This is a genomic window from Vreelandella lionensis, from assembly GCF_044543515.1.
Classification (GTDB): Bacteria; Pseudomonadota; Gammaproteobacteria; order Pseudomonadales; family Halomonadaceae; genus Vreelandella; species Vreelandella lionensis.
In genome coordinates, this window is sequence record NZ_JBITWC010000003.1 from 107,544 (window position 1) to 189,220 (window position 81,677).

Annotated in this window: 74 protein-coding genes, 1 tRNA gene and 1 pseudogene (1 of these 76 only partly in view); 38 read left to right on the forward strand and 38 right to left on the reverse strand. The window is 56.4% G+C overall.

The window, feature by feature from the left end; translation table 11 throughout:
* The 8 genes in view from ACIGG6_RS02600 to ACIGG6_RS02635 are tightly spaced (at most 1 nt apart) and all read left to right on the forward strand, a layout consistent with a single transcriptional unit that may run on beyond the window.
* On the forward strand, nucleotides 1-85 hold the final stretch of the coding sequence (locus ACIGG6_RS02600; protein WP_399841957.1) for a hypothetical protein. Its footprint begins 587 nt before the window's first position; the window shows 85 of its 672 coding nt (coding positions 588-672); its start codon lies beyond the left edge, outside the window; its stop codon occupies nucleotides 83-85.
* Entirely contained in the window at nucleotides 82-1,674 is a 1,593-nt protein-coding gene (locus ACIGG6_RS02605) for a DNA cytosine methyltransferase (RefSeq protein WP_399841960.1), read from the forward strand. Before ACIGG6_RS02600 ends, ACIGG6_RS02605 begins: the two co-directional genes overlap by 4 nt.
* On the forward strand, nucleotides 1,671-2,093 hold the full coding sequence (locus tag ACIGG6_RS02610; protein WP_399841963.1) for a chromosome partitioning protein ParB: 423 nt from the start codon (nucleotides 1,671-1,673) through the stop codon (nucleotides 2,091-2,093). Before ACIGG6_RS02605 ends, ACIGG6_RS02610 begins: the two co-directional genes overlap by 4 nt.
* Complete coding sequence (locus ACIGG6_RS02615; protein WP_399841965.1) at nucleotides 2,090-2,713, forward strand: hypothetical protein; 624 nt, start codon at nucleotides 2,090-2,092, stop codon at nucleotides 2,711-2,713. The genes ACIGG6_RS02610 and ACIGG6_RS02615 overlap by 4 nt, the downstream gene beginning before the upstream one ends.
* Nucleotides 2,713-2,964, forward strand: a complete 252-nt coding sequence (locus tag ACIGG6_RS02620; RefSeq protein ID WP_399841968.1) for a hypothetical protein — start codon at nucleotides 2,713-2,715, stop codon at nucleotides 2,962-2,964. Before ACIGG6_RS02615 ends, ACIGG6_RS02620 begins: the two co-directional genes overlap by 1 nt.
* Nucleotides 2,964-3,479 (forward strand): hypothetical protein, encoded by a 516-nt coding sequence (locus tag ACIGG6_RS02625; protein WP_399841970.1) that lies wholly within the window; start codon nucleotides 2,964-2,966, stop codon nucleotides 3,477-3,479. Before ACIGG6_RS02620 ends, ACIGG6_RS02625 begins: the two co-directional genes overlap by 1 nt.
* Nucleotide 3,480: 1 nt before the next feature.
* Nucleotides 3,481-3,789, forward strand: a complete 309-nt coding sequence (locus tag ACIGG6_RS02630; protein ID WP_399841973.1) for a helix-turn-helix domain-containing protein — start codon at nucleotides 3,481-3,483, stop codon at nucleotides 3,787-3,789.
* Nucleotides 3,696-4,838: a tyrosine-type recombinase/integrase gene (locus ACIGG6_RS02635; protein ID WP_399841975.1), complete on the forward strand. Its 1,143-nt coding sequence runs from the start codon at nucleotides 3,696-3,698 to the stop codon at nucleotides 4,836-4,838. Before ACIGG6_RS02630 ends, ACIGG6_RS02635 begins: the two co-directional genes overlap by 94 nt.
* 42 nt (nucleotides 4,839-4,880) lie before the next feature.
* Here ACIGG6_RS02635 and ACIGG6_RS02640 read toward each other — a convergent pair.
* Together ACIGG6_RS02640 and ACIGG6_RS02645 are read right to left on the reverse strand one after the other, a co-directional pair.
* A tRNA-Ser gene (locus ACIGG6_RS02640) sits at nucleotides 4,881-4,971 on the reverse strand.
* A 58-nt stretch (nucleotides 4,972-5,029) separates the two neighbouring features.
* Nucleotides 5,030-6,736: a potassium/proton antiporter gene (locus ACIGG6_RS02645; protein ID WP_399841977.1), complete on the reverse strand. Its 1,707-nt coding sequence runs from the start codon at nucleotides 6,734-6,736 to the stop codon at nucleotides 5,030-5,032.
* A gap of 147 nt (nucleotides 6,737-6,883) precedes the next feature.
* Here ACIGG6_RS02645 and ACIGG6_RS02650 point away from each other — a divergent pair, with 147 nt between their 5' ends.
* On the forward strand, nucleotides 6,884-8,041 hold the full coding sequence (locus tag ACIGG6_RS02650; protein WP_399841979.1) for an ABC transporter substrate-binding protein: 1,158 nt from the start codon (nucleotides 6,884-6,886) through the stop codon (nucleotides 8,039-8,041).
* Nucleotides 8,042-8,090: 49 nt separating this feature from the next.
* Entirely contained in the window at nucleotides 8,091-9,476 is a 1,386-nt protein-coding gene (locus ACIGG6_RS02655; protein WP_399841982.1) for a 3'-5' exonuclease family protein, read from the forward strand.
* Here ACIGG6_RS02655 and ACIGG6_RS02660 read toward each other — a convergent pair.
* From ACIGG6_RS02660 to ACIGG6_RS02670, 3 genes are all read right to left on the reverse strand, one after another.
* On the reverse strand, nucleotides 9,457-10,260 hold the full coding sequence (locus ACIGG6_RS02660) for an alpha/beta fold hydrolase (protein WP_253504190.1): 804 nt from the start codon (nucleotides 10,258-10,260) through the stop codon (nucleotides 9,457-9,459). The genes ACIGG6_RS02655 and ACIGG6_RS02660 overlap by 20 nt on opposite strands.
* 16 nt (nucleotides 10,261-10,276) lie before the next feature.
* Complete coding sequence (locus ACIGG6_RS02665; protein WP_044629142.1) at nucleotides 10,277-10,945, reverse strand: 7-cyano-7-deazaguanine/7-aminomethyl-7-deazaguanine transporter; 669 nt, start codon at nucleotides 10,943-10,945, stop codon at nucleotides 10,277-10,279.
* A gap of 186 nt (nucleotides 10,946-11,131) precedes the next feature.
* Nucleotides 11,132-13,099: a propionyl-CoA synthetase gene (locus tag ACIGG6_RS02670; protein WP_399842089.1), complete on the reverse strand. Its 1,968-nt coding sequence runs from the start codon at nucleotides 13,097-13,099 to the stop codon at nucleotides 11,132-11,134.
* 251 nt (nucleotides 13,100-13,350) lie between these two features.
* Here ACIGG6_RS02670 and ACIGG6_RS02675 point away from each other — a divergent pair, with 251 nt between their 5' ends.
* Complete coding sequence (locus ACIGG6_RS02675) at nucleotides 13,351-13,671, forward strand: ArsR/SmtB family transcription factor (protein WP_399841985.1); 321 nt, start codon at nucleotides 13,351-13,353, stop codon at nucleotides 13,669-13,671.
* Between the two features lie 48 nt (nucleotides 13,672-13,719).
* On the opposite strand, the gene sohB is transcribed toward ACIGG6_RS02675, so the two are convergent.
* The gene (gene sohB, locus ACIGG6_RS02680; protein WP_399841988.1) at nucleotides 13,720-14,766 is read right to left on the reverse strand and encodes a protease SohB; all 1,047 of its coding nucleotides are present in this window, start codon (nucleotides 14,764-14,766) and stop codon (nucleotides 13,720-13,722) included.
* 169 nt (nucleotides 14,767-14,935) lie between these two features.
* On the opposite strand from sohB, the gene ACIGG6_RS02685 reads away from it, so the two are divergent.
* Entirely contained in the window at nucleotides 14,936-15,247 is a 312-nt protein-coding gene (locus ACIGG6_RS02685; RefSeq protein ID WP_044629145.1) for an SCP2 sterol-binding domain-containing protein, read from the forward strand.
* Nucleotides 15,248-15,257: 10 nt separating this feature from the next.
* Here ACIGG6_RS02685 and nudC read toward each other — a convergent pair whose 3' ends face one another.
* Genes nudC through ACIGG6_RS02705 form a run of 4 tightly spaced genes read right to left on the reverse strand, consistent with a single transcriptional unit; the run spans nucleotide 15,258 to nucleotide 18,030 of the window.
* Nucleotides 15,258-16,031, reverse strand: coding sequence for an NAD(+) diphosphatase (nudC, locus tag ACIGG6_RS02690; protein ID WP_253503736.1), 774 nt, complete (start codon nucleotides 16,029-16,031; stop codon nucleotides 15,258-15,260).
* Entirely contained in the window at nucleotides 16,024-16,773 is a 750-nt protein-coding gene (gene dnaQ / locus ACIGG6_RS02695; protein ID WP_399841991.1) for a DNA polymerase III subunit epsilon, read from the reverse strand. Before dnaQ ends, nudC begins: the two co-directional genes overlap by 8 nt.
* Nucleotides 16,755-17,240 (reverse strand): ribonuclease HI, encoded by a 486-nt coding sequence (gene rnhA / locus ACIGG6_RS02700; RefSeq protein WP_253503730.1) that lies wholly within the window; start codon nucleotides 17,238-17,240, stop codon nucleotides 16,755-16,757. Before rnhA ends, dnaQ begins: the two co-directional genes overlap by 19 nt.
* Entirely contained in the window at nucleotides 17,233-18,030 is a 798-nt protein-coding gene (locus ACIGG6_RS02705) for a class I SAM-dependent methyltransferase (protein ID WP_253503728.1), read from the reverse strand. The genes rnhA and ACIGG6_RS02705 overlap by 8 nt, the downstream gene beginning before the upstream one ends.
* A gap of 114 nt (nucleotides 18,031-18,144) precedes the next feature.
* On the opposite strand from ACIGG6_RS02705, the gene gloB reads away from it, so the two are divergent.
* The 6 genes from gloB to ACIGG6_RS02735 all read left to right on the forward strand — a co-directional run bounded on the left by gloB (nucleotide 18,145) and on the right by ACIGG6_RS02735 (nucleotide 25,962).
* Complete coding sequence (gene gloB / locus ACIGG6_RS02710) at nucleotides 18,145-18,912, forward strand: hydroxyacylglutathione hydrolase (protein ID WP_253503724.1); 768 nt, start codon at nucleotides 18,145-18,147, stop codon at nucleotides 18,910-18,912.
* Nucleotides 18,913-18,942: 30 nt separating this feature from the next.
* Complete coding sequence (locus ACIGG6_RS02715) at nucleotides 18,943-20,169, forward strand: transglycosylase SLT domain-containing protein (protein ID WP_399841994.1); 1,227 nt, start codon at nucleotides 18,943-18,945, stop codon at nucleotides 20,167-20,169.
* A 92-nt stretch (nucleotides 20,170-20,261) separates the two neighbouring features.
* Nucleotides 20,262-22,133 carry an extracellular solute-binding protein gene (locus ACIGG6_RS02720; RefSeq protein ID WP_399841997.1) on the forward strand — a complete coding sequence of 624 codons (1,872 nt, stop codon included), beginning with the start codon at nucleotides 20,262-20,264 and terminating at the stop codon, nucleotides 22,131-22,133.
* 80 nt (nucleotides 22,134-22,213) lie between these two features.
* Nucleotides 22,214-23,287, forward strand: a complete 1,074-nt coding sequence (locus ACIGG6_RS02725; RefSeq protein ID WP_253503714.1) for a microcin C ABC transporter permease YejB — start codon at nucleotides 22,214-22,216, stop codon at nucleotides 23,285-23,287.
* 1 nt (nucleotide 23,288) lies between these two features.
* Nucleotides 23,289-24,377, forward strand: a complete 1,089-nt coding sequence (locus ACIGG6_RS02730; RefSeq protein WP_399842000.1) for an ABC transporter permease — start codon at nucleotides 23,289-23,291, stop codon at nucleotides 24,375-24,377.
* Nucleotides 24,370-25,962, forward strand: coding sequence for an ABC transporter ATP-binding protein (locus ACIGG6_RS02735; protein WP_399842003.1), 1,593 nt, complete (start codon nucleotides 24,370-24,372; stop codon nucleotides 25,960-25,962). Before ACIGG6_RS02730 ends, ACIGG6_RS02735 begins: the two co-directional genes overlap by 8 nt.
* A 154-nt stretch (nucleotides 25,963-26,116) precedes the next feature.
* On the opposite strand, the gene ACIGG6_RS02740 is transcribed toward ACIGG6_RS02735, so the two are convergent.
* Complete coding sequence (locus ACIGG6_RS02740; protein WP_399842005.1) at nucleotides 26,117-26,821, reverse strand: pseudouridine synthase; 705 nt, start codon at nucleotides 26,819-26,821, stop codon at nucleotides 26,117-26,119.
* Nucleotides 26,821-27,636: an amidohydrolase gene (locus tag ACIGG6_RS02745; RefSeq protein WP_399842007.1), complete on the reverse strand. Its 816-nt coding sequence runs from the start codon at nucleotides 27,634-27,636 to the stop codon at nucleotides 26,821-26,823. Before ACIGG6_RS02745 ends, ACIGG6_RS02740 begins: the two co-directional genes overlap by 1 nt.
* A gap of 72 nt (nucleotides 27,637-27,708) precedes the next feature.
* On the opposite strand from ACIGG6_RS02745, the gene rarD reads away from it, so the two are divergent.
* Nucleotides 27,709-28,614, forward strand: a complete 906-nt coding sequence (rarD, locus tag ACIGG6_RS02750) for an EamA family transporter RarD (protein WP_287147937.1) — start codon at nucleotides 27,709-27,711, stop codon at nucleotides 28,612-28,614.
* On the opposite strand, the gene ACIGG6_RS02755 is transcribed toward rarD, so the two are convergent.
* Nucleotides 28,588-30,243, reverse strand: a complete 1,656-nt coding sequence (locus ACIGG6_RS02755) for a methyl-accepting chemotaxis protein (RefSeq protein WP_399842010.1) — start codon at nucleotides 30,241-30,243, stop codon at nucleotides 28,588-28,590. The genes rarD and ACIGG6_RS02755 overlap by 27 nt on opposite strands.
* 242 nt (nucleotides 30,244-30,485) lie before the next feature.
* Here ACIGG6_RS02755 and ACIGG6_RS02760 point away from each other — a divergent pair, with 242 nt between their 5' ends.
* The 8 genes from ACIGG6_RS02760 (at nucleotide 30,486) to ACIGG6_RS02795 (ending at nucleotide 41,539) form a co-directional block, all read left to right on the forward strand.
* Nucleotides 30,486-32,189, forward strand: coding sequence for a SulP family inorganic anion transporter (locus ACIGG6_RS02760; RefSeq protein ID WP_399842012.1), 1,704 nt, complete (start codon nucleotides 30,486-30,488; stop codon nucleotides 32,187-32,189).
* Nucleotides 32,190-32,424: 235 nt separating this feature from the next.
* A complete protein-coding gene (locus tag ACIGG6_RS02765) occupies nucleotides 32,425-33,585 on the forward strand; it encodes a TAXI family TRAP transporter solute-binding subunit (RefSeq protein ID WP_399842015.1) in 1,161 nt (386 codons plus the stop codon).
* Nucleotides 33,586-33,635: 50 nt separating this feature from the next.
* Nucleotides 33,636-35,642 carry a TRAP transporter permease gene (locus ACIGG6_RS02770; protein WP_399842016.1) on the forward strand — a complete coding sequence of 669 codons (2,007 nt, stop codon included), beginning with the start codon at nucleotides 33,636-33,638 and terminating at the stop codon, nucleotides 35,640-35,642.
* Nucleotides 35,643-35,662: 20 nt separating this feature from the next.
* A complete protein-coding gene (locus tag ACIGG6_RS02775) occupies nucleotides 35,663-36,808 on the forward strand; it encodes a TAXI family TRAP transporter solute-binding subunit (RefSeq protein ID WP_399842019.1) in 1,146 nt (381 codons plus the stop codon).
* A 185-nt stretch (nucleotides 36,809-36,993) separates the two neighbouring features.
* Nucleotides 36,994-38,430 (forward strand): enoyl-CoA hydratase/isomerase family protein, encoded by a 1,437-nt coding sequence (locus tag ACIGG6_RS02780; protein WP_399842021.1) that lies wholly within the window; start codon nucleotides 36,994-36,996, stop codon nucleotides 38,428-38,430.
* A complete protein-coding gene (locus tag ACIGG6_RS02785; RefSeq protein ID WP_399842024.1) occupies nucleotides 38,427-39,620 on the forward strand; it encodes an acyl-CoA dehydrogenase family protein in 1,194 nt (397 codons plus the stop codon). Before ACIGG6_RS02780 ends, ACIGG6_RS02785 begins: the two co-directional genes overlap by 4 nt.
* A gap of 10 nt (nucleotides 39,621-39,630) precedes the next feature.
* Nucleotides 39,631-40,749: an acyl-CoA dehydrogenase family protein gene (locus tag ACIGG6_RS02790; RefSeq protein ID WP_339882173.1), complete on the forward strand. Its 1,119-nt coding sequence runs from the start codon at nucleotides 39,631-39,633 to the stop codon at nucleotides 40,747-40,749.
* 10 nt (nucleotides 40,750-40,759) lie between these two features.
* Nucleotides 40,760-41,539, forward strand: a complete 780-nt coding sequence (locus tag ACIGG6_RS02795) for an enoyl-CoA hydratase/isomerase family protein (RefSeq protein WP_399842025.1) — start codon at nucleotides 40,760-40,762, stop codon at nucleotides 41,537-41,539.
* Here ACIGG6_RS02795 and ACIGG6_RS02800 read toward each other — a convergent pair.
* The 7 genes from ACIGG6_RS02800 to ACIGG6_RS02830 form a co-directional block, all read right to left on the reverse strand.
* On the reverse strand, nucleotides 41,521-42,480 hold the full coding sequence (locus ACIGG6_RS02800; protein WP_399842026.1) for an NAD(P)H-dependent flavin oxidoreductase: 960 nt from the start codon (nucleotides 42,478-42,480) through the stop codon (nucleotides 41,521-41,523). The two genes, ACIGG6_RS02795 and ACIGG6_RS02800, sit on opposite strands and share 19 nt — an antisense overlap.
* Before the next feature lie 211 nt (nucleotides 42,481-42,691).
* Nucleotides 42,692-43,618 (reverse strand): electron transfer flavoprotein subunit alpha/FixB family protein, encoded by a 927-nt coding sequence (locus tag ACIGG6_RS02805; RefSeq protein ID WP_399842028.1) that lies wholly within the window; start codon nucleotides 43,616-43,618, stop codon nucleotides 42,692-42,694.
* A gap of 14 nt (nucleotides 43,619-43,632) precedes the next feature.
* On the reverse strand, nucleotides 43,633-44,382 hold the full coding sequence (locus tag ACIGG6_RS02810; RefSeq protein WP_101147005.1) for an electron transfer flavoprotein subunit beta/FixA family protein: 750 nt from the start codon (nucleotides 44,380-44,382) through the stop codon (nucleotides 43,633-43,635).
* 125 nt (nucleotides 44,383-44,507) lie between these two features.
* Nucleotides 44,508-45,893, reverse strand: coding sequence for a hypothetical protein (locus ACIGG6_RS02815; RefSeq protein WP_062373855.1), 1,386 nt, complete (start codon nucleotides 45,891-45,893; stop codon nucleotides 44,508-44,510).
* Nucleotides 45,890-46,360 carry a PaaI family thioesterase gene (locus tag ACIGG6_RS02820; protein WP_399842031.1) on the reverse strand — a complete coding sequence of 157 codons (471 nt, stop codon included), beginning with the start codon at nucleotides 46,358-46,360 and terminating at the stop codon, nucleotides 45,890-45,892. Before ACIGG6_RS02820 ends, ACIGG6_RS02815 begins: the two co-directional genes overlap by 4 nt.
* Nucleotides 46,357-47,958 carry a class I adenylate-forming enzyme family protein gene (locus tag ACIGG6_RS02825; protein ID WP_399842033.1) on the reverse strand — a complete coding sequence of 534 codons (1,602 nt, stop codon included), beginning with the start codon at nucleotides 47,956-47,958 and terminating at the stop codon, nucleotides 46,357-46,359. The genes ACIGG6_RS02820 and ACIGG6_RS02825 overlap by 4 nt, the downstream gene beginning before the upstream one ends.
* Entirely contained in the window at nucleotides 47,958-49,109 is a 1,152-nt protein-coding gene (locus tag ACIGG6_RS02830) for an acyl-CoA dehydrogenase family protein (protein ID WP_083023559.1), read from the reverse strand. Before ACIGG6_RS02830 ends, ACIGG6_RS02825 begins: the two co-directional genes overlap by 1 nt.
* Nucleotides 49,110-49,302: 193 nt before the next feature.
* Between ACIGG6_RS02830 and ACIGG6_RS02835 the strand changes: the two genes are divergently transcribed.
* From ACIGG6_RS02835 to ACIGG6_RS02865, 7 genes are all read left to right on the forward strand, one after another.
* Entirely contained in the window at nucleotides 49,303-50,835 is a 1,533-nt protein-coding gene (locus ACIGG6_RS02835; RefSeq protein ID WP_399842035.1) for a 3-hydroxyacyl-CoA dehydrogenase, read from the forward strand.
* A gap of 57 nt (nucleotides 50,836-50,892) precedes the next feature.
* Nucleotides 50,893-52,101 carry a 3-oxoadipyl-CoA thiolase gene (locus ACIGG6_RS02840; RefSeq protein WP_399842038.1) on the forward strand — a complete coding sequence of 403 codons (1,209 nt, stop codon included), beginning with the start codon at nucleotides 50,893-50,895 and terminating at the stop codon, nucleotides 52,099-52,101.
* A gap of 140 nt (nucleotides 52,102-52,241) precedes the next feature.
* Nucleotides 52,242-53,063 (forward strand): IclR family transcriptional regulator, encoded by an 822-nt coding sequence (locus ACIGG6_RS02845; protein WP_399842040.1) that lies wholly within the window; start codon nucleotides 52,242-52,244, stop codon nucleotides 53,061-53,063.
* Nucleotides 53,064-53,145: 82 nt separating this feature from the next.
* Entirely contained in the window at nucleotides 53,146-54,258 is a 1,113-nt protein-coding gene (locus ACIGG6_RS02850; protein WP_399842042.1) for an MlaE family ABC transporter permease, read from the forward strand.
* Between the two features lie 17 nt (nucleotides 54,259-54,275).
* Complete coding sequence (locus ACIGG6_RS02855) at nucleotides 54,276-55,079, forward strand: ABC transporter ATP-binding protein (protein WP_399842091.1); 804 nt, start codon at nucleotides 54,276-54,278, stop codon at nucleotides 55,077-55,079.
* A 5-nt stretch (nucleotides 55,080-55,084) separates the two neighbouring features.
* Complete coding sequence (locus ACIGG6_RS02860; protein ID WP_399842045.1) at nucleotides 55,085-56,026, forward strand: MlaD family protein; 942 nt, start codon at nucleotides 55,085-55,087, stop codon at nucleotides 56,024-56,026.
* Complete coding sequence (locus ACIGG6_RS02865) at nucleotides 56,023-56,625, forward strand: ABC-type transport auxiliary lipoprotein family protein (RefSeq protein WP_399842048.1); 603 nt, start codon at nucleotides 56,023-56,025, stop codon at nucleotides 56,623-56,625. The genes ACIGG6_RS02860 and ACIGG6_RS02865 overlap by 4 nt, the downstream gene beginning before the upstream one ends.
* A gap of 9 nt (nucleotides 56,626-56,634) precedes the next feature.
* Here ACIGG6_RS02865 and ACIGG6_RS02870 read toward each other — a convergent pair whose 3' ends face one another.
* The 10 genes from ACIGG6_RS02870 to ACIGG6_RS02915 form a co-directional block, all read right to left on the reverse strand.
* On the reverse strand, nucleotides 56,635-58,506 hold the full coding sequence (locus tag ACIGG6_RS02870; protein ID WP_399842051.1) for a protein kinase domain-containing protein: 1,872 nt from the start codon (nucleotides 58,504-58,506) through the stop codon (nucleotides 56,635-56,637).
* Between the two features lie 18 nt (nucleotides 58,507-58,524).
* Complete coding sequence (locus ACIGG6_RS02875; RefSeq protein ID WP_399842054.1) at nucleotides 58,525-59,775, reverse strand: 2-oxo acid dehydrogenase subunit E2; 1,251 nt, start codon at nucleotides 59,773-59,775, stop codon at nucleotides 58,525-58,527.
* A 17-nt stretch (nucleotides 59,776-59,792) separates the two neighbouring features.
* Complete coding sequence (locus ACIGG6_RS02880; protein ID WP_058576352.1) at nucleotides 59,793-60,770, reverse strand: alpha-ketoacid dehydrogenase subunit beta; 978 nt, start codon at nucleotides 60,768-60,770, stop codon at nucleotides 59,793-59,795.
* A gap of 1 nt (nucleotide 60,771) precedes the next feature.
* Nucleotides 60,772-61,974, reverse strand: a complete 1,203-nt coding sequence (locus ACIGG6_RS02885; protein ID WP_399842057.1) for a thiamine pyrophosphate-dependent dehydrogenase E1 component subunit alpha — start codon at nucleotides 61,972-61,974, stop codon at nucleotides 60,772-60,774.
* Nucleotides 61,975-62,126: 152 nt separating this feature from the next.
* Nucleotides 62,127-62,903 (reverse strand): ABC transporter permease, encoded by a 777-nt coding sequence (locus ACIGG6_RS02890; protein WP_399842060.1) that lies wholly within the window; start codon nucleotides 62,901-62,903, stop codon nucleotides 62,127-62,129.
* Nucleotides 62,893-63,858 carry an ABC transporter ATP-binding protein gene (locus tag ACIGG6_RS02895; protein WP_399842062.1) on the reverse strand — a complete coding sequence of 322 codons (966 nt, stop codon included), beginning with the start codon at nucleotides 63,856-63,858 and terminating at the stop codon, nucleotides 62,893-62,895. Before ACIGG6_RS02895 ends, ACIGG6_RS02890 begins: the two co-directional genes overlap by 11 nt.
* Nucleotides 63,855-65,054 carry an ABC transporter permease gene (locus ACIGG6_RS02900; RefSeq protein ID WP_399842066.1) on the reverse strand — a complete coding sequence of 400 codons (1,200 nt, stop codon included), beginning with the start codon at nucleotides 65,052-65,054 and terminating at the stop codon, nucleotides 63,855-63,857. Before ACIGG6_RS02900 ends, ACIGG6_RS02895 begins: the two co-directional genes overlap by 4 nt.
* Nucleotides 65,055-65,057: 3 nt before the next feature.
* Nucleotides 65,058-65,957 (reverse strand): glycine betaine ABC transporter substrate-binding protein OsmF, encoded by a 900-nt coding sequence (gene osmF / locus ACIGG6_RS02905; protein ID WP_399842094.1) that lies wholly within the window; start codon nucleotides 65,955-65,957, stop codon nucleotides 65,058-65,060.
* A gap of 129 nt (nucleotides 65,958-66,086) precedes the next feature.
* The gene (cysS, locus tag ACIGG6_RS02910) at nucleotides 66,087-67,472 is read right to left on the reverse strand and encodes a cysteine--tRNA ligase (protein WP_399842069.1); all 1,386 of its coding nucleotides are present in this window, start codon (nucleotides 67,470-67,472) and stop codon (nucleotides 66,087-66,089) included.
* An 11-nt stretch (nucleotides 67,473-67,483) separates the two neighbouring features.
* A complete protein-coding gene (locus ACIGG6_RS02915) occupies nucleotides 67,484-69,163 on the reverse strand; it encodes a glutamine--tRNA ligase/YqeY domain fusion protein (RefSeq protein ID WP_399842071.1) in 1,680 nt (559 codons plus the stop codon).
* A 156-nt stretch (nucleotides 69,164-69,319) separates the two neighbouring features.
* On the opposite strand from ACIGG6_RS02915, the gene ACIGG6_RS02920 reads away from it, so the two are divergent.
* Entirely contained in the window at nucleotides 69,320-69,820 is a 501-nt protein-coding gene (locus ACIGG6_RS02920) for a peptidylprolyl isomerase (protein WP_083023535.1), read from the forward strand.
* 14 nt (nucleotides 69,821-69,834) lie between these two features.
* Entirely contained in the window at nucleotides 69,835-70,605 is a 771-nt protein-coding gene (locus ACIGG6_RS02925; protein WP_399842075.1) for a UDP-2,3-diacylglucosamine diphosphatase, read from the forward strand.
* Between the two features lie 79 nt (nucleotides 70,606-70,684).
* On the opposite strand, the gene ACIGG6_RS02930 is transcribed toward ACIGG6_RS02925, so the two are convergent.
* The 8 genes from ACIGG6_RS02930 to ACIGG6_RS02965 form a co-directional block, all read right to left on the reverse strand.
* Complete coding sequence (locus tag ACIGG6_RS02930; protein ID WP_399842078.1) at nucleotides 70,685-72,502, reverse strand: SurA N-terminal domain-containing protein; 1,818 nt, start codon at nucleotides 72,500-72,502, stop codon at nucleotides 70,685-70,687.
* A gap of 111 nt (nucleotides 72,503-72,613) precedes the next feature.
* Complete coding sequence (locus ACIGG6_RS02935) at nucleotides 72,614-72,886, reverse strand: HU family DNA-binding protein (RefSeq protein ID WP_009724302.1); 273 nt, start codon at nucleotides 72,884-72,886, stop codon at nucleotides 72,614-72,616.
* A gap of 191 nt (nucleotides 72,887-73,077) precedes the next feature.
* Entirely contained in the window at nucleotides 73,078-75,504 is a 2,427-nt protein-coding gene (lon, locus tag ACIGG6_RS02940; RefSeq protein WP_399842081.1) for an endopeptidase La, read from the reverse strand.
* A 199-nt stretch (nucleotides 75,505-75,703) separates the two neighbouring features.
* Nucleotides 75,704-76,984 (reverse strand): ATP-dependent Clp protease ATP-binding subunit ClpX, encoded by a 1,281-nt coding sequence (gene clpX, locus ACIGG6_RS02945; RefSeq protein ID WP_253503778.1) that lies wholly within the window; start codon nucleotides 76,982-76,984, stop codon nucleotides 75,704-75,706.
* Between the two features lie 74 nt (nucleotides 76,985-77,058).
* Nucleotides 77,059-77,676, reverse strand: a complete 618-nt coding sequence (clpP, locus tag ACIGG6_RS02950; RefSeq protein WP_083023527.1) for an ATP-dependent Clp endopeptidase proteolytic subunit ClpP — start codon at nucleotides 77,674-77,676, stop codon at nucleotides 77,059-77,061.
* A 65-nt stretch (nucleotides 77,677-77,741) separates the two neighbouring features.
* Nucleotides 77,742-79,094 (reverse strand): trigger factor, encoded by a 1,353-nt coding sequence (gene tig, locus ACIGG6_RS02955; protein WP_253503781.1) that lies wholly within the window; start codon nucleotides 79,092-79,094, stop codon nucleotides 77,742-77,744.
* Between the two features lie 151 nt (nucleotides 79,095-79,245).
* Nucleotides 79,246-79,614 carry a hypothetical protein gene (locus ACIGG6_RS02960; protein ID WP_044629426.1) on the reverse strand — a complete coding sequence of 123 codons (369 nt, stop codon included), beginning with the start codon at nucleotides 79,612-79,614 and terminating at the stop codon, nucleotides 79,246-79,248.
* 2 nt (nucleotides 79,615-79,616) lie between these two features.
* On the reverse strand, nucleotides 79,617-80,078 hold the full coding sequence (locus ACIGG6_RS02965; protein ID WP_253505399.1) for a flavodoxin domain-containing protein: 462 nt from the start codon (nucleotides 80,076-80,078) through the stop codon (nucleotides 79,617-79,619).
* Nucleotides 80,079-80,235: 157 nt separating this feature from the next.
* On the opposite strand from ACIGG6_RS02965, the gene ACIGG6_RS02970 reads away from it, so the two are divergent.
* A complete protein-coding gene (locus ACIGG6_RS02970; RefSeq protein WP_044629428.1) occupies nucleotides 80,236-80,442 on the forward strand; it encodes a DUF2788 domain-containing protein in 207 nt (68 codons plus the stop codon).
* Between the two features lie 130 nt (nucleotides 80,443-80,572).
* Nucleotides 80,573-81,677 (forward strand): annotated as a pseudogene (locus ACIGG6_RS02975) (IS1182 family transposase); the annotation flags it as partial.

Genomic DNA, 81,677 nt, shown 5'->3' on the forward strand with positions numbered 1-81,677 from the left:
TGCCACGCTGACCTTAGAGTTTTACGGCATCACCGGCGTTCAGCAGTACATCGTGACTGCCGAAGACGTGGAGGCCAGCCAGTGAGCAATCTCAATCTTTTCGGCCATGAACTGGTAGTCGATAACTTCGCCGGCGGCGGCGGTGCGAGCGAGGGCATTGAGCAGGCGCTAGGCCGCCCAGTGGATCTCGCCATCAACCACGACGCCACGGCCATTGCAGTGCACACCGCCAACCACCCCGGCAGCGAGCATTCAGTCGCGGACGTGTGGGACATTGAGCCCGAGCAGGCCACCAACGGCATGCCCGTAGGGCTGGCGTGGTTCTCTCCTGACTGCCGCCACCACAGCAAGGCGAAGGGTGGCCGTCCGGTATCAAAGAGCGTGCGCGGCCTCGCTTGGGTCGCGGCGCGCTGGGCAGCGAAGGTAAAGCCCCGGGTGATCATTCTCGAAAACGTTGAGGAGTTCCAAGACTGGGGCCCGCTGATCAAAGGTGAAGACGGCAAGGTGCGCCCTTGCCCAGCGCGCAAGGGGCAAACCTTCCGGGGGTTCGTGAGCTGCCTCAAGCGCCACGGATACCAGGTAGACTGGCGGATCCTCCGCGCCTGCGACTACGGCGCGCCTACCATCCGTAAGCGCCTGTTTCTGATTGCCCGCTGTGACGGCCTGCCCATCGCGTGGCCGAAGCCGACGCACGCAGACCCAAAACTGCCCGCCATGCAGCGGCGCAACTTGAAGCCATGGCGCACCGCTGCCGAGTGTATCGACTGGTCGTTGCCCTGCCCTTCGATTTTCGGCCGAAAGAAACCGCTGGCCACCGCCACGCTAAACCGCATTGCCAAAGGCGTGATGCGCTTCGTTGTGGAGCACCAGCAGCCGTTTATAGTGAAGCTTAATCACACGGCGGCTTACTACACGCCGTTTCGTGGGCAGTCGCTACTGGAGCCGCTGCAAACCATAACCACCACACCGGGCTATGCGCTGGTATCTCCGCATATCACTAAGTTTCGGACGGGTGCGGTCGGCCATGAGCTTTCGATGCCGCTGCATACCATTACGGCAAATGGCAACGCTGAAGGCTCCAAGGCGCGCCCCGGTGGCTCCACGCCTCTTGGCATCGTGACCGCCTTCCTAGCCAAGCACTACACCGGTGTTGTCGGTGCGGATCTGCGTGCCCCGTTACCCACAGTCACCACCACCGACCATAACGCCCTGGTTAGCGCCTTCATGATCAACATGAAAGGCAGCACGCGCAGCGCCAAAGATGCCCGGGAACCGCTGACGACTATCTGCGCTAGCACCACGCACGCATATCTAACAGCGGCATTCCTAGCGCCCTACTACGGCAGCGGCAGCGGCGAAACAGGCCGCGACATTCGCCAGCCAGCGCCTACGGTCACGACGAAAGACCGCCTCCAGCTGGTAACGGTCATGATTGAAGGCGAGCAATACGCCATCGTGGATATTGGCATGCGCATGCTGCAGCCGCATGAGCTGGCCATGGCGCAAGGCTTCCCAGCGCACTACCAGTTTGCCGAGATCGACGGCAAGCCCCTGGCGAAGCACAAACAAGTACGCCTGATTGGCAACAGCGTTTGCCCACCGCTTGCCCGGGCCATCGTAGAAGCCAACTTCACACACGAACAGCGGTTCATGCCGCTAAGCGAGGTCGCGTGATTCGCTCAATAAATGGCGTTGGCGGCCAGAGCCGTCAGCTCGCTGACATTGCAGAAGCCTTGCGGATACCTGAGCAACCGCCGCTGATCAGCACCCAGCGTTACCTAAACAATGCTGTCATTAAGCGCAAAGCCGAAACGTTCAAGGTGTTTTTAGTGCGGGTCCATGAGTGCACGCTGCGCGGCAAACGGTACCGCTTTCTTATGGATGGCCACCACAACTACGCAGCCGCCAAGCTACGTGGCGTGGAGCCTACTTTTACTACACCTGGCGCTAAGTTCCTGCGCCACCTGAACAAGATGACGCCGCGCCAGCAAGAGGCATTCTTTATCAACAACCTGACCGACTGCCCCCACTACTACGTTGAGACAGGCGAGATCGTGGCGGAACTAGAAGCACCTATGGAGTTAAGCCAATGAGCATGGATCAACTGTACACAGATGCGCTGAAAGAGCTTGAAGAAGTTAAGGCAGAGCGCGACGAATACCGCGACCACCTAGCGGCGATCGCTGAAATGACAGGCAATGGCGACGACATTGGCGCTGCGCATGAAGGTGTGAATGCCCTAGCGGAGGATTTGGCTAGACATAAGCGCATGTTTGCCGCTGCCTGTGAAACGCTGGGTGAAATTCAGCAAGCGCTGGGCAATAGCGTAGTGGGCATTGAACCGGAACTGGTTAAAGAGCTGGTCGAAGAGCGCGACGTGCTGGCGGCTTATGCCGAGGAGTTTTGCTCAGCAGCATATCAAGCCTCGGAAGTTATGGATGATCTTAACCGAGATCAATGCGAGGCGCGGCATCGTCTTGAACATTTCCGGTACAACATGCCTGACGCCGCAAAAAAGATAGCTGCCCGCCGCGACCTACTCCAGCAGTCACAAGGTGCCCACAAAGTGGCTCACGCCGTACTGCATACCAACCTGCTGCGCGCCCAGAACCTGGACAAGCAGGAGTACGCGGCAGGCGTGGCCACGCTGATTGGCAACCAGCTTTACCTAGACGCGCTAAAGCCAGTGAAACAAGCCGAAGGGGATGAGTGATGTGCATTGAAATCACAGAGCTGGAAAACGGTGGCAGCATCACTGTCGCGACCAAAGGGCATGTAGATCCCTTGGCGTTTGTTGAGGCTTACGGCTTGCGCTCTGGCGATCCTAAGGAGGACTGGCCAAGCATTGAAGAGGTTCAGCACGTCTACATGCGCAAGACGCCTCGGGATGGCTTCGAATCATGGTGGACGCAATGCGAAAAGGGTCGAGGCGCATTTCCGGCAACGATCATGGGGCCTTTCTGATGACCCAACCCACCCACACACACCGCGAAAGCGGTGGGAAGTTTGCCGAGCTGCAGCAGTACATGGGCACCGGGCCTCTGCTGGAAGGGCATTGGCTGATCGTTTACGAAGACCTCGACAAGGGTATTCAGAGCATCACTACCCAAGACGATTGGCTGAACAACTGGCGACCGCTCCACCCGGATGATTGCCCCGTGTGCCTGGGTAGCGGTCACGACCACATCAAGGGCAACAAAGACCGCCCCTGTGGGCACTGCTACGGGCTGGGCAAGGTGCGGGCAGACGGCGAAGCCGCTAACGATTTGTGGGAGCTTGCCACAGTGGCCACCGGCATCATCGAGCGCCAGCACGCAGAACTGCACCAGCTGCGCCAGATCGCCAACAACCCGGCCGTGCAAGCGCTGCTCGATCAGCAGCGCCAGCAGGTGATAACCGATAGCGTCGGGCGACAATACCAGGAATGGAGCGACGGCCACGGCCACGGCCCTGGTGGACAGCGGTATACAGGAGACTGAAATGAACGTGCTTACCTACACCCCCAAAGAAGCATCAAAAGCGCTGAGCGTGTCGGTGGCCACCGTGTACCGCTGGATGGATGACGGCACCCTGCCCATAGTCTTGCTGGGTAAGCGCCGGATGATTCACGCAGAGCGGTTGCGGCAAAAACTGGACGCCGACTGCGCTGGGCAGCAAACTAATTACGCGCCCGGCGTGGTGACAGGAGAAACACCATGCCCCACAAACGTAAGGGTTCACCGTACTGGTGGACCAAAATCACCCCGCCGGGAGGCGGTACGGCGATTAGACGCTCTACTGGGACGGTAGACTATCGCGAGGCAAAAGCACTGGAAGCAAAGTGGCGGTCGGAGCTCTATCAACAAAATGCCTGGGGCACTAAGCCCCAGCATTCATTCGCCGACGTCGCGACAGAGTTTCTGGTGGCCAGCCAGCAAAAGCGCACCATTGGGGATATACAGCGGCGGGTAGGCCGACTGTATGACCACTTTGGGCCAGACGTAGTAATGGAAGAGATGGCAGGAAAGGACGTGCGGGAGTTTATCTCTGCTCGGCAAGCTGACGGCGTGAAGCCAGCAACGATCAACCGGGAACTATCGATTCTCAGCGCGATGATCAACCACGCCATTGAGCAATTAGAGTGGCCCATGAGCAATCCTGTTCGCGGCAGGAAGCTCAAGGAACCAGAGGGACGCGTGCGGTGGATCACTCACAATGAAGCAGATCGGTTAGTCGCAGCAGCCAAAACGCAGCGAAGCGGGGAGCGGCTAGCAGACTTCATTCTATTGGCCCTTAACACCGGCGCACGAATGAACGAGCTGCTGAAAATGAACTGGAGTCGCGTCGATTTCCATAATGCCCTACTCCACCTGGAAGGTGAAGACACGAAAAGCGCCAAGCGCCGCTCGGTACCGCTGAACGATGCAGCGCTGGCAGCGTTAAAAAGGCGCTGGGTATGGGTCTCGCAAAATTGCCCACATAGCGAGTGGGTATTTGCCAAGGCCAACGGCGAACGACTGGGATGCATTCGACAAGGATTCAAAAGTGCGTGCACCGCTGCCCGCATCATGAACTTCCGCATCCACGATCTCAGGCACACATGCGCCAGCTGGATGATCAGTGAAGGCGTACCGCTCATGGACGTAAAAGAAGTGCTCGGGCACTCCACCGTGAAGATGACCGAGAAATATGCGCACCTAGCACCGCACCGCGCCCGCGATGCAGTAAACCAACTAGGTAAACGAGCAACAGGCAGCACCCCGGCCGAAGTGGCTCAGGATTTCCAGACACAATCTGGACACACTGAAAGACCGGTGAATTTAATAGAAGGCATGCTAGGGAGGAAACGCAGAGCCTAGAAACGAAAAAAGCCCCGTAAAAACGAGGCTTTAGAATCGAGGTGGCGGAGGGACAGGGATTCGAACCCTGGATAGGCTATTAACCTATGCCGGTTTTCAAGACCGGTGCATTCAACCGCTCTGCCATCCCTCCGGCTTATGGGTGCGTATAATAACAGCTTCCCCTTGTAAGTCAACGCCTTTTGAATAAATTAGTAGAGCCTTAAGCCAACGCGAGTTATCGCTCCGCCTTCCATTGCGCTGACTACCCAATGGATGCCGTGCCAATCAACGTCGTCGCCCACTACCGGGTGCCCGCCTACCCGTAGGGAAACAAACTCCGCCAGCGTCATCTCCTGCTCGCCGGGGCTGAGAGTTAAGCCGTAGGCCTGGGCGATGTCTTGCATATGGGCATTGCCATCTAAAGTAAAGGTGCCGAAGAAAGCGCGCTCTTGCTTGAGCTTGGCATCGCCGTTGAACAGTCGGTTCAGTGCTACCAAGTCCTCCGTGCGGCCAATCACGCAAAGCACATCACCTAGCTTCAAGCGTGTGCTGCCTTTGGGGTGCAGCATGACGTGATTGCGGAACAGCGCGGAAATCAGTGCACCAGAGGGGAAGCGCAGCAGGCGAATGGGTACGTCTTCTAGGTCTTCGTTTTCGACCACGTAAACGAACATCTCGAAGTCGTTGTCGGGCATAATACCCAGCGGGCCACGGCGGTTGGGTGTGGTACCTACCGGCACCTCGACCCTTAACCAGCGCGCCATGAACGTGAGCGAGCCGCCCTGAATAAGCAGCGACATCAGCACCACCGCGAAAGCCACGTTAAAGTAGAGCGAGGCGTTCTCTACCCCGCCAATTACCGGGAAGATCGCCAGCACAATCGGCACCGCCCCGCGCAGGCCTACCCAGGCAATAAAGAAGGTTTCTCGCCAGCGGAACTTAAAGAAAGGTTTGATAGTAATCAGCACCGCGATCGGACGAGCCACGAAAATCAGCGCCAGCGCAACAAACCCAGCAGGCAATGCCACTTCCCATAGCTGGCTGGGGGTCACCAGCAGGCCCAGCACCAAGAAGAGCCCAATCTGGCTTAGCCAGGCTAGGCCATCGTGTACCGGTAGAATAAAGTTCAGGTGCCGCCCTGGCTGGTTACCAATCATCAAGCCAGCCAGATAAATCGCGAGGAAACCACTGCCACCCAGCACGCTGGTTAGCCCGAATACACTAAATCCAAGCGCAAGCGCCAGCATGGCGTAAAGGCCGGGCGCTAAATCGAGCCAGCGCAGCAGTTTGGCGCTCAGCCAACCGCCACCAATGCCCACTGCCAAACCAATACCAAACTGAGAGATAAAGAACAGCAACGTTTCGGTAATGCCGCCAATATCCCCAACCAGCAGCTCCACCAACATTAGCGTTAGGAAAATTGCCATCGGGTCGTTGGTACCCGATTCAATTTCAAGTGTGGCCCCTACCCGTTCGTTCAGGTTTACGCCGCGGCCGCTTAGCATGGAGAAAACGGCGGCGGCATCGGTAGAGCCTACAATCGCCCCCACCAACAACCCTTGCACTATCGAAAGGTCGAAGACCCACATGGCGATAATGCCGACAATGGCACTGGTAATAAAGACGCCAAAGGTGGCCAGTGAAAGTGCAGGGCGAAAGCCTACGCGGAATGTTTTGAGACGGGTGCGTAAACCACCATCCAATAGGATCATGGCCAGTGCCAGATGGCCAATGGCGAACGCCATGGAGTAGTCGTCGAACTCGACGCCTAGCAGGCCCTCTTCGCCCGCCAGCATGCCCAGGCCCAAGAAAATCAGCAGCAGCGGCACGCCAACCATTGATGAAAGGCGGCTCGCTAATATGCTGAGCGCCATAAGGGAACCACCTACCAGGAAGAACGTATAAATTGCGTCCATGTCTCTCCGTCTCTACATCAATGCCGTTCTATTATTACATGTCGGTGCTGAATTTACTGAGCGTGTTCGCTTGGTTTATGCAAGGGGCTAGCCAGGTGCTTTACCTGAAAGCTAAACTTCGCCGTCCTACCATCGGGAGTTGAGGTTATGTTGAACGCTTGTTTGCGTGGCCGTTCATTTCTAGCACTGTCATTGGTCTTTTTTTTATTATTTTCATTTTCAGCGACTTACGCAAACGAAGAGCGTGATTCAGGAAATCTCGACGCCCCTCTTTCTTTAGAAAGCGATGTAGCGCTTCCTGAAGGGCTGTGGCCCGCAGGCGACAGCAGCGCGGCTGAAGTGCCTGAAGAAGCACCCAGTATGGCGGTGATTCCCCCGCCGCCTCTTGACCCGCCACCACTGAAACAGCTCACGCTGATGCTAGATTGGTACTTAAGCCCCCAGCATGCCGCCCTCATCGTGGCGAAAGAGCGGGCCCTGTTTGCCGCCCAAGGGCTTGAAATCGAGCTATTAACCCCAGCCGACCCCTCCATTGCGATTAAGCTGCTGGCGGCCGGAGAAGTGGATTTAGCGCTCACCCGCCAGCCGCTGCTACATTTACATGCCCACGATGGCGCGCCAATTACACGCATCGCCACGCTGATAGAAACGCCGTTAAATGCAGTGATCGTGGCAGGTGAAGCGCCAGCACCAGCAGCGGTTGCCGACGCCCTAGCCGATTTACACTACGGTTATTCCACCCGCGAGGGGCGTGATGTGTTAGTGGAACAACTTCTGCCCCGTTCAGTGCGCCAAGTCGATGACTTCGTTGCGCCTGAAAGCGTCCATTTTGATGCCGCCGATGCACTACGTTCGAGCAGAGTCGACGCCGTGGCGGATGGTTTTTTTCATACGCTGCCCCAGCAGCTCGCCTCCGATGGGATCGTCACTCATACCGTGCGCTACAGCGACATCGATATCCCGCGCCACGATGGGCTGATTCTATTAGCCAATAGCGACTCCGTTGCCCGTCAGGCCACCACCTGGTCGCGGGTGCTGATCGCTCTGGAAGAAGCCAGCAACTGGATGATTGAGCACCCAGAAGAAGCCTGGACGCTGCTGGTCACAACACACCCCGTACTGGATAACCCCATCAATCAAGAGGCGTGGGATGACCTGCTCCGCCGCGTTGCGTTAAGTCCTGCGGCACTAGACGAGCGGCGCTATGCGGCGTTTGAAAGCTACTTGCAGAGTGCGGGCGTCACAGAAAATTCAATTCCCGTCACGCGGCTGGCGGTGAACCCCCACTTACTGATGGAGCGCTAACCCGCACGCCGTAAAACAGCTTGCAACCCCCTCAACGCGCTGGAGCAGCATGCAAGACACCCCGTTAGTGTTTATCGATGTGGAAACCACCGGCACCCGGGCCACTAGGGATCGTATTACCGAAATAGCGGCCCTTAAGGTGGTGGAAGGTGAAGTTGTCGAGCGTTTTGTTAGCCTGATTTACCCAGGCACCATCGTGCCCGCCCATATCAGTCAACTGACCGGTATTTATGACGATATGCTGGCGGATGCGCCCGCTTTTTCAGCCATTGCGGAGGAACTGCTGGAGTGGTTGGGCAGCGCTTGTTTGGTGGCACATAACGCCCGGTTCGATGCCAGTTTTCTGCGTAACGAGTTTAAACGTGCGGGATACATCTATCGACCCACGCTAATATGTACGCTGCGCATTTCTCGACGCTTAAACCCTTCGCTGCCCAAGCACAACTTGGCTGCCCTGCTGTCCCATTTTAATATTCCACTGATGCGACAGCACCGCGCCGAAGATGATGCCGTGGCACTCTGGGAATTATGGCAGGCATGGCAGCGCGAGTGTGATGCGGCTACCTGGCAGGCAGCGCTTGCCGATGAGCAGCACCACCGCAGCCTGCCTGCACATCTCTCCAGCGACCAGCTAGCCGACTTGCCCAGCGCCCCTGGCGTGTATCTATTTTATGGCCATAACCGCTTGCCGCTTTACATAGGCAAAAGCGTAAATCTGCGCAGCCGGGTATTGGGGCATTTTCAACGCGATCATCAAGATGACAAAGAGATGCGCCTCGCCCAGCAGATTCAGCATATCGAGTGGGAAGAGACCGCCGGTGATTTAAGCGCGCAGCTGCGGGAAGCGCAGCTTGTGAAAACGCTAATGCCGATTTTGAATCGTCAGTTGCGCCGTCAGGGCAGCTTGAAAACGTGGTATTGGCCGAGCGATGCGGCCTGCCCCACACTAGTGAGCGGTAAAGCCATCAGCCAGCACCAGCCGGGCAAACTGTTCGGGCTATTTAGAAGTGCCAAAGCAGCAAAAGAGGCGCTGCGCAGTATTGCTGAAGAGCATCAGCTGTGCCCACAGGTGTTGGGGTTAGAGAAAGGCAAGGGCCGCTGCTTTGCTCACCAGCTAGACAAATGCCGTGGCGCATGCTGCCAGAAAGAACCGCTAGATACTCACACTCAGCGGGCACAACAGGCACTTGCCAAGCTGCAGGTAAGTGCGTGGCCTTGGCCGGGCAGAATCGTGATTCGTGAACAGAGCCGCAAAGGCGGCCCGGTAGCGCATCATGTGGTCGATCACTGGTGCTACCTGGGCAGCGCCACCACTAAGCGGCGCGCCCAAACGCTAAAAGGCGATACGCCGCAGTTTGACGTGGATACCTACCGCATACTGAACCGGTTTTTAAACGCCCCGGAACAGCATCAGCTTACGATTGCGCCGCTATAAAGGCGTCGATCGCTTGCTGAAACGCATCAGGCTGGTCGGCATGCAGCCAGTGGCCAGCGTTTTTGAGGGTGACCAGTCGCGCCCGAGGCAGCACTTCACGCAGCGCTGGCAGCATATCGTCGCTCACGTAGTGGGAATCGGCACCGCGCAGTACCAGCGTCGCGCCTTCAAACGGGGAATCACCATCGGGCTCACCGATGATGGCCTCGTAGCCGTGTTGGATTTCATCCAGGCCAACCCGCACGCCCATAATGCCCTGCTCATCGCGCACTAGGTTGGTGGCCAAAAACAGCCGCGTGGGGCGCGAATCGACGTGCTCTGCTAGCAGGGCGTCTGCTTCGCGGCGATTGGTTGGCTTGCCTTTTCGTACTTGCTCCAGGGCAGCAAACACATCGTCATGGCCGTGCTGATAGGCCACCGGGGCAATATCGGCCACCATTAGCGAGAGGCAGCGCTGCGGCGCTTGGCGCGCCAGCGTAATGGCTACCTTGCCGCCCATGGAGTGGCCTAAAATATGCGCTTGCTCAATACCCAGCTTATCTAACGCTGCCAGCACATCCTGGCTCATGGCGCTATAGCTCATGCCTTCTGCGTGTGGGGAGCGTCCGTGGTTACGCAGGTCCACCGCCACTACCCGGCGCTTGCGCTGCCACACTTTCAAATGCGAGCGCCAATTATCGGCACTGCCGAGCAAGCCATGAATCACGACCAGCGGCTGGCTATCCGCGTCGGCGTCAGCAGGCAGGTCAATCGCGTAAAGATCCACGGGGACATGGTCGGTCATGCTATTTCCTTATCGGTTAAGCGGTTCGCGGCGCAGCATCGTCCTGCCCTGTCCATACCACCAAGCGGCGCGTTAGCCATGCGAGCAGCAGGCCATAGAGCGGCAGGAAGAACAGCAGGCTAATGCCCAGCTTAATGGCGTAGTCAACGGCAGCAATTTCCACCCAGTGCTGAGCCATAAAGGGGTCAGGACTGTTATAGAAGGCGGTGGCAAAGAAGGCAAACGTATCGGCAAGATTGCCCAGAATGGTCGAGCACACAGGTGCGACCCACCACGCCCACTGGCGCAGGCGGTCAAACACCTGCACATCGAGCAGTTGCCCCAATACGTAAGCAAGGAAGCTGGCAACTGCAATGCGGGCAACAAACAGGTTCCACTCGCCGAGTGCCTCAATGCCGGCAAAGCTGCCGCGTGGGAAGATCACTGACACCACGTAAGACACCAACAGCGCCGGAAACATCACGCGTAGGATAATCGTGCGGGCTGGCCCTTTACCAAATAGGCGCACCGTTAAGTCGGTGGCTAGAAAGATAAACGGAAAGCTGAACGCGCCCCAGGTGGTATGAAACCCAAACAGCGTAAACGGTAGCTGCACCAGATAGTTACTGGCAGCAATGATGGCGATATGGAAGGCGACCATTACCATGAGGCAACGGCGATGCTGAGCGTCGGTTAAAGCAAACATACAGATTGGCCTTTTTTTGGTTGATAGAGGGGTAAGGGAACCCTCGAAAAAGCGCGTTGAGCGCCACTGGGGCGCGCATTATACGCGTTCCTCACGGTAATAAAAGAAAGCATAAAATTGAACGCACAAAGCCGCCCATGGGGTTGGGCGGCTTTGTGCGTAGTTTGAGCGTGGCAGAGAAGATGCTTAGCTATCGGTGGAGGTTGCTTGATTGGCAGCACCCACGTTGCGTTCACGCATCGCTGCATGCACATCTTCCAAACTGGTGGGGTCATCAATGGTAGAGGGAATGCCGAAGGATTTTCCATCGGCGATATTGCGCAGCAGTTTGCGCAGTATCTTGCCCGAGCGGGTTTTGGGCAACCGGTTCACTACCAGCACCTGCTTAAAACAGGCGATGGGGCCGATATGTTCACGCACGCGCTCAATCAGTTCGGCTTCCAGGGTTGCTTCGTCGCCGTTAAAGCCATCTTTGGGAATCACTAGCCCCACTGGTAGCTGCCCTTTTAGTTCATCATGAATGCCGATTACCGCACATTCCGCCACTGCCGGATGCGCGCCCACTACTTCTTCCATCTCACCGGTAGAAAGGCGATGACCCGCTACGTTGATCACATCATCGGTTCGCCCCATGATGAACAGGTAGCCCTCCTCATCAAAGTAGCCGCCATCGCCGGTCAGGTAGTAGCCAGGGTAAGCGGCCATATAGGCACTGTGAAAGCGCTGGGGGTCGCGCCAAATACCCACCAAGCAGCCCGGCGGCAGCGGCTGCTTGATGACGACGCTGCCCTGCTGCATGGCGGGCGCCTGTTCGCCGTCGCGGTCAAGAATCTGCACGTTGAAGCCGGGCACCGGGTAAGTGGCAGAGCCCGCCTTAGTGGCCGCTGCTTCAATGCCCGGCAAGTTGGCGGCAATCGGCCAGCCGGTTTCAGTTTGCCACCAGTGGTCGATGACCGGCACATCGAGCAGGTCATCCAACCAATGAAAAGTCGGTGGATCTAAGCGCTCACCAGCAACATATAAGTGCTGCAGGCTGCTGATATCGTACTTTTCCAACTGCTTGGCGTCAGGGTCCTCTTTTTTGATGGCCCGAAACGCTGTTGGGGCGGTGAAAAAACTCTTCACTTTGTACTCATCAATCAAACGCCAAAACGCTCCCGCATCCGGTGTTTTCACCGGTTTACCTTCATACACTACCGTGGTGCAACCGCGCAGAAGCGGTGCGTAAACAATATAGGAGTGCCCTACTACCCAGCCCACATCCGAGGCGGTAAACATCACATCGCCTGGATTAAGGTCGTAAATCACTTCCATCGAATAGGCCAAGGCGACCGCATAGCCGCCAGTGTCTCGCACCACGCCTTTGGGCTTACCGGTAGTGCCAGAGGTATAGAGCACATACAGCGGGTCGGTGGCTTTCACGGGTACGCAATCCACAAAGGGAGCATCTGCCACGAGTTCTTGCCAGTCCACATCGCTAGGTTGTAACTCTGCACGATGCGCTTCGCGCTGAAATACCACGCAAGCATCTGGCTTGAAGCTGCTCAGCGAGATAGCTTTTTCGACAATGGGCTTATAGGGCAGCACCTTATCAACTTCGACTCCACAGGAAGCAGCAATCACTACTTTCGGTTCAGCGTCTTCAATGCGAGCTGCCAGCTCGTGGGGCGCAAAGCCGCCAAACACTACCGAGTGCACCGCGCCTAAACGGGCGCAGGCGTACATGGCGATCAATGCCTCAGGCACCATGGGCATATAAATAATGACACGGTCGCCTTTGGTTACCCCCAGCTTGGCAAGACCGCCAGCAAACCGCGCCACCCGGTCGCGTAGCTCAAGGTAGCTAATGGTTTGCTTGGATTGAGTAACCGGTGAGTCCCAATAAATGGCGGGTTGATCACCGCGCCCTTGCTCAACGTGGTAGTCAATGGCGGCATAGCAAATATTCAGTTCGCCATCGCCAAACCAGCGGGCGTGCTGCTGGTCGTCATAGGTAAGGATGGTGCTAGGCGGCGTGTACCAAGGCAGCTTTTTGGCCTGCTCGGCCCAGAAAGTCTCAGGATGCTCAATAGAGTGCTGGTAGGTGCGCTGATAGAGGCTCATGGTGACCTTGTGATTATTGTGTCGGTTGATAAGCATCTTCGAAGCAAAGATGGATTGTTGACACTTTATAAAGTAACCATCAATTTCACCCTCATACTATGGGATAAAACGCGACCAAAGCCGTAGCCAAACGCAGACATTGTCGACAAAAAAACCCTCACTACCATTGATAGAGCGTTAAACCCATATTTGGACAAAAACCGCTAAATTACTGATCATTAAACAACCCAATCCTCGCGACGCGACGATGGCTACATAATCTATAACAACGCTGTCACTACAGTGTAGGCAAGGAGATCCTCATGTCTGCTTCTACTAGCGCCGCTGCACGTCTTCTGGACCATAACTGTCATGCCATTGAGGCAGGCACTAACCTGCTCAAAGCGTTGGCGAATGAAAAACGCCTACAGATTCTGTGTTTGCTGGCAGAAAAAGAGCTGTCGGTGACGCAAATTAATCAGCAGCTTTCATTGAGCCAGTCGGCGCTTTCTCAGCACTTGGCGATTTTGCGTCGCGACCAGTTGGTCAATACGCGGCGGGAGTCTCAAACCATCTATTATTCACTCAGCAGCGAAAGCGCCAAGGCAATTATTAACACCCTGGCGCAACACTATGCTGCCTAGTATTGGGAACTCAGTCTTGGCTACTGAGCACTCGCTGTTCAAGCGAATCTAACGACGCTGCCAGCCTGCTGCGTCGATCACGCCCAGAGCCTTCACCATGGCATGCTCCACGCCCGCCGATACCGCTAGCCCGACCTTGCGGCTGATGGTTTTCGGCGGCTCTAGCTTCACGCGATAAACCTGCGCTTGAGCGATACGCTCTACTAAATAGGCCTCGCTGGTTCCCACGCTATCCACCAGCTTCTGCTCTAACGCTTCACTGCCGTACCAAATCTCTCCGGTGGCAAGTTTTTCAATATCCATGTCGGGCCGGTGCTTAGCCACGTAAGTTTTAAATAGGCGATGGGTGTTTTCTAGGTCATCGATAAATTTCTCACGCCCTTCTTGGGTGTTTTCCCCAAGTACGGTCAACGTGCGCTTATATTTACCGGCAGTAAGTAGCTCAACATCGATATCGTTGCGTTTGAGCAGGCGATGAATATTGGGCACTTGCGCGACCACGCCAATAGAGCCAATCACCGCAAACGGCGCGGCTTTAATGTGGCTGGCGGTGCAGGCCATCATGTATCCGCCGCTGGCGGCCACTTTGTCGATGCATACCGTGGTGGTGAGCCCCGCTTCTCGCAGCCGGTCCAATTGAGCAGCGGCTAAGCCATAGGCGTGTACCAGACCACCTGCTGATTCCAAACGCACAATGACTTCATCATCAGTGCTGGCCACCTCAATCACCGCCGATACCTCTTGGGCGAATTGCTCGGCTTGCGAGGCTTTAATATCGCCATGGAAATCCAGCACCCATACTTTTTGGGCGTTTTGGGCCTCGCTCTTGTCTTTCTTGGCCGCCTTTTGCCGGGCTTTCTCTTCGTGGCGAAACGCCTTAACCAGCTTTTTACGTGCGCCATGCACTGTTGTTGTCACGCGTAGCCGACGATTGCGCGCCCGGCGTTGATCATTAAGCGACTCTACATAAAGCTTAAGGCCATGTTCGCTGCTCTCTTTATTACGCCGCATCATCACCAACAGAATCCCAGCAGCGGCCATCACTAAGGTTGTCTGCAGTAAAAATGTGCCCATTTCCGCGAGCCATTCAGTCATCATCACTCTCCTCTTGCTGTGTTGATACGGTTCAAATGTGAATTTTTTGCTCTCTAGCACGCAAACACTGCGTGGACTGCTAATGAGACTTGATTAAAACAAATGTTTAAAATAGTCTCACCCAAGGCATCAACTGCTTGTTAGCCGACTAACGCTTAGGAACTAATCTATGTCATCTAATACACTTGAAAAGTTGCAGTCCCGCTTCGACCCAGAGGCGGCAAAAGGGATGAATGAGGTTTTTCAATTTCATTTTTCCGACGCCGGCAGTTACTACCTGGATATCCAGGACGGTACGCTGGGTGTACATGAAGGTGAGCACGACGATCCATCGGTCAGCCTAAGCATGAGCACCGACACGCTAAAGGGCATTATGAGTGGCGAGATCAACGGCATGACAGCCTTCATGACTGGCAAGCTTAAAGCCACCGGCAACGTAATGCTGGCGACTAAGCTCACCAGCTTGTTCCCCAGCCAGTAAGCCTGCCCTGCTAGCGCCATCGCGCCAGGTGGGTTTCAATTAAGTCACGCGAAATTGAGTAAGGCGGCGGCAGCGACGGCAGCTGCCGCGGTGAAAACCACGCGGCGTCACTAATTTCTACGCCATCAATTTTGATGCGCCGCGTGGTGGCTTCGGCAAAAAAGCCAAACATCAGCGAATGCGGAAAAGGCCACGCCTGACTATGGTGGTAACGCAGTTGGTCCACATGCACGCCCACCTCTTCAAATATCTCTCGATGCACGGCCTCTTCCGCCGACTCCCCAGGCTCAATAAACCCTGCCAAAGTAGAGTAACGCCCAGGTGGAAAACGCGGGCTACGGGCTAGCAGCATCGCTTCACCACTGGTCACCAAAGTAATGATACAGGGCGAAATACGCGGATAGTTACGATGACCGCAGGCATAGCAGTGCATCGCGAACTCTGCTTCAAGCTTGGTCGCCTTTTCGCCGCAGCGGCCGCAGAAGCGATGGTTCTCAAGCCAGGCGCCTACCTGCAAGGCCGTTGAGAGCAGGCTGAACCAGGACGCGGGTAGCTCACCTAGCCACTGACGTCCATCAATCCAGTCATCGCCCGGCTTATTCTCTACCAGTAGCGCCACGGGTTCATCGTGCCAATAGCATAGCGGCTGCATCTGCTCGCTCCAGGGCTGCAACGGCTGTAACGGCGTTAATTCCCCCGTGAGCGGCGCTGGCGCAATATGGCTACGGGAGACACGGATGACCCGCCCCTCTTTGGCATGATGAGGAATTTCACGTTTAAGCATCGGCAGAGGCACCGTCTAGCGGCTCTTGGAACCAGCGTAACTGGTGCGCTTCGCATTTGGCTTGATGAGCGGCGTGCTCTTCAGCAGTTGGCCTCACCACCCGAAGTTGGCCTGGGGTTAGCGAGAGGCGCTGTATTGAAAGCCCTTCGCTCGCCTGATTTTGCTGTTTTTTGTCACCACCACTTTCTGCATCTAACGTTAGCGCCGTTTGGCCGCCGGTCATTGCTAGGTAAACATCAGCAAGAATCTCGGCATCCAACAGTGCGCCGTGAAGTACCCGGTGACCATTATCGATGTCGTAGCGCTTACACAGCGCATCCAGGCTATTACGCTGGCCTGGGTGCATCTCCCGTGCCATGACTAGCGTATCCAGAATACGGCAGTGATCTCGCACCGGGCCTAACGCGGGTGCCTGGCGGCGCTTATTGAGCATGCCTAGCTCATGGTCAATAAAGCCGACGTCAAAAGGCGCGTTATGGATAACCAGCTCGGCCCCTTCAATGAACGCCCAGAAATCATCTGCGATCTCGGCAAAGACCGGTTCATTAGCCACTTTGGCATCGTCAATGCCGTGTACCGCGACCACTTCCGCGTCGATGTGGCGCTCTGGGTTGATGTATTGGTGATAGGTGCGCCCGGTAAACCGTCGATTGATCATCTCTACGGCACCGACCTCTACCAGCCGGTGACCATCTTTGGGGTCAATGCCGGTGGTTTCCGTATCTAGGATGACTTGGCGCATGCCGCTCTCCTCTGATGTTCATCGATGGCTTCGTTAGCCAATTCATCTGCGCGCTCATTACCGGGATGGCCGCTGTGCCCTTTTACCCAGTGCCACTCAACCTGGTGGCGCTGGGTTTCTTCGTGAAGGGTCTTCCACAGCTCAGCATTTTTGACGGGCTGTTTGGCCGCCGTTTTCCAACCGCGTTTAATCCAGTTATGAATCCACTGGGTAATGCCCTGGCGCACGTATTGAGAATCAGTCCACAGCGCCACTTCACAGGGCTTATTAAGTGTGCGTAGCGCCATAATCGCCGCCATTAACTCCATGCGATTGTTGGTCGTCTCCGCTTCATAACCTTTTAAGGTTTTTTGATGAGGGCCGCTTTCCAGCATCACCCCCCAACCACCTGGACCTGGATTGCCTCGACAGGCCCCATCGGTGTATACCGTCACCCGGGGCAGCCCCTCGGCTGCTTGCTTACTCACGTTCACTATCCTTTTTTAGACAACGTTGACCTGACGGGTATCGCATAGGGGCACCCGAGCGTGTAGCGCCTAACGATGTGGGTGACACAGGCGCGCGCAGCCCAAATTTCACACGTTGGATTGGTGCATGGCGTTGGCGACGCTGGGCTTGAATCATATAACTTTCGCCTAGCGGCAAATTATGCCGACGCCCCAACGCTTCCCAGCGCTCTCCGCAGGAGTTACTCATTGGGCCACGAAAACAGCAATAGTCTACGCGCTCCACCTCAAAATCGACAAACGCCAGCCAGTCCTTCAGCCGATTCGCCGAGCGCCACTGCCCATTCCAGGGGAAGTCCGACGGTGGCTTTCGCCAGCGCTGAGTCAACCCATTCAAGCCCAAGGGGTTGAAGCCGAACAGCACCAACATGCCATTATCAGCCGTAACGCGCGCGGCCTCTTGCAGCGTGTAGTGCGCATCGGAAAGATGTTCTAACCAGTGGTGAATGACAACGGTATCGAGGCAACGGTCGGGTAATGCCAGCTGATCGGGGGGGCATACCAGCGTTGAGTCACTTTCGGCCAACGCGCGATTTGGCGACCAGCGTATCGGGTGTGCGATCGCCGACATGGTCATTAGCGCTGGCCCCATACTCATCTCTAAGCTGTGCCCACCTTTACGGCCCTCAACCACCGGGCCGAGGCAGGCGCGTTGTGTTTCCCAGAGCGCGCGGCCTGCGTCTGTTTGCCAGTATGCCTGCGCGTTTGTCATACGCTGGGCGAGGCTAGTGGCCTTTGGCGAATTTGACATAAACGGCGCTTCCCTCCACAGTAACTGCTTTTTAACGTCGCTTTGCGCCAGATTTCGCGCGCAGCAGCGCTTTTTTTGAATTTTCCGCATTTTAGAATTTAAAGGATCTCGCCCATGATGAGCGTGACACCGATTCCCGCCCTAAGCGACAACTATATTTGGCTAATAAGACAGGATACCAGTCAAAGTGTTTGCGTGGTGGACCCCGGTGAAGCCGCGCCTGTCATCGAGTTCCTCGAGCGTGAATCGCTCACTCTGGATACCATTCTGATTACTCATCATCATCAGGACCACACTGGTGGACTAGATGCGCTAACCAAGCGCTATTCACCCCGTGTGATTGGTCCTGACAACCCCAGCATCAAAGGAATTGATGAGCGAGTGGGCGAAGGGGACCAAGTACGCATTATGGGGCGCCTGTTTGAAGTTATGGCCACTCCTGGCCATACGCTTGATCACATTAGCTACTTTACGCCGGGTATTCCTGCCCTGCTTTTCTGCGGCGACACGCTATTTTGCGCCGGTTGCGGACGCTTGTTTGAAGGCACCCCAGAGCAGATGTTTACTTCATTGAACCGCTTTGCGGAACTACCTGAAGATACCCTGGTCTTTGCAGCACATGAATACACGCAGGCGAACCTGACGTTTGCACGTGCTGCCGACCCTGATAATGATGCTGTTACGCATGCACTGCAGGAGTGTGAGAAGGCACGGATGTTAGACCGGCCTACTTTACCCAGCACGATAGGACGCGAGCTGAAAATCAACCCCTACCTGCGCGTGGGCACCGATAGCGTGCGCCAAGCGGCAGGCTCTCAGGGGGCAAACGATGATGACCTCGCCACGTTCACCACTCTACGGGAGTGGAAGAACCGTTTTTAAGAACGCTATCGAATAGAAACGAACCAAACTATGACCTATCGAACGATTCGCCAGCGCTTACTGTTAAGCGCTGGCAGTACCGTAATAATGGGCCTTTTTCTGGCCGCAGCGGCAAACTCTCAAGCCTCTGCCACTGACACAAACCGCACCTATACCACTGTTAATGACGCATCGATGGACGATGGCAACCAGAAAAATGCCAATCGTTTTCAGCCTACTGCGTTGCATCACCACTTCTGGGAAGCCCTTGTGCTTGAACCCCAGGATGCCTGGAGCTCACTACGCTCAAGCTTCCAATGGCAGGAAAAAAACTTGCCTGCCGATGCTCAGGCTAGAGTCGATGAGTGGATTGAGTACTACCGCTCCAGCCCGCATAACATCGCGGCTATTACCGAGCGCGCCACCCCTTGGCTTGCCTGGATTGCGCAGCAGGTCAGCGACCGCGGTCTGCCCGGCGAAATTGCCCTGATTCCTTTCGTTGAAAGCTCGTTCGACCCCAGTGCGCGCAGTCACTTAGGTGCTGCTGGCCTGTGGCAGTTTATGCCGGGCACCGGCGATGCCTTAGGGCTGGTGCGTAACGGCAACTATGATGGCCGTTTGGATGTTGTGACTTCGACAGAAGCCGCACTGGATTATCTAGAGATGCAGGCAGATCAGTGGTACGAAGGCGACCTGATGCTATCACTGGCGGCCTACAATGCTGGCGCTGGCACCGTGAACCGGGCTCAGCGCCAAGCACAGAGCCAAGGGTTGGATGGCAAATACTGGGATCTTTCCCTCCCCCACGAAACCATGCAGTACGTACCTAAGCTCAAGGCAATTGCGACGATTATTAATGATCCCGAGAAATACGGTGTCAGCCTGCCGGATATCCACCCAGACCCCGCGTTTGCGAAAGTTCAATTGGAACAGCCGGTGAGCTTAGCCCAAGCCTCCCAGCTATTAGATGTCAGCCAGTCCGCGCTGGCCGAGCTAAATCCTGGCCTGCTGAATGGCAGCCTCGACCCACGCAGTGCACAGACGCTTCTAGTGCCTGAAGAAGTTGATACTCAGGTATTAGCTCAGCTTTCGCAGTCAGACGATGCTGTGCTTGCCTCGGCCAGCACGCCTTCCGTGCATCGCGTTGAAAGAGGCGATAATCTTTCTGCTATCGCCGCGCAGTATAATCTTGATCAGCAAGACTTAATCAGGTGGAATGCTATAGATCGTCCGGAAGCACTGCAGCCAGGACAGCTGCTGTCGCTCTCTGGTCGTTAACACTCTCTGGCTACTAACGCATCAGATCAGTAGTTTAGAATTAAGGCTTTGCAAGGTGTTCACCTAGGTTTTGTTACTACAGGAAGTTGCCAATGCCACGTGGTGTGATGTTCACTAAAACGCTTTTGCTAATAAGCGGCTTGCTGCTGAGTGTGTCGCTATCTGCTTCAGATGAGGCCGTTGACACCACCACTACTCCTGTTGAAACGGTGCATGGGCTATCGCTTTACGATAGCCCGGAATTGCCGGAAGATTTCGCCTACTTTCCCCACGTTAATCCGCAAGCTCCTAAAGGCGGCTCCATTACACACACCGCCGTAGGCGGTAGCTTCGATTCCACCAATCCTTTTATTATTCGCGGAACGCCCGCCACCGGCATTTCTCAAATTTATGACACGCTGATGGCCAGCAACCCCAATGAGCCGTTTAGCCTTTATGGCTTACTAGCGAAAGGCGTGCGCCTGGATCCTGAGCGCCGCTGGATTGAGTTCGACCTACGTGAGGAAGCCCGCTTTCAGGATGGCGAGCCGGTCACTGCCTACGACGTAGTATTCTCCTTTGACTTGCTACGTGAAGAGGGTAACCCCTTCTATGCCAGCTATTATGCGGGCGTTGAGCAAGTCATCGCTATAAACGAACATCAGGTACGCTTCGAGTTCAACGATACCGAGTCTCGGGAGCTGCCGCTGATTGTGGCCCAGCTACCCATTTTGCCCCGCCACTACTGGGAACCCCGCGACTTTAGCGCGCCTACCCTGGCGGCCCACCCTGGCTCTGGCCCCTACCGGATTAGCGAAGTGGACCCAGGGCGACGCATTGTGTACCAGCGCAACGAGAACTACTGGGGCAAAGATCTGCCGGTCAACGTCGGCCGTTACAACATCGACCGTGTGGTATACGAATACTATCGAGACCGGGATATCGCCTGGGAGGCGTTTAAAGCCGGGTTAACAGATTTCCGTATTGATGCCCGCGCAGCCACCTGGGCCATTGGCTACAACTTTCCCGCCTACCAAGATGGTTTAATTAAGCGCATCACCGTTCCTGATGTAAACCCGTCGATGATGCAGGCGTTTGTCTTCAACCTCCGCGAAGAGAAATTTCAAGACCCACGGGTGCGTGAAGCCTTGAGCCTGACGTTCGACTTCCCCTGGTTAAACACCAATATTTTCTATAACACCTACGCTCGCACGGAGAGCTTCTTCCAAAACTCGGAAATGGAAGCCATCGGCGAACCCTCCGAGGCTGAACTGGCGTTGCTCGAACCGTTTCGTGATGAGCTGCTGGCATCTCATCAGTCAGAGCGGCTTTTCACTGATCCACTCCCCATTGAGCATCCGGTGGAGCTTCGTGAACGCTTAAGGCTAGCGCTTGAGCTTCTGCGTGAAGCGGGTTACCGCGTCGATGATGGCGTACTGGTTAATGCCGAAGGCCGCCCACTCTCGCTGGAGGTACTGCTTTACGACTCCGGCTTAGAGCGCGTTGTGCAGCCCATGCTGCGGAACATGGCGCGCTTGGGTATCCAGACTTCCCTACGCATTGTCGATATCAACCAGTACCTTAACCGCGTACGGGATTATGACTACCACATAGTGATCAGCCACTTCCCGCAATCCAATAACCCCGGTAACGAACAGCGGGACTACTGGACCAGCGCCGCCGCCGAAGCGCCGCAAAGCCGCAATCGGATGGCACTGGCCCACCCCGCCGTTGATGCCCTGGTGGAAGAGATCATTCGGGCAGAAGACCGCGAGTCGCTGGATACCGCTACCCGCGCCCTTGATAGGGTGCTGCGCTGGGGCTTTTATGTGATCCCCCACTACCACTCCGGCGAGACACGCATTGCAGTATGGGATAAGTTTGGTTACCCGGAACCATTTCCCGCCTACGCCATGGATTTAGATGCCTGGTGGGTAGATAGCGAACGTGAAGCAGCGCTGCAGCAACGTAATCGTCGCCGCTAGCGTTTGTCGTTGCGGCTGACCTTCGTTTATCACAATCGCTCACAACAATAGCCTGTTTACATCATTTCGTGGAGTGCACTGTGGCACGTTATACCCTACGCCGACTGCTACTAATGATCCCGACCCTGTTCGGAATCATGCTGCTTAACTTCATGATTGTGCAAGCCGCCCCCGGCGGGCCGATTGACCAAATGCTGGCGCGTTTTGAAGGCGCTAACGCCATGGCCAGCACACGGCTGGATATGGGCGGTGCCGATGTACAGGTCAACGATGACTCCCGCGGGGCGCGCGGTATCGACCCGCGCTTTATCGAACAGTTGGAGCAGCAGTTTGGCTTTGATAAGCCTGCCCATGAACGCTTCATCGGCATGATGGCGGACTATCTCACCTTCGATTTCGGCACCAGCTTTTTTAGAGACAGGCCGGTGATTGACCTGATGATCGAGCGGCTGCCGGTGTCGATCTCCCTCGGTTTATGGACCACCCTGCTGGTCTATTTGATTTCCATTCCGTTAGGCATTCGTAAAGCCCTGCGCCACGGTTCACGCTTCGACGTATGGACATCGGGGCTGGTCATTGTCGGCTACGCGATTCCTGGTTTTCTGTTCGCCATTCTACTGATCGTACTGTTTGCTGGCGGCACCTACCTGGATTGGTTCCCGCTGCGCGGGCTGACCTCGCCGGATTTTGCCGAGCTATCCGCTTGGGGCAAAGTGAAAGACTACTTCTGGCACATCACCCTGCCGGTTATCGCGGCGGCCATTGGCAGCTTCGCCACCCTCACCATGCTAACCAAAAATAGCTTTCTGGATGAAATCCATAAGCAGTATGTACTCACTGCCCGAGCCAAAGGCGCCGATGAGCAGCGCGTGCTGTATGGGCACGTCTTTCGCAATGCCATGCTAATTATTATCGCGGGCCTGCCCTCGGCAATGATCGGTATTTTCTTTACCGGCGCGCTGCTGATCGAGGTGATTTTCTCCCTGGATGGGCTGGGCCTGCTGGGCTTTGAAGCGGTCATGCAGCGTGACTACCCGGTGATCTTCGGTACGCTGTTTCTCTATACCGTCATCGGGCTGCTGCTCAAACTGATCTCGGACTTAACCTATGTGTGGGTTGATCCGCGTATCGATTTCGCGTCGAGGGAGTCTTGATATGCACGCCATTACCCCACGCCTCTCACCGATCACTTTGCGCCGACTGGCAGCGTTTAAAGCTAACCGCCGTGCTCGTATCTCGCTGTGGCTCTTTGGCATCTTATTTATCATCAGCCTGTTTGCCGAGCTGATCGCCAACGACAAACCGATTGTGATGCAGTATGACGGCCAGTGGTACGTGCCACTGCTGGTGGATTATCCAGAAACCGAGTTCGGAGGTTTCCTCCCTACCCGTGCCGATTACCTGGACCCGTTTATTCAGCAACAGATCAGCGACCACGGCTGGGCGCTCTGGCCGATCATTCCGTTCTCCTATCAAACCCTGGATATGCAGATGACGCAACCCTCGCCTGCGCCGCCGGATAGCCGCCACTGGCTGGGCACCGACGACCAGGGCCGCGATGTGCTGTCGCGAGTCATCTACGGTTTTAGGCTTTCCGTGGCGTTTGCGTTAGTGCTAACCGCTGGATCGTTAGTGATTGGCGTTTTTGCTGGTGGTATACAGGGCTACTTCGGCGGCAAGGTGGATCTCATTGGCCAGCGAGTCACTGAAATTTGGTCGGGGCTGCCGGTACTTTTTTTATTGATTATTTTGGCCAGCTTTGTACAGCCTGGCTTCTGGTGGCTGCTGGGTATCATGCTGCTTTTCTCCTGGCTGGGGCTAGTGGATATTGTGCGCGCCGAGTTTTTGCGGGCCCGCAACCTGGAGTACGTTCGCGCCGCCAAAGCCATGGGGCTTCCTTCACGGCTGATTATGTGGCGGCACGTACTGCCTAATGCCATGGTCGCCACGCTGACGTTTATTCCCTTTCTGTTCACTGGCGCCATCGGCACGTTAACCGCACTGGACTTCCTCGGCTTTGGGTTGCCACCGGGCGCTCCATCGCTGGGTGAGCTAGCCGCCCAGGGCAAAAATAACCTGCACGCCCCCTGGTTAGGGATCACCGCCTTTATGACCCTGGCGATCATGCTTTCCCTGCTGGTATTTATTGGCGAAGGCCTGCGTGATGCCTTCGACCCACGCCACGTTAAACCGCGGCCACTCTCTGTCCAGGAAACCACTTCCCAGGAAACGTCCCATGTCTGAGCCCATTGCCAAACCGCTACTGCAACTTAAAGAGCTAATGGTGTCTTTTGATGGCAATGTGGTCGTGGACGCCCTCTCGCTCTCGATTCACGCTGGCGAAACGCTGGCCATTGTCGGGGAGTCCGGCTCGGGTAAGTCGGTTTCCGCACTAGGGGCCATCGACCTACTGCCAAGCAATGCGGAAGTGCGCGGTCAGCGCTGGCTGGAAGAGACCGACCTGACGCGGCTAAGCAAGCGCGACTGGAACGGCATTCGTGGCAATCGTGTTGGGTTCATTTTTCAGGAGCCGATGACCTCGCTTAACCCGCTGCACCGCATTGGCAAACAGATTAGCGAAACGCTGCGGCTACACCAAGGCTTGAGCGGTCAAGCAGCCCGCCGCCGGGCAAAAACACTGCTTGAACAAGTCAAACTACCCCGTCCTGAAGAGCTACTGGATGCCTGGCCCCACCAACTCTCCGGCGGGCAGCGCCAGCGGGTGATGATTGCCATGGCCATTGCCAACAACCCAGCGCTACTGATTGCCGATGAGCCCACCACCGCACTCGATGTCACCGTGCAGCAGGAGATTCTCGCGCTGCTTAAAGAGCTGCGCGACCAGCACGGCATGGGCGTACTGCTGATTAGTCATGACTTAAACCTGGTACGCCGCCATGCCGATCGTGTCTGCGTGATGTATCAGGGCAAGGTTCAGGAAACCGGCCACGTTGCTGAAGTGTTTAGCAACCCACAAAGCGATTACACCAAGGCGCTGATTGCCGCCGAGCCCGAAGGCCGCCCCGCTGAGCCAGTGAATACCACACCGTTACTGACGGCTCAGCAGCTACGGGTCAGTTTTAAGCGCCCTAAGACAGGTCTGTTTCAGCGGCAACCGCCGGCGTTTGAGGCGTTAAAAGCCACCAACTTGACCATCGCTCCAGGGGAAACGCTGGGCATAGTCGGTGAATCAGGTTCCGGTAAAACGACGTTGGCATCAGCGATTATGCGCTTGGTGACTAGCCAAGGTGAGGTTCAGTTGGGTGATGCTGCGCTCAGCCAGCTCTCGGGTGACGCGCTGCGCCGCCAACGCCATCGTCTGCAGATGGTGTTTCAGGACCCCTACGGTGCCCTTTCACCGCGGATGCCGGTATTCGATATTGTCAGTGAAGGCTTGCGCTTTCACTATCCAAAGCTTAGCGATGCGGAAGTGGCCGAACGGGTACACCGCACCTTGTGGGAAGTCGGCTTACCGGAAAGCTGTGCGGCCCGCTACCCTCACGAGTTTTCCGGCGGACAGCGCCAACGCATTGCCGTAGCCCGAGCGATTATTTTAGAGCCGGAACTGCTGGTGCTAGATGAACCCACGTCCGCCCTTGACCGCACCGTGCAAAAGCAGCTGGTTGTGCTGCTGCGCGAACTGCAAGCCCGCCGCCAGCTTAGCTATCTGTTTATCAGCCACGACCTTGCCGTGGTACGGGCGATGGCGCATCGGGTCATGGTGCTAAAAGATGGCGAAGTGGTCGAACAAGGCAACTGCTTGGACGTACTTGCTGCCCCTCAACACGCCTATACCAAAGCACTCATCGAAGCTGCGCACTTGCACTAAGTGCCTGCTTAACTTTTCGTTTAAGCAATTTTCCGGATGTTCTGCTGCCTTTAGTCGAAACAAGATAACGGTATAAAATATAGTGTTTTTACACAACCGAGATGCCGCAATGGGCATCTAGCCCAATCGCGGCATCTCAACGGAAAAAGGTCGCTTAAAAGCTGGCGATCTCTTCCGGGGTAAGCTCCCGCCATTCACCAGGAGCTAGGTCATCGGGCAGTACTACATCGCCAATCGAGCGACGATGCAGCGCGTTAACATGGTTACCTAAAGCAGCAAACATGCGCTTCACCTGATGGTAGCGCCCTTCGGTAATGGTGAGCTCCGCTTGTTGCGGGGTGATAAAACGCAGCGTGGCGGGCTGGGTAGGCGTTTCTTCACCTTCCAGTAAGATACCCTCAGCCACCTGTTCTATCGCCTGCTGGGCGGCCTCGCCTTCCATCGGCTCAGCCAACTCCGCTATATAGACTTTGGCACAGCGGTGGCGTGGCGAGGTAACTCGGTGCGACCATTTGCCATCATCGGTCAGTAACAGTAGGCCCGTGGTATCCACATCTAGCCGCCCTACTGGCTGCAGCCGCTCCACTTTAGGTAAGTCGATAATGTCGATTACCCGCGGGTAGAGACCCCGGCGAGCGGTACACTCCACATCCACCGGTTTATGCATCATCACGTAGCGAAGCCCCACTAAGGCGAGCCGTTCGCCGTTGAGCTTCACTTCGTCATTTTCAGTATCTACCTGGGTGGCCGCCTGCTTGATCGGTTCGCCATTGAGCGTCACTTCACCATTTTTAAGCGCACGTTTTGCTAGGCTGCGAGTTAGCGGCGTGGTCTCACTTAAAAAACGATCAAGGCGCATTATTGCCCCACTCCTGGCAGCAACGAAAAGCGGTCGGCATCTTGCCAAGCAGGAAATTTTTCACGAAAGGCATCTAGGTCCGTTTTATCTAGCGTCCCCGTTTCAATAAACGGAGTATGGGCAGTATGGTCGATCAGCGGTTCGCCTTTAAAATCGACCAGCATGGAGTCGCCACTATAGGCCAGCCCCTTGGCATCTTCACCCACGCGGTTAACACCCACCACGTAGGCGAGGTTTTCCACCGCGCGCGCCTGTAGCAAGGTACGCCACGGATGCCGCCGAGGAGCGGGCCAATTAGCCACGCACAGGATGGCATCATACTCGAAATGCTCGCCCTTTGCTGGCTGCTGGCGCATCCACACGGGGAAACGCAGGTCGTAACACACACTAAGCTGCAGCTTAAAACCGTTGAGTTCTACGATGTGGCGCTGCTTGCCCATGCCATAGCGTTCATGCTCCCCGGCCATGCGAAACAGGTGGCGTTTGTCGTAGTAGCTCACTTCTCCCGTTGGCGTTGCCCACACCATACGGTTGTAGTACTGGCCGTCGTCAACAATGGCGACGCTGCCGGTCACCACGCAGCCCCTTGCCTTCGCCTGGGTTTGCAGCCAGGCAACGCTTTGGCTCTCTTTCATGGGCTGCGCCATTTCCCGGGAGTTCATCGTGAAACCGGTGGCAAACATCTCTGGCAGTACAATCAGGTCAGTGTCGCGACTATCTAAATCACCCAGCAGTGCTTCTAAATGCGTGTGGTTGGCTTGGGGATCTTCCCAGCGTAAGTCGCACTGCACCAGGCTAGTTTTTAATTGACTCATGCCGCGTCTCCTTTGCATCGGTGTCTTTATCAATTGTGTGCTAGATTAGCATTTTTACTTAATGAGGCTGCTATGCTTCCATCCGCTCCTCGGGACCCTGAAGCGGTCAAAGGCGTCATGTTTGGCTTAACCGCCTACACCATGTGGGGTTGTTTCCCGCTGTTTTTTGCCCTCTTTGACGGAATTCCGGCCTTTGAGATATTGATTCACCGCATTTTGTGGTCGTGCCTATTCCTGGTGGGGCTGATTAGCGTGCTGGGCCGCTGGCCACCGGTCGTGGCTGCATTGGTGCAGCCTAAGCGCTTGGGCCGAGTGTTAGCCTGCGCGCTGCTGATCGCCTTTAACTGGGGCATCTATATCTATGCGGTGGAGAGCAAACAGGTGCTGCAAGCCAGTTTAGGCTACTTTCTCACCCCGTTGGTGAATGTAGCACTGGGCATGCTAGTACTTCGGGAAGTCATGGCGAAGCTACAGCTTGTGGCGCTGGGCCTCGCCAGCCTTGCCATTGCGATTCAATTTATCATGCTGGGTGAATTACCGTGGCTTAGCTTGCTGCTTGCCCTTAGCTTCGGCAGCTATGGGCTGTTTCGTAAGCAAGTGCCACTGGATGGACTGTCAGGCCTCTTCGTGGAAACGCTGCTGCTATTCCCGCTGGCGCTAATGGCGCTTACCTGGATGAGCTGGCAGGGCGAGTCACATTTCCTCCACGATGCGCCCATGTCCGCGCTGTTAGTCGTGAGCGGAGTCTTAACTGCCCTGCCGTTGATGGCCTTTGCAGGCGCGGCGCGTCGCTTACGCTTGGCCACGCTGGGGTTCTTAATGTATATCAACCCCAGCATTCAGTTCCTAATTGCCTTGACGATTTTCGGTGAGCCCCTGGGCATGATCCAACTCGCTACGTTCTTGATGATCTGGACCGGTCTTGCGCTCTACTCCTGGTCCTCATGGCAATCACGCCCGCGTCAAGCGGCGGTTTGACGAAGCAGTCGGTAACGCTGGCTGCTCTTTATGAGCCACACTGGTTGCGGTGTTTTTTTCCGGCTGGTAGCCAACACGGAAACCGCCCCAGTGCTTGCCATTAATATAAATCGGCACTGAGAGGTCGTGCATGATCTCGCCAGTATCACGCTTGTAGGTTTGCAGTAGCAGCGGTTTCTCGTGGGCACCGCAGCGACTACCGGTAGGATCGTCGAAAATACGCTTGCTGCGGCAATACTTCAGATCGTGATCATAATCGCCGGTTGGCGCGCGGCTTACCGCAGCATTGTGGGTAGGCACGTAGCCGTTACGGTCACAAGCAATGGCGTAGCTCAAGCCATATTCGTTGAGTAACGGCTCCTGAAGGCTGGGTAACTGCTGATCCGTGAAAGAATCGAACCCGGTATGGTAAAGCGGAGGTCGAGTGCCGTTAATAGCCGCATAATCTGGTTGGAACAGCGCTCTTTCTGATAGCTCCCCTCGGGCAATGGCTTTCTCAAACAGTTTACCGATGCGGTCAGCGGTTTGGCGGGCGGCTAGGAAAACCGTTTGGTGCCGACCCATTAAGCGCTGCTGAGCTAGCTCGCCATCTACACCCTCTGCGGCATCCATCAGTGCGCGCGCCTGTAGCGCTAATTCATGCATATTACGATTGCCTTCATCGACATCGTCTTCCAATTGGCGCAGGCTGTCGGCAACGGTTTGGCTGTGCTCTTTGGTGCTGTTCATAGCGTCAGCAACGCTGGTTATCTCCTGCTGAACTTGATCAAACTCTTCGGTAATTGTAGCTAGGCTACTGCCCACCCGCTGCATGCCCTGAGAGCGCTCGCGAACGCGGGTCATTAAGTCTCCCATAGTAGCCACCACGCTTTGCCCACTTTGGTGCATGTCTTTGACCAGTGCATCGACACTTTGCGTCGCGTTGGAGGTTTTCAAAGCGAGGTTACGCACTTCTCCTGCGACCACAGCAAAGCCCCTGCCATGCTCACCTGCTCGAGCGGCTTCAATGGAGGCATTCAGTGAAAGCAGATGGGTCTGTTCGGCAATGCCTTCAATCATCGAGGTGACGCTGCGCACACGCTCAATTTTATCGTTGAGTGCAGTCAGCATATCCAGCGCTTGGTTAGAGCGCTCAGCCACATCGGTCATATCATGGATGATAGCGGTCAGTTCATCGTGATTATGATGGCTAGCTTGCTGAGCATTATCGGCAAGGGCAGCCACCTGGGTAGCACTGGCACTGACCTGCATAATGGCAGCATTGATAGCGCTCATACTGGAGGATGCTTCGCTGGCCATAGTCTCCTGTTTGCCCAGCCGCTGAGCCATCAAGTCAGCGTAATGGGACACTTCCGCCGAGGCAATGGCCGTGCTACTGGCACGATTCATTAACCGGTAAGCCATAGCGCGCAGCGAGCCATAGTCTCTCAGGGGTTTTAGCCCGCGCACCGATTGCTTCAATCGGTGCTGATCAGCGCTATAAACACTATATAACCCGACAGCCATCACCCCCATACCACCCAATGAAGCGCACAACACAGCGAGGTATTTCCAAGCACCTGGCTGAGACACTAGCCCGATAGAGGCTATCAGTAGTAGCAATGGCACCAGCCAACGAAGTAGTCGCATGTGAGGCACTCTTTTTTTAGTTGACGTTGTTGAGTTGGAAAGCGCTGCGATGTAGGAGACCTCTCTTTCTCAGTAATCTTAACGGGTTATGCTAATGAAAGAAGTAGCACTTTGGGGGAAGAGCGATGTGTATTGCTGGCAAGGAAACGGCAAATGCCGTAATTATCGTTATAACGCGCTAAACTATTGCCCTTATTTTCAATGCTGCCCTTATGCACACTCGGCCTAAGCCATAGGAGCTTATGTTTAAGCGCTATTTGCCTATTTTTACCTGGCTGCCCCACTACCATAAGCGTTTGCTTGGAGCCGACCTTCTGGCGGGCTTGATTGTGACCGTTATGGTCATACCTCAATCGCTAGCTTATGCCTTGCTTGCGGGATTGCCAGCCGTGGTAGGCCTCTATGCGAGTATTCTGCCGCAACTGCTGTATACCTTTCTTGGCACCAGCCGCACTCTGGCGGTAGGGCCAGTCGCCATCATCGCGCTGATGACCGGGGCCGCGCTATCCTCGGTGGCCGCGACTGGTACCCCCGAGTACCTGCAGGCTGCGCTGGTGCTCTCGCTGCTCTCAGGGGGCATCTTGGTGGCCATGGGCGCGCTGAAGATGGGTTTTTTCAGCAACTTTTTAAGCCACCCGGTTATTTCGGGCTTTTTGACCGCCTCGGGAATTTTGATTGCCGTTAGCCAGTTAGGCAGCCTGTTGGGCGTTTCAAGCAGTGGCTTCACCCTGGTAGAGCGCCTGATGACGCTGCTACCTAATCTACCCACCTTCAATCCTTACACGGTTGTAATTGGCGGTGGAACGCTGCTGTTTCTGGTGCTGATGCGCCGTTACGGCAAACAAAGTTTGATAAAGATCGGCCTCCCCGCAGCACTCGCTGATCTAATGACCAAAGCAGGGCCCGTCTTTGCGGTAGTGGTCACCACGTTGGCTGCGTGGCACTGGCAGTTGGCTTACGAACAGGGAGTCGCCGTGGTCGGCACTATTCCCAGCGGCCTGCCCGCCCTCAGCTTTCCCTGGGGGGATGCATCGTTATGGCGAGCACTATTAATACCCGCCATGTTGATTAGCCTAGTGGGGTTTGTCGAGTCGGTCTCTATGGGGCAAATGCTTGCGGCAAAACGGCGCCAGCGTATCTCCCCCAACCAGGAGCTGATTGGCTTAGGGGCCGCCAACTTAGCGGCAGGGTTTACCAGTGGCATGCCTGTCACCGGCGGCTTATCTCGCACCGTCATCAACTACGATGCGGGCGCACAAACGCCTGCTGCTGGGGCCTTTGCCGCGCTCGGCATTGCACTTGTGACCATGGCATTTACCGGCTGGCTCTACTATCTGCCCATTGCCACTCTGGCGGCCACCATCACGGTGTCTATTTTGACGCTGGTGGATATCCCCATACTGCGCCAAACCTGGCGCTACTCTCGCAGCGATTTTGCCGCCATGGCGGTCACGATTCTATTAACGCTGGTGGAAGGCATTGAAGCGGGCATTATTGGCGGGGTGACGCTCTCTATTGCGCTCTTTTTATACCGCACCAGCCGCCCTCACAGTGCGTTAGTGGGCCGAGTGCCGGATACCGAGCACTTTCGTAATGTAGAGCGGCATGATGTGGAGACGGTGAGCAACGCAGCCCTACTGCGCATCGATGAGAGCCTCTACTTCGCCAATGCCCGTTATCTCGAAGACACCGTCTACAACTTGGTGGCCAGCCGCCCAGAGCTTGAGCATGTCGTGCTGATCTGTTCAGCGGTCAACCTGATTGATGCCTCTGCCTTGGAGAGTCTGGATGCCATCAATGCTCGCTTGAAGGATTCCGACGTCAAACTGCACCTGTCAGAGGTGAAAGGCCCGGTGATGGACCAGTTGAAAAAAAGTGACTTCCTGGATGCGTTAACCGGGCGGGTATTTTTAAGCACCTACGCTGCATGGCGGCAATTCTCTTAGCTTAGGAACGCATAAACCACTGAAAAGCCAGGCAACCGCCTGGCTTTTTTTGTGGGCCTAATGACTATTTTTGACTGCCCACTAGAACAGCGTTGACAGCCTCTCTGGCCTTACCTACTATCACCTGACCACTTAGCAAAACCAAATACCGCATAGCAAAACACAAAGTAACTAAACGTAACGAACTTAAAAGTAACAATCACAATAGAAGCAACCACAATAAAGGAGCATCTCAATGCGTCCGTTTGCTCACCGCCTACTCATCGCCGCACTTCCCCTTTCTTTATTGAGTGCATCAATCAGCCATGCCAGCGAGGTAGAACTCCCTGGCACCATGGCCTGGACCGCCTACGGCACCAACTCTAGCGGTTACGCCCAAGCCGTTGCGATTGGCAATATGCTGCAGAATAAGTACGACTCTTCTGTGCGCATCCTGCCTGGCGACAACGATGTCTCGCGCATGACTCCACTGAAACAAGGCCGTGTGGATCTTTGCGCCTGCGGTATTGCCAGCTACTACGGCGCGGAAGGCGTAATGATGTTCGCTGACCGCGACTGGGGCCCACAGCCACTGCGGGTCATTACTACCTCTACTGCCTCATTTGGGCTTTCACTGGCCGTAGCGGGAGATCTAGGCGTTGAAACCCCAGCTGACTTGGCAGGCAAGCGCATTGCCTATATCCGCGGTGACGACGCCCTGAACAAAGGTACCGAAGCCTATCTCGCCTTTGGTGGGTTAACGTGGGATGACGTCGAGCGGGTTGATTACCCCGGCTATGGTCGTTCATTCGACGGCATTATCGCTGGCGATGTAGATGCCTCTTTTACCACTACCGTAACCCCGCCCGCCCAGCAGTTAGCGAGCAGCCCACGGGGTATCAGTTGGCCGGTCTTGGACCCCAACGATGAAGCAGGCTGGGAGCGGATGGCGGCAGTTGCTCCCTACTTCCGCCCCCACGAAGTGACCGCCGGCGCAGGTGACATTAGCGCTGAAAACCCGGTTCCCAGTGCCAGCTACCCCTACCCGATTGTGGTCGCCAATCAAGACCTAGCGGATAACGTCGCTTACGGCTTGATCAAAGCGATGCAAGAAAATTTCGATGACTATAAAGATAATGCGCCAGGTGCATCGGGTTACGCATTGGAACAACAGGATCTTCAGTGGGTAGTTCCGTTCCACGATGCGGTGGTGGAGTACTACAAAGAGATCGATGTATGGACCGAGGCAATGCAGTCGCACCAGGACAAACTCGTCGAGCGCCAGAACGTGCTGATGAGTGCCTGGGAGAGCTTTATGCAGGGCGCACCCAGCGATGATGAAGCTTTCACTACTGAATGGATGGAAGCCCGTGCCACTGCACTGAGCGATGCTGGCTTCGAACCGATCTTCGAGTAATACGCCACGGGGCGGCGCCCGCCGCCCCTGCTGATTGACGGATGTCCCCCATGACTACAGATACCTCGCCTGCCAATAATAAGCAGGTTAAAGAAAAGATTAGCCAAATTCGTGAGTTACCTTCCGCGTTACGCTGGGTGCCAGCCACCGTCACTGTCATATTGATGTTGATGACACTGGATTACCTATTTAATTTAGGGTTACTCACTTTTGTCACGGGGCTAGAGACGCAGTTCTATTACGCCGTGGTCGCGTTATTGCTGCCGCTAGTGTTCTTGCTCTGGCCCATGCGCGACAGCCAGCAAGAGCAGCCTATTCCCTGGTATGACTATCTGCTCAGCGCGGCCACCCTGCTCGTTGGCGGTTACTTTGTCTATAACGCCGTGCCCATCCTGGAGCGTGGCTGGGCATTTTCTGCCCCGGAATTGGCTATTTATGCCAGCTACGCCTATTGGGTGCTGATTATCGAAGCCGCACGCCGGGCAGGTGGTTTACCAATTGCGATCATTGCCGGCTTATTTTCTCTTTACCCGCTGGTGGCAGATATAGTTCCCGGTCCTATCCAGGCGTTCCCTTCCACCCTGGAACAGACCGCTATGTACCATACGATGAGCACCGAGAGCATCATGGGCGTGCCCCTGCAGGCTTTTGCAGGCTTGGTCATTGGCTTTCTGGTATTTGGCGTGGTGCTGCAGAAAAGTGGTGGCGGCAAGTTTTTCATTAATCTCGCCTTTGCGCTGCTAGGTCATGTACGCGGCGGCCCCGCCAAGGTAGCAATTTTCTCCAGTGGGCTGATGGGGTCGATGAGCGGCAGCGTCATTAGTAACGTATTGACTACCGGTGTTTTATCTATCCCCGCCATGCGTCGTATCGGCATGAGCCGTTCCTTTGCGGGCGGTGTGGAAGCCTGTGCTTCTACCGGGGGTGTATTGATGCCCCCCGTGATGGGTGCCACCGCCTTCGTCATGGCAATGTTTCTGGACATTCCCTACTCTGCGGTTGCGCTAGCAGCGGTGATTCCCTCCATTCTCTATTTCCTAGGCCTGTTCATTCAAATCGACGCCTATGCAGCGCGCAATGACATCAAAGGCCTGCCCGCTATTGAGCTGCCGTCGATCAAGCAAACACTTAAAGAAGGCTGGTACTTCATCTTTGTCTTCGGCCTGCTGGTGTGGATGCTGCTGGTCATGCAGCGCGAAGCAGTGGCCCCCTTCTATGCCACCGCTCTGCTGCTGGTGCTCAACCAGCTCTCCAAACACAACCGTTGGGGCTGGAAAGACGTCACCGAGACGCTGTCATCTGCGGCCAAGCTGTTTGCTGAGCTTATCGCCATTCTGGCGGGCGTGGGTATGTTGGTAGGCGCGCTCTCCATGACCGGCCTGTCGGGCACCATTGCCAACGACTTTATCAATATCGCCGGCGGCAGCGTGCCATTGCTGCTAATTATGGGCGCGGTCACCAGCTTTGTGTTGGGCATTGGCATGACCGTTACCGCGGCCTATATCTTCCTGGCGGTGGCGCTCGCCCCTGCGCTGATTCAAGGCGGCGGTCTGGACCCCATGGCGGTGCATATGTTCATCCTCTACTGGGGCATGCTCAGCTTTATCACGCCACCCGTGGCACTGGGTGCCTTTGCCGCCGCCACCGTGGCCGGTGCCCGTCCTATGGAAACCGGCCTGCAGGCCATGCGCCTAGGCAGCGTGATTTACTTTATCCCCTTCCTATTCGTACTGAACCCCGCGCTAATCATGCAGGGCGAACCATGGATGATCATTGCCGTGTTTATCCAAGCGGTCATCGGCATCATCCTGTTTGCCTCCGCGATGCAAGGCTACCTGATGGGCGTGGGTCGTTTAGGTTACGGCGCGCTGCAGGAAATCGTGATTCGTGCGCTGGTACTGATCGCGGGGCTACTGCTCGCCCTACCGGGCGGCGGCATGGTACCGCTAAGCCAGTGGGAGTTGATTGGTTTAGCCGCCGTGGCGCTGCTACCCGCCGTGGTGCTTGCCCGCCTTAGCCAGCGCCATCACCAGCGTTCGCTCACTGCCAACGCTTAATGCCACCCTCGAGGATTCTTATGAGCACAAAAACAAATCTCACCCTCGTACTCGGTAGTTTAACAGCAGGCCTGCTGGCGGCTGGCAGCGCCAGCGCCATGCCTAGCACGCTGAACTGGACCGCGTATGGCACCGGCACCAGTGGCCATGCGCAGATTATGGCCATCAGCCAGCTGCTACAAGAGGAGCACGGCACTCAGTCCCGCGTCATCCCGGGTGAAAACGACACCATGCGCATGACACCGCTGAAAACGGGACGCGTGGATCTCTGCGCCTGCGGCATTGCCAGCTACTACGGCTCTGAAGGCGTGATGATGTTCGCCGGGCCGGACTGGGGCCCGCAGCCCATTCGGGTGATTTCTACCTCCATGGCCAGCTTTGGGTTAGGTATGGCCGTGGCAGGCGACGTAGAGATGGATTCCATCGCCGATCTGGAAGGTAAACGTCTAGCCTACCTGCGCGGCGACGACGCCCTGAACAAAGCCGCTGAAGCCTACCTAGCTTTCGCGGGTTTGACCTGGGATGACGTCGAGCGCGTTGACTTCCCCGGCTACAACGCCGCCTTCGACGGCATTATCAGCGGCCGCGCCGATGCCGCTATTACCACGACGGTTACCCCTGCCGCCCAACGCTTGGCGGCGAGCCCGCGTGGATTGCAGTGGCCGGAGCTACCCACTGAAGACGCCGCAGGTTGGGCACAGATGCTGGAGGTGGCCCCCTACTTCCAACCCCACGACGTCACTTCAGGCGCAGGTATTAACGCTGACCAGCCACTTGCCAGCGCCAGCTACCCCTATCCGATCATGGTGAGCAACGCGGATTTAGCGCCAGAAACCGTCACCGGCTTGATCACCACGCTAGTGGAGTCCTTCGACGACTATAAAGATAACGCCCCAGGGGCTAGCGGCTATGCCCTTGAGAATCAAAACATGACCTGGGTGGTGCCGTTCCACGATGCCGTGGTGGCGTACTACCAAGAAAGCGGTGTATGGACCGATGAAATGGACGCCCACCAAAACGCCCTGGTGGAGCGGCAACAGCTGCTAATGGACACCTGGGAAGCCTATCAAGCCGATGCGCCCGAAGACGAAACGGCGTTTATCGACGGCTGGATGGAAACCCGGCGGGCTGCCTTACAAGAAGCTGGGTTAAACCCCGTTTTTTGATGTTGCTTCAATCACGACGGAAATCATTACCTAAGGCCGCCTCTGCGCGGCCTTTTGTTTAGCCAACAACGTTCCGCAATGCAGAACGTTGTTTTGCATTATTGACTCCAACGGCGTCTTTCGCCATGATCACCTCATTCCGAATAACAACTTTAAATTTCATATAGCGAAATACGGGAGCCACTATGAGTGTTCACTACCAGCGACATGGCGAGGTCGGCGTCATTAGTATCGCTAACCCGCCCGTCAACGCATTGAGCCAAGCGGTGCGTAGCGGTTTGCTCAGCGCCCTTGAAGAGGGGTTGGCCGACCAGCAGGCCCAAGCACTGGTGGTGATGGCAGAGGGGCGCACTTTTATCGCCGGGGCCGATATACGCGAATTTGGTAAGCCGCCTCAAGCACCGCTGCTACCGGATGTCATTACCCAGCTAGAAGCCTGCCCTAAACCGCTCATCGCATCGCTACACGGCACCGCGCTAGGTGGCGGCTTGGAAGTTGCGCTGGGTTGCCACTATCGAATTGCGCTGGCAGGCACCCGCGTTGGTTTACCGGAAGTGAAGCTTGGCTTACTGCCCGGCGCAGGCGGTACTCAGCGGCTGCCCCGTTTGGTAGGTGTGGAAAGATCCCTAGACATCATCACTAGCGGGCGCTTTGTAGACGCCGCTGAAGCGCAGGATATCGGCATTATCGATGCCATCAGCGATGCCCAAACACCGCTGGAAGCGGGTTTGGCAGCGGCAAAAGAGGTATTAGCGGGACAACAGCAGGCGCGCATCACCGGTCAGTTACCCACTCCAGAGGCCAACTCCCAGGCCATTGATGACATGCGAGAGCAGCTTGAATCCAGCGCACCGGCACTGTTTTCACCGTTTCGCATTGTGGAAGCCGTTGACGCCTGCACCAAAGCAGCATCTCTGGAAGAGGGCTTGCGCCGCGAGCGTGAGCTGTTTCTTGCCTGTATGGACTCCCCGCAGCGCGCAGGGCTGATTCACCTGTTTTTTGCCGCTAGAAATCCCCATGTTGTCCCTGGCGTAGACAATGCTGAGCCCTTTGCGCAGATCGCCCTTATCGGTAAACACCCGCTTTTTGAGACGCTTCATAGCGCCGCCCAGCGCGCCAGCATAACGCTTACCGATACCCCAAACGATAGCACTGAGCTGTGCCTGCTAGCCCCTGGCGAAGATGCCAGCGCCTGCCCTTCTCAAGCGGTCACCGTAGCGCTGCAGTTACTTACCGCAAATGCCTCAACATCACCTCTCAGCCTAGTGCTTGCCGAGCGCGGCCCCTTCCATGAATTGGTCAATCACAGTGCCAGCGCGACCGACCAGCAGCGGGCTGCCTTAACACTCAAAGCGCTGCGGGCAAATGTCGTGGTAACTCAATCTCAAAGCGTATTGAGCACGCTTTATAACGCCGCAAAGCAAGCGCCCGACAACGACGCTCAGTCAGCCATGGAGCAGGCGAGCCTGACGCTAGCACAGCAAGGCGCCTGCTACCGCGAGAGCGATATTGATTTGCTGGCAGTGGAAGCGCTGGACTACCCACGCCATTTGGGCGGGCCGCACCGCCAAGCCACTCTGAAATACACTTTATCGACGCCTTCCGAGGATGCACACTCATGAACCTGACGTTTAGCCCCGAAGAGCAGGCATTCCGCGAGGAAGTCCGCCGATTTTTAGCCGATGCACTGCCGAGCGACATCCGTGATCGTGTGCGCCTTGGGCGGCATCTGCGCGCCGATGACCACATCCGCTGGCAGAATATTCTCAGCGATCAAGGGTGGCTTGCCGCCAACTGGCCTGTTGAGCACGGCGGTCCAGGCTGGTGCCCGGTGCAGCGACATATCTTCGATGAAGAGTGTGCCGCCGCCCACGCCCCTACGGTGGTGCCCTTTGGCGTCAATATGGTCGCGCCAGTGATCATGAAATTTGGCAGTGTGGAGCAACAACAGCACTACCTGCCGCGGATTCTTAATAACCAGGACTGGTGGTGCCAGGGCTACTCCGAGCCGGGTGCTGGCTCGGATTTGGCGGGCTTATCCACCCGCGCCGTGCTCAATGGCGACCACTACATCGTCAACGGGCAGAAAACCTGGACCACCCTAGGCCAGCACGCCAATATGATGTTCTGTTTGGTGCGCACCGACCCCCACGCTAAAAAGCAGGCGGGTATCAGCTTTTTGCTGATCGATATGCAGACCCCCGGCATTACCGTACGGCCGATTATCACCCTCGACGGTGCTCATGAAGTCAACGAAGTGTTTCTCGATAATGTGCGCGTGCCGGTAGAAAACCGCGTGGGTGAAGAGGGCCAAGGCTGGACCTGCGCCAAATTCTTGCTTACCCACGAGCGCACCGGCATTGCCGGGCTTGGCCACGCCAAGCAGGCACTGCGCCACTTGAAGTCCCTCGCCTCCCGTATGCAGCATCGCGGCAAGCCGCTTTTATCGCTCCCCAGCTTTCGCCAGCGTGTGGTCAAAGCCGAGCTTGAGCTGATGGCGCTGGAAGTGACCAACCTGCGCGTGATTGCCGCAGCGCGGGATGGCGGAGTGCCGGGTGCAGAAAGCTCGCTGCTAAAAGTACGCGGCTCTGAACTGCGCCAAGAGATTAGTGAGCTTACCCGCCGTGCGCTTGGGCCTGCTGCCCTGCCATTCCTCCCCGAGTTTCTCCATGGTGATGCGTCGCTAGATGACGAATACGCCCAAGGCGCTGCCGCCAGCGCCCAGTATTTTAATCGTCGCAAGCTGTCGATTTATGGCGGTGCCAACGAGATTCAAAAAAGCATCGTCGCTAAAACCATTTTAGGTATGTAAGGGGGTCACCATGGATTTTGCACTCACCGACGAGCAGCGCATGCTCGAAGAGACACTGACACGCTTAGTGGCCGATCAGGTAACGCCCGAGCAGCGCCGCGCTATGCTGGAAGCCCCAGCACAAGGTGCCAGCCCACTCTGGAGAACGTTCGCAGAATTAGGTCTGCTGCATATGCCGTTTAGCGAAGACGTAGGCGGGCTAGGCGGCGATGGCACCGATGTAATGATTATTATGCAGGCCTTGGGGCGCGGCTTGGTGCCGGAAGCGTACCTGTTTGGGTTAGTTATGCCCGGGCAGCTGCTGGCGCTATGCGCCAACTCAGCACAGCAGGAGCGCTGGCTGGCCCCGTTGTTGGAAGGTGAACACCAGCTCTCCTTGGCTTGGCAAGAACACAACGCCCGCTATGACGCGTTCGACATTTCGACCCAAGCGAGCCAACACGATGGCCAGTGGCAGCTTAACGGCCGCAAAGATGTAGTGATGAATCTAGGCAGTGCCGCCGCCACGCTGGTGACCGCCCAACTGCCTACCGGCAAGCTAGGCGTGTTTATCGTCCCTGCCAATACGCAAGGCGTCACCTTACAGACCTATCGCACGATGGATGACCAACCCGCCGGTGACCTAACGTTGAACAGCGTGACTCTGCCGCTAGAGAACTGCCTAAGCGAAGACGCCAGTGACGCACTGGCAGAGGTGCTGGCCCTGGGCCGCGCCGCGCTGTGTGCCGAGGCCATTGGTGCGATGGAAACTGCCTGCGACCAAACCCTCGCCTATTTAAAAGAGCGCAAGCAGTTTGGCCTACCGCTAGCCACGTTCCAGTCACTGCAGCACCGCATGGTGGACATGCACCTCCACCTAGAACAGTCGCGCTCCATGGCAATTCTCGCCGCCACCAGCCTCTCGCTGCCTGCTGACGAGCGGGACTATAAAATCGCCGCGGCCAAGGCTTACTGCGGCGAGTCTGCGCGCTTTATTGCGGAACAGGCCATTCAGCTTCATGGCGGCATGGGTATGACCGAAGAGTGCTACGTGGCCCACTACGCCAAACATCTGGTGATGTTTGATCACTACCTGGGCGACAGCGACTATCACCTTGAGACGGTGAGCGAACAGCTCAATGCCGCCTAAGGAGCAGCTCATGCACAGTGAAGAAACGTCACTTGTACGCGTTGAGACTACCGAGGGCGGTATCGCCGAAGTGACCATTGCGCGCCCTGCGGTGCGCAATGCCCTCAACGAGCCCACGGCCCTGGCGCTCAATGACGCATTAGCGACCGTGGCGACCGACCCGCAGGTGCGTTGCGTGATTCTCAGCGGTGAAGGTAGCGCTTTTTGTGCCGGTGCTGATTTAGCGGAATTCGAAAAGGCCTCCACCCAGCCTGCCAGCGAGCGGCTGGCAACGCTTTTTTTGCCTGCGCTGCGCAGCATGATGACGATGGAAAAGCCCGTAATCGCCGCGGTGAGCGGCGCTGCCGCAGGGATTGGTGTGTCCTACGTGCTGGCCAGCGATATGGTGGTGATGGGCCGCTCGGCTTACCTAAAACTGGCCTTTATCAATATTGGCTTGATTCCCGACGGCGGAGCTTGCTGGCATTTGGTACGCAAGCTTGGCCACGCCCAAGCTTTTGAGATGGCGGCACTGGCTACACCCATCGACGCCGAGCGATGTGTGGCGCTGGGCCTAGCCAACCGAGCAGTGGAAGATGATCAGGTGTTAGCGGAAGCACGAGCGCTGGCACAGGCCCTGGTGGCTCAGTCACCTCAAGCGCTGGGAGCAACGAAACAGGCCATGCGACAGGCAGCGAACCTGTCGCTTGACGACACGCTAACGCTTGAAGGCGCACTGCAGGATGAGTGTAAAGCCACCGAGGATTTTCATTCCCGCGTGGCTGCTTTTCGTCAGCGCCGTCGCAGCTGATCCAGTGCTTGCTGATAATCCGCATGCAGCGTGGCTACTTCATCGGCCACGCTGTTCAGTGTGGTAATGCCCCCCACTCCCTGCCCGGCACCCCAAATATCTCGCCACGCTTTTGCCTTGCTGCTGCCGCCTGACCCATAGCGCATGGCGCTTTTGTCGCCCTCTGGCAGTGCCTCTGGGTCAAGCCCGGCCAGCTCGATGCTTTGGCGCAGGTAGTTTCCGTGCACGCCAGTAAATAGGTTGGTATAGACGATATCCCCCGCAGCGGCTTCCAATACCATCTGCTTGTACGCTGGCTGAGCATTGGCCTCCTGGGTGGCAATAAAGCGCGTGCCCATATACACCATGTCCACGCCCAGCGCCTGAGCGGCAGCGATCTGCTCGCCTTTGGTTATCGCCCCTGCCAGCACCAGCGGACCATCGTAAAACTGCCTGACCTCCGCCACAAAGGCGAAGGGGTTAAGCCGCCCCGCATGGCCGCCTGCCCCATGGCAGACCAAAATCAGCCCATCCACCCCGGCATCGATGGCTTTTTTAGCGTGCCTGAGTGTAGTCACGTCGTGAAATACCATGCCTCCATAAGCGTGCACTTGCTCGACCACCCGATTGGGCGCATGCAGGCTGGTAATGATCAGTGGCACCTTGAACTCAGCGCATAGCGCCACATCGTGATCCAGACGGTCATTGGAGGGGTGCACGATCTGGTTCACCGCAAACGGTGCGGCGGGCTGCTGCGGGTGCCGGGCGCTGTAGTCGGCCAGCGTCTCGGTAATCTGTTGCAGCCACTCCCGAAGCACTTCCGCAGGCCTAGCGTTCAGCGCCGGAAACGCGCCAATAATCCCCGCCTTACACTGGGCAATGACCAGCTCAGGGCCAGAAACGATAAACATGGGAGAGCCGATAACCGGCAGCGTCATCGAGGCAGTCAGTTGGGTTAGCATGGAAAACTCGCTAGTTATTATTTTGAAGCAATACTGCAAAAGGCCCCACAGGGCCTTTCAATAAGATGTCACACTGCAGTGGTATGGTCGGAACAACCCTACGCGGGGGCGCTGTGAACCCATCCATGGGCGCTACTTTCGCCATCCATGGCGAAAGACCCCCGCTACGGGTTATTCCGACCAAGACGTGGATGCAGGATGCAAGAAGCTTTTACAGCTTGCTTTCCAGCTCCGGCAGGATCTCGAACAGATCTCCCACTAGTCCATAGTCGGCCACCTGGAAGATCGGTGCTTCGTCGTCTTTGTTGATGGCGACGATCACCTTGGAGTCTTTCATGCCCGCCAAGTGCTGGATGGCACCTGAAATACCCACCGCAATGTACAGCTCAGGCGCGACGATCTTACCGGTCTGGCCCACCTGCATGTCGTTGGGCACGAAGCCCGCATCGACCGCCGCACGGGAAGCGCCAATGGCCGCGCCCAGCTTGTCGGCAATGCCGTCCAGCAGTTTGAAGTTCTCGCCGTTGCCCATGCCGCGGCCACCGGAGATGACGACCTTGGCGCCACCGAGTTCCGGGCGGTCGCTTTGCGCCAGCTCTTGTTTGACGAAGCTGGACTGGGCGTTGTCGGCGACGAAGTCCACCGCTTCCGTTGTGGCGCTACCACCGGTACCGACCGCATCGAAACCTGTACTGCGGATGGTGATGACTTTCAGCGCGTCGTCACTTTTGACCGTAGCGATGGCGTTACCGGCATAGATCGGGCGCAGGAAGGTATCGGCGCTTTCGACGCCGAGCACATCCGACAGCTGGCTGACATCTTTCAGGGCCGCCAAGCGTGGCAGGACGTTTTTACCGGTGGTGGAAGCGCTGGCCAGTACGTGGGTGTAATCACCCGCCAGCTCCACCAGCAGCGCGCCCATGGGCTCGGCCAGCTGGTGGGCGTACACGGCGTTGTCCGCCACGCGTACTTTGCTCACGCCGTCGAGTTTGGCGGCCGCCTCGGCAGCCGCTTGGACGCCTTCACCGGCGACCAGCACATCAATATCGCCACCAATGGCCTGGGCCGCCGCCACGACGTGAGCGGTCGCGCCCGCCAACTGACCTTCATGAAGGTCGGCAAGTACCAGAATGCTCATGAGATCAGCTCCTTTTAAAGCACTTTGGCTTCGTTTTTCAGTTTGTCGATCAGCTCGTCCACCGAGGCGACTTTGATACCGCCTTTGCGCTCGGCGGGGGATTCCACTTTGAGCAGCGTGACCTTGGAGGCCACTTCCACGCCGTAGTCAGCGGGGGTTTTGACATCCAACGGCTTCTTCTTGGCCTTCATGATGTCCGGCAGCTTGGCGTAGCGCGGCTCGTTCAGGCGCAGGTCGGTGGTGACGATCGCCGGCAGTGTGAGGGCCACGGTTTGCAGGCCGCCGTCGATTTCACGCGTCACATTAACCTTGTCGCCGTCTACCGCCACTTCCGAAGCAAACGTGCCCTGGGGCAGATTGGTCAGCGCGGCGAGCATCTGGCCGGTCTGGTTGTTGTCGGTGTCGATGGCTTGTTTGCCAAGGATCACCAAACCGGGCTGCTCTTCGTCCACCACTTTGGCCAGCAGTTTAGCCACCGCCAGCGATTCGGCGCGCTCGTCGGTTTCAATGTGGATGGCGCGGTCAGCCCCCAGCGCCAGCGCGGTGCGCAGCTGCTCTTGGGCAGCCTTGGGGCCTACGGTCACGGCCACGACTTCGGTAGCCACACCCTTCTCTTTCAGGCGCACCGCCTCTTCCACGGCAATTTCGCAGAAGGGGTTCATGGCCATTTTGACGTTGGTAAGGTCCACATCAGAATGGTCCGCTTTGACGCGGATTTTGACGTTGTAGTCGATGACGCGTTTCACCGCGACGAGGATTTTCATAAGGCATGCTCCAGCGATTGAACCATCGGCTTTTTATTCCGCATAGCAAAATAATATTTCACTTTATAAAAATAACAATAAAAAAACGCCTGCCAAAGGTCAAGCGTTTCCTTGAACAGCCCACCTCAGAAAGGCGACCAACCAAACCATAACGCCAGCAGCGGGATGGCAGCGACCAGAAAGCGTCCGTTCCAGCGGTAACCGATGCGGGTGGCGGGTACGCCGGTAAAGCGCGAGAGAATCAGCATGGAAGCGGTCATTGGTGATGACATCAGCGCCAGCGCCCAGCCTACCATTAACGATGCCCCAATCAGCTCAGGCGTTAACCCTTCAATGCCCAGCGTGGGGAGCAAGCCCACCAACAGCGTCACCGTAACAATCGGGTTGACGCCTATTTGCGCTAGCCCCACCACCATCAGCATGGCCAACACCGCATTCAAAGTGCCCAGCGGGTCTAGCACCGCCAATAGCGGTGCTAGCTGCTGAGTATCCACCAAGCCCACGCATACATGCCCCAAATAGCCTGCCGCCCCCAGCACCACGATTTCATTAGCGCTGGGAGACAGCAACCAAGGTAGCTGACGATGCACCGCCGTTATGGCGGCAGGCAACCCGCCAAAGCCCAGCCTGCGACGCTGCCAAGCCAGCCATAAAAGCGCCCCGGTAGGCGCGCCCAGCAGCGCGGCAATGGGTAGTCGTAACTCCAGCAGCCACGCAATGGAAAACACCAGCGCCACAATGCCGATTAGCAAAACGCTAAACTGCGCCAACGGGCGCAGCGACGGGGTGACATAGGTTTTATTGGCGGGTGGGTGCGGGCCGGTGAAGTAGTCCACCGCCCAGCCCGCCATAAAAATCAGCGCGGCGGCCCCGAGAATATAGGGTGCCAGCTGTGGCCAGGTGACCTGGGGAAGGCTTGAGAGGACCACGGCCACCCCGATACCCATGGGCGAAATCAGCGGGGCCAGCGAAAACCCGCGCAGCAGCGCTAGCATCATGCGCCGCTGGCGGGCCTCACGCACCCAGGCGCGCCCTTGGGCGGCACTGAGGGTATTGCTCTTCTCGATCATCGCGGCGAACAGATTCAGCACGCCAATGTTCAAAATGATGCCAAACAGCGCCGAACCCAGGGATAAGATCGGGTAGCGACGGCTAGGCGGCTGAAGCAGCATGCTTTGCCCGCAGCGGCGCACTAAACGAGAGCGATAGGCAGGTAGGCGCAGCATACTCAGCGCCACCACAAAGGTAGCAAAAAACGCGAAACGCCCACTCGCCTCAAACAGCAGTTGCCCAGGCGTAGGCGAGCGCCACAGCGCGAGCAGTGTGAGTACGCCAGCGGCACACAGCAGCCCCTTGGCCATGCGGGTGAGTTGACCTTTCAGGGTCATCAAATAGAGCAGCAGCGCAACAATGCCTGCGGCTTGCCACGCCACGCTGCCACCCACCAAATGGATCAGCGTGGCAAGCGTCACCAGTAGCAAACAGGAAACCCGCAGGCGGGCTGGGCTCACTCGCTAGGCTCCCTCAACTGCGGGTCGGGAACGCCTTGTGACGATTCGCTACCGCTACGGCGGCGAAAAGAGCCTTCGCCCATAGCGACAAGGTTGCCCCGCTCATCCACGATCTGACCGCTGGTCATGAAGGTTTTTTGCCCGCCGCCGCGCAGCGTGCCCGTGGCCCGCAGCACGCCTTGCTTAGCAGGCCCCACAAAGGTGGTAGTGAGTGACAGCGTCATCCCGCGACGAATATTCCCCGGCACATCGCAGTGCAGGCCCGCTAGGCTTAAGGCACTGTCCAGCATGGAAGCCAGTACGCCGCCATGTACATTGCCGCTGCGGTTAAGGTGCTTGGGTTCAATGGTGAGTTCCACCACTGCGCGCCCCTCTTCCCACTCCACCACGTGCATGCCCAGCAATTCGTGATAGCCCATCAGCGCCTGGGGCGTGGTGGAAGCGATCGCGCTGTCTGTGTCGCTCATAAAGCGCTCTCCTGCTGGGCCAAGTCGCGTAGCCGCCCTTTTAAAATCTTACCGCTGGCGGTAGAAGGCAGCGCATCCATCAGCACGATTTGGGTCGGCCGCTTATAGGGCGCAAGCCGCTCGGCAATAAAGGCTTTGAGTTCTGCCATATCAACCTCAATACCCGGCTCGCACTGCACAAATGCCACGACCTCTTCATTGCCTGCCACCTGCCGCCCAACCACTGCGGTTAACGTCACCGCAGGATGCTCATTAATCACTGCTTCTACATCCGGCGGGTAGATGTTGAAGCCCGAGCGAATAATCAGCTCTTTACTGCGGCCCACGATATAGAGCTGATCGTCGTGATCCAGCTTGGCGATATCACCGGTATTGAGCCAGCCATCTTCCGTTAAGGTGGCGCGGGTGGCGTCCGGCTGGCGGAAGTAGCCCTTCATGATATTAGGGCCACGCACCCACAGCTCGCCGATCTCATCGCCTGCCTTTTCTGACGTGCCGCTGCTGCCTAAGGGCTCTAACCGATACTCCAACAGCGGCAGCACGCGGCCCACAGTGCTGCTCTGGTGGCGGTCTTCAATGCGGGTTTGACTAATCGTTGGGCTGGCTTCGGTGAGGCCGTAGCCATTGTGCAGCGTTAGGCCAAACGCAGCTTCAACACGGGTTTTGGTATCGCTATCCAGCGGCGAGCCGCCTGCAGACATATAGATAAGCGCAGGCGCTTCTAACGCTCGCTGCTCACGCTTCAAGTACTCCAGGGCGCGAGCGTACATGGCCGGCACACCCTGAAGCACGGTAATGCGCTCCTCTTTGAGCGTTGCCAGCAGCTGTACCGCGTCAAAGCGGGGCACGGTGTACAGGCACGCGCCGTTATACAGCGAGCCCATACACACCGATGAGAGACCAAACACATGAGACATGGGCAGCACGCCATACACCCGCTGCCCTTCGCTCAGATGGCGCATGCCGCCGGAAATAGAAGCGATATACAGAATACCGCGATGGGTCAGCATGACGCCTTTCGGCGTACCGGTGGTGCCTGAGGTGTAGATCATCGCCGCCACCTGCTCAGCACCGCTGGCGTGAACAGGCTCTGGCTCGCTCTCAAATAGCGGTGAAATCGCTAGGCCGCCCAACTGCGGATGCTGATAGCGGTCGGCCGCGTGGCGCTCGGCGTGCTGGCTCGCCTCTCGGGAGGCTTCGCAGGTGTAAAACACTCGGCGCGGCAGGCAGTTGCCTTGGATTAAATCCACTTCCTGAGCGGAGAGGCGCGAATTGACAATCGCGACCCAAACATCCATTTCACTGGCGGCCAACAGCAGGACCACCAGGGCACGGCAGTTTTCACTGACCGTCATAATACGGTCGCCAGGCCGTACGCCTAAATTAGCTAACCACTCGCAGGCGGCATGAATCTCTTGCCCCAGCTCGGCGTAGCTCCAGCGAACGTTGCCATCCACAAGCGCGGGGTGATCCGCTAGGCGTTTCGCGTTTTCCAGCACGCGGGTGCTCAAGCGCTCGGGAAGTTCTGCTAAAAGCTCGCTTGCCAGACGGCCAAAGATCTTCTCATCTGGCGCTTGGTAAGGGACCGACAGAGCCATTAGGACGCCTCCCGCACCATGTTCCGGGCAATCACCAGCTGCTGAATTTGCGTCGTCCCTTCGTAAATGCGGAACAAGCGCACATCGCGGTAGAAACGCTCTACGGCGTATTCCGACATATAGCCCGCACCGCCGTGCACCTGCACGGCGCGATCCGCGACGCGACCCACCATCTCGGCACAGAACAGCTTGCAGCAGGAGGCTAGGGTTGAGACGTTTTCGCCATCATCTTTGCGGCGTGCGGCATCCATTACCATGGTTTTACCTGCGTAAGCTTCGGTTTTGCTATCTGCCAGCATAGCCTGCACCAGTTGATGCTCCGCCAGCGGCGCACCAAACTGCTTACGCTCCATGGTGTAGCGCAGCGACTCTTCGACCAAACGCTCGGCCACGCCCACACACACCGCAGAAATATGCAGTCGCCCACGGTCGAGCACTTTCATGGCGGTTTTAAAGCCTTGCCCCTCTTTGCCGCCAATGATGTTTTCAGCCGGTACACGGCAGTTATCAAAAATGATATCGCAGGTATGCGCGCCCTTCTGGCCCATCTTGTTATCTGCCGGGCCGCGAATCAGACCAGGCGTATTGCCTTCAACAATAAAGGCGGAGATACCGCCAGCGCCTTTGTTGTCTGGGTCGGTACGCGCCATCACGGTGAACAGGTCCGCCTCCGGGCCGTTGGTGATATAGCGCTTGGTGCCGTTTAACACGTAGTGGTCGCCATCGCGCACGGCGGTGGTGCGCAGGCTGGCGGCATCGGAGCCGGAATCCGGTTCGGTTAAGCAGAAAGAGCTGAGAATTTCCCCGGTGGCCAAGCGCGGCACGTATTTGGCTTTCTGCTCTTCAGTGCCGTCAATCAGAATGCCTTGGGCACCGATGCCATTATTCGTACCAAATACCGAGCGGAATGCGGGAGACGTTTTGCCGATTTCCATGGCTACCAGAGCTTCTTCTTCCATCGTGAGCCCTAAGCCGCCGTACTCTTCAGGAATGGATAGCCCGAACAGCCCCATCTCCTTCATTTCCGCCAGGATCTCGGCGGGCACTGCATCCTCTTCGGCAAGCCGTGCCTCATTGGGAATCAAACGCTCCCGGACAAAGCGGGCAATGGTATCAACCAACTGATTCAGCAGTTCGGGATCACGGATCATAACGGCTCCTGGTGGCAACGATATTTTTATGGTTGGCGTTCGCGCGGGCAGTGAGGCCTGCAACAATTCTGCATGGCGGAACTAGCGTTCACTCTCTTGTCAGGCACTTTTGCATAGCCTAGGATGGCAGTCAATAAACGAAATGCTATTTTGCAATGCAGAACAAAAACGCTAGCAGCGAGGATTTTGACCTATGTCCAGCGACGCAGTCACCCATTCATTCAATACGCTTGGCATTGTCGGCACGGGGGCCATGGGTAGAGGGATTGCTCAGCTCGCCGCGCAGGCAGGCCTGAACGTCATGCTATTTGATGTTAAAGAAGGCGCGGTGGCGGAAGCGACTGCCTTTATTAATGGGTTATGGCAGCGCAGCGCCGACAAGCAGCGGATTACCCAAGCCCAAGCCGAGCAGTACGGCGAACGATTGATTGAAGCCCGCGACCTCGCCGCCCTCGCCCCTTGCGATATCGTCGTTGAAGCCATCATCGAGAAGCTGGAAGCAAAACAGGGGCTGTTTAGCGATTTAGAGGGCATTGTTCGCCAGGATGCCGTGCTCGCCACCAACACCTCTTCGCTGTCTGTTACCGCGATTGCTGCCGCCTGCCAGCACCCAGAGCGCGTGATTGGCTTTCACTTTTTCAATCCAGTCCCGCTGATGAAAATCGTGGAAGTGATTCCAGGGTTACGTACCGCTAACGATGTCACTCAGCGGGTTAATGCCCTGGGCACCGCCATGGGCCACTTTACCGCCCAGGCCACCGACACCCCTGGCTTTCTGGTCAATCACGCCGGGCGCGCTTTTGGCACCGAAGCACTGCGCGTTCTGAGTGAGAGCGTGACCGACCCCGCCACCATTGACCGCATTATGGTGGATCAAGGTGGTTTTAAAATGGGGCCGTTTACCCTGCTGGACCTGACCGGCCTGGATGTTTCCCATGCGGTGATGGAGTCGGTGTACCACCAGTATTATGAAGAGCCGCGCTTTCGCCCCTCACCGCTCACCCGCCAGCGGCTCTCAGCAGGCCTGCTGGGGCGCAAAACTGGTGAGGGCTTTTATCGCTACGTGGATGGCCAGCAGCAGATGCCGGAAGAGCCCGCCATTGCGTCAGCCTCGCCTTGCCCCGTGTGGATCAGCCAAGACGACCCAGGTAGCGCCGCCCAGCTTGCCGAACTGGTCGCCACGGCGGGCTGGCCACTAGAAAGTGCGGATCAGCCCTCCTCAGCAGCGCTTTGCCTACTGACACCGCTGGGCGAAGACACCACGCAGTGCGCCCTGCGCCAAGGCTTGAATGCCGAGCAGTGCGTCGCGGTGGATATGCTGGCGGGGCTAGATAAGCGCCGCAGCCTGATGGCCTCCCCCATTACCCGCCCAAACCTGATCAATGCTGCCGCCAACCTGTTGAATGCTGACGGCACGCCGGTCAGCACGCTTCAAGACAGCACCGGCTTTGTACTGCAGCGAGTAGTGGCCTGCATCGTCAACGTCGGGGCAGATATCGCACAGCAAGGCGTCGCTGCACCCGCCACTATTGATCGTGCGGTGGAACTTGGCCTGGGCTACCCATTTGGCCCGCTGCGCATGGGCGACCATTACGGCGCTTCGCGCATCCTGACCATTTTGAACAACCTATTAGATGCTACCGGTGACCCCCGCTATCGCCCTAGTCCGTGGCTGCGCCGCCGCGCCGCGCTGGGCATGCCCCTCACTGACGAGCCAACGGGCTGAAACCCCTCAGTTTCAACTACGGCTCAAATACGGCTTACACAAACAAGGAAAATAACCATGCAAGACGCCTATATTTACGACGGATTACGCACCCCTTTTGGTCGCCATGGCGGCAGCCTAGCGGCCATTCGCCCAGATGAGCTGCTGGGCCTAACGCTCAAAGCACTGGTGGCGCGTAATCCGTTTGCCCCAGAAAGCTACGAAGAGGTGTTGGCGGGTTGCACTAACCAAGCGGGGGAAGATTCCCGCAACGTGGCCCGTCACGGTGCGCTGCTGGCGGGCCTGCCAATTGAGGTAGCAGGCCAAACCGTCAATCGCCTGTGCGGCAGTGGCTTAGCCGCCATGATGGATGCCGCCCGTGCCGCTCGCTTAGGCGAGGGCGAGCTATTCTTGGCTGGCGGCGTGGAGTCCATGTCCCGCGCACCTTACGTGCTGGGCAAAGCCGACTCCCCCTACGCGCGCAATCAGCCGATGTTCGATACCGTGATTGGCTCGCGCTTTCCCAACCCGTGGATTGCCAAAGAGTACGGCAGCCACAGCATGCCGGAAACTGCCGATAACATTGCCCACGACCTGAACATTGGCCGCGAGGCCAGCGACGCCTTTGCAGCCCGCTCCCAAGCGCGCTATGCAAAGGCGCTGGCAAACGGCTTTTATGAAGGCGAAATGTTTGGTGTAGAAGTGCCTCAAGGGCGCAAACAGCCGCCGCTGTTGGTAGATAAAGACGAGCACCCCCGGGCTGAAAGCACCGAGGAGAAATTGGCCAAACTCGGCGCGCTGTTTGAAGGCGGTGTCGTGACCGCAGGCAACGCGTCTGGATTAAACGACGGGGCTGCCGCGCTGATTGTCGGCACGCGTGCAGCAGGCGAGCGAGCTGGGCTTGCTCCGCGAGCGCGTATCGTTGCCAGCGCCGTGGCGGGCGTTGCTCCCCGCGTCATGGGCTTGGGGCCGGTACCCGCCTCGCAAAAAGCGCTGGCCCGGGCTGGCCTTTCGCTTGAGCAGATGGACGTGATTGAAATCAACGAAGCCTTTGCGGTGCAGGTGTTGGGCTGCGTTAAGCAGTTGGGTCTTTCCGCCGACGATCCGCGCCTTAATGCCAACGGTGGTGCCATTGCCATTGGCCACCCGCTAGGTGCCTCGGGCGCACGTTTGGCACTCACTGCGCTGCGCCAGCTAGAAGCCACTGGCGGGCGCTATGCGCTGGTCACCATGTGTATTGGCGTTGGCCAGGGCATTGCAACCATCATTGAACGCCTAGACAGCTAACTGCCCTCCTGCGGCGCTAGCACAGTATCTAAGGCAGGCGCCGCAGGCCAAGCGTTGACTAAGCTCTTATCGCACTTTGCAACGCCCCAGCGCAGGTATGCGATACTTGCCATTCAATGATTGATTAGCCGAGACGCTTGATGGAACCAACCGACGCCGCTGCTGATGAGCCGCAATCACCCGAAAAAGATCGCAACTTTGTCACCGCGCTTGCGCGGGGGTTAGAACTGCTCCGCGCTTTTGGAACAGGGGAAGAGTACCTGGGCAATGCAGAGCTCTCGAATCGCACCCACATCCCCCGCCCCACGGTGTCCCGGTTAACTTATACGCTGACCCAGTTAGGCTACCTGCAACACAACCGCCACCTGGAGAAGTACCGCCTCGGGCCGGGTGTGCTGGCGCTGGGTTACCGCTTTCTGGCCAATATGGGCATTCGCGAAATTGCTCGCCCCCATTTACAGCACTTTGCCGACGCCACCGACTGCAACGTGAGCCTGGGCGGTGCCGACCGCAGCGACATGGTGTATCTGGAAACCTGCCACGGCCACGGGCCGCTGATTATTCGCTTGGATGTCGGCTCTCGTCTACCGATTGCGACTTCGGCGATTGGCCGTGCCTGGCTGTGCGGATTAACTGACGAGCGCCGCCAACAGGTAATGCAAGAGCTAGCCGCGTTTCACGGCAGCGATTGGCCGCGCCTTCATGACGGTATTGAGCAGAGCCTGCGCGACTATGCCGAGTACGGCTTTTGCCTCTCTGAGCAGGATTGGCAGCGGGATATCAGCGCCGTGGCCATGCCGCTCATTTTAGAAGATGGTGCCGAAGTGATGGCGATTAACTGCGGTGGCTCTAGCCTGCGTTTAGATCATGATCGATTGGTCAACAACCTTGGCCCCAGACTCAAGGAAGTAGCAGCGAAAATTAAGCAGGAGCTGGCCCCCAAGTATCGTGCGTCACGTTAAGAAACGACGGCTTACCTTTCACTAACGCTCGTTTGATTGCATCATAGGCCTTCACTGCATGTGAAGGCACTGAGGAGCAGGGATGCCAAACAAGTGGATCACTCAACAGGGCGAGCGTGTCTCGCTGCACGGCGAATGGACACTACGCCACTACGCTGAGCTGAAGCGCGCCCTACAGCAGCAGGGTCAGCTAAGCTCGGCATCGCTGTCGCTACCCGGCTTTGAGGGGCTGGATACCGCCGGTGCGGCGCTGATCGTTGAGCTAATTGGTGTTGAAAAAACCAAGCAGATTGGCGACTGGGCCAGCGATCTTCCCCAGGTGCAGCAGGCTTTGCTGATACGCATTGCCGAGGCTATGGACGCTCCGCTTGAGAGCCCCCCACCCCGACCCAACCGGATTAGCGAAGCCTTAGCGACAGTGGGCCAGCAAATGGTGGCGCTGGGATCCCAGCAGCGCCAGCTACTGGCTTTCATTGGCTTGGTGCTGGCCACGTTTGCCTCACTTCTGTTTCGACCCCGCCACTGGCGTATTACCGCTACCGTCGCGCATATTCAGCAAAGTGGCTTGAATGCGGTACCTATCGTTGCGCTCTTAACCTTTATGGTGGGCGCAGTGGTGGCGTTTTTAGGAGCCACGGTGCTCCAAGACTTCGGTGCAACGGTTTACACCATTGATCTCGTAGCATTTTCATTTTTACGGGAATTTGGCGTGCTCTTGGCCGCGATACTTTTGGCAGGCCGCACTGCCAGCGCCTTTACCGCCCAGCTTGGCGCGATGAAATCCAACGAAGAGATTGATGCCCTCAAAACATTGGGACTCGACCCGATTGAGCTGCTAGTACTTCCCCGGGTGATGGCGATGTTGATCAGCCTACCGCTGCTAGCGTTTGTGGGCATGGTGAGCGGTCTCGTCGGCGGCGCGGTGGTGGCCACCCTATCGTTGGATATTTCTGTGAGTCAGTTCATCGCCACGCTGCAAAAAGACGTGTCGGTCACTCATTTTCTGGTCGGCTTGAGCAAAGCGCCGGTATTTGCCTTTGTGATTGCCGTCATTGGCTGCCTAGAAGGGTTTAAAGTTAGCGGCAGTGCCCAATCGGTAGGCGCTCACACCACCTCAAGCGTGGTGCAGTCCATCTTTATGGTGATTCTGATAGATGCGTTAGCGGCGCTATTTTTCATGGAGATGGGCTGGTGACCGAGCGATATTCAGAGATGCCTCAACAGCCCGAGCGCGATGAAGCGGTTATTCGCGTGCAAGGGCTGGTGAATCGATTTGGCGACAACGTCGTTCACGAAGGGCTGGACTTGACCCTCTACCGAGGCGAAATTCTCGGCGTTGTCGGCGGCTCAGGTACCGGTAAATCAGTTCTACTGCGCAGTATTGTGGGCTTAAAGCGGCCAAATGACGGCACAGTAGAAGTGCTGAACCAGCGGTTAAATGAGTTAAGTGAGTCCCAACGCAGCCAGGTCGAGCGGCGCTTTGGGGTGCTCTTTCAACGTGGGGCGCTGTTTAGTTCGCTCAACCTGCAAGAAAACGTTGCGCTGCCGCTTATCGAGCACGCCAAACTCTCTAGGGAAGAGGCCGAGTATCTGGCGCGTATCAAGCTCTCGCTGGTAGGCCTGCCCCCTCATGCCGCCCGACAATTTCCAGAATCGCTCTCTGGGGGCATGGTGAAACGTGCCGCGCTTGCCAGGGCACTCGCCCTGGACCCGGATATTTTGTTTCTCGATGAGCCTACCGCAGGACTCGACCCCATTGGGGCCGCCGCGTTTGACCAACTGCTGGTCACGCTGCGCGATGCAATGGGCTTTAGCGTTTTTTTGGTCACCCACGACCTCGATACCCTCTATGCGGCCTGTGACCGGGTCGCTGTGCTGTCGCAAAAGCGCGTTCTGGTGGTGGATACCCTGGAAAACGTCGCGAAAACGGACGACGAGTGGGTACAGGATTACTTTAATGGACCGCGTGGACGCGCTGCACAGCGCTCTGCTGGCCCAACATCTGCTCAGGAGTGACGCACATGGAAACCCGCGCGCACCATATTTTGATTGGCCTGTTTACCGTGCTAACGGCCGCTGCCGCCCTGCTGTTTGCGCTCTGGATGAGCTATGCGGCTGGCCAACGCGACTATCAACCTTACCGCATTTTGTTCGAGCGCAGCGTCAGCGGCCTCTCGGTGGGTAGCAAGGTGCAATACAACGGCATTGAAGTGGGCGATGTCACCGAGCTTTCCCTCAATCCTGACGACCCACGCCAAGTGATCACGCTTATTCGCGTGTATGAAGACACTCCGATTAAAGTGGATACCCGCGCAAAGCTAGCCTTTGCCAGCATTACCGGCAGTATGTCCGTGCAGCTCTATGGCGGCACCCCAGAAAGCCAACGCTTGCTAGCGCAAAGCAGCGACGATACGCCTTTCATTCAAGCCGACCCGTCGCCTATTGCTACGCTGTTTGACGAAGGCGAAGAGATGGTCGAAAACCTCAACGCGATTTTGCAGAGTGTGAACGAGCTCTTCGATGACAATAATCGTGAGCAAGCAGGCAATATCCTGACCAATATTGCCCAAATCACCGAGATGATTGCCTCTCAGCAGTCTGCCCTGGATGAAAACATGGCGCTTTTTGGCGATGTGTCACGCCAAGCCTCTACCACGCTTGAAAGTATCGAATCGCTTAGCCTAGAGGCGAACCGCTTGCTGAGGCAGGAAGGTCAGCAGGTGATGCGCAGCGCAGAGAGCGCCAGCCGCGATGTTGCCAGCGCTGCCCAGCGGATAGAACAGTTGGTGAACGATAACGCGGGTGCTGTCGAAGGCACTCTACAAAGCACTCGCGACATTGCCCCGGCCCTAGCGGCGTTACGCTCGACACTCGCCACCCTTGACCGCATTACGCGGGAACTTGAAGAGAGCCCCACGGACTTTTTCCTAGGCCGCGACCAAGTAGAGGAGTTCCGCCCATGAACATGCACGCTTTACGTAACGGCTTTCTTTTAAGCGCCCTATTCACCCTTTCGGGCTGCTCTATTTTACCGGAGAAAGCGCCATCGACGCTGTATCGCTTGCCTGCTACCACGATGCAGAGCGACCCTGCCACCATCACGCAGCCAGAGCGACTGGGTATCGCTACACCAGAAGCGGGCCACCTGCTCAGCAGCAATCGTATCGTGGTGTTTCCCGAAGGCAATGTGGTCAATGTGTATGAGGGTGCTCGCTGGCATGAAGATGCGCCGGACATGCTGCAGGCCCAGCTGATTGCAGGCCTGCAGCAGCAAGAGCTGTTCGCCAACGTGAGCAGCGACCGGCTCCCTCACGACTTGCTGCTATTAAGCGAGCTGCGCCACTTTCAGAGCGAGTACGACACCTCTCCGCCAAGCGTTAACCTGCAGTTAGACGTTCAATTACTCGGCGCGGACCAACAGCCCGTGGCCTCCACCAGCTTTGCGATTCGGGAGCGCGCCACAAGCACTGAGATACCCGATGTGGTGAACGCCTTTGGTAGCGCCACCGACCGTTTAACCGAACAGTTGGCGAGCTGGCTAATCACAAACGCGCCGGATTAACAGTGCCGCCTAACGCGGCGGCGCGGGCAAGGCGCTTTTTCTCACATACTCTTTTGGGTCTTTGGGGTAGAAGTGCTCTGGCTGCCGTTCTAAGTGGGTAAAAAAACGTGTGTCCTTGTAGGGCATCTTCATAAACCCTGACACGCCCAGCCCCTCGATTTGACTGACAGCGGCCAGCATTCGGCTCAGTAGGCTTCGAAACTCTTGTTCGCGTTGGGGGTCGAGCAGCCGATAGTAGCTATGGATTTTGAGATGTTTGGGCAGCGCTTCAAAGATGATCATGCCGGTATGGTGGATCTCATTGAGCCGCTGAAGCATCTGCATAATGGTATCCGGCAGCACCAATAGCTCTTCTGGGTCCGGGCCATCTTCAAAGTAGCTGTGCTGCCGGGTGCGATCCTCCATTTCCGGCACCGCGCTCACTTCGTAATTAATCGCCATCTCTGGCTGGCAGTGAAACGCCTCCTCAGGGCTAGCACGCTCTAAGTGCAGCGTTTGGCGGGCATTGAACAGGCAGCTTTTAAATACCCCCTGGCGATGAATTGCCCGTGCTAAGTGCACCATGTTATTCACCGCTTCGATAAACGCGGGCTTTAGCGCTGGGTCATGCAGGTTGAGCGACGAATCGATATAGACCCCCTCCCGCTCCCAGCGCACCGCTAAACCGCCGACGACCGGGTATTTGCCCAACCGGCTCACCGAGGCCAAAAAGGCTTTTTCGGTTTCTCCCATGCCCTGCATAAACTGTTTGTAGTAGCGATCAAGCTGCACATCGTTGACGTCGTTTAACGTCTCCTCAGCGCTTGCCTCGCGTAAAAAAGCCTTTCGTGAGCTGTACACCACGGTATCGATCTCTTGGCTAGCCGGGCGACGCAGGCCTTTTCCCCATACGGGCACTAGCGGCGCTTGGGGGGCGATTGGCAGGTCAACCATAACCAGCTTCGCCATGCGCGGCATTTCACGAATAAAGTAATCCCCCGCTTTACGCCGCACCTGTGGGTCGGGGTCGAGCATGCCATCCAGCGTGCGCGCGAACTCGATCGGCAACCCCAATGCGCTTGCTGGAATCGCTCGATGGCCAAAACGACAGGACTGCGCAGACGCTAGCGCATAGAGCGTACCTGCCGCCCCCTGCTCGTCGAACCGTGGCGACGAGAGCGCTCCGTTCAACTGCTCTTCACCGATAAAATAGACATCACCCAGCCGTGCATTGGTTTGCTGCAGATTGTCCGACATCAACTCCATTACGTTGGCACCCACGAACTGAAGCGATTCATCCAACTGTGCGAACACCGATGAGCCCCAGTCGATCAGCGCGATGGATTCACTGACCGCATCGAAAACGAGATTGGAAGGCTTGATATCGCCATGTACCACCGGCCGTACATGTGGGCCCGTTTCACGACGCAGCGCTTTGAGAATATCCGCCAGCTGCGCGGCAATGCGCACGATCAATCGTGGTGGGAGCTTTCCCTGCTTGAGCGACACTTGCTCCAGATTCCAGCCAGGGGCACGCTCCATGACCAGAATCGACTGGCCGCGTGAGCGCTGATAAGCGATGAGTTTAGGTATCCGAGGGTGTGACACTTGATCAAGCATAAACGCCTCTTCTTCGAGGCGTTCTTGTAAATGAGTGGGCAGCGTAATGCGTGAAAACTTGAACACGTAGTGCGCCTTGACGCCTTGCTGCCAAGCGCTACCCGCAAACACAAACCCGTAAGCCCCCTTACCAATCAGCTCGATATTCGAATAGCCCAACTGGGCAAGCTGTGCCTGGCACAGCGCTACCCAGTCTTTTAGCTTTCGCGCATCGTGATGGCTTAGCAGGTACACCGACTGCTCTTCGGGTATGTAAAACTGCTGCAGCGGTGCCTGGCTCATAGCAAGGTGCCTACACGGTTAGGCCAGATGAAGCAGCATGCTTTCCGGCGCCTCGAGAAAGCCTTTCCAGGCGTTGCAAAAACGAGCAATGGTACCGCCATCAATAAAGCGATGATCGCCTGCCCACGTGACCGTCAAAATTGCCCGGCGCTGCACAGCCCCGTGCTCATCAAAGCGCGGCAGCCACTGGGTTTTGCCAATGGCCACAATGGCGGCTTCCGGCGCATTAATAATCGGCGCAGCGTAGGTTCCCCCGAGGGCACCAATGTTGGAGATGCTGATGGTGCCGCCCTTTAGATCCGCCTGCTCCACGCGCCCTTCCCGCGCGGCATTGGTTAGCCTGCCGACCTCTTTGGCAATCTCAAACAGCGTTAAGCCCTCGACACCCTTCACGTTAGGGACCAAAAGCCCCGCTTTGCTATCCACCGCCATGCCGATATTGCACTGGTCGTAGTAGCTCAGCTCGTTGGCTTCGCTGTTTAACTGTGCATTGATGATCGGCGTCTCCGCCACGGCCAGCGCCATCGCTTTCATAAAGAACGGCATCAGCGTGAGCCGTTCGCCCTTCGCCTCTACCTGCGGCTTGAGCCGCTCGCGCAGCGCCAACAGCTCAGTGACATCAATCTCTTCACCGTAATGAAAATGAGGAATGGAGCTAGCGGCCTCTACCATGCGCTTGGCCATCACCGCCCGCACGCCGCGCAGCGGCTCTACTTTTGAGGGTGCTAAGCCGGTGCTTGAAGTCATCGAAACACTGGCCGTTTGGTGAGATACCGCTGGCGCGTTGAGGTGCGCTAGCACGTCTTCTTTCAGCACTCGGCCATCTTTGCCACTGCCTGAGATCTCCGACAGGGCTAGGCTGTGCTCGCGTACTAAGCGGCGCACCGCAGGGCTAGCGGGCACTTTGCCTGCAGCAGCCGGGGTAACGGCTTGGCTTTTAGGCGGCGGGCTATTTTCATTAGCGGCCACCCCGTGGCTACTAGGCGGCGCTGAAGGTGCCTGCTCGGTAGCAGCAGTATCGCTGTTCATCTGACCGGCGGCTTGGTATGCATAAAGCGGCGCGTGAACCTTGGCGATCTTCCCCTGGGGCACATACAGCTTGGTGACCGTCCCGGCTTCTGGCGCGGTGATTTCCACCAGCGCCTTGTCGGTCATCACTTCGACAATCGGCTGATCCTCTTCGATGGTGTCGCCCTCGGCCACGCGCCACTCCACCACTTCACACTCAACAATGCCTTCACCGATATCTGGCAGTAAAAAATCACTCATGGCTGTTCTCCCTGGCGCTAAAAGTTCACGCTTTCGCGAATCGCTTCAAAAATTTTCAGGTGGTCGGGCAAGTACTCTTTCTCCAGCACAAGCGGGAAAGGCGTATCCAGCCCGGTAACCCGAGTAATCGGCGATTCCAGATAGAGAAAACAGCGCTCCTGTATCGTCGCGGCAATTTCACCGGCAAAGCCGCCGGTGAGCGGCGCTTCATGACTAACAATCATACGGCCGGTTTTGAATACCGACTCTGCCACGGTATCCACATCCCAGGGCAGCAGCGAACGCAGGTCGATGACCTCGCAGGCAATTCCCTGCTCTTCAGCAAGCTCGGCGGCTTTGCTGATCACTTCCATCTGCGCACCCCAGCCCACCAGGGTAATGTCGGTACCCTCTTTGATCACTTCTGCTTCACCAATTGGCAGTTGGTAATCCTCATCAGGCACTTCACCTACTGCGGCGCGGTAGAGCCGTTTTGGCTCTAAAAACAGCACGGGGTCGGGGTCACGAATCGCCGCCAGCAGCAGCCCTTTGGCTTGATAGGGGTTGCGCGGTACCACCACTTTTAAGCCCGGCGTGTGGGTAAAGTACGCCTCAGGAGATTGCGAGTGGTATAAGCCCCCGGAAATGCCGCCGCCATAGGGTGTGCGAATGGTGAGCCCGCCTACGTTGAAGAGATCCCCAGAGCGGTAGCGGAATTTGGCGGTCTCGTTAACGATTTGATCAAATGCGGGGAAGATGTAATCCGCAAACTGGATTTCAGCGACGGGTACAGAGCCTTGTGCGGCCAGTCCGTTAGCAAAACCAATAATGCCTTGCTCCACCAGCGGCGTATTAAAGCAGCGCGCTTTGCCGTACTTCTCTTGTAAATGGCTGGTGGCTCGGAAAACACCGCCAAAAATACCCACGTCTTCACCAAAACAGATGACTTTTTCATCTTCCGCCATGGCGATATCCAGCGCGTTATTAATCGCCTGGAGCATATTCATCGTCGCCATATTACGCCTCTCCCTGAGTATCAGTGGCTGACGAAAGCGTCAGATCTAGCGATTTTGCGCCGCGCGGGTAGGCATCTGGGTAGCGGCGAATATGGCGCTTCAACTGATCCAGCTGGCCCTGCAGCGCAGGTGTCACATCGGCGTAAACATCGCTGATTAACGACTCCAGTGGCGGCGGCGGGCGTTTCTCGGCGCGCTTCATGGTTTCCAGCACTTCGCGGCGCAGACTCTCCTGCTGGGCAGCTTCTTCTTCATCGCTCCACCAGCCTTTCTTAGCCAGCCAGCGCTGCATACGCAGCAGCGGATCTTTCACGCGCCACGCTTCCTCTTCGCTCTTAGCGCGATAGCCCGACGGGTCATCCGAAGATGAGTGGGCAGCCAACCGGTAGGACATGGCTTCAATCAGCACTGGTTGGTTCTGCTCAACGGCGATTTTTCGCGCTTGGCGGGTCGCTTCATATACCGCTAAGGCGTCGTTACCATCTACGCGAATCACGTGCATATGGTAGCCAAAGGCACGGGGAGCAATGCCATCAGCGGCAAACTGTTCTGTGGAGGGAGTTGAAATAGCGTAGCCGTTGTTGCGGCAGAAAAAGATCACCGGCACCTGATGCACCGAGGCCATGTTCAACGCGGCGTGGAAGTCCCCTTCTGAGGCTGCGCCTTCGCCAAAAAAGGTCAGCGTACAGTGGCCTTCACCGGCCAGCTTTTGGCCATAAGCATACCCGGTGGCTTGGGGAATCTGGGTCGCTAGCGGGGAAGAGATGGTCATATAGTGCAGCTTGCGAGAACCGTAATGAATCGGCATTTGGCGGCCTTTGCCATAATCAAGCTCATTGCCAAACAGCTGATTCATAAACTCATCGATAGAGAAGCCGCGATACATCAAGGCACCCTGTTCGCGGTACTGGGCCATGATCATATCGGCGTCATCTAGCGCGGCAGCAGCACCCACCACGGCGGCTTCTTCACCGGTGCACTGCATATAGAAACTGAGTCGGCCTTGGCGTTGGGCAGCCATCATGCGCTCATCAAGAATACGCGTGGCTAACATGGCTTGATACAGCCTACGAGCGTGGTCTCGGGTGAGCGCGGGCTCTTCGCCACCCGGATACAGCTCACCATCCGGATTGAGTAGACTGAACGTCTCGATCGAGAATTCATCACCGGTCATGAAAGCCGGTTGGTGTACGTACTGAGTCATCATTATTGTCCTTGTTTTTACCCCTTTTGAGGGCAGTGTTGTCGGTCATGACCTTTTATGCCAGTGGATTTATCTGACAAGGGTCAACGCAACACTTGGACAGTAACTCAGTGCAAGCCGTTTAGGGATTCAACTTAAGACGCAGAGAGCACTTAAGAAGCAGAGAGGCGTTGGCGCAGCCGCTGCTGGTAGACATTAAAGGCGCTATCCACGCTCAGCGCCAGCAGTGCAATCAGCAGCGCGCCTTGCAGCACGTAGGCCATATTGCCATTAACGATACCCGCGATAATGGGGTCTCCCAGATTACTGGCCCCGACAGTGGCACCGAGTGCCGCAGTGGCAATATTAATAGTCACCGAAGTACGCACCCCTGCCAGAATTACCGGGGCGGCCAGGGGCAACTCCACGTGACGCAGCACCTGCCAAGGCGTCATGCCCATCGCCTGGGCCGCCTCTTTGATGGTCGCGTCAACATCGTTAATGCCCGCCAGCGTATTGCGTACGATTGGCAGCAGCCCGTAGAGCATCAGCGCAACAATAATAGGCAGCGTACCAAAGCCCAGAACGGGCACCGCCAGCGCCAGCACCGCTACCGGAGGGAACGTTTGCCCAAGCGACGCCAACTGCCCCACCAGAGGCAAAAAATCCCGCCCTCGCTCGCGGGTAACGGCAATACCTGCCGCCACACCAACCGCAATGGTGACCACTGCCGCCACGCCAACCACTAACACATGGCGGCCCAGCAGCTCGTAAAACGCCGCGCGATCATAGACGACTTGCCGGGCGTCAGGCTCTACCCAGCGAAACAGGCCCTCTAGGAGCGGCATGCCGGCGACGCACACCGCCAGTAGTGCGGCCCAAATAAGCGGCAGAAACCATTGAATGCTCGGTGCGTTAGGCAGGCTGACGGTGGCAGAATTACGCGTCACGTTGGCTCACCTTATCCAACTGCGCCTCTTTAACGATGCGGCGCAGCGAAAGCTCCCCTATTGGCACATCGCCTTGATCCACCACGGTTAAGCGGTCGCAGTGGTCCCGCAGCATCATGGAAAGCGCTTGGCGCAGCGAGAAATCGGCGGGAATTCGAGATTGTGCCGGCAAAGTAGGCCCAAGCGATGTCATATGATCCTTTACGCGCGTTAACGCCGCCTGCTTCAACCCCCGCTCAAGCCCACCGAGCAGGGATTCCACAAACGGATCAGCGGGCTGCTGAAGCAGTGCCAGCGGTGTGCCCTGCTGGACAATACGGCCATCACGCATGACGACCAAATGGTCTGCTAGCTTCAGCGCTTCATCCATATCGTGGGTCACGAACACAATGGTTTTGTGTAACCGTGCCTGTAGCTTGGCCAGCTCATCCTGAAGCTTTTCCCGGGTAATTGGGTCCAGAGCACCAAACGGCTCATCCATCAGTAGTATATCGGGGTCTGCGGCTAAGGCACGGGCCACCCCGACCCGCTGCGCTTGGCCACCGGAGAGCTGATGGGGATATTTATGGGCAAACTCGCCCACTGGCAGGCCCAGTACGCCCATCAGTTCCTCTACACGGGCGGTAATTTCTGTAGCGGGCCATTTCAGCAGCCGAGGTACTAAGCCAATATTGCGCGCGACGTTCCAGTGGGGAAACAGCCCGGTACTCTGGATCACATAGCCGATTCGCCGACGTAGTTTTACTGGGTCGTACTGTTCTATCGCCTGGCCATCAAGGAAGATGTCACCACTGGAGTGTTCAATCAGGCGGTTGATCATGCGCAGGGTGGTAGATTTACCACACCCAGAGGTACCGACCAACGCACAGAACTTTCCTTTTGCGATCCGCAGCGTGATGTCTTCCACCGCGGTATCGTCACCAAACTGTTTTGAAACGTGGGAAAGCTCTATCATTCCTGTCCTCCGGGACGCAGCGCGTCTGCCAACGCCCCTAATCCTGCATCCACTATCAGTGCCAAGATCAGAATGGGCAGTGCGCCCAGTAGCACCATATCCATGGCGGCTTGACCCAGCCCTTGAAAAATAAACGTCCCTAGACCGCCAGCACCAATCAGTGCCGCCACTGCCGTTAGCCCAATCGCCTGTACAGCCGTAATGCGCACGCCTTCTAACAGTACGGGAAGCGCCAATGGAAAACGCACCTGCCAAAAACGCTGCCCGGTACGCATACCCATGGCTTTAGCGGCCTGGAGCGTCTCAGCGCTGACCTCTTCCAGAGCAATGTAGGTATTACGCACCATGGGCAGCAGGCTATAAGCAATTAACGCAATCAGCGCTGGAGCATTGCCGATACCGCTGACACCCAACGCTGCCAGCGGGGGTACGTTAGCCGCCAGCCAAGCGAGCGGCGCTAGCAGTAGCCCAAACAGCGCCAAACTTGGGATGGTTTGTAAAAAGTTCAGCAGTGTAAACGCGATTTTTTGCAGGCGCTGATAGCGGCGCATCAGCATCGCTAACAGCATTCCCAGCACCACGCTAACGCCCACGGCTGTGCCCACCAAGGCAATATGTTGACCAACGGCCTGATAAAACTGCCCTTCTCGGGCCTGGAACTCTTGCACGAGGGCAAGACGATCTAGCCACAGCGCGGCACATCCCCACCAAGCAATGCCCACGCCTGCCAGCAGCAGCGTGGGCCACCAGCGGGATAACCCTAAGCGTAGGCGTAGCTCCACCAAACACAGCAACAGTACGAACAGCACGGTCCAGTAGGCTGCGCCAATGCCGAGTCGTGCTTGGGGTAATGAGGGGTCGACCAACCAGTGGCCTGCCACCATTAAGCCAAACGGCATCAACAGTAAGGTGAGTATGATGATGCCCAGCATCGCTCGGTAGTGTCTTGGGGTAGGCACAGAGGACAACGCCGCCATGGCAGTAAAGAGCAGCGATACCAGTGCCGCGCCCGGCCAGCTAATGGCGTCTACTATCCCAAAAGCCGTGCCGGAAACAATGCGATTAGGGGCAACACTGACAAAGCTTAACAACCAAGCGGCAGCCAGCATGGCACCGCTTAGGCACAGCAACACAACATTCGGGTGCCATGGGCGTCGTTTAAACGATGGCGAGGGTAAGGCGTCGATTAACGACATTCATTAGTCATCCAGGCTGTCGAGATAGTCACTGGCGACCTGATCCGGCGAGAAACCATTCACCGCGACATCTGCGTTGAGCTCTTGCAACGTCACTAGGTCTAACGTGGCAAATACCTCATTAAGCAGTTTCTCCATCTCCGGATAGGCATTCAACACCTCTTCCCGCACCACGGGCGCTGGCTGATACACCGGCTGAACGCCTTTAGAGTCTTCGAGCACGACAAGGCCTAAAGCGCTTAAACCACCGTCGGTCCCGTAGGTCATGGCACCATTGACACCGCTGGTTTGCTGAGCCGCTGCACGCATCGTTGCAGCCGTATTGCCACCAGAAAGCACCAGCAGTTGGTCATCGCTTAGCTCAAAGCCGTAGGCTTCTTGGAAAGCAGGTAACGCCTGGGCGGATTCCACAAACTCGGCGCTGGCGGCAAATTTGAACTCCCCGCCGTCGGCAAGATAAGCAGCCAAATCATCCAACGTGGTTAAGTCATTGGCTTCGGCCACATCCTGACGAATGCTCATGGCCCATGTGTTATTGGCACTTGCTGGTTGAAGCCAAATTAAGCCCTGTTCCGCATCACGCTCACGGACGGTTTGGTAGGCGTCTTCAGCGCTGTTCCATACCGAGCTATCGGTCATATCAAAGAAGAAAGCACCGTTGCCGGTGTATTCGGGATAAAGATCAATCTCTCCCGCCTGCAACGCGCTGCGAACCACGCTTGTACCGCCAAGCTGCAGGCGATCTTCCGCGGGAATACCGTTGCGCTCCAGCGTCTGAATAATCAACTCGCCTAGCACCGAGCCTTCGGTATCGATTTTAGAAGAGACCACGACGGGGTCGTTGGCACTGGCCGTGGAGAGCGTGGCCATAGAAATAGCTACCGTTGATAAACCGGCAACCATGGCAGGTGTGAACAATGAGCGCATGGAGTCGTCCTTTTCAATGAGCTTCTGGGGCGTATCGTTTCAGTATAAGAGCCTGCTGCGTTGAAGTCAGACGCCGCAGTAACGACGCCTGACTGTTTATCACGATTAAGGCGCTTCGATCACCCAGGTGGTTCCTTCCCGAGAGTCTTTGAGAATGATACCAAGCGCTGCCAACTCATCACGAATAGCATCAGCGCGGGCAAAATCCTTACTTCCTTTCGCCGCTTGTCGCTCGGCGATTTTTGCTTCGATCTCTTCTTCGCTCAGCGCTACCTGCTGCTGGGCACCTTTCAGGAACGTTTGTGGCGTTTGCTGCAGTAGTCCCAACACACCGGCCAAACGCTTTAATTCACCAGCCAAGCGTGGTGCCTCTGCTGGCTGATCACTTTTCGCACGGTTAAGATCGCGGGCCAAATCGAACAGCGCGGCCAAAGCGATGGGCGTGTTGAAGTCGTCGTCCATTGCCGCGGTAAAGCGCTCCGCTGCATCGCTGGCGGCTGCCTGCTCGTCGGCGTTTACTCCTTCTAACGCTGTATACAACCGCGTTAGCGATTTACGCGCTTCGACCAGCGAATCGACCGAGTAGTTAATAGCGCTACGATAGTGGCTTGCCACCAACAGGTAGCGCACCACTTCTGGGTCGTGCTCGGCTAGCACGTCGCGGATGGTGAAGAAATTGCCCAAAGACTTAGACATCTTCTCTTGATTGACGCGAACGGCTCCGGCATGCATCCAGGTATTGACGTAGGTTTTACCTGTCGCCGCTTCCGATTGGGCAATCTCGTTTTCATGATGGGGAAAGGTCAAATCCGGCCCACCGCCATGAATATCGAAGGTATCGCCCAAGCAGCAGGTCGACATCGCGGAGCACTCAATGTGCCAACCTGGTCGCCCGTCTCCCCAGGGAGAGTGCCAGTGGGCTTCGCCCGGTTTGGCCGCTTTCCAAAGCACGAAATCCAGCGGGTCTTCTTTGTGCACATCCACGTCGACCCGTGCACCAGAGCGCATGTCATCCAACTGACGGTTATTCAATTTGCCGTAGTCGGCGAATTTACGCACTCGGTAATAAACGTCACCATTGGCCGCTGCGTAGGCAAAGCCTTTCTCGATGAGCGTTTCGATCATGGCGACGATATCACCAATATGCCCCGTAGCACGGGGCTCCTGGCTGGGCGGCAGCACGTTCAGGCGCGCCTCATCCTCATGCATCGCAGCAATCATGCGCTCGGTGAGTGCGCTAATAGTTTCGCCATTCTCCTCGGCCCGCTTGAGGATCTTATCGTCGATATCCGTGATATTACGCACGTAGGTCACGTCATAGCCACGGTGGCGCAAATAGCGGGTAATCACGTCAAAGGCCACCATCACCCTGGCGTGGCCAAGGTGACAGTAGTCATACACCGTCATGCCGCAAACGTACATGCTGACCTTACCAGCAACCAGTGGGCTAAAAGGCTCTTTGCGGCGTGTCAGCGTATTGTAAATGTGCATATGACGTTTCCTTAACCCTTCTGTTTGATTTTCGCCCAGCTATCTTTCAGACCGACGGTACGGTTAAACACGAGGTGCTCAGCAGTAGAGGCGTGACGATCGGCGCAGAAGTAACCTACTCGCTCGAATTGGAAGCGATCTTCTGGAGCTGCACTGGCTAAGCTTGGCTCGCCGATGGCTTCACATACCACCAGCGACTCGGGGTTCAGGTGCTCCAGGAAGTCGACATCCTTATCGCGGTCCGGCTGCTCGACCATAAACAGGTTGTCGTACAGGCGGACTTCCATCGGTACACCATGGGCAGCGCTGACCCAGTGAATCACGCCTTTCACCTTGCGGCCTTCCGGGTTTTTACCCAGGGTGTCGAAGTCCACGGAGCAGCGCAGCTCAACAATCTCACCTGCATCGTCTTTGATCACTTCATCACAGCGAATGACGTAGCTGTTGCGCAGGCGCACTTCTTTGCCCGGTGCTAGGCGGAAGAATTTCTTCGGCGCGTCTTCCATAAAGTCGTTTTGCTCGATGTAGAGCTCACGACCAAAAGGAACTTTACGCATCGGCATGTCTTCACGCGCCGGGTGGCCTGGCACCTCGTAGACCTCTTCGTGGTCTGCCGGCACGTTGGTCAGCACTACTTTCAGCGGCTTCATCACGCACATGGCGCGGGGTGCGTTATCTTCCAGATCTGAGCGGATGGCGTGGGTCAGCATGGCGATATCCACCAAACCGCCATCGGAACGGGTGACACCAATCATCTCGCAGAATTTGCGAATGGACGCGGCGGTATAGCCACGACGACGCATACCGGAGATGGTCGGCATCCGTGGGTCGTCCCACCCATCAACAATCTGCTCATCTACCAGCAGCTTCAGCTTGCGCTTAGACGTTAAGGTGTAGTCGAGATTGAGGCGCGCAAACTCAATCTGACGGGGCTTCGCGGGCACCGGCAGATTATTTAAGAACCACTCATACAGCGGGCGGTGGTCTTCAAACTCCAACGTGCAGATGGAGTGGGTGATGCCCTCAATGGCATCCGACTGGCCGTGGGTAAAATCGTACGAGGGGTAGATTTTCCACTTATCGCCCGTTTGGTGGTGATGAGCATGGCGAATCCGGTACAGGATCGGATCTCGCAAATTAATGTTGGGCGACGCCATATCAATTTTGGCACGCAGTACTTTTTCGCCTTCACCAAACTCGCCGTTACGCATCCGCTCTAGAAGATCAAGATTCTCTTCAGCGCTGCGCTCGCGGTAGGGGCTCGGCTTGCCTGGTTCGGTGAGCGTACCCCGATACTCACGGATTTCATCCGGAGACAGGTCATCCACATAGGCTTTGCCTTCACGGATCAGGTGCTGCGCCCAGGCGTAGAGCTGGTCGAAGTAGTCGGAGGCAAAACGTACCGGGCCTGCCCACTCAAAGCCCAACCAGCTAACGTCTTCTTTGATGGCGTCAATGTACGCCTGCTCTTCTTTTGCTGGGTTGGTGTCGTCAAAGCGCAGATGACACTCACCACCTAACTGCTCTGCCAACCCGAAGTTCAGACAAATCGACTTGGCGTGGCCGATGTGCAAAAAGCCGTTGGGCTCGGGGGGAAAGCGCGTCACAATTTTGGTGACCTGGCCGCCCGCTATCTCGTCGCGTACTTGGTTGCGAATGAAGTTCGGCGCTGGGGTGGTCTCGTTGGTCATGGTGGTGTTGATAACCTCATGGTGGATGGCGTGCTGGGCAAACGTTGCGAATGCAATCTGGGTTTGCGCTTCGCGGTGCCGAGCAAAACCGCTATTATAACGTGACGCCGATGCACAGCGCCAAGGCGAACGCCTTTATTGAACAGGAATTTATCTATGATCGTATTACAGACGAACCACGGTGACATCACCATTGCGCTTAATCATGAAAAAGCCCCGGCTACCGCGGCAAATTTCGAACAGTACGTGCGCGACGGTTTTTACGACGGCACGCTGTTTCACCGGGTCATTGATGGCTTCATGGTTCAGGGCGGCGGCTTCGATCAGGATTTCAACCAGAAAGCCACCCGCGACCCGATTGAAAACGAAGCGGACAACGGCTTGCAGAATACGGTCGGCACGCTGGCCATGGCCCGCACCCAAGACCCTCACTCCGCCACCGCACAGTTCTTCATCAACGTTGGCAACAATAGCTTCCTGAACCACAGCGGCAAAAGCTTGCAGGGCTGGGGCTACGCGGTGTTTGGTGAAGTGGTTGAAGGCATGGATGTGGTTAACGCCATTAAAGGCGTCAGCACCACGCGCCGTGGTATGCACGCTGACGTTCCCGCAGAAGATGTCATCATCGAGCGCGCTTACGTGAAGGAAGCGGAATAACCGTTGGGAGCTTTATGCGTACTCTGCTAGTAGCTGATATGCATCTAAGTCACGACACCCCTGAGATTAATCAGGGGTTTTACCGTTACTTGGAACATACCGCCGAAGGGGCGGACGCGCTCTACATTTTGGGCGATCTTTTTGATGCCTGGATTGGCGACGACCTGCTGGATACTCCTCATCCGTTAAGCGCGGTTGCTCATGAGGTGATGACACGGCTGCGCACGTTAAGCGACGCGGGTACGGCTGTATATTTCATTCACGGCAACCGAGATTTTTTGCTGGGCGAGCGTTTCATTAATGGCTGCCAAGCCACGCTGCTACCAGAAAGCGAGCAGGTAGAGCTGCAAGGCGTACCCGCCGTCATTTTGCATGGCGACAGCCTGTGCACCAAAGACGAGGCCTACATGGCATTTCGTGCACAGTCACGCAATGAACAGTGGCAGTCCCAGATTCTTGCGCTGCCATTAGAGCAGCGGCTGGAACTCGCCAAGAGCCTGCGTATGCAATCGGGTGATGCCAACGCTGGAAAAGCGGAGGACATCATGGATGTTACTCAGGAAGAAGTCGTTGCGCTGATGCAGCGCCACGGTGTGTCGACCATGATTCATGGTCATACCCACCGTCCGAAAGTGCACGACCTGACGGTGGAAGACGTGCCCGCCAAACGTTTTGTGTTAGGCGATTGGGATAGCGAACACGGCTGGGATATTGTGATTGAAAGCTCCAATGATCGCCATGCGGAGCCAGTTTTACGCCAGTTTCCGCTAAACGCTCCGCCCTAAACAATGCTCTTTAAGCATTAAAAAAGCCGATCGAAAATTGATCGGCTTTTTCTTGGCAGCAGGTAGAGATAAATAACCTTTAGCGTTCAATCTCCGCGTCGCTACGCAGATCATCCATCAACCCTTGGATAACCGACTGAGCGCGCAGTTGCTCGGCCATCTGAGCGACAAACGATGTCATCTGCTCATTCACCTCGCCAATAGAGACGCTATCCAACGCGACGACGGCCACACCTTGGGGCATATTCACGGCACGATAGACGCTTTCGCCCTCTTCAGGGCGCGGCATGCGAAACACTTCACCCACCAGCGCCTGAGGCAGCGTACTGTCAGACTGGCGAGAGATGTTATTGGCTTCCAGCCACTCCAGCTCAACGGCATCGCCCGCACGGAGCAAGGCGATCAATTCTGCTGCCTGCTCCTGAAGTGCTTCTTGGCGCTGCTGAGCAGCAACAGCCTGCTCTACTTCATCGCGCACTTCATCTAGAGGCAGAACAGTCGCATCACGATGCTCGGCGACACGAAGCACTAAGCGGCGGTCGTTGTCGAGCTCAATCACTTCGCTGTTGTAGCCCTCTTCCAGCACGTCTGCGCTGAAGGCTTCTTCCAACACGCCTGGCTCAGAAAGCACACCATCCCCTTCACCACGAGCCAGCCAGTCCGTTTGGTTGAGTGTCAGGCCTAAGTCATCGGCTACGCTCTTAAGATCATCTGCGGCAAAGCTTTCATCAATCAGGCGCTGCACCTGCTCATTGAACTCATCGTTAACGTCGCGCAGAGCCACTTCTTGGGCAAGCGCATCGCGTTGCTCTTCAAACGACGGACCTGCCAGCTCAGTCACTTGAAGAATATGGAAAGCACCGTCCATTTCCACCAGTTGTGAGGTTTCCCCTACGCCTAATGAAAAAGCCGCTTCATCGAACGCATCGCCAAAGAAGCCACGGCTGATGACGCCAAGGTCACCGCCATCTTCAGCACTGGCAGTATCATCAGAGTAACGCGCAGCGGTGTCAGCAAAGCTATCACCGTCATTGAGGGAATTGAGTGCCTCATTCGCCACTGCCTCGGCTTCTTCGCGGCTACGCTCGTCACCAAAGGTCACCATGATATGAGATACCCGACGGTCAGCGCTTTGATTCTGCTCACGCCAAGCATCTCGAAGCGCCTGCTCATCCACCTGGACATCTTCCACCATGGCTTGGCGGTCAATTAAAACGTACTCAACACGCACCTGCTCTGGGCGCTCGAAGCGAGCCTCGTTAGCGTCGTAGTACGTCTGCATTTGCGCTTCTGTTACATTGATATCGACGTCAGCATCAGCTGCATTCAACATGAAATAGCGAAAATCACGCTGCTGGCGTTGTAACTCGGCTAAGCGCTCTTCTTCACTGGGGAGGCTGAAATCGCTAAACGCGAGACCCTGTTGCAGGTGCTGACGCTTAATATCGACCCGTAGCTCTTCGCGGAATGACAGCGGCGTATAGCCCGCACCGGCTAGGCGATTACGGAAGATCTCAGCAGAGAAGCGGCCATCCTGATCATGAAACTCAGGCAGGCTGACAATCATTTGATCCAGCTGAGCGTCGGAAACAAAAAAACCGCCCTCTTCAGCGTACTGGGTCAACAGTGATTGGGTAATGAGTTGATCGAGCATGTCATTGCGCAAAGCGCGCTCTTGCTCGGGAGGAACTTGGCCAGAACGCAGCGCGCGCTGCACTTCTAGCTCAACTTGCTGGCGCATAATGGGTTCGCCATTAACGCTGGCGACTTCATTGGGGTCGCTACCGAACACGCTAAACAGCGACTCCACGCCAAACAGTGCCATGGCAGCCACCATGAGCCCTATAATTATCTTGGCACCCCAGCTTCTGGAGCCATCTCGTATACTTTGCAGCATGCTAGCCTCAGATCATCAAAGCCATCTATTGCCCAAACCATCGGGCCAGAAAAGAACATGGGCGCATCGCGGATGCGATGCGCCCATTAGGTTACAGCAAACGCGAGCCAATTAGTTGACGGCGTCTTTCAGCGCTTTACCGGCTTTAAAGCTGGGCACTTTTGCTGCGCTGATTTCGATTGGCTGACCCGTTTGGGGGTTGCGACCAGTACGCGCAGCACGTTCTTTAATAGCGAAGGTACCAAAACCTACCAGAGAAACACTCTCGCCTTTTTTGAGGCTATCGGTGACAGACTCCACCATGGCATCCAATGCGCGGGTTGCCGCTGCTTTAGGAATATCTGCAGACGCGGCAATAGCTTCAATCAGCTCGGACTTATTCACACTTCACCCCTTAACTGTTTCAAAAAATGGCTCTGAACGGCACGGTCACCAAGTGCATCAACCTCAAAGCATAGCTGCGTTTTATAGCAATGCCTTGAAACACCTGTCAAGCGACCGGACCGTGAAATGCCCGCTGCTCAAGGCATTGGGCAAATTTATTAAGTAAAATTAAAGCAAAACTGCTTTAACGCTTAATGGGTACTTGCAACAGCATTTGCATTGAAAGACTTATCTGCGCCCTTTAATGAAGCGCCTTCGGCAACATTCTCTGCCAGCGCCACGGCCAGCACGTCATCTATCCAGCGTACGGGGCGAATATCAAGCGCTCCTTTGATATTCTCCGGTACTTCCTTGAGATCTCGACGATTTTCCTCAGGAATTAAGACGGTCTTTATACCACCCCGCCGGGCCGCCAGCAATTTCTCCTTTAGACCCCCAATCGGTAATACTTCACCACGCAGGTTTACCTCCCCTGTCATGGCCACATCGCACCGTACTGGCCGCTGAGTATAGGCGGAGACAATCGCCGTTACCATGGCAATACCCGCGCTGGGGCCATCCTTCGGCGTAGCGCCTTCTGGTACATGGATATGCAGGTCTTCGTTTTCAAACCGCTGCGGGTCAATTCCATAGGCCTGAGCACGCGCCTTCACGACGGTTTGTGCTGCACTTACCGACTCTTTCATGACATCACCAAGCGAACCGGTCTTGTTAATACGACCTTTACCTGGCGTCACTACCGACTCAATGTTGAGCAGCTCCCCACCTACGGACGTCCAAGCCAAGCCGGTTACACGACCGACTTGGTCCTCCTGCTCCGCCAAGCCATAGCTATAGCGGCGCACACCGGCATAAGTCTCAATCTGATCAGCGGAGAGCACCTGCTGCGCCTGCAGCTTGCTGCCTGCCTTATCTTTCGAGGTGCGCTCAGCTTCTAAGCGCTCACGCAGCACTTTACGACACACTTTAGCGATCTGACGCTCAAGCTCGCGTACACCCGCCTCACGAGTGTAGTAGCGCACCAACTCAAGCAACGCGTCGTCATTCAGCGCTAGCTCTTCTTCCTTAAGCCCGTTAGCTTCTAGCTGCTTGGGTAGCAGGTAGCGCCTAGCGATGGCGAGCTTCTCGTCTTCGGTGTAGCCCGGTAGACGAATAATCTCCATACGGTCCAACAGCGGGCCTGGGATATTCATTGAGTTCGCGGTACAAATAAACAGCGTCTCAGAGAGGTCGTAATCCAGCTCAAGGTAGTGATCACTAAAGCTGTTGTTCTGCTCGGGGTCCAATACCTCTAGAAGCGCTGACGCCGGATCACCACGGTGGTCCATGCCTAGTTTATCCACCTCATCCAACAGGAAAAGCGGATTTTTCACCCCGGCACGGCTCATACGCTGCATCAGCTTGCCTGGCAGCGAGCCAATATAGGTGCGGCGATGGCCACGGATTTCCGACTCATCGCGCACACCACCCAGCGCCAGGCGGACGTACTTACGATTTGTCGCGCGGGCGATGGATTGACCAAGGGACGTTTTACCTACCCCAGGTGGGCCTACCAAGCAGAGCACCGGCCCTTTCATTTTCCGTACGCGCTTTTGTACGGCTAGGTACTCAAGAATGCGCGCCTTCACTTCTTCCAGGCCGTAATGATCTTCATCCAGCACCTGCTGGGCTTTTACCAGATCGTGCTTAACGCGCGTGCGCTTTTTCCATGGAACGGCAATTAGCCAGTCCAGATATGAGCGCACCACGGTCGCCTCAGCAGAATTGGCAGCCATCATTTTGAGCTTATTAAGCTCTTGAGTCGCTTTATCAGACGCTTCTTTGGGCATCCCAGACTCTTTGATCGCCTGTTCGTACTTTTCGGCTTCGTTGGGTACGTTATCCAGCTCACCCATCTCTTTCTGGATGGCCTTCATCTGCTCATTGAGATAGTACTCACGCTGCGTTTTTTCCATCTGCTCTTTAACACGCGAGCGGATGCGCTTCTCGACCTGGAGCAGATCAATCTCAGACTCAATCAGCGCCATCAGGTGTTCAATACGGTCGCGTACGCGATCCATTTCGAGCAGCTCTTGCTTGTCACCAATTTTCAGCGACAGGTGGGCGCAGATGGTGTCGACCAAACGGCTAGGGTCTTCGATGCCCGACAGCGAGTTAAGCACTTCGTTGGGCACTTTCTTAGACAGCTTGACGTACTGCTCGAACTGATTGAGCAGGACACGCACTAGTGCTTCTTGCTCACGACTGGTAAGCGGCTCGCTTTCACGTGGGGTTAAGTGCGCCTGAGTGTAGCCCGCTTCGTTTTCTTCGATATCGATAACATCAGCGCGGAAGCTGCCTTCAATCAACACCTTTACAGTGCCATCAGGCAGCTTAAGCAGCTGCATGATGTCAGCGACGGTCCCCATCGCGTAGAGGTCCGCATTATCAGGATCATCCTGTGAGGCCTCGCGCTGAGCCACCAGCAGTACACGCTTGTCGGCTTCCATCGCGGCTTCTAAGGCTTGAATGGACTTCTCACGGCCAACAAAAAGCGGAATAACCATTTGCGGGTACACAACCACATCCCGCAAAGGCAACAGGGGTAGACATTGTGTCTGATCGGCGTTCTGCTGCATCGCAGACGTTCCTCAAATTCGGATGAGTACTTGAAGGGTACTTAGCCAAGTACCTCACAGTATGAAAGGGCATGACACGACACATCACCGTGTGCTGGCCAGCCGTTTCAACAATAGCGTAGAACAACAAGGGGCCGCCTAGGCGACCCCTTGGTTTGGCACAAGCGGTGAAAGCTAGGCCGTGGCACGTACCGAAGGGTTAACCGTCAGTACCGTCGACCCGCGCTTCTTCCTGCTGCGAGTAGATCAACAGTGGCTCGCTTTCGCCAGCAATGACGGAACCATCGATGACGACCTTGCTCACCCCTTCCAAGGAAGGAATTTCATACATGGTATCCAGCAGCACAGACTCTAGGATAGAACGCAGCCCACGAGCACCGGTTTTACGTTCCATGGCTTTCACAGCCACAGCCCGTAAGGCGTCGTCTCTAAACTCAAGCGTGACGTCTTCCATCTCGAAGAGCTTGGCATACTGCTTGATCAGCGAGTTTTTCGGCTCAGTCAAAATCTGAACCAGTGCGTCTTCTGTCAGCTCAGTCAGCGTTGCAATCACTGGCAGGCGACCCACAAACTCAGGAATCAAGCCAAACTTGACCAGATCCTCTGGCTCGACATCCGCGAGTAGCTCGCCAACGCCTCGCGAAGACTCTTTGCTTTTCACGCTGGCATTGAAACCAATACCGCCTTTCTCAGCACGGTCGCGAATGACTTTATCCAAGCCAGCAAAAGCACCACCCACAATAAACAGGATATTGGCCGTATTGACCTGAACAAACTCCTGCTGGGGATGCTTACGCCCACCTTGGGGAGGAACGGACGCCGTTGTGCCTTCAATTAGCTTCAACAGCGCCTGCTGTACGCCTTCGCCAGAGACATCGCGGGTAATCGACGGGTTATCCGATTTACGTGAAATTTTGTCGATTTCATCGATATAGACGATGCCGCGCTCGGCTTTCTCAACGTCGTAGTCGCACTTTTGCAGCAGCTTTTGGATGATATTTTCAACATCTTCACCCACATAGCCTGCTTCGGTCAGCGTCGTTGCATCAGCAATAGTAAAAGGTACATTCAATAGCCGAGCCATGGTCTCGGCGAGGAGCGTTTTACCGCTACCCGTCGGGCCAATTAGCAGGATGTTGGACTTACCTAGCTCCACATCGCCTTCACGTACTTCTGACTTCAGACGCTTGTAGTGGTTATAAACCGCTACAGACAGCACCATCTTGGCGCGGTCTTGTCCGATGACGTAGTCGTCCAATGTATGACGTATTTCGCGGGGCGTAGGTAAACGCTCCTCATCGCTCTCGGCATCGGCTTCGAGAACTTCTTCGCGAATGATGTCATTACATAAGTCGACACACTCATCGCAGATATACACGGACGGGCCGGCAATCAGCTTACGAACTTCGTTTTGGTTTTTGCCACAAAACGAGCAGTAAAGCAGTTTGCCACCTTCGTCCTTGCCTTTGCCGTCGGCCATTCGCGTACCTCTGTCACTGCGGCGGCTGACGCCGCCTGAAAAGCTCGTTAGAAAAGCAGAATCCTATCACGCTATCAGGATGTAGGCCGCTTATCCAGCACTGCGTCAATCAAGCCATACTCTTTTGCTTTATTGGCGCTCATAAAATTGTCGCGGTCAGTATCCTGAGCCACTTTCTCAATATCCTGGCCAGTGTGGTGAGCCAGAATTTGATTCAGTTTTTCACGAATACCGAGAATTTCACGGGTGTGAATCTCAATATCCGACGCTTGACCTTGGTAGCCACCTAGCGGCTGGTGAATCATCACGCGGGAGTTAGGTAAGCAGTAACGCTTGCCCGCAGCGCCTGCTGTTAGCAGGAGCGCGCCCATGCTGGCAGCCTGACCAATACATACGGTGGAAACATCCGGCTTAATAAACTGCATGGTGTCATAAATTGACATACCCGCCGTTACCGAACCACCGGGTGAATTGATGTAAAGATGGATATCCTTATCGGGGTTTTCAGACTCAAGAAACAACAGCTGCGCCACGACAAGGTTAGCCATGTAATCTTCTACCGGCCCTACCAGGAAAATCACGCGCTCTTTTAAAAGGCGCGAGTAGATGTCGTAGGCTCTTTCCCCTTTGGCGCTCTGCTCAACCACCATGGGCACTAAACCGCCGGCGTTTTGAATATCAAACTCACTCATTCGGGTGATTCCTTGCGTCCGGTAAGGGAAAAGCGCACCCAGATAGGGTGCGCCACGCGATGAGATCAGGCGCCTGCCTGTTCGCCCTCTTCGGCATTCTCATCTTGCTCAGCCTGCTGCTGAGCAGCAGCCAGCGCTTGCTGGTAAGACATTTCGACGTCTTTAACGTTCGCTTGCTCAAGCAGCTTCTCAACGGCCTTCTCTTCGAGAATGGCAGATTTTACCTGAGTTTTCAGCTGCTCATTACCCATGTAGTACTCAACCACTTCGGAGGGATCTTGGTACTGCTCAGCCAGCTCTTCTACTTTGGCTTTGATGGCCGCGTCGTCTGCGTCCAGTTCATTGGCTTTGATCACTTCAGCTAGCAATAGACCAACCTGAACACGGCTCTTCGCCTGCTCTTCAAATAGCTCATTCGGCAGCTGGCTAACGTCAAAATCTTCACCCAGGCCAAACTGCTGAGCGGCTTGACGCTTCATGCCGTCCGTTTCTTGCTGAACCAGCGCGCTGGGCACGGGAATGTCGTTCGCTTTTTTCAGCGCATCCAGCACCTGCTGCTTAACACGGTTGTCAACAGCCTGAGCCGCTTCGCGGGTCATGTTCTTCTTAATTTCAGCACGGAATTTGGCTTCATCGCCGTCTTCTACACCGAAACGCTCGATGAACTCAGCATCAACTTCCGGCAGTTTCTGGCTGCTTACTTTGTGAACGGTCACCTTGAAGGTGGCGTCTTGACCGGCCAGATGCTCGGCTTGGTAATCCGCTGGGAAAGTGACGGAGATGGTTTTTTCTTCGCCTGCTTTAGCACCGATCAGTTGCTCTTCAAAACCTGGAATGAAGCTGTTAGAACCGATGACTAACGCGTGGCCTTCTGCACTTCCACCTTCAAATGGCTCGTCGCCCAGGAAGCCTTGGAAATCGATGGTGACTTGGTCACCGTCAGCAGCGGCAGCGTCAACTTCTTCCCATGCGGCGTTTTGCTTACGCAGGGTATCGATCATTTCATCGACATCTGCTTCGCTGACAGACACAACCGGGCGCTCAACGTCTGTACCTTCGATAGAGGTCAGCTCAACCTGCGGGTAAATTTCCATTACCGCAACGAACTCAAGGTCTTTACCTTCTTCATTAACTTTTGGCTCAATCTGCGGGAAACCGGCAGGGTTGAGTTCTTTTTCTGTGATCGCGCGAACGTAGCGTTCACGCATCACTTCGCCTACCACTTCACTGCGCACGCTGTCGCCATAGCGCTGACGCACGACGGCCATTGGCACCCGGCCTTGGCGGAAACCGTTCAAGCGAACGTTTTTCGCGGTGTCTTTCAAGCGAGCGCTGACGGCCTCGTCGATTTCTGCTGCCGGCACTTGAATCGTGATACGGCGTTCGATCTGGGAGGTCGTCTCGACGGAAACTTGCATGAATTGTCCTCTAGCGGCTGGGCGTTGTGTTGATTGCGTAAAATATGTTCAAGGGGGCAATTTTAAGAACCCTGACGCATGGTGGCAAGCGCCATGCTCGCAAGATGGGGGCGCAAGCACCAATTACAAGGGTTTAAAGGTACAAAAATCGTTACTCTCGTGCAGACCACCACAGGGAAACCGCATGCAGCAGCAGACCACACGTCGCCGCGTGAGAGATAAAGACCTGCCAGCTAATCCAATCAGTAAACATGGCGTGCCAAGCCCCCATCACCAGCGCTCCGAGCACCAGCATGATCGCTAGACGCTTTATTAACGCTGGTAGCGCCTGACGAGCCTCTTGAGACAGCATCCTCCACTGGAACGCGGCTGCGCCAGCCACTAGCACCAAGGCCATCAGCAGAAGGGTTTGGCGCGTCTCATGCCCTCCCACCATATAGCGCGGGAGCGCAGCGAGCATCACGATGCATAAGCCAACCGCTACGCTCACTCGCTTGGGAGAGTAAACCGTTTGCTGCATGGCTATGCTACCTTTAGCTTCTGAGCATCAATCCACTCCTCTACCCACGGCACCGCTGCATCATCCGCCATGAAGGTTTCCATCGCGTCGATTTCAAGGCGCTCACCTAAACGGTGGGCGCCATGATCCTGCAGCAACTCATCTAAGGCTCTCCCCGCGCCACAGTACGTATCACCGTAGGAACTATCGCCAAGCGCGATCAACCCATAACGCAGTCCCGCCAACGAGGGGCTTTGATCTTTTAGACTGCGAACAAAGGGCACAAAGTTACCGGGAAAATCACCGCTCCCCGTGGTAGACACACAGAAAAGCGTTAGATCACTGGCTTGGGAAACATCGTCTACAGAGGGCTGTTCTGAAATATCAACGTCATAGCCCGCCTGCTCAAACAGCGGCTTTACCTGCTCTGCAACGTCTAACGCACCGCCATACATGGTGCCGACCAGAATGGTTAACTTAGGCATTGGCCTACTCCTCGGCAAAGTTGTCGTACTGCGCTTTGTTAAGTCCGCAAAGTTCAGTCGACAAATACCTGATGAATTTGCTCAAATATTAACACGACTGACAAAAATGACGCACGCCCCACCATGGGCTACCGACAATCGTCCAACAGGAGCGCTTATGCAGCAGACCTTTGAGACATGGATCACGCCCATTATGGTTGGCGGCCTGATCATTTTTATGTGTTTTATTATTTGGGATCTCGCAAAAAAATCGAACGCAGGCAAATTTGGCACGATTATGTTGTTTGTGGTATTAGGTGCCGGAATGTTGGGCTACGTCATTAAAGTGGTGATCACTTGGCTGATTGAGGGTGGAGGTATTTAGCCAGATAGCGCCCTATTTGTAGCCTATAAAAAAGGAGTGCCATTAGGCACTCCTCAGACTGCTGACAAAGCCCTGGCCCTTCGGCCAGGGTTTTGCTTTGATAAGCGTATCGTTTTTAGTGGTGGCCGATATGCTCAAAGACCCTTCCCCCCAACAGCACGAACTGGAGATGGTCACGCTCGAAGAACTCGTGCCCTCGAACCATCTGTTGCGTCAGATTGAGGCCGCCCTCGACTTCAGCTTTATCCGCGAGCGCGTCCGTCATCTTTACTGCGCTGATAATGGTCGACCTGCGCTGGATCCCGTGCTGCTCTTCAAGGCCTTGTTGATCGGCTATCTGTTCGGCATTCGTAGCGAGCGCCAGTTGATGCGCGAGATCCAGGTGAACGTCGCCTACCGCTGGTTCCTCGGCTTGCGCTTGACCGACAAGGTGCCCGACGCCTCAACCATCAGCCAGAACCGACGCCGCCGCTTCTCCGATAGTACGATCCACCAAGAGATCTTCGATACCATTGTCGAGCAAGCCATTGCACAAGGCTTGGTGGGCGGCGACGTGCTCTACACCGACAGCACGCATCTCAAGGCCAATGCCAACAAGCATCGTTTTGAGCGCCAAGAGGTCGAGACGACGGCACGGGACTATCTGGACGCCCTGGATGTGGCGGTTGAGGAGGACCGCGCTCAACACGGAAAAAAGCCCTGACGCCGCGTGCTGAGGCACCGGCTACTGTCGAAAAGAAAATCAGCCTCACCGATCCGGATAGCGGCTATATGGTGCGCGATGGCAAGCCAACAGGGTTCTTTTATCTGGATCACCGCACGGTGGACGGCAAGCACGCCATTATTACCGATACCCATGTTACCCCGACCAGTATGCACGATAGCGTGCCTTACTTGGCGCGACTGGACCATCAGTGCCAGCGCTTCGGGCTGGACCCGGTCGGTGTCGGCCTCGACGCAGGTTACTTTACGGCGGCTATCTGTCATGGACTGGAGGAGCGCGGGCTTTATGGTGTCATCGGCTACCGCCGTCCCAGTAAGCTGAAAGGGTATCTACCCAAACGTGCCTTTACCTATGACGCGGCGACCAACACCTATCAGTGCCCAGAGGGCCAATCGCTGATCTATGCCACCACGGATCGACATGGCTACCGCCACTATCGCAGTGATCCTAAGATCTGCCGGGGCTGTCCTCGGCTGGCGACCTGTACCCGCAACGCCAAGCAGATAAAAAC

Bases quoted from the DNA above. Each gene is read 5' to 3' on its own strand.
- ACIGG6_RS02615 (WP_399841965.1), top strand. From the start codon at position 2,090: ATGAGCATGGATCAACTGTACACAGATGCGCTGAAAGAGCTTGAAGAA.
- ACIGG6_RS02620 (WP_399841968.1), top strand. From the start codon at position 2,713: ATGTGCATTGAAATCACAGAGCTGGAAAACGGTGGCAGCATCACTGTC.
- ACIGG6_RS02625 (WP_399841970.1), top strand. From the start codon at position 2,964: ATGACCCAACCCACCCACACACACCGCGAAAGCGGTGGGAAGTTTGCC.
- ACIGG6_RS02630 (WP_399841973.1), top strand. From the start codon at position 3,481: ATGAACGTGCTTACCTACACCCCCAAAGAAGCATCAAAAGCGCTGAGC.
- ACIGG6_RS02635 (WP_399841975.1), top strand. From the start codon at position 3,696: ATGCCCCACAAACGTAAGGGTTCACCGTACTGGTGGACCAAAATCACC.
- ACIGG6_RS02645 (WP_399841977.1), bottom strand. From the start codon at position 6,736: ATGGACGCAATTTATACGTTCTTCCTGGTAGGTGGTTCCCTTATGGCG.
- ACIGG6_RS02650 (WP_399841979.1), top strand. From the start codon at position 6,884: ATGTTGAACGCTTGTTTGCGTGGCCGTTCATTTCTAGCACTGTCATTG.
- ACIGG6_RS02655 (WP_399841982.1), top strand. From the start codon at position 8,091: ATGCAAGACACCCCGTTAGTGTTTATCGATGTGGAAACCACCGGCACC.
- ACIGG6_RS02660 (WP_253504190.1), bottom strand. From the start codon at position 10,260: ATGACCGACCATGTCCCCGTGGATCTTTACGCGATTGACCTGCCTGCT.
- ACIGG6_RS02665 (WP_044629142.1), bottom strand. From the start codon at position 10,945: ATGTTTGCTTTAACCGACGCTCAGCATCGCCGTTGCCTCATGGTAATG.
- ACIGG6_RS02675 (WP_399841985.1), top strand. From the start codon at position 13,351: ATGTCTGCTTCTACTAGCGCCGCTGCACGTCTTCTGGACCATAACTGT.
- sohB (WP_399841988.1), bottom strand. From the start codon at position 14,766: ATGACTGAATGGCTCGCGGAAATGGGCACATTTTTACTGCAGACAACC.
- ACIGG6_RS02685 (WP_044629145.1), top strand. From the start codon at position 14,936: ATGTCATCTAATACACTTGAAAAGTTGCAGTCCCGCTTCGACCCAGAG.
- nudC (WP_253503736.1), bottom strand. From the start codon at position 16,031: ATGCTTAAACGTGAAATTCCTCATCATGCCAAAGAGGGGCGGGTCATC.
- dnaQ (WP_399841991.1), bottom strand. From the start codon at position 16,773: ATGCGCCAAGTCATCCTAGATACGGAAACCACCGGCATTGACCCCAAA.
- ACIGG6_RS02705 (WP_253503728.1), bottom strand. From the start codon at position 18,030: ATGTCAAATTCGCCAAAGGCCACTAGCCTCGCCCAGCGTATGACAAAC.
- gloB (WP_253503724.1), top strand. From the start codon at position 18,145: ATGATGAGCGTGACACCGATTCCCGCCCTAAGCGACAACTATATTTGG.
- ACIGG6_RS02715 (WP_399841994.1), top strand. From the start codon at position 18,943: ATGACCTATCGAACGATTCGCCAGCGCTTACTGTTAAGCGCTGGCAGT.
- ACIGG6_RS02720 (WP_399841997.1), top strand. From the start codon at position 20,262: ATGCCACGTGGTGTGATGTTCACTAAAACGCTTTTGCTAATAAGCGGC.
- ACIGG6_RS02730 (WP_399842000.1), top strand. From the start codon at position 23,289: ATGCACGCCATTACCCCACGCCTCTCACCGATCACTTTGCGCCGACTG.
- ACIGG6_RS02735 (WP_399842003.1), top strand. From the start codon at position 24,370: ATGTCTGAGCCCATTGCCAAACCGCTACTGCAACTTAAAGAGCTAATG.
- ACIGG6_RS02740 (WP_399842005.1), bottom strand. From the start codon at position 26,821: ATGCGCCTTGATCGTTTTTTAAGTGAGACCACGCCGCTAACTCGCAGC.
- ACIGG6_RS02745 (WP_399842007.1), bottom strand. From the start codon at position 27,636: ATGAGTCAATTAAAAACTAGCCTGGTGCAGTGCGACTTACGCTGGGAA.
- rarD (WP_287147937.1), top strand. From the start codon at position 27,709: ATGCTTCCATCCGCTCCTCGGGACCCTGAAGCGGTCAAAGGCGTCATG.
- ACIGG6_RS02755 (WP_399842010.1), bottom strand. From the start codon at position 30,243: ATGCGACTACTTCGTTGGCTGGTGCCATTGCTACTACTGATAGCCTCT.
- ACIGG6_RS02760 (WP_399842012.1), top strand. From the start codon at position 30,486: ATGTTTAAGCGCTATTTGCCTATTTTTACCTGGCTGCCCCACTACCAT.
- ACIGG6_RS02765 (WP_399842015.1), top strand. From the start codon at position 32,425: ATGCGTCCGTTTGCTCACCGCCTACTCATCGCCGCACTTCCCCTTTCT.
- ACIGG6_RS02770 (WP_399842016.1), top strand. From the start codon at position 33,636: ATGACTACAGATACCTCGCCTGCCAATAATAAGCAGGTTAAAGAAAAG.
- ACIGG6_RS02775 (WP_399842019.1), top strand. From the start codon at position 35,663: ATGAGCACAAAAACAAATCTCACCCTCGTACTCGGTAGTTTAACAGCA.
- ACIGG6_RS02780 (WP_399842021.1), top strand. From the start codon at position 36,994: ATGAGTGTTCACTACCAGCGACATGGCGAGGTCGGCGTCATTAGTATC.
- ACIGG6_RS02785 (WP_399842024.1), top strand. From the start codon at position 38,427: ATGAACCTGACGTTTAGCCCCGAAGAGCAGGCATTCCGCGAGGAAGTC.
- ACIGG6_RS02790 (WP_339882173.1), top strand. From the start codon at position 39,631: ATGGATTTTGCACTCACCGACGAGCAGCGCATGCTCGAAGAGACACTG.
- ACIGG6_RS02795 (WP_399842025.1), top strand. From the start codon at position 40,760: ATGCACAGTGAAGAAACGTCACTTGTACGCGTTGAGACTACCGAGGGC.
- ACIGG6_RS02800 (WP_399842026.1), bottom strand. From the start codon at position 42,480: ATGCTAACCCAACTGACTGCCTCGATGACGCTGCCGGTTATCGGCTCT.
- ACIGG6_RS02805 (WP_399842028.1), bottom strand. From the start codon at position 43,618: ATGAGCATTCTGGTACTTGCCGACCTTCATGAAGGTCAGTTGGCGGGC.
- ACIGG6_RS02810 (WP_101147005.1), bottom strand. From the start codon at position 44,382: ATGAAAATCCTCGTCGCGGTGAAACGCGTCATCGACTACAACGTCAAA.
- ACIGG6_RS02820 (WP_399842031.1), bottom strand. From the start codon at position 46,360: ATGAGCGACACAGACAGCGCGATCGCTTCCACCACGCCCCAGGCGCTG.
- ACIGG6_RS02825 (WP_399842033.1), bottom strand. From the start codon at position 47,958: ATGGCTCTGTCGGTCCCTTACCAAGCGCCAGATGAGAAGATCTTTGGC.
- ACIGG6_RS02830 (WP_083023559.1), bottom strand. From the start codon at position 49,109: ATGATCCGTGATCCCGAACTGCTGAATCAGTTGGTTGATACCATTGCC.
- ACIGG6_RS02835 (WP_399842035.1), top strand. From the start codon at position 49,303: ATGTCCAGCGACGCAGTCACCCATTCATTCAATACGCTTGGCATTGTC.
- ACIGG6_RS02840 (WP_399842038.1), top strand. From the start codon at position 50,893: ATGCAAGACGCCTATATTTACGACGGATTACGCACCCCTTTTGGTCGC.
- ACIGG6_RS02845 (WP_399842040.1), top strand. From the start codon at position 52,242: ATGGAACCAACCGACGCCGCTGCTGATGAGCCGCAATCACCCGAAAAA.
- ACIGG6_RS02850 (WP_399842042.1), top strand. From the start codon at position 53,146: ATGCCAAACAAGTGGATCACTCAACAGGGCGAGCGTGTCTCGCTGCAC.
- ACIGG6_RS02855 (WP_399842091.1), top strand. From the start codon at position 54,276: ATGCCTCAACAGCCCGAGCGCGATGAAGCGGTTATTCGCGTGCAAGGG.
- ACIGG6_RS02860 (WP_399842045.1), top strand. From the start codon at position 55,085: ATGGAAACCCGCGCGCACCATATTTTGATTGGCCTGTTTACCGTGCTA.
- ACIGG6_RS02865 (WP_399842048.1), top strand. From the start codon at position 56,023: ATGAACATGCACGCTTTACGTAACGGCTTTCTTTTAAGCGCCCTATTC.
- ACIGG6_RS02870 (WP_399842051.1), bottom strand. From the start codon at position 58,506: ATGAGCCAGGCACCGCTGCAGCAGTTTTACATACCCGAAGAGCAGTCG.
- ACIGG6_RS02875 (WP_399842054.1), bottom strand. From the start codon at position 59,775: ATGAGTGATTTTTTACTGCCAGATATCGGTGAAGGCATTGTTGAGTGT.
- ACIGG6_RS02880 (WP_058576352.1), bottom strand. From the start codon at position 60,770: ATGGCGACGATGAATATGCTCCAGGCGATTAATAACGCGCTGGATATC.
- ACIGG6_RS02885 (WP_399842057.1), bottom strand. From the start codon at position 61,974: ATGACTCAGTACGTACACCAACCGGCTTTCATGACCGGTGATGAATTC.
- ACIGG6_RS02895 (WP_399842062.1), bottom strand. From the start codon at position 63,858: ATGATAGAGCTTTCCCACGTTTCAAAACAGTTTGGTGACGATACCGCG.
- ACIGG6_RS02900 (WP_399842066.1), bottom strand. From the start codon at position 65,054: ATGTCGTTAATCGACGCCTTACCCTCGCCATCGTTTAAACGACGCCCA.
- osmF (WP_399842094.1), bottom strand. From the start codon at position 65,957: ATGGTTGCCGGTTTATCAACGGTAGCTATTTCTATGGCCACGCTCTCC.
- cysS (WP_399842069.1), bottom strand. From the start codon at position 67,472: ATGCACATTTACAATACGCTGACACGCCGCAAAGAGCCTTTTAGCCCA.
- ACIGG6_RS02915 (WP_399842071.1), bottom strand. From the start codon at position 69,163: ATGACCAACGAGACCACCCCAGCGCCGAACTTCATTCGCAACCAAGTA.
- ACIGG6_RS02920 (WP_083023535.1), top strand. From the start codon at position 69,320: ATGATCGTATTACAGACGAACCACGGTGACATCACCATTGCGCTTAAT.
- ACIGG6_RS02925 (WP_399842075.1), top strand. From the start codon at position 69,835: ATGCGTACTCTGCTAGTAGCTGATATGCATCTAAGTCACGACACCCCT.
- ACIGG6_RS02930 (WP_399842078.1), bottom strand. From the start codon at position 72,502: ATGCTGCAAAGTATACGAGATGGCTCCAGAAGCTGGGGTGCCAAGATA.
- lon (WP_399842081.1), bottom strand. From the start codon at position 75,504: ATGCAGCAGAACGCCGATCAGACACAATGTCTACCCCTGTTGCCTTTG.
- clpX (WP_253503778.1), bottom strand. From the start codon at position 76,984: ATGGCCGACGGCAAAGGCAAGGACGAAGGTGGCAAACTGCTTTACTGC.
- clpP (WP_083023527.1), bottom strand. From the start codon at position 77,676: ATGAGTGAGTTTGATATTCAAAACGCCGGCGGTTTAGTGCCCATGGTG.
- tig (WP_253503781.1), bottom strand. From the start codon at position 79,094: ATGCAAGTTTCCGTCGAGACGACCTCCCAGATCGAACGCCGTATCACG.
- ACIGG6_RS02960 (WP_044629426.1), bottom strand. From the start codon at position 79,614: ATGCAGCAAACGGTTTACTCTCCCAAGCGAGTGAGCGTAGCGGTTGGC.
- ACIGG6_RS02965 (WP_253505399.1), bottom strand. From the start codon at position 80,078: ATGCCTAAGTTAACCATTCTGGTCGGCACCATGTATGGCGGTGCGTTA.
- ACIGG6_RS02970 (WP_044629428.1), top strand. From the start codon at position 80,236: ATGCAGCAGACCTTTGAGACATGGATCACGCCCATTATGGTTGGCGGC.